Origin of the sequence: Ectopseudomonas guguanensis (assembly GCF_900104265.1) — a bacterium.
GTDB lineage: Bacteria > Pseudomonadota > Gammaproteobacteria > Pseudomonadales > Pseudomonadaceae > Aquipseudomonas > Aquipseudomonas guguanensis.
On the sequence record NZ_FNJJ01000007.1, the window covers coordinates 62,131 to 177,473 of the forward strand.

97 protein-coding genes and 2 pseudogenes (1 of these 99 running past the window's edge) are annotated in these 115,343 nt (G+C 64.2%); 55 read left to right on the forward strand and 44 right to left on the reverse strand.

Going from position 1 to position 115,343, the window contains the following annotated elements; all coding sequences use genetic code 11:
• Positions 1-441 precede the first annotated feature (441 nt).
• Entirely contained in the window at positions 442-1,185 is a 744-nt protein-coding gene (locus tag BLS61_RS11735; protein WP_090431017.1) for a class I SAM-dependent DNA methyltransferase, read from the forward strand.
• 124 nt (positions 1,186-1,309) lie between these two features.
• Entirely contained in the window at positions 1,310-2,323 is a 1,014-nt protein-coding gene (locus BLS61_RS11740; protein ID WP_167358719.1) for a sterol desaturase family protein, read from the forward strand.
• Positions 2,324-2,365: 42 nt separating this feature from the next.
• On the opposite strand, the gene BLS61_RS11745 is transcribed toward BLS61_RS11740, so the two are convergent.
• Positions 2,366-3,067: an FMN-dependent NADH-azoreductase gene (locus BLS61_RS11745; protein ID WP_090431021.1), complete on the reverse strand. Its 702-nt coding sequence runs from the start codon at positions 3,065-3,067 to the stop codon at positions 2,366-2,368.
• 119 nt (positions 3,068-3,186) lie between these two features.
• Between BLS61_RS11745 and gcvA the strand changes: the two genes are divergently transcribed.
• From gcvA to BLS61_RS23660, 3 genes are all read left to right on the forward strand, one after another.
• Complete coding sequence (gene gcvA / locus BLS61_RS11750; RefSeq protein WP_090431023.1) at positions 3,187-4,086, forward strand: transcriptional regulator GcvA; 900 nt, start codon at positions 3,187-3,189, stop codon at positions 4,084-4,086.
• Between the two features lie 82 nt (positions 4,087-4,168).
• The gene (locus BLS61_RS11755) at positions 4,169-4,393 is read left to right on the forward strand and encodes an addiction module protein (protein ID WP_090431025.1); all 225 of its coding nucleotides are present in this window, start codon (positions 4,169-4,171) and stop codon (positions 4,391-4,393) included.
• Positions 4,390-4,545, forward strand: coding sequence for a hypothetical protein (locus BLS61_RS23660; protein ID WP_167358720.1), 156 nt, complete (start codon positions 4,390-4,392; stop codon positions 4,543-4,545). The genes BLS61_RS11755 and BLS61_RS23660 overlap by 4 nt, the downstream gene beginning before the upstream one ends.
• 292 nt (positions 4,546-4,837) lie before the next feature.
• Here BLS61_RS23660 and BLS61_RS11760 read toward each other — a convergent pair whose 3' ends face one another.
• On the reverse strand, positions 4,838-5,056 hold the full coding sequence (locus tag BLS61_RS11760; RefSeq protein WP_244157940.1) for a hypothetical protein: 219 nt from the start codon (positions 5,054-5,056) through the stop codon (positions 4,838-4,840).
• A gap of 220 nt (positions 5,057-5,276) precedes the next feature.
• Here BLS61_RS11760 and BLS61_RS11765 point away from each other — a divergent pair, with 220 nt between their 5' ends.
• The 3 genes from BLS61_RS11765 (at position 5,277) to BLS61_RS11775 (ending at position 6,561) form a co-directional block, all read left to right on the forward strand.
• A complete protein-coding gene (locus BLS61_RS11765) occupies positions 5,277-5,804 on the forward strand; it encodes a DUF421 domain-containing protein (RefSeq protein WP_090431027.1) in 528 nt (175 codons plus the stop codon).
• Between the two features lie 249 nt (positions 5,805-6,053).
• Positions 6,054-6,389 (forward strand): hypothetical protein, encoded by a 336-nt coding sequence (locus tag BLS61_RS11770; protein WP_090431029.1) that lies wholly within the window; start codon positions 6,054-6,056, stop codon positions 6,387-6,389.
• The gene (locus BLS61_RS11775; protein WP_090431030.1) at positions 6,373-6,561 is read left to right on the forward strand and encodes a DUF1289 domain-containing protein; all 189 of its coding nucleotides are present in this window, start codon (positions 6,373-6,375) and stop codon (positions 6,559-6,561) included. The genes BLS61_RS11770 and BLS61_RS11775 overlap by 17 nt, the downstream gene beginning before the upstream one ends.
• 39 nt (positions 6,562-6,600) lie before the next feature.
• Here the strand turns inward: BLS61_RS11775 and BLS61_RS11780 are convergent.
• A pseudogene (locus tag BLS61_RS11780) lies at positions 6,601-7,124 on the reverse strand (REP-associated tyrosine transposase).
• Positions 7,125-7,439: 315 nt separating this feature from the next.
• Between BLS61_RS11780 and BLS61_RS11785 the strand changes: the two are divergent.
• A complete protein-coding gene (locus tag BLS61_RS11785) occupies positions 7,440-7,952 on the forward strand; it encodes a hypothetical protein (protein WP_090431032.1) in 513 nt (170 codons plus the stop codon).
• 49 nt (positions 7,953-8,001) lie between these two features.
• Here BLS61_RS11785 and BLS61_RS11790 read toward each other — a convergent pair whose 3' ends face one another.
• The 6 genes from BLS61_RS11790 to BLS61_RS11810 all read right to left on the reverse strand — a co-directional run bounded on the left by BLS61_RS11790 (position 8,002) and on the right by BLS61_RS11810 (position 17,076).
• Positions 8,002-8,463, reverse strand: coding sequence for a BRO-N domain-containing protein (locus BLS61_RS11790; protein ID WP_090431034.1), 462 nt, complete (start codon positions 8,461-8,463; stop codon positions 8,002-8,004).
• A 548-nt stretch (positions 8,464-9,011) separates the two neighbouring features.
• Positions 9,012-9,749 carry a hypothetical protein gene (locus BLS61_RS23440; RefSeq protein ID WP_139205551.1) on the reverse strand — a complete coding sequence of 246 codons (738 nt, stop codon included), beginning with the start codon at positions 9,747-9,749 and terminating at the stop codon, positions 9,012-9,014.
• Positions 9,750-10,599: 850 nt separating this feature from the next.
• Positions 10,600-11,721, reverse strand: coding sequence for a sensor histidine kinase (locus BLS61_RS11800; protein WP_090431038.1), 1,122 nt, complete (start codon positions 11,719-11,721; stop codon positions 10,600-10,602).
• Positions 11,718-12,347, reverse strand: coding sequence for a DNA-binding transcriptional response regulator (locus BLS61_RS23445; RefSeq protein WP_139205552.1), 630 nt, complete (start codon positions 12,345-12,347; stop codon positions 11,718-11,720). The genes BLS61_RS11800 and BLS61_RS23445 overlap by 4 nt, the downstream gene beginning before the upstream one ends.
• A 110-nt stretch (positions 12,348-12,457) precedes the next feature.
• Positions 12,458-13,708, reverse strand: coding sequence for a ribonucleotide-diphosphate reductase subunit beta (locus BLS61_RS11805; protein WP_090431040.1), 1,251 nt, complete (start codon positions 13,706-13,708; stop codon positions 12,458-12,460).
• 458 nt (positions 13,709-14,166) lie between these two features.
• Positions 14,167-17,076, reverse strand: a complete 2,910-nt coding sequence (locus BLS61_RS11810) for a ribonucleoside-diphosphate reductase subunit alpha (RefSeq protein WP_090431042.1) — start codon at positions 17,074-17,076, stop codon at positions 14,167-14,169.
• Between the two features lie 749 nt (positions 17,077-17,825).
• Between BLS61_RS11810 and BLS61_RS11815 the strand changes: the two genes are divergently transcribed.
• Positions 17,826-18,581: a winged helix-turn-helix domain-containing protein gene (locus BLS61_RS11815; RefSeq protein ID WP_090431044.1), complete on the forward strand. Its 756-nt coding sequence runs from the start codon at positions 17,826-17,828 to the stop codon at positions 18,579-18,581.
• 10 nt (positions 18,582-18,591) lie between these two features.
• Positions 18,592-20,199: an ATP-binding protein gene (locus BLS61_RS11820; protein ID WP_090431046.1), complete on the forward strand. Its 1,608-nt coding sequence runs from the start codon at positions 18,592-18,594 to the stop codon at positions 20,197-20,199.
• Positions 20,200-20,437: 238 nt separating this feature from the next.
• On the opposite strand, the gene BLS61_RS23665 is transcribed toward BLS61_RS11820, so the two are convergent.
• A complete protein-coding gene (locus tag BLS61_RS23665; RefSeq protein WP_167358721.1) occupies positions 20,438-20,590 on the reverse strand; it encodes a hypothetical protein in 153 nt (50 codons plus the stop codon).
• Positions 20,591-20,648: 58 nt separating this feature from the next.
• Complete coding sequence (locus BLS61_RS11825) at positions 20,649-21,353, reverse strand: 4'-phosphopantetheinyl transferase family protein (RefSeq protein WP_090431048.1); 705 nt, start codon at positions 21,351-21,353, stop codon at positions 20,649-20,651.
• 521 nt (positions 21,354-21,874) lie between these two features.
• Between BLS61_RS11825 and BLS61_RS11830 the strand changes: the two genes are divergently transcribed.
• Positions 21,875-23,749 carry an MFS transporter gene (locus BLS61_RS11830; RefSeq protein WP_090431050.1) on the forward strand — a complete coding sequence of 625 codons (1,875 nt, stop codon included), beginning with the start codon at positions 21,875-21,877 and terminating at the stop codon, positions 23,747-23,749.
• 76 nt (positions 23,750-23,825) lie between these two features.
• Here BLS61_RS11830 and sugE read toward each other — a convergent pair whose 3' ends face one another.
• The 3 genes from sugE to BLS61_RS11845 all read right to left on the reverse strand — a co-directional run bounded on the left by sugE (position 23,826) and on the right by BLS61_RS11845 (position 26,206).
• A complete protein-coding gene (gene sugE / locus BLS61_RS11835) occupies positions 23,826-24,140 on the reverse strand; it encodes a quaternary ammonium compound efflux SMR transporter SugE (protein WP_021490124.1) in 315 nt (104 codons plus the stop codon).
• 143 nt (positions 24,141-24,283) lie between these two features.
• The gene (locus BLS61_RS11840) at positions 24,284-25,231 is read right to left on the reverse strand and encodes a bile acid:sodium symporter family protein (protein ID WP_090431052.1); all 948 of its coding nucleotides are present in this window, start codon (positions 25,229-25,231) and stop codon (positions 24,284-24,286) included.
• Between the two features lie 105 nt (positions 25,232-25,336).
• Positions 25,337-26,206, reverse strand: a complete 870-nt coding sequence (locus tag BLS61_RS11845) for a MurR/RpiR family transcriptional regulator (RefSeq protein ID WP_090431054.1) — start codon at positions 26,204-26,206, stop codon at positions 25,337-25,339.
• A 202-nt stretch (positions 26,207-26,408) separates the two neighbouring features.
• Between BLS61_RS11845 and zwf the strand changes: the two genes are divergently transcribed.
• The 5 genes from zwf to BLS61_RS11870 all read left to right on the forward strand — a co-directional run bounded on the left by zwf (position 26,409) and on the right by BLS61_RS11870 (position 32,325).
• On the forward strand, positions 26,409-27,875 hold the full coding sequence (zwf, locus tag BLS61_RS11850; protein ID WP_090431056.1) for a glucose-6-phosphate dehydrogenase: 1,467 nt from the start codon (positions 26,409-26,411) through the stop codon (positions 27,873-27,875).
• On the forward strand, positions 27,862-28,575 hold the full coding sequence (pgl, locus tag BLS61_RS11855; RefSeq protein WP_090431058.1) for a 6-phosphogluconolactonase: 714 nt from the start codon (positions 27,862-27,864) through the stop codon (positions 28,573-28,575). Before zwf ends, pgl begins: the two co-directional genes overlap by 14 nt.
• 1 nt (position 28,576) lies before the next feature.
• The gene (locus BLS61_RS11860; protein ID WP_090431060.1) at positions 28,577-29,248 is read left to right on the forward strand and encodes a bifunctional 4-hydroxy-2-oxoglutarate aldolase/2-dehydro-3-deoxy-phosphogluconate aldolase; all 672 of its coding nucleotides are present in this window, start codon (positions 28,577-28,579) and stop codon (positions 29,246-29,248) included.
• Positions 29,249-29,362: 114 nt separating this feature from the next.
• Positions 29,363-30,226 carry an aldo/keto reductase gene (locus BLS61_RS11865; protein WP_090431061.1) on the forward strand — a complete coding sequence of 288 codons (864 nt, stop codon included), beginning with the start codon at positions 29,363-29,365 and terminating at the stop codon, positions 30,224-30,226.
• Between the two features lie 176 nt (positions 30,227-30,402).
• A complete protein-coding gene (locus BLS61_RS11870) occupies positions 30,403-32,325 on the forward strand; it encodes a methyl-accepting chemotaxis protein (RefSeq protein ID WP_090431063.1) in 1,923 nt (640 codons plus the stop codon).
• A gap of 914 nt (positions 32,326-33,239) precedes the next feature.
• Here BLS61_RS11870 and BLS61_RS11875 read toward each other — a convergent pair.
• Positions 33,240-34,163 carry a MalM family protein gene (locus tag BLS61_RS11875; RefSeq protein ID WP_090431065.1) on the reverse strand — a complete coding sequence of 308 codons (924 nt, stop codon included), beginning with the start codon at positions 34,161-34,163 and terminating at the stop codon, positions 33,240-33,242.
• 125 nt (positions 34,164-34,288) lie between these two features.
• On the reverse strand, positions 34,289-35,563 hold the full coding sequence (locus BLS61_RS11880; protein ID WP_090431067.1) for a maltoporin: 1,275 nt from the start codon (positions 35,561-35,563) through the stop codon (positions 34,289-34,291).
• Between the two features lie 369 nt (positions 35,564-35,932).
• Between BLS61_RS11880 and BLS61_RS11885 the strand changes: the two genes are divergently transcribed.
• Entirely contained in the window at positions 35,933-37,600 is a 1,668-nt protein-coding gene (locus BLS61_RS11885) for a glucan 1,4-alpha-maltotetraohydrolase domain-containing protein (RefSeq protein WP_244157942.1), read from the forward strand.
• 175 nt (positions 37,601-37,775) lie between these two features.
• Positions 37,776-38,306 (forward strand): REP-associated tyrosine transposase, encoded by a 531-nt coding sequence (locus BLS61_RS11890; protein ID WP_090431069.1) that lies wholly within the window; start codon positions 37,776-37,778, stop codon positions 38,304-38,306.
• Positions 38,307-39,015: 709 nt separating this feature from the next.
• Here the strand turns inward: BLS61_RS11890 and BLS61_RS11895 are convergent.
• Positions 39,016-40,095 carry a protein kinase family protein gene (locus tag BLS61_RS11895; RefSeq protein WP_090431070.1) on the reverse strand — a complete coding sequence of 360 codons (1,080 nt, stop codon included), beginning with the start codon at positions 40,093-40,095 and terminating at the stop codon, positions 39,016-39,018.
• Between the two features lie 325 nt (positions 40,096-40,420).
• Between BLS61_RS11895 and malE the strand changes: the two genes are divergently transcribed.
• From malE to BLS61_RS11945, 10 genes are all read left to right on the forward strand, one after another.
• Positions 40,421-41,608 carry a maltose/maltodextrin ABC transporter substrate-binding protein MalE gene (gene malE / locus BLS61_RS11900; protein ID WP_090431071.1) on the forward strand — a complete coding sequence of 396 codons (1,188 nt, stop codon included), beginning with the start codon at positions 40,421-40,423 and terminating at the stop codon, positions 41,606-41,608.
• Positions 41,609-41,711: 103 nt separating this feature from the next.
• On the forward strand, positions 41,712-43,232 hold the full coding sequence (gene malF / locus BLS61_RS11905; protein WP_394328142.1) for a maltose ABC transporter permease MalF: 1,521 nt from the start codon (positions 41,712-41,714) through the stop codon (positions 43,230-43,232).
• A gap of 10 nt (positions 43,233-43,242) precedes the next feature.
• Positions 43,243-44,133, forward strand: a complete 891-nt coding sequence (gene malG, locus BLS61_RS11910; RefSeq protein WP_090431075.1) for a maltose ABC transporter permease MalG — start codon at positions 43,243-43,245, stop codon at positions 44,131-44,133.
• A gap of 227 nt (positions 44,134-44,360) precedes the next feature.
• Complete coding sequence (gene malT, locus BLS61_RS11915; RefSeq protein WP_090431077.1) at positions 44,361-47,105, forward strand: HTH-type transcriptional regulator MalT; 2,745 nt, start codon at positions 44,361-44,363, stop codon at positions 47,103-47,105.
• Between the two features lie 261 nt (positions 47,106-47,366).
• A complete protein-coding gene (locus tag BLS61_RS11920) occupies positions 47,367-48,995 on the forward strand; it encodes an alpha-glucosidase (RefSeq protein ID WP_090431081.1) in 1,629 nt (542 codons plus the stop codon).
• 358 nt (positions 48,996-49,353) lie between these two features.
• Complete coding sequence (gene malK, locus BLS61_RS11925) at positions 49,354-50,469, forward strand: maltose/maltodextrin ABC transporter ATP-binding protein MalK (RefSeq protein ID WP_090431083.1); 1,116 nt, start codon at positions 49,354-49,356, stop codon at positions 50,467-50,469.
• Between the two features lie 128 nt (positions 50,470-50,597).
• Complete coding sequence (locus BLS61_RS11930) at positions 50,598-51,509, forward strand: alpha/beta fold hydrolase (protein WP_090431085.1); 912 nt, start codon at positions 50,598-50,600, stop codon at positions 51,507-51,509.
• Positions 51,506-52,909, forward strand: coding sequence for a hypothetical protein (locus tag BLS61_RS11935; RefSeq protein WP_090431087.1), 1,404 nt, complete (start codon positions 51,506-51,508; stop codon positions 52,907-52,909). Before BLS61_RS11930 ends, BLS61_RS11935 begins: the two co-directional genes overlap by 4 nt.
• Before the next feature lie 166 nt (positions 52,910-53,075).
• The gene (locus tag BLS61_RS11940) at positions 53,076-53,501 is read left to right on the forward strand and encodes a YciI family protein (RefSeq protein WP_090431089.1); all 426 of its coding nucleotides are present in this window, start codon (positions 53,076-53,078) and stop codon (positions 53,499-53,501) included.
• 13 nt (positions 53,502-53,514) lie between these two features.
• Complete coding sequence (locus BLS61_RS11945) at positions 53,515-53,940, forward strand: VOC family protein (protein WP_090431091.1); 426 nt, start codon at positions 53,515-53,517, stop codon at positions 53,938-53,940.
• 137 nt (positions 53,941-54,077) lie between these two features.
• Here BLS61_RS11945 and ggpS read toward each other — a convergent pair whose 3' ends face one another.
• From ggpS to phhA, 5 genes are all read right to left on the reverse strand, one after another.
• Positions 54,078-56,333, reverse strand: coding sequence for a glucosylglycerol-phosphate synthase (ggpS, locus tag BLS61_RS11950; RefSeq protein WP_090431093.1), 2,256 nt, complete (start codon positions 56,331-56,333; stop codon positions 54,078-54,080).
• A gap of 90 nt (positions 56,334-56,423) precedes the next feature.
• Positions 56,424-57,686 carry an MFS transporter gene (locus BLS61_RS11955; protein ID WP_090431095.1) on the reverse strand — a complete coding sequence of 421 codons (1,263 nt, stop codon included), beginning with the start codon at positions 57,684-57,686 and terminating at the stop codon, positions 56,424-56,426.
• Between the two features lie 378 nt (positions 57,687-58,064).
• Positions 58,065-59,261, reverse strand: a complete 1,197-nt coding sequence (locus BLS61_RS11960; protein ID WP_090431097.1) for an amino acid aminotransferase — start codon at positions 59,259-59,261, stop codon at positions 58,065-58,067.
• Entirely contained in the window at positions 59,258-59,611 is a 354-nt protein-coding gene (locus tag BLS61_RS11965) for a 4a-hydroxytetrahydrobiopterin dehydratase (RefSeq protein ID WP_003241907.1), read from the reverse strand. The genes BLS61_RS11960 and BLS61_RS11965 overlap by 4 nt, the downstream gene beginning before the upstream one ends.
• A 214-nt stretch (positions 59,612-59,825) precedes the next feature.
• The gene (gene phhA / locus BLS61_RS11970) at positions 59,826-60,611 is read right to left on the reverse strand and encodes a phenylalanine 4-monooxygenase (RefSeq protein ID WP_090431099.1); all 786 of its coding nucleotides are present in this window, start codon (positions 60,609-60,611) and stop codon (positions 59,826-59,828) included.
• Positions 60,612-60,864: 253 nt separating this feature from the next.
• Here phhA and BLS61_RS11975 point away from each other — a divergent pair, with 253 nt between their 5' ends.
• Positions 60,865-62,418: a sigma-54-dependent transcriptional regulator gene (locus BLS61_RS11975; RefSeq protein WP_090431101.1), complete on the forward strand. Its 1,554-nt coding sequence runs from the start codon at positions 60,865-60,867 to the stop codon at positions 62,416-62,418.
• A 267-nt stretch (positions 62,419-62,685) separates the two neighbouring features.
• Here BLS61_RS11975 and BLS61_RS11980 read toward each other — a convergent pair whose 3' ends face one another.
• From BLS61_RS11980 to BLS61_RS11990, 3 genes are all read right to left on the reverse strand, one after another.
• Positions 62,686-63,246 (reverse strand): nucleoside deaminase, encoded by a 561-nt coding sequence (locus BLS61_RS11980; RefSeq protein ID WP_090431103.1) that lies wholly within the window; start codon positions 63,244-63,246, stop codon positions 62,686-62,688.
• A gap of 291 nt (positions 63,247-63,537) precedes the next feature.
• Positions 63,538-64,473, reverse strand: coding sequence for a hydroxymethylglutaryl-CoA lyase (locus BLS61_RS11985; RefSeq protein WP_090431105.1), 936 nt, complete (start codon positions 64,471-64,473; stop codon positions 63,538-63,540).
• Between the two features lie 202 nt (positions 64,474-64,675).
• A complete protein-coding gene (locus tag BLS61_RS11990; protein WP_090431107.1) occupies positions 64,676-65,878 on the reverse strand; it encodes a CaiB/BaiF CoA transferase family protein in 1,203 nt (400 codons plus the stop codon).
• Between the two features lie 167 nt (positions 65,879-66,045).
• On the opposite strand from BLS61_RS11990, the gene BLS61_RS11995 reads away from it, so the two are divergent.
• From BLS61_RS11995 to BLS61_RS12015, 5 genes are all read left to right on the forward strand, one after another.
• Positions 66,046-66,966: a LysR family transcriptional regulator gene (locus BLS61_RS11995; protein WP_090431108.1), complete on the forward strand. Its 921-nt coding sequence runs from the start codon at positions 66,046-66,048 to the stop codon at positions 66,964-66,966.
• A gap of 118 nt (positions 66,967-67,084) precedes the next feature.
• Positions 67,085-68,104: a TRAP transporter substrate-binding protein gene (locus BLS61_RS12000; RefSeq protein WP_090431110.1), complete on the forward strand. Its 1,020-nt coding sequence runs from the start codon at positions 67,085-67,087 to the stop codon at positions 68,102-68,104.
• Between the two features lie 537 nt (positions 68,105-68,641).
• The gene (gene acs / locus BLS61_RS12005) at positions 68,642-70,603 is read left to right on the forward strand and encodes an acetate--CoA ligase (RefSeq protein ID WP_090431112.1); all 1,962 of its coding nucleotides are present in this window, start codon (positions 68,642-68,644) and stop codon (positions 70,601-70,603) included.
• Between the two features lie 196 nt (positions 70,604-70,799).
• Positions 70,800-72,431, forward strand: a complete 1,632-nt coding sequence (locus BLS61_RS12010; RefSeq protein WP_090431114.1) for a methyl-accepting chemotaxis protein — start codon at positions 70,800-70,802, stop codon at positions 72,429-72,431.
• A 50-nt stretch (positions 72,432-72,481) separates the two neighbouring features.
• Positions 72,482-73,255: an EAL domain-containing protein gene (locus tag BLS61_RS12015; protein ID WP_090431116.1), complete on the forward strand. Its 774-nt coding sequence runs from the start codon at positions 72,482-72,484 to the stop codon at positions 73,253-73,255.
• A gap of 41 nt (positions 73,256-73,296) precedes the next feature.
• Here BLS61_RS12015 and BLS61_RS12020 read toward each other — a convergent pair whose 3' ends face one another.
• On the reverse strand, positions 73,297-73,974 hold the full coding sequence (locus BLS61_RS12020) for a DUF4197 domain-containing protein (RefSeq protein WP_090431118.1): 678 nt from the start codon (positions 73,972-73,974) through the stop codon (positions 73,297-73,299).
• A 116-nt stretch (positions 73,975-74,090) separates the two neighbouring features.
• Between BLS61_RS12020 and BLS61_RS12025 the strand changes: the two genes are divergently transcribed.
• Complete coding sequence (locus BLS61_RS12025) at positions 74,091-74,492, forward strand: hypothetical protein (protein WP_090431371.1); 402 nt, start codon at positions 74,091-74,093, stop codon at positions 74,490-74,492.
• 7 nt (positions 74,493-74,499) lie between these two features.
• On the opposite strand, the gene BLS61_RS12030 is transcribed toward BLS61_RS12025, so the two are convergent.
• The 5 genes from BLS61_RS12030 to BLS61_RS12050 all read right to left on the reverse strand — a co-directional run bounded on the left by BLS61_RS12030 (position 74,500) and on the right by BLS61_RS12050 (position 79,341).
• On the reverse strand, positions 74,500-75,210 hold the full coding sequence (locus BLS61_RS12030; RefSeq protein ID WP_090431120.1) for an SDR family NAD(P)-dependent oxidoreductase: 711 nt from the start codon (positions 75,208-75,210) through the stop codon (positions 74,500-74,502).
• A complete protein-coding gene (locus tag BLS61_RS12035) occupies positions 75,207-75,740 on the reverse strand; it encodes a DUF3833 domain-containing protein (protein ID WP_090431122.1) in 534 nt (177 codons plus the stop codon). The genes BLS61_RS12030 and BLS61_RS12035 overlap by 4 nt, the downstream gene beginning before the upstream one ends.
• Before the next feature lie 8 nt (positions 75,741-75,748).
• On the reverse strand, positions 75,749-76,294 hold the full coding sequence (locus tag BLS61_RS12040) for a chalcone isomerase family protein (protein ID WP_090431124.1): 546 nt from the start codon (positions 76,292-76,294) through the stop codon (positions 75,749-75,751).
• A gap of 129 nt (positions 76,295-76,423) precedes the next feature.
• Positions 76,424-78,202, reverse strand: coding sequence for an acyl-CoA dehydrogenase C-terminal domain-containing protein (locus BLS61_RS12045; RefSeq protein ID WP_090431126.1), 1,779 nt, complete (start codon positions 78,200-78,202; stop codon positions 76,424-76,426).
• Between the two features lie 275 nt (positions 78,203-78,477).
• Positions 78,478-79,341 carry an MBL fold metallo-hydrolase gene (locus BLS61_RS12050; RefSeq protein ID WP_090431128.1) on the reverse strand — a complete coding sequence of 288 codons (864 nt, stop codon included), beginning with the start codon at positions 79,339-79,341 and terminating at the stop codon, positions 78,478-78,480.
• Between the two features lie 99 nt (positions 79,342-79,440).
• On the opposite strand from BLS61_RS12050, the gene BLS61_RS12055 reads away from it, so the two are divergent.
• The 3 genes from BLS61_RS12055 (at position 79,441) to BLS61_RS12065 (ending at position 82,711) form a co-directional block, all read left to right on the forward strand.
• On the forward strand, positions 79,441-80,340 hold the full coding sequence (locus BLS61_RS12055) for a LysR family transcriptional regulator (protein WP_090431130.1): 900 nt from the start codon (positions 79,441-79,443) through the stop codon (positions 80,338-80,340).
• A 122-nt stretch (positions 80,341-80,462) separates the two neighbouring features.
• Positions 80,463-81,824 (forward strand): putative bifunctional diguanylate cyclase/phosphodiesterase, encoded by a 1,362-nt coding sequence (locus BLS61_RS12060; RefSeq protein ID WP_090431132.1) that lies wholly within the window; start codon positions 80,463-80,465, stop codon positions 81,822-81,824.
• 230 nt (positions 81,825-82,054) lie between these two features.
• A complete protein-coding gene (locus BLS61_RS12065) occupies positions 82,055-82,711 on the forward strand; it encodes a TIGR04211 family SH3 domain-containing protein (RefSeq protein ID WP_090431134.1) in 657 nt (218 codons plus the stop codon).
• A gap of 4 nt (positions 82,712-82,715) precedes the next feature.
• On the opposite strand, the gene ubiM is transcribed toward BLS61_RS12065, so the two are convergent.
• Positions 82,716-83,888 (reverse strand): 5-demethoxyubiquinol-8 5-hydroxylase UbiM, encoded by a 1,173-nt coding sequence (ubiM, locus tag BLS61_RS12070; RefSeq protein WP_090431136.1) that lies wholly within the window; start codon positions 83,886-83,888, stop codon positions 82,716-82,718.
• Between the two features lie 338 nt (positions 83,889-84,226).
• Between ubiM and BLS61_RS12075 the strand changes: the two genes are divergently transcribed.
• The 8 genes from BLS61_RS12075 (at position 84,227) to BLS61_RS12110 (ending at position 93,459) form a co-directional block, all read left to right on the forward strand.
• A complete protein-coding gene (locus BLS61_RS12075) occupies positions 84,227-85,189 on the forward strand; it encodes a glucokinase (protein WP_090431138.1) in 963 nt (320 codons plus the stop codon).
• Positions 85,190-85,245: 56 nt separating this feature from the next.
• Entirely contained in the window at positions 85,246-85,980 is a 735-nt protein-coding gene (locus tag BLS61_RS12080) for a response regulator (protein WP_090431140.1), read from the forward strand.
• Entirely contained in the window at positions 85,970-87,418 is a 1,449-nt protein-coding gene (locus BLS61_RS12085; protein WP_090431142.1) for an ATP-binding protein, read from the forward strand. The genes BLS61_RS12080 and BLS61_RS12085 overlap by 11 nt, the downstream gene beginning before the upstream one ends.
• A gap of 201 nt (positions 87,419-87,619) precedes the next feature.
• The gene (locus tag BLS61_RS12090) at positions 87,620-88,873 is read left to right on the forward strand and encodes an ABC transporter substrate-binding protein (RefSeq protein WP_090431144.1); all 1,254 of its coding nucleotides are present in this window, start codon (positions 87,620-87,622) and stop codon (positions 88,871-88,873) included.
• Between the two features lie 205 nt (positions 88,874-89,078).
• Complete coding sequence (locus tag BLS61_RS12095) at positions 89,079-89,987, forward strand: carbohydrate ABC transporter permease (protein ID WP_090431147.1); 909 nt, start codon at positions 89,079-89,081, stop codon at positions 89,985-89,987.
• Between the two features lie 70 nt (positions 89,988-90,057).
• Positions 90,058-90,885 carry a carbohydrate ABC transporter permease gene (locus BLS61_RS12100; RefSeq protein ID WP_090431149.1) on the forward strand — a complete coding sequence of 276 codons (828 nt, stop codon included), beginning with the start codon at positions 90,058-90,060 and terminating at the stop codon, positions 90,883-90,885.
• Positions 90,886-90,909: 24 nt separating this feature from the next.
• Positions 90,910-92,055 carry an ABC transporter ATP-binding protein gene (locus BLS61_RS12105; protein ID WP_090431152.1) on the forward strand — a complete coding sequence of 382 codons (1,146 nt, stop codon included), beginning with the start codon at positions 90,910-90,912 and terminating at the stop codon, positions 92,053-92,055.
• A gap of 156 nt (positions 92,056-92,211) precedes the next feature.
• On the forward strand, positions 92,212-93,459 hold the full coding sequence (locus tag BLS61_RS12110) for a maltoporin (protein ID WP_090431154.1): 1,248 nt from the start codon (positions 92,212-92,214) through the stop codon (positions 93,457-93,459).
• 342 nt (positions 93,460-93,801) lie between these two features.
• On the opposite strand, the gene mapR is transcribed toward BLS61_RS12110, so the two are convergent.
• On the reverse strand, positions 93,802-95,214 hold the full coding sequence (gene mapR, locus BLS61_RS12115; RefSeq protein ID WP_090431156.1) for a GntR family transcriptional regulator MpaR: 1,413 nt from the start codon (positions 95,212-95,214) through the stop codon (positions 93,802-93,804).
• 425 nt (positions 95,215-95,639) lie between these two features.
• Positions 95,640-97,043: a cytochrome c oxidase accessory protein CcoG gene (gene ccoG, locus BLS61_RS12120; RefSeq protein ID WP_090431160.1), complete on the reverse strand. Its 1,404-nt coding sequence runs from the start codon at positions 97,041-97,043 to the stop codon at positions 95,640-95,642.
• Here ccoG and BLS61_RS23670 point away from each other — a divergent pair.
• The 4 genes from BLS61_RS23670 (at position 97,042) to BLS61_RS12135 (ending at position 100,411) form a co-directional block, all read left to right on the forward strand.
• Positions 97,042-97,200 carry a hypothetical protein gene (locus tag BLS61_RS23670; protein ID WP_167358722.1) on the forward strand — a complete coding sequence of 53 codons (159 nt, stop codon included), beginning with the start codon at positions 97,042-97,044 and terminating at the stop codon, positions 97,198-97,200. The two genes, ccoG and BLS61_RS23670, sit on opposite strands and share 2 nt — an antisense overlap.
• A 272-nt stretch (positions 97,201-97,472) precedes the next feature.
• Entirely contained in the window at positions 97,473-97,826 is a 354-nt protein-coding gene (locus BLS61_RS12125) for a CidA/LrgA family protein (protein WP_090431162.1), read from the forward strand.
• Positions 97,823-98,506, forward strand: a complete 684-nt coding sequence (locus BLS61_RS12130; RefSeq protein ID WP_090431164.1) for an LrgB family protein — start codon at positions 97,823-97,825, stop codon at positions 98,504-98,506. The genes BLS61_RS12125 and BLS61_RS12130 overlap by 4 nt, the downstream gene beginning before the upstream one ends.
• Before the next feature lie 297 nt (positions 98,507-98,803).
• The gene (locus BLS61_RS12135) at positions 98,804-100,411 is read left to right on the forward strand and encodes a malate:quinone oxidoreductase (RefSeq protein WP_090431166.1); all 1,608 of its coding nucleotides are present in this window, start codon (positions 98,804-98,806) and stop codon (positions 100,409-100,411) included.
• 372 nt (positions 100,412-100,783) lie between these two features.
• On the opposite strand, the gene BLS61_RS12140 is transcribed toward BLS61_RS12135, so the two are convergent.
• From BLS61_RS12140 to BLS61_RS12180, 10 genes and pseudogenes are all read right to left on the reverse strand, one after another.
• Positions 100,784-101,497, reverse strand: coding sequence for a trypsin-like peptidase domain-containing protein (locus tag BLS61_RS12140; RefSeq protein ID WP_090431168.1), 714 nt, complete (start codon positions 101,495-101,497; stop codon positions 100,784-100,786).
• A gap of 208 nt (positions 101,498-101,705) precedes the next feature.
• On the reverse strand, positions 101,706-104,189 hold the full coding sequence (plsB, locus tag BLS61_RS12145) for a glycerol-3-phosphate 1-O-acyltransferase PlsB (RefSeq protein WP_090431170.1): 2,484 nt from the start codon (positions 104,187-104,189) through the stop codon (positions 101,706-101,708).
• Between the two features lie 720 nt (positions 104,190-104,909).
• Positions 104,910-105,752 (reverse strand): EamA family transporter, encoded by an 843-nt coding sequence (locus BLS61_RS12150; RefSeq protein WP_090431172.1) that lies wholly within the window; start codon positions 105,750-105,752, stop codon positions 104,910-104,912.
• A 141-nt stretch (positions 105,753-105,893) separates the two neighbouring features.
• Positions 105,894-106,286 carry a hypothetical protein gene (locus tag BLS61_RS12155; RefSeq protein WP_090431174.1) on the reverse strand — a complete coding sequence of 131 codons (393 nt, stop codon included), beginning with the start codon at positions 106,284-106,286 and terminating at the stop codon, positions 105,894-105,896.
• Positions 106,287-106,456: 170 nt separating this feature from the next.
• Complete coding sequence (locus BLS61_RS12160; RefSeq protein ID WP_244157943.1) at positions 106,457-107,137, reverse strand: DUF7822 domain-containing protein; 681 nt, start codon at positions 107,135-107,137, stop codon at positions 106,457-106,459.
• A 31-nt stretch (positions 107,138-107,168) separates the two neighbouring features.
• Complete coding sequence (locus BLS61_RS24010) at positions 107,169-107,291, reverse strand: hypothetical protein (protein WP_279615167.1); 123 nt, start codon at positions 107,289-107,291, stop codon at positions 107,169-107,171.
• Between the two features lie 124 nt (positions 107,292-107,415).
• Positions 107,416-107,625: pseudogene (locus BLS61_RS24015) on the reverse strand (hypothetical protein); the annotation flags it as partial.
• Between the two features lie 55 nt (positions 107,626-107,680).
• A complete protein-coding gene (locus BLS61_RS12170) occupies positions 107,681-108,229 on the reverse strand; it encodes a tetratricopeptide repeat protein (protein WP_090431176.1) in 549 nt (182 codons plus the stop codon).
• Positions 108,230-109,010: 781 nt separating this feature from the next.
• Positions 109,011-109,616 carry a hypothetical protein gene (locus BLS61_RS23450; protein WP_167358723.1) on the reverse strand — a complete coding sequence of 202 codons (606 nt, stop codon included), beginning with the start codon at positions 109,614-109,616 and terminating at the stop codon, positions 109,011-109,013.
• Positions 109,617-109,768: 152 nt separating this feature from the next.
• Complete coding sequence (locus tag BLS61_RS12180) at positions 109,769-110,509, reverse strand: type II toxin-antitoxin system death-on-curing family toxin (protein ID WP_090431179.1); 741 nt, start codon at positions 110,507-110,509, stop codon at positions 109,769-109,771.
• Between the two features lie 500 nt (positions 110,510-111,009).
• Between BLS61_RS12180 and BLS61_RS12185 the strand changes: the two genes are divergently transcribed.
• The 4 genes from BLS61_RS12185 to BLS61_RS12200 all read left to right on the forward strand — a co-directional run.
• Positions 111,010-111,933, forward strand: a complete 924-nt coding sequence (locus BLS61_RS12185) for an ABC transporter ATP-binding protein (protein ID WP_090431180.1) — start codon at positions 111,010-111,012, stop codon at positions 111,931-111,933.
• A complete protein-coding gene (locus BLS61_RS12190) occupies positions 111,930-112,661 on the forward strand; it encodes an ABC transporter permease subunit (RefSeq protein ID WP_003244158.1) in 732 nt (243 codons plus the stop codon). The genes BLS61_RS12185 and BLS61_RS12190 overlap by 4 nt, the downstream gene beginning before the upstream one ends.
• A 12-nt stretch (positions 112,662-112,673) precedes the next feature.
• Positions 112,674-114,506 (forward strand): GldG family protein, encoded by a 1,833-nt coding sequence (locus BLS61_RS12195; protein ID WP_090431182.1) that lies wholly within the window; start codon positions 112,674-112,676, stop codon positions 114,504-114,506.
• A 164-nt stretch (positions 114,507-114,670) separates the two neighbouring features.
• Positions 114,671-115,343 carry the 5' portion of a DUF4340 domain-containing protein gene (locus BLS61_RS12200; protein ID WP_090431184.1) on the forward strand. It continues 320 nt past the right edge of the window, so the window shows 673 of its 993 coding nt (coding positions 1-673); it begins with the start codon at positions 114,671-114,673; its stop codon lies beyond the right edge, outside the window.

Consider the following 115,343-nt stretch of genomic DNA (forward strand, 5'->3'; position numbering starts at 1 on the left):
TTCTCGATCAGACGATCGGAGCCACCTTCGGCGACGCGGTTTTCGATCAGACGGTCGGAGCCACCTTCGGCGACTACAGGTTGGGCGGAGGAAGCGGCGAATACGTTGGCTGCCAGTACGGAGAAAGCGAAGCTGAGGATGAGTTGGCGTTTCATGATTTTGGTGCTCCAGGGGGGGGTGGTTGGGTCTGGAGCAGATGTTACGCACTGGATTTTCTGGGAGAACTTCATTGGCTTGATGGTGAAAATCGATGCGCCTGATAGCTGGCGAAAGCCCCACGGTAGAGGGCTTCCCGCTGTTTGAAGAGGCGCACCGTCAACGTTGCACAGGCTGCGCCGGACGTGATCGGACCACCGGCACATCGACGGCAGCGATAGTGATTCTGCCCCCGCGCGGCCTGAGCTATGATGCGCGCCCCTCGACTCCCCTTGGCGGGTCATCATGTCCGGCAACGCCCTCTATACCGATCTTTCAGGCTATTACGACCTGATGTGTGCGGACATCGACTACGCCGCGCAGAGCCACTGCGTGCACCGCCTGCAGCAACTGTTCGGCAACGGCGGCAAGCGCCATCTCGACCTAGCCTGCGGCACCGGTCCGCACGTGCGCCATTTTCTCGATGCCGGCTACGCCAGCAGCGGCCTGGACATCAACCAGCCCATGCTCGACCGCGCCGCCCAGCGCTGCCCCGAGGCACGCTTCGCCCGGCAGGACATGTGCGGTTTTCAGGTCGACGAGCCGCTGGATCTGATCACCTGTTTTCTCTACTCCATCCACTACAGCGCCAGCATCGAGCGGCTCAAGGCCTGTATCGCCAGCGTGCATCGTGCCCTGGTGCCGGGCGGGGTGTTCTGCTTCAACGCCGTGGACAAGCAGCGCATCGACAACGCTTCGTTCGTATCCCACAGCGCGCAGCATGGCGAAGGGCACTTCCGCTTCAGCTCCGGCTGGTACTACCGCGGTGACGGCGAACAGCAGGCGCTGCGCCTGCGCATCGAACGCACCCTGGGCGAGCAGAGCGAGATCTGGCACGACGAGCATCCGATGGTGGCGGTGAGCTTCGCCGAGTTGCAGACCCTGCTGGCGCCGTACTTCGAAGTGCAGGTGCTGGAGCACGACTATCAGCGCTTGGCGCAGTGGGATGCCAGCTCCGGCAACGCGCTGTTCGCCTGCAGCAAACGCTGAGCCGGATGCGGCTGTGCTGGCTAACGCTGTGCTGGCAAAAGGTGCGTTTAAGTAACTATTCTCATTTGCCAAAGCATCATTCTTGCTTATCATTCCGCCACTTTTGCCGGGGGAGGCTGGAGTGATGCAAGAGCTGTCGCTGGCAGCTAATCCATTGACCGAGCTGCTGGCCGTCGTGATCAGGCAGTTTCAGGGGCTTTTCGACCTCAACGGGCGTATCGGCCTGGTCTTCATCCTGCTTTCCTACAGCGTGGCCTATCTGCTTTATCGCCGGCGTCGCGTGAGCAGCGGTATTGCATCGTTCTGGCAGTTCATCGGTGGGCGCCAGGTGCTGCTGCATCCCTCGGCGCTGCTCGACTACCGCTACTACTTCGTCCGTGCACTGCTGCGCGTGCTGCTGATCGTGCCGGTTATCGGCCTGGTCGACCCCTACTTGCTGCATTCGGCCGACTACATGGCTTTCTTCACCAACCTCTGGGGCGCCCGGCCGCAACTGGGTGAGAACCTTGGCCTGAGCCTGCTCTACGGCCTGGGCGTGTTCCTGATCAACGACTTCGCCAGCTACTGGACGCACCGCGCCTTCCACTCGCGCTGGCTGTGGGAGTTCCACAAGGTTCACCACGTCGCACCCGTACTGGTGCCGCTTACCGCCAGTCGTGTGCATGTCGTGGAAAAACTCGCCGACAGCCTGCTGACGCTGGTACTGCTGGGCGCCTACTCCGGGACGTTCTGGTACCTGTGCGGCGGCGAGATCAGCCGCTACACGCTGTTCGGCGTGACCTACCTGGTGTTCATCTTCAACTGCCTGGCGGCCAACCTGCGCCACACGCACATCTGGCTCTCCTTCGGGCCCAGGCTGGAACACCTGCTCAACAGTCCGGCGCAGCATCAGATCCACCACAGTGATGCCCCGCACCACTTCCACAAGAACTTCGGCACCAACCTGTCGATCTGGGACTGGATGTTCGGCACCCTCTACACCACCACGCACACCCCGGAGCCGCTCAGCTTCGGCACCGCCGAACGCGATGCGCATCGCTACCAGAGCCTGTACAGCCTGATCGTGCTGCCTTTCATCGACACTGCGCGCAAGGCGCTACAGAGCATCGAAGGGCGAAGCCTGCGCCGCAGGGCGTAACGCGGGTGGCGCCGCGGCCATCCACGCGAAGCCCTCGCATCGTCACGCCGGCTGTGCGACGCGTTCGGCCTGCACGGAGCGTTGCAGTTCTGCCACCAGCGCATCGACCTTGCTCAGCCCCTGCCTGACCGACTCGGCAAGCAGTTCGCCGCCGACTTCCTGACCTTCGATGGCGATCTGGTGCACGCGGGTGAGCCCGATGAAACCGAGCGCGGTGATCAGATTCGGCTCCAGATGGTTCATGTGCGCCATCTCGCCACCGGCATCGAAGCCGACACCGCCGCGCGCCGTGAGGATCACCACATGGCGTGGCCGGTCGGCCAGCTTGGGCACATAGGGATCGAGCGGGTTGCTGTCGTCCATCTCCACGGTGCGGCCGGGGCGCACCACCTGATCGATCCACGCCTTGAGCGCGGCGGGCATGCCGAAGTTGTACAGCGGCGTGCCGATCACCAGCACGTCGGCGGCGATCAGTTCGTCCACCAGGCGATCACTCTCGGCCAGGGTGTCGCGCATCCAGGCCTCACGCTGCGGCTCGGGGGTAAAGGACGAGGCGATCCAGTCATGGCTGATGATCGATGGCGGGTTCTGGCCGATGTCGCGATAGGTGACGACGTCCTGCGGACGGCGTGCCTGCCACTGGCTGACGAAGCGATGGCTGAGGTTGCGGCTGTGCGAGCCGTGTTCATCCTTGCCGGCAAGGCCGGGGCGGGCGCTGGCATCGAGATGCAGAATATGGGTCATGGCGAGTCTCCTGCTTGAATTTCTATTCATCTGTGAAAAGCTGCAGGGACAGGCTAAGTTCGCCCATATGTGACGACAAACGATCAATATTTTCTTAAACAGATGAGGAAAATTCAGCTATGAGCCGGCGCAGACTACCCCCGCTATCTGCCTTGCGCGCCTTTGAGGCGGCGGCTCGTCATGAGAGCGCCAAGCAGGCCGCGGAGGAACTCTCCGTCACCGCCACGGCGATCAGCCACCAGATCCGTGCGCTGGAAGAATCCCTCGGCGTCGCACTGTTTCTACGCAAACCCCGCAAGCTGGAACTGACCCTGGCCGGGCGCGAACTGCAGCAGGTGCTGGAAAGCGCCTTCGACAGCATCGGCGCTGCGGTCGATCGGCTCAGCGCCGCACCGCGCCGGCATGCGGTCACCCTCAGCACCACGCCCGCAGTGGCAGTGCGCTGGCTGCTGTCCTGGGTCTGCCTGCTGCGCGATTCCCACCCGGATATCGACCTGCGCATTCATGCCTCGCACGAGCCGGTGGCGCTCGACGGCGTCACCGCCGATATCGCCATTCGCTACGGCGATGGCCGTTGGCCCGGGCTGGTGGCGGAAAAACTCTTCGACAACACCTTCATTCCGGCCTGCAGCCCGCTGCTGGGGCTGCACGATGCCGCCGACTTGCCCCGGCACACGCTGATTCACTTTCGCAACCAGGCAGTGATTTCCTCACCCCTCGATTGGGCCGTCTGGCAGAAGCAGGCCCAGGTGCCGGGGCTGGATGTCGCTGCCGGGTTGGTCTTCTCTGACGAGACCCACGCCGTCTCGGCCGCCGTCGGCGCTCAGGGCGTGGCGCTGATGAGCCGGCAACTGATCGAGGACGAGCTGACGGCGGGGCGTTTGGTTCAGCCTTTCGGGCCTGAGCTGGAGGGCAAACCGTTCTTTCTGGTGTACCCGGAAAGCCGGCGCAATGACCCGAGCATTCAGGCCGTGCGCGAGTGGATTCTGACGGTGCCGGGTGGGATGTGTTCGGTGTGACGACTGTTCAAGGGGCCATAGCCATGGCACCTGCTAAGCATCCGTGCCAAGATTTGCCGGTAAACAAGCGAGAGGTGAGGCCATGGATCTGCAGAAGATCGAGGATGAAGCCCTGCATCTTTCAAAAAAGGAGCGGGCACAGCCGATCCAGCGTCTGGTCTTGAGTCTGGATGCCCCTTCGGAAGACGAACTGCGCTCAGACTGGTTGCTTGAAGCACAGCGGCGTGCACAAGAACTTGATAGTGGCTCGATTCAGGCGGTGTCGGGCGACGAGGTCATGAAGAAGGCCAGAGCCCTGATTCGATGAAGTATTTTTTCCACCCGGCAGCGGAAGCCGAGTTTCTGGAGTCAGTCGGTTATTACGAATCGAAGGTTCCAGGATTAGGTGGGGCATTAATCAATGAGTTTCAGGCCTTGGCTACATTGATTGATAAATCACCCCAGCGCCTGGCAGGTTGAACTTGAGCCAGATATTCGCAGCGTCTCCCTTCAACGTTTTCCGCTATCGATCATCTACCGGCCAAAGCCTGACGGCTTCCAGGTGTTGGCCGTTGCCCATCACCGTCGGCGCCCGCAGTACTGGCTTGGCAGACTTTGATGCGTCCTTTGGCTGACCGATGCGGCCCATCGCATCGGTTTCGTTGATGCGCGCGTGGGTTTTGGCTGTCACAGAGCCACGGCGAGTGCTTCTGACGATGCGTGAGGGGCGGCAGCCAGGATGGATTGTCTCGTTCAGCATTTGGCGCAGCGGTTATTCGCTATGGAGCTGGCCTGCACGATAGTAGGCATCCCACAGCTTGTTGCGGAATTTGTTGCTTGGGTCGACGCGCCTTTTCAGCGCGAAGAACGCTTCGGCGCGCGGATAGGCTGCGAGGAACTGCTCACGGCTGGCGTGGATTTGATACGGCAGGTAGTAGCTGCCCTGGTGGGCGATGGCGAGGTCGATAAGCTGCCTTGTCCAGTTGGCCACGGCGGCGCGCTCGCCGGGCGAGACGCCCTGGCGGTAGGTGAGAGAGGGGGAACATTCGGGGAAAGCTCCGCGGGGCTGGGTGTGGAGCAGAATTGTAACCTGCGGCCGTGTTCACCCGCCTGCATGCGTGTCAGCGCGACACCGCCTGCATTGATCAGGAAGAAATCACAGCACCGTTGTCGTAGTTCGTATGCAGCCAACTTGAAAAAGGACAACAGTGATGGATGGGATGTTTTTCGATAACGGGCAGGTACTCATCAGAACAGTGACGGTGGGGCTGCTGGCCTATATCTGCCTGGTTGCCTTCCTGCGCCTTTCGGGCAGGCGCACTCTCTCCAAGATGAATGCCTTCGATCTGGTCGTGACCGTCGCCCTCGGCTCGACCTTCGCCACTATCTTGCTCAACAAGGATGTTTCCCTGGCTCAGGGCGCGCTGGCTATGGCTTTGCTGATCGGCCTGCAGTTTATCGTCACCTGGACCAGTGTTCGGGTCGGCTGGGTTCGCCGCCTGGTCACCGGGGAGCCGGCGCTGTTGTTTCACCATGGTCAGTTCCTGCGTAGCGCCATGCGGGCTGCCCGCGTTACCGAGGACGAGGTGCGGTCGGCTATTCGCGCTGCGGGAATCGAAACGGTCGCCAATGTGGCCGCGGTCGTCCTGGAGACCGATGGCTCGTTCAGTGTGGTGAGGGAAGAGCGCAGCGAAGGCGAGTCGAGCCTGGCGCGTGTTGGCAGGCCGGATGCGCCCTAGACGGGAAACACCCTACCGAGAGCCAGGCCTGGCTCAGGTAGGCTCTGAGCCTGTAGGCATGCGGCGGATCGGCGGCCGAGTCGTCGTGAGTAAAGTTAACCGGGTTTTGCACGTTGCCATGCTCCGCTAGAGACCGCAGCCGCTGACACTCTGCGCCACGAGCGCCAGCGCCGCTCCATCAACCTGGCCTCGGCCTGTAGTGCCTCGGGTAACATGGCGTCGCAGCGCATACCGAGCCAGAGGAGCCTTATGTCATCGCCGAAACGAAAACACGCAGGCATCGAGCGCGAGCTGATCCGCACCCTGACCTTTGCCTGCGAAACGGCGAAAAGCGAAATCGTCGGCTTCCAGTGGCTGACCCATGAGGTGGACTACGAGCGTTTTCCACAGAGCCTGCTCGTGACCTGGATGTTCGACAGCGAGGCGAGCAGGGCGCGCTCACTCGCCAGTTCGGACAAGGCGAGAATGCTGGAACTGACGCTGGCCGCTTTCGATGAAGTGGGCATCAGCGTTTCCAGCATCGCTGAACACGTGGCGTTCTCGGTCGAGCGACCGGCAAGGGGCAAGCGTGGCCAAGGACATTGAGAGCCCCTGCGTGTCGCTGTGTCAGCTCAACGGCGAGTTGTGCGTCAGCTGTGGACGCACGCGCGAGGAAATCCGCAAATGGCGGGGCATGAAACGGCCCGAGAAGATGGCCACCGTGCAGAAGGCCGCGGCGCGGATGAAGGCGATTGCCAGGAAGAAAGGTAAAGGTTAGTAGGGTGGATGGCGCTTCTTTCATCCACCATCGGGTCGCTCACTCACCATAACCACCCTCGACCTGCTCCGGCACCCCACACCAATCTGCTGGGTAAATGCCTTGCGCCACTGCCCGATGGAATAGGGCCAATCCGCCAGCCGTGCCACATGGCCGTGTTTGAGCGGGTTGTAGTGGATGTAATCGAAGTGGCGCTGGTAATCGCGTTCGTCACGGATCAGATGTTCCCAGTAGCGCCTTTGCCAAATACCACGCTCACGCCTGTTCTGTTGGTTGGCGCTTAGCATTTCGGTGGCGGGTAGGCGTTTGCTGAAAGCGAACTTGATGACCTTCCAGCGCAGGGCGAAGTCGGCGTCGCCAGACGGAAGTGTCCACAGGCAATGCATGTGCTCGGGCAGCACCACCCAGGCATCGATATGGAAGGGGTGACGGGTTTTGGTGGCGCGCACCGTCTCGCGCAGCAAGTCGATTTCGCGGATCAGCAGATCGCTGGTGCGATCGCGCAGGTTGACGGCGAAGAAGTAGGTGGCGCCAGCCACGCGGGCGCGTCGGTAATTGGGCATTGCGGCTCGTCCTTGAGCGATGGTTGTATCTGAACCATGGTGGACAAGCTTCGCGTTGTCCACCCTACACCCGGTATATCGGCGATCCGTAGGGTGGATGACGCTCTTTTCATCCACCGTCAGCGGTCGTCCGGGCTACTCGCTCCGTGGCTGAATTCGGGGAACGTTGGTCTGTCGGTAGTGGGCCAGACGTCAACCATGTCATGGATATCAACCACTACAACGCGCGGGATATGTTTTGTAACCCCATGGCGGAAGGACTATCTGCTGAGGATTACATCTTCGAATCCGTTGTGAGCTACATGAGGCGGTAGGATGTTCAGGTTCTTTCTGATTGGTCTGGTACTTCTGGGTAGCGGTTGTGCCAAGGGGCATGGCAAGCCGATTGCTGCTTTGCATTACGATTCGATTAGCGCTCAAGCAGACGCTCGCTTCTATGATTTGCGGTTCCGCTCGGATGTCGATCTGCTCAATTTGTTTGGCCCTGGAGAGGGCTTCGTAGGCGGAATGATGTACTGCGCCCTGGACGATGATGTGGATTTCTCGGTCGGGCACTTCATGAAGACGTTGGCCTCTGGTTTCGTCGAGCGCGATACCCGGCATGAAGGCGGGGATGGCTTTGCATTTGTGGCTGCCTTGTCTTTCAACGAGACCCTCGATGAAGGCACAACTACGCGAGCATTGGGTGACGAAGCGATTCGTTCGCTGATCGCTAACAAGGGCTCCATTCCCTGCCAGTACGTGGCGACCGTCTATGGCGCCAAACCCTATCACTCTGGAGCCTTTCAGGTACCCAGCGCCGATATCCGGCGCGAGCTGGACAAGTAGCACGTAAGGTGGATGACCTTCTGACCATCCACCCTCTGAGTGGCGCTGGTTACGCAGGCCGGTAAGGTATCCAGGTATCGCCTTGCCAATGCAGAAGCGACAGCCCCTGACGGTTCTCGCGCCTCGGGCGTCGCTCGGTAGCCTGTTCGGCTTCGCGCAGCATCGGCACCACGTCGGCGGTGATCCAGCGGCGGATGCAGCGGTTTTCCGGGTGGTAGTAGTGGATCAGCGCGGCATAGACGCCGGATTCGCTGATCAGCCTTGTCGTCTCCGGTTGGCCGTGGGTGTTTAGCACCACGGCATCGAGTAGTTGGTCAGCGTCGAGTGTGCGCGTGGCGCGTTCGTCCAGATGCGGTTGGCCGATCAGCCGACCAAGATCCGTTGCGCAGAACCAGCATTGCTGTTCGAGCAGCAGGGCGCGTAGTTGCCTGCGGTGGCGGGTGAAGGTTTGCGGGATCAGGATTTCGCCCGCAAGGGCGGGTATAGCGGGGGATGCGGATTGGGTAGGCATATCCATTACCTCAATGGAATACACCGCTGCTTTCGGGAGCAGTTTTGCCGCTGCGTGAAGCGTTTCTTAGGCGCTGTGGCTCAGGGTAGAGGTGTGATTGTGGGTGGTCAATGGCGTACGGGGCGTAGGGTGGATGGCGCTTTTCATCCACCATCAGCGGTTGTACGGGTTACTTGCTGCTAGTTGCTAACGACAACATGCCCTATCCACATACGTTTTATTGCCGTTCCGATTGATGTAATAGCAGCCTCCCTTAGGGCCTTGCTGCAGTGAGGCTCCCGCCGGGCCGCAGCCTTTCGCGTACGATTGTTGAGGCAGTGACAACATCGCCACACCTAAAAGTAAAGCCATGACTAGTGGTAGTGTAGATGCGGGAGCCAGTAATCTTGCGAACTGACCTAGCGAAATCTTCATTCTTTTCCAATCCTTTGTTGTCTCAGCTGACGGCTAGTTGCAGCCGAGTTTGTATCGGCTGCATTGCTTTGATCATGAGTCAAGTGGTCTGTAGCGCATAGCGTTACGCAGGTATTCCTGCGAGCATTGATCAATCAATCTTGGGCGTCCGTATTGGTTGCGGAGGGGAGCAATGTCTCTATCCGATAATCCTTGAGAGGATATACCGATGCTTTTTCGCCAAGGTAGAGTGCGATGCGTTCGCTTGAAGAGTCGATCAGAAAGCCTCGGGCGATTTCGCTTTCTCCATCCATAAGGCGGACGCAATATTCGCTACGTTTTTTTACGTGCTCGCATCCAGTCCTGAACTTCAAGACGCTTCTCTCGATTGATATCTGAGCTGCTTTATATCCGGTGTAGGCGGGTGCAATCAAAAAGATGTTAGCTGCTAGAGGTATGGCTAGGATTATTGTTGTTATGCCGGCTGAAATTGCAGGGATAGATATGGCGAGCGCCAGTGACTTGTTCTTGGGTTTGGTGGTGTTGGACTTGTTGGGACGCGAAAGCCAGGATAGGATGAAGATATAAGCTACAAGCAGGGTTGTTGTAATTAGAAGGAATGAAACTATTTTTAAGTCAGTTATGATGTTCACCCAGTTGCTGCATATTTGCAAGAGTGCTATGTAGGCATAGGTAAAGTAATCTGCTGTTGATTTTTCAAATAGCCCTGAGCCAATGTTGAAATGTCCTGCCCATGTTTGATGGTACGTTACACCTATCAAGTAAGTTGTAGAGTAAATAAGTGCGCCAAGGGTTGGCGTCAAGAATATCCAGAAAGCTTTCGTGAAAACTGACTCAGAATTGGTCGGGGAATCTATATTGGTTTTATCCATTAATCACTGCTCCTTTTTTCCATCGTTCGATATGGCGGTCTCTGATAATGCGTGAATCCTCCACTAATGTGGTGATTTTCACACCGGTTCCGCTCTTACAGCGGCTCACTTTTGGCAAAAGCCCCAAAAGTAAGCAAAAGGTCTTTGCCCCTACCATCCGGCCCGACTTCGTCGGGTTCCCTCGCTCCATCGTTGCTCCAGGGGCACGCCGCGAAGGGCCATCCCTGGCCCATCGCGGCTCTCGCGGCATCCATGCCGCTCAACCCCTTGACTCGCTTCGCTCGCCCTCCGGGCCAGCCTGCGGCTGTTACTTCGCTGCGCTTCGTTTCACAACGATTCCACTCGGCCTCCTGACGGGGCGTTTGGCGTCGCCTATGCGATTGGTGTTCCCAAAACATTAAAGAGCCAGAGCATCGCGGCAACGCCGCGATGCTCTGGCTCTTTAAGCTCTGCTCTTGTTTGTTGCTTTGCCTTTCACAAAACGCTCATGCACCGCGATCCCGAATCCCGTCAGGAGGCCGAGTGGAGGTGCTGTGGAGAGGGGCGTTTGGCATGGATGCCAAACGAGGAGTGATGGGCCAGGGATGGCCCTTCGCGACGACCCTCGGAACAGCGCCGGAGCGAGGGGAGTTTCGCGCAGCGAAACCCGGATGTCGGGCGCGCTTTCTCTTTGGTTACTTTCTGCGCGAGCAAAGAGAAACGGAGCGCAGCGGAGTAACAGCCGAAGGCTGGCCCGAAGGGCGAGCGAAGTGAGTCAAGTGACTCGCCGTAAGGGCGAAAAGGGTCATGGACGGCGCCGGTTAATCGTGGTCTGTCCTCGATTATCCGTATCCCGATTATCCGATAATTCTTACTTCCACGAGTTGGTAGGTATTCTTATTGTGAAAGTTGTCCAATGGCCTTGTCTTTCTTTTAGATGCGCGTCTTGTTCGACTTCAATAATTGTTCCAATACGCTTTGCTATTAGCTGTGAAATATAAAGGCCGTAGCCAGCACCTTCTTCTTGTGTTTTGATTGCATCTTTAGCACGTTTGAAAGGTTGGAATATTAGCTCTCTCTCGTTATCTAGTATTCTTGGGCCGTATGATCCTACCGAAAAAAGAATATGGTCTAGCTCGTCGGAAATGTATATTTCTACTTTACCTGATTTCTTTGAGTATTTTTGAGCGTTATCGAGAAAAGTTTGAATTATTACTGATATGGCCTCAGGGTTAGCTAGTATATTTTTATGACTGGTTCCGCTAACTGTAGGTAATATGCCTTTTTTTCTAAAGGTGTCGTTATAAAGTTTTATGTACTTTAAGGCGAGTCCGTGGAATCTGAATAAGCTTGTCTCACTTTCTCTTGTTATCCAGTCTGGATTAAGGAGATATTTGGCAACATTGAGCTTTTCTTGTAAGAATTTGCTTGCCCAGTAAATTGCTTGTTCTTGTTGTGTTGCGTGTTGTATTTTTTGCTCTAGGTCTTGTCCGGGGTATCGTGTCTCTATTATTACGTTTATATTTTGAGATATTGTGGCATTTATTTGTTTGTAATCATGGACGAAGGAAAGTCCTTTTAAGATATCTTGTTTGATTTCGTTGATGAATTCGTCTTTAAAGGATTCATTGTTTAGGAATTCGTCTCGTGCTGAGTTTTTTTGTTCTTGTTGGGTTACTGAGAGCTTCGTGGATTTATATCTTAATGTGGCTGCCTGGCTAGTGACTAGATGAAGACTAATTGTTTGGTTTTTTTCATTTCTTAGATTTTTTGACTTTGCTTTGGATGAGGATGAATGGTCTGTGCAAATAAAGCCTGCCAATGTGATGTCGTTTACAGTTAAAAAATTGTACCCATAAGAACAAAGCATGATGGCACTATTCTTTTCCTGGCACTCATTTGTTTTGCAGTCTTTGCACTTTTGCGGCCATCTTATAAGCTGGCCGTCATGCTTGACTTTATGGATTATGTGAGGCAGTGCTAGTTCTGTCATAGTGAGGCTATTGCTACTGCGGTTTGTATGATGGCTAGTATGAATTGACCATCTTCTTTGGATAGGCCTTTCAATGCGTTATTAGAAAGCTCAATCTTGCCGCTGATTATAGAGCTTCTGGCTGCTTGAATTATTTTTTGTTTTTCTGTGGGGTTCAATCCCTTGATTCTTTCAATTTTTTCAATATAAAAATTTGGATTAAATCTCTGGATTAGTAGGTTGTCTACAATACGTTTAAATTCTACGTAGTCTTGGCTTTTTGCTAGCTTGCTATCTGCTAAGTCAAAGAATCCTTGGTATTTTAACGACCAGTCAGCGTTCGAAAATGCAATAACAATTTGAGCGGGTGATTTTTCTCTGATGTGCTTTAGTATTCCAAAACCCTCTTCCTCCGACTCATTTTGTCCTACGCCTTGAATGTCAAGAAGTATTAAATCGAAGTAATTATTTTCGAGTTGTTCTAGATTTTCTACATCATCCCACTTCTCAATTGTGTATCCATCCCTTTTGAAAAGAGGGGCATAAGCAAATTCGCTGTCGTCTATTACTAAGATCTTAGCCCGCTTTTTTATTTCCTCTAGGGAAGGTTGGGTATAGGTCTTTTGTTTTTTAAAAGGCCAGAACATGAAAACTCCAAAAATAAGAAGCCCCGCACTAGGCGGGGCTTTTTATTTAAGCTTCAAGCCCAACATCCATGGCAGGTGTAGGGTCAATCTACTCTGATGTCAGCGAGCCATCAATCCCAGCTCAACGCCCCACCAGTCTGATACTCGATCACGCGGGTTTCGAAGAAGTTCTTCTCCTTCTTCAGGTCCATGATCTCGCTCATCCACGGGAAGGGGTTGGTGGTGCCCGGGTACTCTTCCTTCAGGCCGATCTGGGTCAGGCGGCGGTTGGCGATGAACTTGAGGTAGTCCTCCATCATCGCTGCGTTCATGCCCAGTACGCCGCGCGGCATGGTGTCACGCGCGTATTCGATCTCCAGCTGGGTGCCCTGCAGGATCATCTGGGTCGCTTCGTCCTTCATCTGGGCGTCCCACAGGTGCGGGTTCTCGATCTTGATCTGGTTGATCACGTCGATGCCGAAGTTCAGGTGCATGGACTCGTCACGCAGGATGTACTGGAACTGCTCGGCGGTGCCGGTCATCTTGTTGCGGCGGCCCATGGAGAGGATCTGGGTGAAGCCGCAGTAGAAGAAGATGCCTTCCAGTACGCAGTAGTAGGCGATCAGGTTCTTGAGGAACTGACGGTCGGTTTCCGGGGTGCCGGTGTTGAAGTTCGGGTCGGAGATCGAGCGGGTGTACTTCAGGCCCCAGGAGGCCTTCTTCGCGACGCTCGGGATCTCGTGGTACATGTTGAAGATCTCGCCTTCATCCATGCCGAGGGACTCGATGCAGTACTGGTAGGCGTGGGTGTGGATCGCTTCCTCGAAGGCCTGGCGCAGGATGTACTGGCGGCACTCGGGGTTGGTGATCAGGCGGTACACGGCCAGTACCAGGTTGTTGGCCACCAGGCTGTCGGCGGTGGAGAAGAAGCCGAGGTTGCGCATGACGATGCGGCGCTCGTCTTCGGAGAGACCGTCGGTGCTCTTCCACAGCGCGATGTCGGCGTTCATGTTCACTTCCTGCGGCATCCAGTGGTTGGCGCAACCATCCAGATACTTCTGCCAGGCCCAGTCGTACTTGAAGGGTACGAGCTGGTTGAGGTCGGCGCGGGCGTTGATCATCTGCTTGTCGCCGACCTGTACGCGCGCGGCGGCGCCTTCGAGGTCGTCCAGGCCTTCCTGGATGTCGAGGTCGTTCAGGGCTTTCTTGGCGCGGGCGACGGCGTCGGAGTCGCTGGCGTCGACGGCGCGGGCCTGCTCGACCGAGCCGGCAGCTTCGCTGTCGAGCTTGTCGAAGTTGGTGCCGGCGCTCTGTGCGTTGGCTTTGCTTGCGGCGACTGCTTCTGCGCCGTCTTCCTTGTCGAATTCATCCCAGCTCAGCATGGCTTGGCTCCTGCGTGAGGGCCGGTTAACGAACCGGCCTGTATGGATATACAGATAATTTGAATTATGTTCCGTTGCGTGATGCGCGCAAGGGTAAACGGGTACCACTGGTCAGCAGGCGGTGGATTGCTGGCTGACCTTTGCCACTCGACCCGGAGGAGGAGGGGCGGGAATTGGTGAGAGGGGTAGGGCTCGGGTAGGAGCGGATTTATCCGCGAGCTTCGCGGTTGAAGCCGCTCCTACAAAAGCCTTGCCCTCTCCCTAGCCCTCTCCCGCAAGCGGGAGAGGGGACTGATCAGTGTGTTGCTCTAGCTTTCTATCCAACCCTTCGAGCGTGTAGCTGAGCGAGTAGTCGCAAGGCACCTGCTGGAGTGGAGCCCCTGAGCGTACGCATGTACGTGATGGGGGCCGCTCTAGCAGGTAACGCCGCGAATGCCGCTCAGATCCACGCGAAAGCCTTACTGACAAGCCTCGCAGTCGGGCTCATCGATGGCGCAGGCTTTCGGTACGGGCGCCGGGGCCGAAGCAGCCTGCTGGGCAGGGGCCTGGGCCTTGGCCGAGAAGCCTTCGTCGCCACCGGCGGAAACCGCGTTGAGCTTGCCGGTGTTGATGGTGGACTTCTCGGTGCTGGTGGCAGCCAGGGCACGGAGGTAGTAGGTGGTTTTCAGGCCACGGTACCAGGCCATGCGGTAGGTCACGTCCAGCTTCTTGCCCGAGGCGCCGGCGATGTACAGGTTCAGCGACTGAGCCTGGTCGATCCACTTCTGGCGACGGCTGGCAGCGTCGACGATCCACTTGGTTTCCACTTCGAAGGCGGTGGCGTACAGGTCTTTCAGGTCCTGCGGGATGCGCTCGATCTGCTGCACGGAGCCGTCGTAGTACTTCAGGTCGTTGACCATGACCGGGTCCCACAGGCCGCGGTTCTTCAGGTCGCGAACCAGGTAGGGGTTGATCACGGTGAATTCGCCGGAGAGGTTCGATTTCACGTACAGGTTCTGGTAGGTCGGCTCGATGGACTGCGACACGCCAATGATGTTGGAGATGGTCGCGGTCGGCGCGATGGCCATGATGTTCGAGTTACGAATACCTTTCTTCACGCGCTCGCGGATCGGCGCCCAGTCCAGCGACTCGGACAGGTCGACGTCGATGTACTTCTGGCCACGGGCTTCGATCAGGATCTGCTGCGAGTCCAGCGGCAGGATGCCCTTGCTCCACAGCGAACCTTCGAAGGTTGAGTAGCTGCCACGCTCTTCGGCCAGGTCGCAGGAAGCCTGGATGGCGTAGTAGCTGATGGCTTCCATCGACTTGTCGGCGAACTCGACGGCGGCGTCGGAGCCATAGGGGATGTGCTGCAGGTACAGGGCGTCCTGGAAGCCCATCAGGCCGAGGCCGACCGGACGGTGCTTGAAGTTGGAGTTACGCGCCTGGTCGACGCTGTAGTAGTTGATGTCGATGACGTTATCGAGCATGCGCACGGCGGTCTTCACGGTGCGGCCGAGTTTCTCGATGTCCAGCTTGCCATCGACGATGTGGTTGACCAGGTTGACAGAACCCAGGTTGCAGACGGCGATCTCGTCCTTGTTGGTGTTCAGGGTGATCTCGGTGCACAGGTTGGAGCTGTGTACCACGCCCACGTGCTGCTGCGGGCTGCGCAGGTTGCACGGATCCTTGAAGGTCAGCCAGGGGTGGCCGGTCTCGAACAGCATCGAGAGCATCTTGCGCCACAGGTCCTTGGCCTGGATGGTCTTGTACAGCTTGATCTTGCCGTACTCGATCAGGGCTTCGTAGTACTCGTAGCGTTCTTCGAAGGCCTTGCCGGTCAGGTCGTGCAGGTCCGGCACTTCGGACGGGCTGAACAGGGTCCACTTGCCGTCTTCGAAGACGCGCTTCATGAACAGGTCCGGAATCCAGTTGGCGGTGTTCATGTCGTGGGTACGGCGACGGTCGTCACCGGTGTTCTTGCGCAGCTCGAGGAATTCCTCGATGTCCATGTGCCAGGTTTCCAGGTAGGCGCAGACCGCGCCCTTGCGCTTGCCGCCCTGGTTGACCGCCACGGCGGTGTCGTTAACCACTTTGAGGAAGGGCACGACGCCCTGGGATTTGCCGTTGGTGCCCTTGATGTAGGAGCCCAGCGCGCGCACCGGAGTCCAGTCGTTGCCCAGGCCGCCGGCAAACTTGGACAGCATGGCGTTGTCGTGGATGGCGTTGTAGATGCCCGACAGGTCGTCCGGTACGGTGGTCAGGTAGCAGGAGGACAGCTGCGGACGCAGGGTGCCGGCGTTGAACAGGGTCGGGGTCGACGCCATGTAGTCGAACGAGGACAGCAGGTTGTAGAACTCGATGGCGCGGTCTTCGCGGTTCTTCGGCTCTTCGATGGCCAGGCCCATGGCCACGCGCATGAAGAATACCTGCGGCAGTTCGAAGCGGATGCCGTCCTTGTGGATGAAGTAGCGGTCGTACAGGGTCTGCAGGCCCAGGTAGGTGAACTGCTGGTCGCGCTCGTGATCGATGGCGCGGCCCAGTTTCTCCAGGTCGAAGGTCTTCAGCTTGGCGTCCAGCAGCTCGAACTCCACGCCTTTTTCGACGTAGGCGGGCAGGGCCTTGGCGTACAGCTCGGCCATCTCGTGGTGAGTGGCGCTGCCAGCGATGTTGAGGAAGGTCAGGGCCTCGGCGCGGATGTTGTCCATCAGCAGGCGGGCGGTGACGTAGCTGTAGTTCGGCTCACGCTCGACCAGGGTACGGGCGGTCATCACCAGGGCGGTGTTGACGTCCTTCTCGGCCACGCCGTCGTAAAGGTTCTTCAGGGTTTCGCGCTCGATTAGCGAACCATCGACCTCGGCCAGGCCTTCGCAGGCTTCCTTGATGATGGTTTGCAGGCGGCCCATGTCCAGCGGCTGCAGCTCGCCGGCGGCGGTGGTGATGCGGATGCTCGGGTGCGGCTGGGCGATTTCACTGCCGGCACCGGCGCTCTTGCGCTTGGCGGCCTGGGCTTCTCGGTAGATCACGTAGTCGCGGGCGACTTTCTGCTCGCCGGCGCGCATCAGGGCCAGTTCGACCTGGTCCTGAATCTCTTCGATGTGGATGGTGCCGCCGGAGGGCATACGGCGCTTGAAGGTGGCGGTGACCTGCTCGGTCAGGCGCGCGACGGTGTCGTGGATACGCGACGAGGCGGCAGCGGTACCGCCTTCTACTGCGAGGAAGGCCTTGGTGATGGCGACGGTGATCTTGTCATCGGTGTAGGGGACGACAGTGCCGTTGCGCTTGATCACACGCAGCTGGCCGGGTGCGGTGGCAGCCAGATCCTGGGAGGATTCGGCGGCCTGCGGCGCGGCGGCCTGCGGGTTCTCGCGAGTAGTGTCGGTATGCATGGAGATCTCCGTGTTCTGTAATTTTTGGTTGGACGTCACGATTGGAAATCGTGCCCTGTCCGCCGTTCATTCCATTAACAACTCAAGCCGCACGCGGCAGCGGGGCCGGGCACGGGGTGTCGCAAGAGCGGGCAGGTGGGCACGACTTCAAGTGCCGTCCTGGCGCATAAGTCACAGCGGGGTATTACCACACCCCGCCTACTACATATAGTGGTCGACAGGCGGACAAGACCGCTGTCTGACCGGCTCACGCGCAGCGCCTGGCGTTGCGACGTGGCTGTAACCCAGGCCAGGCCTGGGTTAGGGTGAAACGGTTGCTCGGAACATCTGGAAAACCCTGTGAAAAGGGCTTGCGCGATTCATTCTTTTTGTGTCCGGTTTTTTGTGGCAACCCAATATCTGGTAGGTGCCGCGCGATGGGGATACAAGATAGTGCGCTGTTGGAGGCATTGCAAGGCGCTAGAAAAATAACAACCTGTGGATAAGGTGTGGGTGCCTTGTGGGTCTGAACAGCCTAGCCCGCGTGTTTTCTGGCTCTGGCTGAAGATGACCGTTCGTCGCCCCTGAAGGAAGCTTTTCCGCCTGTTGGCGAAGCCGTTCGGCGGCGCACAGACTACCACTATATATAGTGCTTTTGGCATGTGCTGTGCTTGACTTGGCGCGCCGGTTTGCCGCTCGCGCCCGGAGGCGCAGAGCCCCTAGAATGGCTGCCGTATTTGCGGCTTGCCGGTATGCAAAGGGGAGAGGGTGTGGAACAAGAAGCGTGGCAGATTCTGATCGTCGAGGATGACCAGCGCCTGGCGCAGTTGACCCGCGAGTATCTGGAGGGCAACGGCCTGCGCGTGGCCATCGAGGCCGATGGTGCCCGCGCCGCAGCGCGGATTCTCACCGAGCAGCCGGACCTGGTGATGCTCGACCTGATGCTGCCGGGCGAGGACGGCCTGAGCATCTGTCGCAAGGTGCGTGGCGGCTACAAGGGGCCGATCCTGATGCTCACTGCGCGTACCGACGACATGGATCAGGTGCTGGGCCTGGAGATGGGGGCCGATGATTACGTGTGCAAGCCGGTGCGCCCACGCGTGCTGCTGGCGCGCATCCGCGCGCTGCTGCGCCGCCGCGAGGGTGGCGAGAGCGAGCGTGACGAGGGCCAGCCGCGGCGCCTGCAGTTCGGTGCGCTGGCTATCGACAGTGCCATGCGCGAGGCCTGGCTGGGCGAGCAGGGCATCGAGCTGACCAGCGCCGAGTTCGACCTGCTGTGGCTGCTGGCGGTCAACGCCGGGCGCATCCTGTCGCGAGAGGAAATCTTCAATTCCCTGCGCGGCATCGAGTACGACGGTCAGGACCGCTCCATCGACGTGCGCATCTCGCGTATCCGACCGAAGATCGGTGATGACCCGATGCATCCGCGGATGATCAAGACGGTGCGCAGCAAGGGCTACCTGTTCGTCGCCGAGGCCGCCGAGGCGCTGCCGTTCGCTGATGCGCCGCCGCTGTTGCGCGATTGATCGGGCGGCCATGAACTCGATCTTCCTGCGCATCTATGGCGGCATGCTCGCCGCGCTGGTACTAGTGGCGCTGCTGGGCGTCGGCACGCTGCACCTGGTCAACGAGGTGCGCGGCGACCAGTACCGCGAAGGCCTGGCGCGCGGCACCTTCCGTCTGATGGCGGACAACCTGCTGCCGATGAACGAGGTGGAGCGCAAGCGCGCCCTGGTGGTGTGGTCGCGCCTGCTCGGCATCCCGCTGGAGCTGCAGGCCCTGAGCGACGTGGCGCTGGACAGCAGCGAGCGCAATCGCCTGCAGCGCGGCCACGTGCTGGTGCGCCAGACCGGCCCGCATTCGGCCAAGGTCTATGGCCTGCTCGACGGCAAGCAGCCGCTGCTGCTGACGGGCGAGATCCAGCAGATCAGCGAGCAACTGGCGCGGGCCACCAACTACCTGCTGATCGACGAGCTGATCCGCTACCCGGTGAGCGAGCAGCCACGGCGTCTGGACGAACTGAAGGCGGCCAAGCAGTTCGGTTTCGACCTGCGGCTGGTGCGGCTCGCGGATGCCACCCTCGACCTCGACCAGCGCCGGCGTATCGACGAGGGCGATACGGTGATGGCGCTGGGCAAGGGCGGCGACTCCATCTACGTGTTCTCCGGCATCGTCGATACGCCCTGGGTGCTGGAGATCGGCCCGCTGTACCAGATGAACCCCTATCCGCCGCAGCTGCTGGTGCTGATCGGTGCGCTGGGCCTGAGCCTGATCGGGCTGATCGTCTATCTGCTGGTGCGCTCGCTGGAGCAGCGCCTGCGTGCCCTGGAAAGTGCCGCCACGCATATCGCCAGTGGCCGCCTGGATGCCCGCGTGCCGACGCGCGGTGCCGACTCGGTGGGGCGCCTGGCCAGCAGCTTCAACGCCATGGCCGAACACCTGCAGACCTCCCTGAACACGCAGCGCGAGCTGGTACGGGCCGTGTCCCACGAGCTGCGCACGCCTGTGGCGCGCCTGCGCTTCGGCCTGGAAATGATCGCCGATGCACCGAACGACAGTGCTCGACGCAAATACATGGAAGGCATGGACAGCGATATCCAGGACCTCGACAAGCTGGTCGACGAGATGCTGACCTATGCGCGCCTGGAGCAGGGCTCGCCGGCGCTGAACTTCCAGCAGGTGGAGCTCAAGGGGCTGATCGATCAGGTGATCGACGAGCTGGCGCCGCTGAGCAACAAGGTGCGCGTGGAGTGTGGCGCGGTGCTCAGCGTGCAGGCCGACGGCGCCTGCTGGGTCGAAGCCGAGCCGCGCTATCTGCACCGGGCGCTGCAGAATCTGGTGAACAACGCCATGCGCTACGCCGAAGGGCGGGTGCTGATCAGCTGTCAGGTCGGTTACAAGCGCTGCCGTATCGATGTCGAGGACGACGGGCCGGGCGTGCCTGAAGAGGCCTGGGAGCGGTTGTTCAGCCCCTTCCTGCGCCTTGACGACAGCCGCACGCGGGCATCCGGCGGGCACGGGCTGGGCCTGTCGATCGTGCGCAGGATCATCTACTGGCACGGCGGTCGCGCGCAGATCGGCCGCAGCGAAAGCCTCGGCGGCGCGCGTTTCAGCCTGGTATGGCCGCGGCGGCAGGGCGATTAGGCTCGATGCGCATGGTGCACCCCGCCCCGTAGGGTGCGCCGCGCGCACCGGATTATCCGCGTATGGCGGGGTGTAGGATCACGCCGCCACCGCCACCAGGCTGAGTCTGGGGCGCCTGACTGCAATCCGGGGCTGGCCGGCTACCTGTTCCCGGATTTCCGGGCTACGCCGCGACCGCCGCCTGCATCGTAGGGTGCGCCGCGCGCACCGGATTATCCACGCATGCCGGGATGTAGGGTTACGCCGCCACCGCTACCAGGCTGAGCACCTTGCCGTCGAACAGCCCGAACTGACCGTCCAGTTCTTGCCAGTGCTGTGGCCCGACTGCAATCCAGGGCTGGCCGGCCACCTGTTCCCGGATTTCATCCGGGCTACGCCGCGACCGCCGCATGCATCGTAGGGTGCGCCGCGCGCACCGGGTTATCCGCGTATGGCGGGGTGTTGCATGATCACGCCGCCACGGCCACCAGGCTCAGCACCTTGCCCTCGAACAGCACGAACTGACCGTCCAGCTCGGCGCCTGAGCGCCAGTGCGTGTTGAGGTCGATCAGCAGGCGCAGGCGCGCGCTGTCCTGATCGAACTCCAGTAGCTCGGCGTCGTGGAAATAGAAGCGCGTCAGGGTCAGCGGATAGAGCGCCTTGAACAGGCTTTCCTTGAGCGAGAAGGTCAGGCTGATACGCGCTGCGCGGGCTTCGTCATCCAGCGCCTGCAGCCGTTGCACTTCGGCGGGGGTGAGGATCTCGTCCTGCAGACGCAGGGCGCGGGCGGCGGGCAGCAGGCGTTCGACGTCCATGCCCAGAGCGCGCCATCGAGTGTCAGGCGCGACCAGCGCTGCGGCCCAGTTGTCGCCATGGGTGATGGAGCCGACCACGCCAGACGGCCACTGCGGCGCGCGGTCCGCGCCGACTGCCGGCACGCCGGGCTGGCCGGTCACGCGGCGCAGCGCTTCGCGCGCACACAGGCGCCCGGCCAGGTATTCGGCCTGACGCTTGGCCACGCCACGCACCGGAGCGATGGCGCAGCGAGCGAAGTCATCCTCCATGAGCAGCGCCGGATCGAAGCGCGTGCTGATCAGCTGCGCGCCGGCCAGGGGGCGCGGTAGCGGGTCGTGATCGTCGAGGGGGCTGCAGCAGGCGGGGTGGTAGGCGTTCATGGGCGTGATTGTGCCGCGGCCGGGACCGCCTGGTCACCCGGCGTTTACATTTCTTTGCAGGCAGTTAACAAAGCTAAACGGACGCTGCCCCTGGCTTTTGTCAGACTGCTAGGGCATTCCCTAGGGAATGCAGGTGAGGTTGTAGCCGGTGCGAGGCACTGGCGTTTTCTCCGAGTTCGAGAACGGTAGCCCGATTGGGCTGCCGTTTTTTTTGCGCTGCGGAATGTGTGGGGGCGTGCCGGGAGCGTGGATTTTCCAGCATGACCAGGCTGCGTAGGGTGCGCCGTGCGCACCAGGGATTCGGCGGGGGCTTGGTGCGCGCGGCGCACCCTACGGGGTCGAGGTCGTCGGACGTGGGAGACGCTTCAGCGGCGAGCTTTTTGCGGTTGCTGTCGCGGCTGAAGCTCCTCCCACGAAGGGGGGAACCGCCAAGACGTTCGCATTTGCCCTGTGGCTTTCGGCGGGGCAATTGCAGTCAAATGCCTGTGCGGGCAAACCCGACCCCGCGAGGACCATGGACGATGACCCAACAATCGCAATTCGCCCTGCTCGGCAAGAAGCGCTTTCTGCCGTTTTTCGTGACGCAATTGCTTGGCGCCTTCAATGACAACATCTTCAAGCAGTCGCTGATTCTCGCCATCCTGTTCAAGCTCAACACCGGCGTCGACCGCGATCTGCTGGTCAATCTCTGCGCGCTGCTGTTCATCCTGCCGTTCTTTCTGTTCTCTGCTCTCGGTGGGCAGTTCGGCGAGAAATTCGCCAAGGACGCGCTGATCCGCAAGATCAAGCTGGCCGAGGTGTTCATCATGCTCGCCGGCGCCGCCGGGGTGTTGCTCGACAGCCTGCCGCTGATGCTCGCCGTGCTGTTCGCCATGGGCACGCAGTCGGCGCTGTTCGGCCCAGTGAAGTACTCGATCCTGCCGCAGCATCTGAAGGACGAGGAACTGGTCGGCGGCAACGCCCTGGTGGAGATGGGCACCTTCCTGGCGATTCTGGCCGGCACCATCGGCGCCGGGATCATGATGGCCAGCAGCAGTTACGCGCCCATCGTTGCCGGCTCGGTGGTCGGTGTGGCGCTGCTCGGCTACCTGGCCAGCCATGGCATTCCGCGCGCGGCGGCGGCGATGCCGACGCTGCCGCTGGACTGGAACATCTTCCGTCAGTCCTGGGTGATCATGAAGCTTGGCCTGGGCCAGCGTCCGGCGGTGTCGCGCTCGCTGGTGGGCAACTCCTGGTTCTGGTTCCTTGGCGCGATCTACCTGACGCAGATTCCGGCCTATGCCAAGGAATGGCTGCATGGCGACGAGAGCGTGGTGACGCTGATCCTCACCGTGTTCTCGCTCGGCATCGGCCTTGGGTCGATGCTCTGCGAGCGCATGAGCGGGCACAAGGTGGAGATCGGCCTGGTGCCGTTCGGCTCCATCGGCCTGACCCTGTTCGGCATGCTGCTTTGGTGGTTCTCCGGCGGCTTCCCGCAGGGCGCCACGCCGCATGACTGGCTGGCGCTGCTGGGCCATGGCCAGGCCTGGTGGATTCTCGGCTGCATTCTCGGCATCGGTCTGTTCGGCGGCTTCTACATCGTGCCGCTGTATGCGCTGATCCAGTCGCGCACCGCCGAGCACGAGCGGGCGCGGGTGATCGCCGCCAACAACATCCTCAACGCGCTGTTCATGGTCGCCTCGGCCATCGTCGCGATCCTCTTTCTCAGCGTCGCCGGGCTGTCGATTCCGCAGCTGTTTTTGGCCATCTCGCTGATGAACGTGGCGGTCAACAGCTACATCTTCAAGATCGTCCCCGAATTCAGCATGCGCTTTCTCATCTGGCTGCTGGGGCATTCGATGTACCGGGTGGAGCACAAGGGGCTCGATGCCATTCCCGACGAGGGTGCGGCGGTGCTGGTGTGCAATCACGTGTCCTTCGTCGATGCGCTGCTGATCGGCGGGGCGATACGGCGGCCGGTGCGCTTCGTCATGTATTACAAGATCTACGATCTGCCGGTGCTCAATTTCGTCTTCCGCACTGCCGGTACGGTGCCGATCGCCGGGCGCAGCGAGGACCTGCTGATCTACGACGCGGCGTTCAAGAAGATCGCCGAGTACCTGCGCAACGGCGAGCTGGTGTGCATCTTCCCTGAGGGCAAGCTGACCGGCGATGGCGAGATCGACGAGTTCAAGGCTGGTGTCGAGCGCATCCTCGAGGAGAACCCGGTGCCGGTGATCCCCATGGCGCTGCAGGGCCTGTGGGGCAGCTTCTTCAGCCGCGATCCGCACAAGGGTCTGTTCAAGCGCTTCTGGTCGCGGGTGTGCCTGGTAGCCGGAACGCCGGTAGCGCCGGAGCAGGCCAAGCGCGAGGCGTTGCAGGCGCAGGTGGCGGAGTTGCGCGGCGACTGGCGATAGCGAACGGTCGTGTGGGAGGGGCTTCAGCCGCGATTCGCCGCTGAAGCGCCTCCCACCAAGCTGGTTTCCGTCTTTCTTAGTGGCTCAACTTGAGCCCAATCAGCCCGCAGACGATCAGCGCCACGCTGGCCAGGCGCAGCAGCGCCATGGATTCACCGAACAGGATGATGCCAGCGATCACCGTGCCCACCGCGCCTACGCCGGTCCAGATGGCGTAGGCGGTGCCCAGCGGCAGTTCCTTCATGGCCAGGCCGAGCAGGGCCAGGCTGACCAGCATGGCGCAGACGGTGAGCAGGGTGGGCAGCGGGCGGGTAAAGCCTTCGGTGTATTTCAGGCCGATGGCCCAGCCGACCTCGAACAGGCCGGCGAGCAGCAGAATGATCCAGGACATGATGACCTCCAGTGCTGACTGAAGGGGCCGTCCCCGGATGCTTCATCGCCGTTGCGGCGATGCGGAGGTCGTCCTCGCGTGGCGCCTATTCTGCACATGAATGGGGCCGCGGCAAGTTGCCCGGATAGGCGGAAGCTGTTGATTCAGCTAGAGCTTTTCGAAATATCCTGACCAAGCCGACGATACAGCGTGGCCAGCAGCGGGCCGGACAGGTTGTGCCAGACGCTGAACAGCGCGCTGGGCACCGCCGCCAGCGGGCTGAAGTGGGCGCTGGCCAGGGCGGCGCCGAGGCCGGAGTTCTGCATGCCGACTTCGATGGACAGCGTCTTGCGCTGCGCCAGCGACATGCCGAACAGGCGCCCGGCCAGATAGCCCAGACCCAGGCCGATGCCGTTGTGCAGGATCACCACCGCCATGATCAGCAGGCCGGACTCGGCGATCCTGCCCTGGCTGGCGGCCACCACGGCGGCGACGATGGCAACGATGCTCAGCACCGAGATCAGCGGCAGCACCTCGACGGCGGTCTTCACCCGCGCGCCGAGCAGGCGCTGGGCGATCAGGCCGAGGACGATCGGCAGCAGCACCATCTTGAGGATGGACATGAACATGGCGCTGAACGACACCGGCAGCCATTCCGAGGCCAGCAGCCAGATCAGCGCCGGGGTGACCAGTGGGGCGAGCAGGGTGGTGACGGCGGTGATCGATACCGACAGCGCCAGGTCGCCACGGGCGAACCAGGTGATCACGTTGGAGGCGGTGCCGCCCGGGCAGCAGCCGACCAGAATCACGCCGACGGCGATTTCCGCGGGCAGGGCGAACACCTGGCACAGGCCCCAGGCCAGCAGCGGCATGATGCTGAACTGCGCCAGCACGCCGAGCAGCACCGCCAGCGGGCGACGGGCGACTTCCTGGAAGTCCGTGGCCTTGAGGGTCAGGCCCATGCCGAACATGATCAGCCCGAGCAGCGGGACGATCCAGGCGCTCAGCGGCAGGAACCAGTCGGGCTGGAAGAAGGCCAGTACGGCGAACAGCAACACCCAGACGGCGAAGGTGTTGCCAATGAAACGGCTGAGGGCGATCAGTGCGTGCATGGAAGGGCCTGGGCTTTGTGGAAAGCCGCGAAGCCTATCAGAAGCGACTTGATTTGCGCCGGACCTCAGGAGCGCAACCTATGCCGGGATGCCTTGTCCGATTTTCTAGAGCGACTCTTCATCCGCCGGATAGCGGCTGGCAGTCAGGCTTTCCTTGATCTTGCGCAGATGCGGCTGGAAGTCCACGCCGCGGCGCAGGGTGACGCCGGTGGCGAGTACGTCGAGCACGGTGAGCTGGATGATGCGCGAGGTCATCGGCATGTAGATGTCGGTGTCCTCCGGCAGCGGAATGTCCAGGCTCAGGGTGCTGGCCCTGGCCAGCGGCGAGCCGGCGGCGGTGAGGCCGAGTACCGAGGCGCCGTTTTCCCGCGCCAGGCGCGCCACCTCCACCAGTTCGCGGGTGCGCCCGGTGTAGGAAATGATCACGAACAGATCGCCGGTGTGCGCCACCGAGGCGATCATGCGCTGCATCAGCACGTCGGAATGGGCCGACACGGCGAGGTTGAAGCGGAAGAACTTGTGCTGCGCGTCCAGTGCCACCGAAGCCGAGGCGCCGAGGCCGAAGAAGTGAATCTGCCGCGCCTGGATCAGCAGGTCGACGGCGCGGCTGACGTGCTGCGGGTCGAGGCTCTGGCAGGCGCTGTCCAGCGAGGCGATGGTGCTGCCGAAGATCTTGCGCGTGTAGGTCTCGGGGCCGTCGTCGGCCGACACCGCGCGGCTGACGTATGCGGCGCCGCTGGCCAGGCTCTGCGCCAGCTGCATCTTCAGTTCGGGGTAGCCGTTGGCACCGAACGAGCGGCAGAAGCGGTTGACCGTCGGCTCGCTGACCGCTGCGGCCTGGGCCAGCGCGGCGATGCTGAAGCGGGTGGCCTGCTGCGGGTCGTGCAGGATCACCTCGGCCACCTTGCGCTCGGCCTTGTTCAGGTCGTCCAGGCGGCTCTGGATCTGTTCCAGCAGATTGCGCACGCGGTCCATAAGGGCTCCTAACAGACAGATGATCAGGCTTGGCGCCGTCGGCGGGCAGTGGCGACAGCCGGCCTATCCTACTGATGACGCCCGACGGCCACCACTGGTTATCAGGGAAATGAAGAAATGTTGTTTTTATTACAATATTTTCACTTGATTAGCCGCCTGCTACAGGGTATTTCTAGTGTATCTTGATAAAAGAACAAACATCATGGCCGCGATAAAGCTCGAATCCTGTACCTTTGCCCTGTTCGGCGCCCTCGGCGATCTGGCTCTGCGCAAGCTTTTCCCTGCGCTTTACCAGCTCGATCGCGCCGGTTTGCTGCACGACGACACCCGCATCCTCGCCCTGGCCCGCGAAGCCGGCGAACCTCAGCGCTATCTCGGCAGCATCGAGCAGGCCCTGCGCCTGCACGTGCCGGCCAAGGAACTGGAGGAGGCTGCCCTGGCGCGTTTCCAGGCGCGCCTGCATTACCTGACCATGGATTTCCTGCAGGCTGACGACTACCAGGCGCTGGCCGAAGTGGCCGGCCATGACCAGCTGATCGCCTATTTCGCCACGCCTGCCTCGGTGTACGGCGGTATCTGCACCAACCTGGCGGCAGTGGGCCTGGCCGAGCGTTGCCGGGTGGTGCTGGAGAAGCCCATCGGTCACGACCTGGCTTCTTCGCGAGCGGTGAACGACGCGGTGGCGCAGGTGTTCGCGGAGAACCGCGTCTATCGCATCGACCATTACCTGGGCAAGGAGACGGTGCAGAACCTGATCGCCCTGCGCTTCGCCAACAGCCTGTTCGAAACCCAGTGGAACCAGAACTACATCTCCCACGTGGAAATCACCGTGGCCGAGAAGGTCGGCATCGAGGGGCGCTGGGGCTACTTCGACCAGGCCGGCCAGCTGCGCGACATGATCCAGAACCACCTGCTGCAGCTGCTCTGCCTGATCGCCATGGACCCGCCCAGTGATCTGTCCGCCGACAGCATCCGCGACGAGAAGGTCAAGGTGCTCAAGGCGCTGGAGCCGATCAGCGCCGAGCAGCTCGGCCAGCGCGTGGTGCGCGGCCAGTACGTGGCCGGCAGCAGCGATGGGCGCACGGTGCCCGGTTATCTGGAAGAAGAGAATTCCAACACCCAGAGCGACACCGAAACCTTCGTTGCCCTGCGTGCCGACATCCGCAACTGGCGCTGGGCCGGCGTGCCCTTCTACCTGCGCACCGGCAAGCGCATGCCGCAGAAGCTGTCGCAGATCGTCATCCACTTCAAGGCGCCGCCGCACTACATCTTCGCCCCGGAGCAGCGCCAGCTGATCGGCAACAAGCTGATCATCCGCCTGCAGCCGGACGAGGGCATCGCCCTGCAGGTGCTGACCAAGGACCAGGGCCTGGACAAGGGCATGCAGCTGCGCAGTGGTCCGCTGCAGCTGAGCTTCTCCGATACCTACCGCAGCGCGCGCATCCCCGATGCCTACGAACGTCTGCTGCTGGAAGTGATGCGTGGCAACCAGAACCTGTTCGTGCGCAAGGACGAAATCGAATACGCCTGGCAGTGGTGCGACCAGCTGATCGCCGGCTGGAAGCAGCTCGGCGAGGCGCCGAAACCCTATACCGCCGGTAGCTGGGGCCCGATGGCCTCGGTGGCGCTGATCACTCGTGACGGGAGGAGCTGGTATGGCGATCTCTGACCTTGAACTGCCCACGGGCGTCGTTGCCCGTAGCGATGCCAGCGCAGAGGCGCATGCCGATGCCCTGGCCCTGCGCGTGGCCGACGCCCTGCGCCAGGCCATCGACAACCGCGGCAGCGCTACCCTGGTGGTGTCCGGCGGACGCAGCCCGGTGGCCTTCTTCGACGCCCTGGCGCAGCAGCCGCTGGACTGGCGCCAGGTGCTGGTGAGCCTGGCCGACGAGCGCTGGGTGCCGGTTAATCACGCCAGCAGCAACGAGGCGCTGGTGCGCCGTCACCTGCTGCGCGGCGCCGCCTCCGAGGCGAAGTTCCTCGGCCTGTACCGGGTCGCCGGCAGCCTGGAGCAGGCGGCCGAGCTGGCCGATGCGGCCTTTGCCGAGTTGCCGCCGATCGACGTGCTGGTGCTTGGCATGGGCGACGACGGCCACACCGCCTCGCTGTTCCCGGACAGCCCCAATCTCGACCAGGCGCTGCGCGCCGACTGCCCGCGCCGGGTGCTGCCGATGCAGGCGCCGAGCCAGCCGACCCAGCGCCTGACCCTGACCCTGCCGCTGCTGGCCGGCGCGCGCCTGCCGCTGCTGGCGATCCAGGGCCAGGCCAAGCTGGCCACCCTGGCCGAGGCGCTGGCGCCCGGCGAGATGGCGAGCATGCCGATCCGCGCCTTCCTGCATTCCCCTCTCGAAATCTATTGGTGCCCCTGACATGACCAGCCCCAACGAAAGCCAGCGCGCGCGCATGGCCGAACACATCGCCGAGATCGACCGCATCTGCGCCCAGGCGCGGATCATGCCGGTGATCACCATCGCCCGCGAGGCGGACATCCTGCCGCTGGCCGACGCCCTGGCCAACGGTGGCCTGCGCGTGCTGGAGGTGACTCTGCGTTCCGAGCACGGCCTGGAGGCGATCCGTCGCCTGCGCGCCGAGCGTCCCGAACTGTGCGTCGGCGCCGGCACCGTGCTCGACGAGCAGATGCTGGCCGCCGCCATCGAAGCCGGCGCCCAGTTCATCGTCACCCCGGGCAGCACCCGCGAGCTGCTGCTGGCCGCTCTGGACAGCCCGGTGCCGCTGCTGCCGGGCGTGAGCAGCGCCTCCGAGCTGATGATTGGCTACGCCCTCGGCTATCGCCGCTTCAAGCTGTTCCCGGCCGAGGTCTGCGGCGGCATCGCTGCGCTCAAGGCGCTGGCCGGGCCGTTCGGTGGCGTGCGTTTCTGTCCCACCGGCGGCATCACGCCGGACAACCTGCAGCGCTACATGGCCCAGCCCAACGTCATGTGCGTTGGCGGCACCTGGATGTTCCAGCGCGAGTGGGTCGAGCAGGGCGACTGGGCGCGCATCCAGCAGTGCAGCACCGAGGCCTTGCAGCTGTTGGGCTGAAATCTTTGATCGGCCTGGTGGTGCGCACAGCGCACCCTACGATTCGTCACCATCCCGTAGGGTGTCGCGGGGCCGCCCAGGTCGTGCGCATCACCCGTTATCTGGAATCCTCTTATGACCGCATTTCCGATCCGGCAGCCCCTGCTGCTGGGCATGATGCGCCTGCTCGAATGCGCCGAGCTGGCCACACCGCAGGCGCTGCTCGGCTTTATCGAGCGCAGCGTCGAGCGTGGCCTCAATGGTTTCGACCACGCCGACATCTACGGCCTTGGCGAATGCGAAGCGCGTTTCGGTGCGGCGCTGCGTCTGCGCCCGCAACTGCGAGCGCAACTGCAACTGATCAGCAAGGCCGATATCGTACCGGCGGCGCAGGACGTTTCGCGCTGGCGGGTCAAGCACTACGACACAACGGCGAGCTACCTGAGCCGCGCAGTGGACGCCTCGCTGCAGCGCCTGGGCGTCGAGCGGCTGGACGGCTTTCTGCTGCATCGTCCCGACCCGCTGCTGCAGGTCGAGGAAGTGACCCGCGCCCTGCAGGCGCTGGTGGCGGCGGGCAAGGTCGGTTGGCTCGGCCTGTCCAACGCCGAGCCGCTGCACTGGCAGGTGCTCGGCCGCGAGCTGGAGCTGCGCTGCAACCAGATCGAGCTGTCGCTCGGCGCCCAGCAGGCGGCCTGGGATGGCCGTCTGCAGGCATTGCAGGCCGATGGCATGCAGGTGCTGGCCTGGTCGCCGCTGGCCGGCGGGCGTTTCGCCCCGGCGCTGCAGCAGGCGCTGGAGGAGGTGGCCGCGGCGCTGCAGGCAACGCCGCTGCAGGTTGCCCTGGCCTGGCTGCGCCGTCTGCCGGGACGCCCGGTGCCGATTCTCGGCAGCCTGCGCGAGGCCCGTATCGAGGAGGCCCTGGCTGGCGCCGAGCTGCAGCTGGACGCGCCGACCTGGTTCTACCTCAGCGAGGCCGCGCGCGGCGAACGCGCGCCCTGAGTAGCCGGCCCCTCGGCGAACGGGCCGCCGTTTGTGAATCGATGCCGCAAAATTTTCCCTACCTATGTGCCTGGAGCGGCGCGCGGAGCGTCAGCACAGGCCTTGTGCTGGCTCTACAAAAACAATTCTCCAGCTAAACCCGAACTGCCTGTCATCCGAACAGTTGGAGAATTGTCATGAACACCTGGTTTGCCAACCTCAGTGTCACCCGCAAGCTTGCGCTCGGCTTCGGCCTGGTGCTGGCTCTCACCCTGGCCCTGGCCTGGACCGCCTGGAGCGGCCTGGGCAGCGTCATCCAGCGCAGTGCCTGGATGAGCGAGATCTCCCACCTCAACACCACCCTGACCAACCTGCGCATCGCCCGCCTGCAGTTCATGCTGGCCAGGGGCGACGTGCCCAGCAGCGAGCGCCTGCTGACCAACCTCGACCTCTATCTGCAGCAGCAGAAGAAGCTGCTCGGCACCTTCACCAACCCGGTTAACGTCAAGCTGCTGCAGGAGCAGGACCGCTACAACCAGGACTACCAGCGTTCGCTGGCCGGCATGCGTGCCGCCTATGCGGCGGCCGACGAGGCGCGGCGCAAGGTGCTGGCCGAAGATCAGCAGCTCGGTGACCTGCTCGCCGCCATGCTGCGCAGCGTGCAGCTGCTGCCAGAGTACGATGGTGGTCGTTTCCCCCAACTGCAGGCACTGACCGATACCCGTGCCGAGCTGCTGCGTCTGCGCTACCTGCTCGAGCGTTACGACAGCACGCCCGACGCCCAGACCGAGCAGGCCCTGGCCGAGCGTATCGCCTCCGCCAGCGCCAGCCTCGACGCGCTGCAGCAGGCCTTCGGGAGTGCCCAGCGCGACGCGGTGCAGCGCATTGCCGCGGCGTTGGGCCAGTTCGAGCAAGCCGTGCAGGCATTCAAGAGCGCTACTGCCGACATCACCCGTACCCGTCAGGAAATGACCGACCAGCAGGGCGAGATCGTCCGAATCAGCGAGGCGCTGTACAAGTTCCAGATGGAGCGCATGGCCATCGAGAGCGCCAAGGCGCGCAGCCTGCAGATCGGTGCCACGCTGCTGGCCATGCTCTTCGGCGTACTGGCCGCGTGGATCATCACCCGCCAGATCACCCGTCCGCTGCAGGACACCCTGGGTGCGGTGCAGCGCATCGCCGACGGTGACCTGACCGCCAGCGTGCGGGTCGACCGTCGTGACGAGATGGGCCAGCTGCAGCAGGGCATCCAGCACATGGCCACGACCCTGCGCGAGCTGATCGGCGGCATCCGCGACAGCGTCACCCAGATCGCCAGTGCCGCCGAGGAGCTGTCGGCCGTCACCGAGCAGACCAGCGCCGGCGCCAACAGCCAGAAGAGCGAAACCGACCAGGTGGCCACCGCCATGCACGAGATGTCAGCCACTGTGCAGGAAGTGGCACGCAACGCCGAGCAGGCCTCGCAGGCGGCCAACGACGCCGACGGCCAGGCACGCCTGGGCGATCAGGTGGTGGCCGAGGTGATCGTGCAGATCGAACGCCTGGCCGCCGAGGTCAGCCGCTCCAGCGAGGCGATGCACGGCCTGCAGCAGGAGAGCGACAAGATCGGCAGCGTGATGGACGTGATCAAGTCGGTGGCCGAGCAGACCAACCTGCTGGCGCTCAACGCGGCCATCGAGGCGGCGCGTGCCGGCGAGGCGGGACGCGGTTTCGCCGTGGTCGCCGACGAGGTGCGCGGCCTGGCGCAGCGCACGCAGAAATCCACCGAGGAGATCGAGGCGCTGATCGCCGGGCTGCAGAGCGGTACCCAGCAGGTGGCGGCGGTGATGCGCAACAGCCGCAACCTCACCGACAGCAGCGTCGAGCTGACACGCAAGGCCGGCGACTCGCTGGGCAGCATCACCCAGGCGGTGTCCAACATCCAGTCGATGAACCAGCAGATCGCCGCCGCCGCCGAGGAGCAGAGCGCGGTGGCCGAGGAGATCAGCCGCAGCATCCTCAGCGTGCGCGACGTCTCCGAACAGACCGCCACCGCCAGCGACGAGACGGCCAAGTCTTCGGCCGAGCTGGCGCGTCTGGGCGGGCAGCTGCAGGCGCTGGTCAGCCGCTTCCGCGTGTAGAGCAGGAATCTTGCGCATGGCGTAGGGTGCGCCGTGCGCACCGGGAACGTAGTGGGCTCCGGCGCGAAGCGGGGAGCTAACCACAGCAACAGTCAACGCGCCATAGCCCATCCAGGTGGTCTATCGACACACCGCCATGGCGGGTTACGTGGCGTTTGAGTCGCGTGGAGATGCCCATAGCCTGACCCTGCGCTGCCCACCCTGCCCAAGCTGGACCATCGCCAAGAAAGAGGTTCTTCGCGTTCTCGCGGGGAAGATGCGCTTGACACCGGACTGGCAATTACGTGTTAGCTGTCGATGACTTGGCACTATCCGTTAGCGTGTCGCCTGATCTGACGGGTTTCGCCCCTTACGGGCGACTCACTTTCTTTGCTTGTGCAAAGAAAGTAAGCAAAGAAACACACCCCTGCATACGGCCCCGGCTACGCCGGGGTTCCCTCGCTCCATCACCACTCCAGGGGCACGCCACGAAGGGCCATCCCTGGCCCATCGTGGCTCTCGCGACATCCATGTCGCTCAACCCCTTCCGCGGCGATTCCACTCGGCCTCCTGAAGGGGGACTTGGGCGTCGTCTGTACCATCGCAGTTGAAGAGCAAAGGCAAAAGCCAGACGCCGCCAATTTCAACTTCGCAAAGATCATGCAAGCTCGCGACCCGGCTCCCGGAGCAGCGCCGGAGCGAGGAAACGCAGCGAAGAGGAGTAACAGCCGCAGGCTGGCCCGAACGCTCGGCGCACTCGGCAATGGATAGTGCTAAGTCAGCAAGCGATACGCACACAACCTTGCCAGTCCGGTGCCAACCCGCACTTTCCCCCAAAATATGCGAAGAACCAAAAAAGAAGGCGGCCGAGGCCGCCCGAATTTCCCTGGAGGGGACTGGAGAGTGGGGCCGCTCAGCGCGGCCCCGCCGTGACCTCAGCGGATCTGGATGCGTTCGAGCAGATAGGCCTTGGCACTGGCGTCGCCGACCCGCGCGGCTTCGTCGGCCAGGCGCAGGGCGCGTTCGAGGTCCCTGTTCGCCAGCGCGGCATCGATGCCCTGGCGGTAGTAGGCCTGGGTTTCCGGCAGTACCGCCGGGGCCGGCACGCTGGGCAGCTGGTTGCCCATCTCGCGACCGATGCTGAACGGCGGCACATAGGTGTTGGCCTGCTGGCCGGCCACCTTGTCCTCGATCAGCACCATCTTGATCACCCCTACCGGCGCGTGCCTGGCCACCGGGTCGGGGATGTTCGGCGCCTCGTTGCCGAGGGCGCGGGCGAAGGCCTTGGCCGGGTGTTCGATGACGGTCTGGCCGCGCATCTGCGCCTCGCTGGTGTAGAGCACCAGGTAGTGTTCGTTGCCCGGGTTGTCCGGATACAGGCGGTCGACGCGCAGGCGTGCGTCCAGGCTGTCGCCCTTGAAGCCGGAGGCGGGGGCGTAGACGAAGTCCTCGGCGCCGAGCAGGCGGGTGACGCGGAACTGGCTGTCGAGCAGCATGGCGTTGGGGGCCAGCACCGTGTCGCCGGCCTGGCTGTACAGGCGAATCTCGAACGACTTGCTGGCGGCCGGCAGCTGGAAGGCACGGAAAAAACTCTTGCCGCTGTCGAAGGCGAACGCCGGGGCGCTGGCGTCGATGCGCACCTCGCCGCTGAAGTTCACCGGGACCGGCTGGTAGGGCAGCTCGCGCAGCGAGGCGCAGCAGGAGGGCGCGGTGGCCAGGGCCTGTTCGGCGCTGTCGGCGGAGGTCTGCAGGGGCGCCGGGCTGGCGCTCAGGGCATCGATGCGGCGTAGCGGTTCGCTGGCGCAGCCGGTTAACAGAACGGTGAGCAGCGCGAGGCTGGCGATCTTGAACGGTGGCATGGGTTATTCCTCTTTTTATGTCACGCCTGGTAAAAGGCCCCGGCCTATTGCAGAACCGGGGCAAGGACCACAGGAGCAGCGTTACGGTATTGCCGGGCAGCCGGATGCAACGGATGCCCGACCGCTTACCACCAGGCTTCGGCCTGGACGCCAAAGGTGAGGCCGTTGTCGTCGCCGGCATCGATGGATTCGCTGGCGGCGTTGTACTTGCCGCCGTCCCACATGGCGTAGGTGGCGAACACACGGATCTGCGGACGTGCCCAGAAGCTGCGGCCGGCCGACCACTGCTGGGCCAGGGTGACCTTCTTCAGGTCGCGGGACTTCTCGCCCTTGGCCTGCGGGTCGATATGGTCGTAGCCGAACTCCAGCGCGGTGCTCATGGTGTTGGTCCACTTGTACACCGGGCGCACGCCGAACGAGGTCCAGGTCTGCCCCGAGTCGTTGTCGAAGTCCTTATCCTCGTAGATCTGCACGTACATCATCTCGATGTCGTCGGAGAGGCCGACAACGCCCTGGTTGACCAGGCGCAGCATCTTGCCGTCGCTGTTGCCGGTGCTGTTGCGCCCGGTGCTGCCGATGATGCCGTCGGTGCCGTACTGCAGGGCGAGCTTGTTGAAGCCGCCGAACCAGTTGCCCTGGATGTGCTGTACGGTGACCAGATGACCCTTCTGGTTGGTGTAGCCGGGGTCCTTCTCCTGGAGGTCGCTCAGGTTGGCCTTGCCATAGTCGTAGCCGAGCTCCAGCTTGGCGTCGGTGTTGAAGTCGATGTCGGTCAGGCGCAGGTCGAGGGTGTCGTTGGCCACGTTGGTACCGGTGCCGGTGCCTTCGTAGACGTAGTCGCCATCGTTGTTGCGCATCCAGGCCACGTGCGCCTTGGCGAAGCCCAGGTCGATGTCCTCGATACCGGCGCCGGGGCCGGAGACGTCCCAGTAGTAGTAATCGTTGATGTGCACGTCGTTGCGCTTGTAGTAGCGCTTGCCGGCCCACAGGGTGGCGCCGGGCAGGGCCGGCAGGAAGTTCTTGGCCTGCACGTTGAACTGGCGGATCGAGCTGGTGCCGTTGTTGAAGGCACTGCCGCCGTCGCTGTCGGTGGCTTCCCAGTCGTTAGCCTGGTCCGACTTGTAGGCAATCATGCTGTCGAGATAGAAGCTCTGCTCGCCTTCCTTCCATACCTCATGGCCGAGACCGATCTCGGCATAGGTCTCGCATTCGTTGCCGAGGCGGTACTTGGCCGGTGCGCCGGCCGCCTGGAAGCAGGCCTGGTCGCCGCCGCCGGCGGTGGCACCGATGCCGGAACGCATGTAGCCATGGAAATCCAGTGCCAGGGCCGGGGTGGCCAGCAGCATGGCGGCGAACAGGGCGCCGGGACGCAGCAGCAGGGCGGGGTGCATGGTGTTCATCGTGGGGTCCTTTTTTCTTGTTGGATTCGCAGTCGGACTTGCTTGGCGGCGCGACCGGGCCGGGCAGTGGGTCCCGGTGGCGACTGCGGGCAAGAGTCGGGTAGCCCTGGCGCCGCCACATCCTCCCTTGCCGGATTTTTTCGAGGCGGAGCGGCGAGGCGTAGCGAAGCGGCAGGGGGGATGGCGTGCGGGGCGCATTTCTACGCCTGCGTCCTACGCCGGGAAAAACCTTGCCGGGGAGGTTTGGCCGCGCCTGCCCGGGCGGCAGGCTGGCGTCATCGGTGCGCCCGCGCGGGCGGCCGATCAGTCCATCCGGGGGCAGCCCCCGTAGTCGGATGCTCACGACAATGACAAGAACGGAGCTTTAAGATGAACCGATACCTGCGACTGGCCGCGCTGACCCTGGCCCTGGCGCCGCTGGCCTACCCCTGGGGCAACCTGGTGCGCGCCGCCGACGCGCCGGGCAAGACCGTCAGCGGCGTGCGCTATCACGGCGGCGATGAAATCATCCTCCAGGGCTTTCACTGGAACACCGTGCGGACCTCGAGCAACTGGTACGCGACCCTGGCCAGCATGGCGCCGACCCTGGCCGCCGATGGCTTCAGTGCGATCTGGATGCCGGTGCCCTGGCGCGACTTCTCCAGCTGGAGCGACCCCGGCAACGGCACCTCGGGCGGTGGCGAAGGCTACTTCTGGCACGACTTCAACAAGAACGGCCGCTATGGCAGCGACAGCCTGCTCAGACAGGCCGCCGGCGCGCTCAATGCGGCCGGGGTCAAACCCATCTACGACGTGGTGCCCAACCACATGAACCGCGGCTACCCGGACAAGGAAATCAACCTGCCGGCCGGCCAGGGGCTGTGGCGCCACGACTGCACTGACCCGGGCAATTACGCCAACGACTGCGACGACGGCGACCGTTTCATGGGCGGCGACGCCGACCTCAATACCGGCCACCCGCAGAACTACGCGATGTTCCGCGACGAGTTCGCCAGGCTGCGCAGCCAGTATGGCGCCGGGGGCTTTCGCTTCGACTTCGTCCGCGGCTACGCCGGCGAGCGGGTCGCCAGCTGGATGAGCGATGCCCACGACAACGGCTTCTGCCTCGGCGAGCTGTGGAAGGCGCCGGGCGAGTACCCGAGCTGGGACTGGCGCAACGGCGCCAGCTGGCAGCAGATCCTCAAGGACTGGTCCGATCGCGCCAAGTGCACGGTGTTCGACTTCGCCCTCAAGGAGCGCATGCAGAACGGTGGCATCGCCGACTGGCGCCACGGCCTCAACGGCAACCCCGATGCGCGCTGGCGCGAGGTGGCGGTGACCTTCGTCGACAACCACGACACCGGCTACTCGCCCGGCCCGCACGGCGGCCAGCACCACTGGCCGCTGCCGGACGCGCGGCTGAAGCAGGCCTACGCCTACATCCTCAGCAGCCCGGGTACGCCGGTGGTGTACTGGCCGCACATGTACGACTGGGGCCATGGCGACTTCATCCGCCAGTTGATCCAGATCCGCCGTGCGGCGGGGGTCAAGGCGGCCTCGGCTATCCAGTTCCACTCGGGGTTCTCCGGCCTGGTGGCGACCATCAGCGGCAGCCAGCAGCAACTGCTGATCGCCCTGGACTCCAACCTGTCCTCGCCCGGCCAGGTGGCCAGCGGCGACTTCACCCAGGCGCTCAGCACTGACAACGGCGCGATCCGTATTTGGCGCAGCGGTCAGAGTGACGATGAGGAGCAGGGCGATCTGGTCAGCGTCAACTTCCGCTGTGACAACGGCGTGACCCAGTGGGGCGACAGCGTCTACGCGGTGGGCAACGTCGCCCAGCTGGGCAACTGGAGCCCGGCCGGCGCCGTGCGCCTGACCGACACCAGCGCCTATCCAACCTGGAAGGGCAGCATTGCCCTGCCGGCCGGTCAGCAGGTGCAGTGGAAGTGCATCGTGCGCAGCGAAAGCAACCCGACCCAGGTCAAGACCTGGCAGCCGGGCGGCAACAACAGCGTGACGGTGGCGGCAGGAGCCAGTACCGCGGGGAGTTTCTAGTTCGCGCGTTGGTGCGCACGGTACACCCTACGACGACGCCGAACCGTAGGGTGCGCCGTGCGCACCGATCTCCTTTTGAACAGGGTGTGCCCCGTGCGCACCAATCCATCGAACCCGCCGCAACACCGCCATCACCGGCTATTCTGAACAGGCGAAAGCGTTCAGGAGACAGGGAATGTCCGACTACCGCCGCGCCCGGGAGCAGGGCGCCTGCTATTTCTTCACCCTGGTCAGCCACCAGCGCCGGCCGCTGCTCACCGAAGCGCCGGTGCGCGCCGCATTGCGCGGCGCCATCGAGCAGGTGCGCCAGAGCTATCCATTCATCATCAAGGGCTGGGTGCTGCTGCCCGATCACCTGCACTGCCTGTGGCAACTGCCACCGGGTGATGCCGAGTTCGGCCTGCGCTGGTCGATGATCAAGCGCCTGACCAGCCAGGCCCTGCCGCAGCCCGAGGGCGTCAGCCTGAGCCGGCGCCTGCGCCGTGAAGCGGGCTTGTGGCAAAGGCGCTTCTGGGAACACCGCATCCGCGACCAACAGGACCTGCACCGGCACCTGGATTACCTGCATTGGAATCCGGTGCGCCATGGCCTGGTGCGGCAGGTGGCGGACTGGCCCTGGTCGAGCTTCCATCGCCTGGTGCGCGAGGGCGTGTACCCGGCGGATTGGGGCGGGGTAGCGGAGGATGAGGGGGCGTTTGGCGAGTGAACGCGCGAATTCGGCGGTAGCCGCGGTGCGCACGGCGCACCCTACGGTTGGGCGTCCCAGGCTCGTAGGGTGCGCCGCGCGCACCGGGGATGAACGCTGATCTGCCAGGTCGGCGCCTGTTCCCACACCCCGTCGAGCTGCAGCCGCAGGGCGGTGTACAGGCGGAGAACCGCGGTAGCCGCGGTGCGCATGGCGCACCCTACGGTTGGGCGTTGCAGGCTCGTAGGGTGCGCCGCGCGCACCGGGGATGAACGCCGATCTGCCGGATTGGCGCCTGTTCTCACACCCGTCGAGCTGTCGTCGCGGGGCTGGGTATAGGCGGAGAACCGCGGTAGCCGCGGTGCGCATGGCGCACCCTACGGTTGGGCGTCTCAGGCTCGTAGGGTGCGCCGCGCGCACCGGGGATGAATGCCGATCTGTCGGATCGGCGCCTGTTCCCACACCCATCGAGCTGCCGCCGCAGGGCGGGGTATAGGCGGAGAACGGCGGTAGCCGCGGTGCGCATGGCGCACCCTACGGTTGGGCGTCCCAGGCTCGTAGGGTGCGCCGCGCGCACCGGGGATGAACGCCGATCTGCCAGGTCGGCGCATTCCCACAACCCGTCGAGTTGCCGCCGCGGGGCGGGGTATTGGGGAGAGCCGCGGTAGCCGCGGTGCGCACGGCGCACCCTACGGAGGCGCCGTGCGCACCAGGCCGCCAATCTCGCCGCCTAACCACCTACCTGCCACTGATGCGCTTTCACCAGCGCCTGCTCGAGTTCGGCGCGCCAGGCGTCCGGGGTGCGTCCTGCGAGCAGTTCCAGGCGCTGCAGCTGGGCGCCGCATTCCTGCAGGCACTGTTGCAGCCAGCCGATGCGCTGCAGGGTCAGCGGTGTGCAGGTCTGGCCGCCGAGATCGTCCTCCAGGTCGCTCAGGTGCGAGCGCCAGGCCTCGCGCAGGTACAGGCCGTCCAGCCCGCCGCGCAGCGCCGTGTGCCACTGGCCGATGATGTTGCCCAGCCAGCCCAGCACCGAGGCGCTGGCGCCGCGCTTGATCAGCCGGCTGCGCAGGCGCTGGTAGCACTCCAGGGCGATGCGCTTTTCCAGCTCCAGCGCGGCCAGGGCGGCGCCCTGCCCGCGCTCTTGCTCCAGGCGCAGCAGGTAGGCGTAGTAGCAGCGCGTTTCGAAACGCTCGGCGCCGTGGTGCTGCGGGGTCAGCAACCCGTTGCTGTTGCAGTCGCGCAGCGGGTCGAAGCGGTACATGTAGCCGAAGTCGAACAGGCGGATGCGGCCGTCGTCGAGCAGGTTGCCCGGGCACAGGTCCCACTCGAAGAAGCCCAGTTGCAGCAGCGCCAGCAGGGTGTCGAACAGCTGCAGCAGGCGTCGTTCGTCCCATTCGGCGATCGCTTCGCCGGCGATCCAGGGCGACAGCAGCAGGCCTTGGCGGTAGCTGGCGTAGCGGGTGTCGACGATGCCGGCCAGGGCCTCGTGCCAGTCCGCCTGGCGCTTGAGTGCCTGCAGTTCGCCGCGGCGCTGCACTTCGTTGAGAAAGGAGGTCTGGCCGTCGGGGTTCTGCACCTTGCACGGGTGGCGGGCGCGCTTGAGCGTCCACAGGCGGCCGCTGGCCTCCAGCTGGTAGACGTCGGCGGTCAGCCCGCCGGCGAAGTGGCGGCGTACCCAGGGACTGCCGGGGCGGGTGGCCAGCAGCTGTTCGAGGGGCAGCGGGCAACCTGCGAGCGAGCCCACTTCCAGTTCGGCGCGGCTGGCGGCGAAGGCCAGCTGGCTTTGGCGGCGTTGTTGTTCCGGTGTCATGTCGATTCCTGTCGGTGTGCGCGGCGCAGATGGCCGCGCGTTACCCTGCGCTGCGGCGTTGCATGGATGTGGCGCACCCGGCGCCACGGCGGTTGGCGCAGTACACCCGCAGCGCGCCGCCTGCAACAGGCGCAGAAGGGGCAGGGGCGCATGCTTTTTCCCCGGAATCGCTGGCAGACTACGCCCCCGCCTCTACGCCCTCGCCAGCGTAGTCGGGGAGGATGTGGCGCTTGCGCTTTCGGCCGAGGATGACCGAGCTGGCAGAGCGCTCACCGGCTCGCCGCAGATGTGGATCAAAAACAAGAAGCCACGAGGACAACTAGACATGAACAAGACGCTGCTCAGCGCAGTCGCCATCGGCCTTGCCGCCACCCTGAGCCATTCCCTGCCGGCGCAGGCCGCCATCGAGGAAGGCAAGCTGGTCATCTGGATCAACGGCGACAAGGGCTACAAGGGCCTGGCCAAGGTCGGCGAGCGCTTCACCGCCGACACCGGTATCGCCGTGGAGGTGGCCCACCCGGACAGCGCCACCGACAAGTTCCAGCAGGCCGCCGCCACCGGCAACGGCCCGGACATCTTCATCTGGGCCCACGACCGCCTCGGCGAATGGGCGCAGAGTGGGCTGATCTCACCGATCACCCCCAGTGCCAAGACCCAGGGCGAGATCGAGGATTTCGCCTGGGACGCGGTGACCTACGGCGGCAAGCTGTGGGGCTACCCGATGGCGGTCGAGTCCATCGGCCTGCTCTACAACAAGGCGCTGGTACCGACGCCGCCGACCACATTCGACGAGGTGCTGAAACTCAACGCCGAGCTGGCCAAGTCCGGCAAGCGCGCCATCCTCTGGGATTACAACAACACCTACTTCACCTGGCCGCTGCTGGCTGCCAACGGTGGCTACGTGTTCGCCGACACCGACGGCGGCTATGACACCAGCCGCACCGGGGTCAACAGCGACGGCGCCAAGCTGGGCGCGCAGACCCTCAAGGCGCTGATCGACGCCGGGGTGATGCCCAAGGGCGCCGACTACAGCGTCGCCGAGGCGGCCTTCAACAGGGCCGAGTCGGCCATGTTCATCAGTGGCCCCTGGGCCTGGGCCAACGCCAGGAAGAGCGGCATCGACTTCGGCGTGGCGCCCATTCCCGCCGTGGGCGATGCCCCCAGCCGACCCTTCAGCGGGGTGATGGCTGCCGCGCTGAACGCCGCCAGCCCCAACCAGGCGCTGGCCGTGGAGTTCCTCGAGAACTACCTGCTGCAGGTCGAAGGCCTCAAGACCGTGAGCGCCGACGTGCCGCTCGGCGCGGTGCCGAACAAGGCGTACATGGCCGAACTGGCCAGCGACCCGCTGATCAAGGCCACCTTCGACAACGCCCAGCTCGGCCGGCCGATGCCCAACGTGCCGGAAATGGGCGCCTTCTGGTCGGCCATGGGGCCGGCGCTGACCAACATCACCTCCGGTCGCCAGACCGTGGACGCCGCGCTGGACGACGCTGCCAAGCGCATCGCCAAGTGAAATCCGGCCGCTGACCGGCGCCTGGCGTCGGCAGCGGCCTCGCTCCGAGGCTATAACCCTGATGTCCGTCGTGAATCTTCCCGCCGCCGTGGCCAGTACGCCCATGAAACTGTTTTCCCTGCCGTCGCTACGTGCCGGCCTGCGCTGGAGCCTGTGGGGCCTGTTCAATGCTCTGGCGCTGTACCTGGTGCTGGCGCTCTATGCCCAGCAGCAACTGGCCTTCGCCCTGCTCGGCCTGGTGGTCACCGGCATCGCCAGCTACGTGTTCATCAGCCGCCGCGCCTACGCCCATCGCTACATCTACCCGGCGTTGGCGGGCATGCTGGTGTTCGTCATCTTTCCGCTGCTGTACACCGTGGGCATCGGCTTCACCAACTACAGCGGCAGCAACCTGCTGAGCTTCGAACAGGTGCAGCGCTACCACCTGCGCCAGACCTACCTGGCCGGCGAGCGCTACGGCTTCAGCCTGCATCGCGGCGAGGATGAAGAGCTGCGCCTGCGCGTCGACAAGGGCGAGCGCGGCGTGTTCGTCTCGCCGCCGCTGACTGGCGATGCGGGCGGCGAGCCGCTGGCGCTGAGGGCCGAACGCGAACCCGGCGAGCTGGGCGAGGCACTGGCGCTGCGCGAGGTGATCCAGCGCCGCACCGAGCTGGAGCAGTGGGTGCTGCGCAGCACCGACGGCGAGCTGCTGCGTCTCTACGGTCTGCGCGAGGTGGCGGCGGTCAAGCCGTTGTACCGTCTGCTGGAGGGGGGCGATCTGCTCAACACCCGCAGCAACGAGCGCCTGGTAGCCGACCATGGCATCGGCTTCTACGTCGACAGCCACGGCAACAAGGTGGCGCCGGGCTTCACCGTGTTCGCCGGCACCAGCAACTTCACCCGGGTACTGACCGACCCGAGCATTCGTGGCCCGTTCCTGGAGATCTTCGTCTGGACCGTGGCCTTCGCCGGCCTCACCGTACTCTTCACCCTGGCCGTGGGCCTGGTGCTGGCCAGCCTGCTGCAGTGGGATCTGGTACGCGGCAAGGCGTTCTACCGGCTGATGCTGATCCTGCCTTACGCGGTGCCGGCGTTCATTTCCATCCTGGTGTTCCGCGGCCTGTTCAACCAGAACTTCGGTGAGATCAACCTGTTGCTCAACGGCCTGTTCGGCATCCGCCCGGACTGGTTCAGCGACCCGACCCTGGCCCGCTCGATGATCCTCATCGTCAACACCTGGCTGGGTTACCCCTACATGCTGCTGCTGTGCATGGGTCTGCTGCAGGCCATTCCGCGCGACCTCTACGAGGCCTCGGCGATGGATGGCGCCACGCCCCTGGACAACCTGCTGAAGATCACCCTGCCGCTTCTGATCAAGCCGCTGGCGCCGCTTTTGATCGCCAGCTTCGCCTTCAACTTCAACAACTTCGTGCTGATCACCCTGCTGACCCGCGGCGGCCCGGACATCATCGGCGCCACTACCCCGGCCGGCACCACCGATCTCTTGGTGAGCTACACCTACCGCATCGCCTTCCAGGACTCCGGGCAGAACTTCGCCCTGGCGGCGGCCATCGCCACGCTGATTTTCCTGGTGGTGGGCGCACTGGCCTGGCTCAACCTGAAACTGTCGAAAGTCAAAGTCTAAGGAACCCGCCATGGCGATGGTGCAACCGAAATCCGTGAAATACCGCCTGTGGCTGACCCATGCCGGTCTGCTCGGCTTCATCGCGCTGATCGTCTTCCCGCTGCTGATGGTGGTGTCGATCAGCTTCCGCGAAGGCAACTTCGCCACCGGCAGCCTGCTGCCGGACAACCCGACCCTGGAGCACTGGTCGCTGGCCCTCGGCATTCCCTACCAGCATGCCGACGGCTCGATGACCCAGCCGCCGTTCCCGGTGCTGACCTGGCTGTGGAACTCGGTGAAGATCGCCTTCATCAGCTCGGCGCTGATCCTGCTGCTGTCGACTACCAGCGCCTATGCCTTCGCCCGTATGCGCTTCGCCGGCAAGGGGCCGATCCTCAAGGGCATGCTGATCTTCCAGATGTTCCCGCCGGTGCTGTCGCTGGTGGCCATCTACGCCCTGTTCGACCAGCTCGGCAAGCACGCCGGCTGGCTCGGGGTGAACAGCCACGGGGCGGTGATCGTCGCCTCGCTCGGCGGCATGGCCCTGCATATCTGGACCATCAAGGGCTACTTCGAGAGCATCGACGCCTCGCTGGAGGAGGCCGCCATCGTCGACGGCGCCACCACCTGGCAGGCTTTCGTGCACATCCTGCTGCCGATGAGCGTGCCGATCCTTGCCGTGGTGTTCATCCTCGCCTTTATCACCAGCATCACCGAATACCCCATCGCCTCGGTGCTGCTGCTGGACGTGGACAAGCTGACCCTGTCGGTCGGCGCCCAGCAGTACCTGTACGAGCAGAACTACCTGTGGGGCGACTTCGCCGCCGCCGCCGTGCTCTCCGGCCTGCCGATCACCCTGGTATTCCTCTATTGCCAGAAGTGGATAGTCGGTGGGCTGACCGCGGGCGGGGTGAAGGGGTAGCCGCGTTTTGGTGCGCACGGCCTAGGCGGCCGACACCCTACGGACGGGGTAGGGCGGGTGAAACCCGCCGCTGCCGATCTGGCGGGTTGCACCCGCCCTACGTTCGTGCGCATCGATCTACCTTCGTTGGTGCACATGGCATACCGAGGTGGGCGGTGAAACCCGCCACCCGATACCGATGTAAGATTCGCCAAAACCCGGACAACGATAAAAAACGGGAGAGGATCATGACCACAGCGGCCCGCCCGCCACTGCCCCTGATACCGGCCAAGCTGGCCGCGCCGTCCATTCATCCCGGCCTGCTGCCACGGCCGCGCTTCGACGAGTGGCTGCAGCGTCTGCCCCAGGTGCGCCTGGCCGTGCTGCAGGCGCCCAGCGGCTTCGGCAAGACCGTGCTGGCCAGCCAGTGGGCCGCGGCCTTCGCCGGCGCCGTGGCCTGGCTCAATCTCGATGGCAACGACAACAGCCCGCGGCAGTTCGGCCGCTACCTGCTCAATGCCCTGCATCGCCAGCTCGAGGGCGGTTGTCCGCAGTGCGTCAATCGCGCCGAGCAGGGCGACGACGGCCTCGACGGTCTGCTCACCCGCCTGCTCGCCGAACTGCCGGCCGAGCACCCGCCGCTGTTGCTGGTGCTCGACGAGTTCGAGGCGCTGCGCAACCGCGAGGTGATCGCCGCGCTGCGCTTCTTCCTGCGCAACACGCCGCCCTGGCTGACCCTGCTGGTGTGCAGCCGCGGCCTGCCGGACCTGGGCGTGGCCGAGCTGCGGGTCAAGCGTCAGCTGCTGGCGCTGGACGCCAGCCACCTGGCCTTCGAGCTGGACGAGGTGCAGGCGCTGCTCGAACTGGGCCTGCCGATCGCCATCAACCGCGAGCAGGTCGAGCGCCTCAACCGGCGCATCGGCGGCTGGCCCTGCGCGCTGCAGCTGACCCTGCAGGAGGTGCAGACCGGGCGCGGCATGGACCTGTTTCTCGAGGCGCTGCAACTCGGTCATCCCTACGTGCGCGACTATTTCCGCGAGCAGGTGCTCTACGGCCTGGACGGCGCTACCCAGGATTTTCTGCAGTCCACCTGTCTGCTCGAGCGCTTCAGCGCGCCGCTGGCCGACCGCCTCACCGATAGCTGCAACGGCCGCGAGATGCTGGAAAACCTCGAGCGCAGCGGCCTGTTCATCCAGGCGGTGGACCCGCTGCGTCAGTGGTTCGCCTACCACCCGCTGTTCGCCAGCTTCCTGCGCAACGAGCTGTCCACCCATCATCCGCAGCGCATGGGCGAACTGCACCTGCGCGCCGCCGAGGCGCTGCTCGAGGAGAAGATGGCCGAGGAGGCCGCCCGCCATGCGCTGCTGGCGCATGATCCGCAGCGAGTGGCGCAGATTCTCGAAACCCACGGCCGTCACTTCTATCGCCAGGGGCGTCTGGAGCTGCTGCAGCGCTGCCTGGCCGTGCTGCCGGAGAGCCGTGTGGCCGAGTCGCCGCTGTTCACCCTGCTGCAGGCCTGGGCCTCGCAGAACCAGTACCAGAGCGATCAGGTCGAGCGCTGGCTGCAGGCCGGCGAGGCGGTGCAGCGCGAGCAGTTCAGTGCCGAGCAGTGGCAGCGCATCGAGGCCGAATACCAGGCCGTGCGCGCCCAGGTGGCGATCAACCAGGGCGACCAGCAGCGTGCCATGGCCTTTGCCCGCCAGGCGCTGGCGCTCGAGCCGCTGACCATGCGCACCTCTCGGGTGGCGGCGCTGTCGGTGCTGGCCGAGTCGCACTTCGTCCAGGGCGAACTGGCCAAGGCTCAGCAGCAACACGAGGAAAACGTGCGCCGCGCGCAGCAGATCAACGCCTCGCACCCGGTGCTGTGGAGCCTCGGCCAGCTGTCGGAGATCGCCGTCGCCCAGGGCCACCTGCAGAAGGCCTACAACCTGCAGGAGCGGGCACTGCAGTACATCGAGCAGGAGAAGTTGCCGGTCACCCCGATCATGGAATTCATCCACCGCGTGCGCGGCCAGGTGCTGCTCGAATGGCACCACCTCGATGCGGCGGAGCAATGCGCCCTGCAGGGGCTGGAGATACTCGATACGGTGGGCGACCACTGGTTCCTGCAGTGCTACGTGCTGCTCGCCCGCGTCGCCCATGCGCGCGGCCAGCAGAGCCAGTGCGCCGACTACATCGGCCGGCTCAAGACGCTGCTGGCCGGCGACGACTACCACATCGACTGGCAGGCCAACGCCCACGCGGTGATGCTCACCTACTGGGACTCGACCCAGGACAAGGACAGCATCCGCCAGTGGCTTGCCACCGCGCCGCCGCTCAAGCCGGGGGCCAACCACTTCGCCCAGGGCAACGCGCGCAACCATGTGCGCGCCTACCTGGCGCTGAACCAGGGCGACCGCGCGCTGCCGATCCTGCGTCAGCTGCAGCTCGATGCCGAGCGCCACCAGCTGGTGATGGACCAGAATCGCAACCATATCCTCCAGGCGCTGGCCTACTGGCAGCGCGAGGAACGCCAGAGCAGCCTCGACCATCTGCACCAGGCGCTGACCCTGGCCAGCGGTACCGGCGCCATCGGCAGCTTCCTGCGCCTGGGCAAGCCGCTGATCGCCATGCTCAAGGCGCTGCAGCACGAGCGTCGCCTCGACGAGCTGGAGCACCAGCGCGCCGAGCGCCTGATCCAGCTGGCCCAGCAGCAGCGCGACTTCAGCCGGGCGATCCGCATCACCCTGGACGAGGCGGTGATTCAGGACATCATCAACCGTCCCGACGTACCCGAACTGATCCGCCATTCGCCGCTGACCCGGCGCGAATGGCAGGTGCTCAGCCTGATTCACGCCGGGCTGTCCAACGAGCAGATCTCCGAACACCTCAACGTCGCCCCGACCACCATCAAGACGCACATCCGCAGCCTCTACCAGAAGCTCGCCATCACCCAGCGCAGCGAAGCGGTGCAGCTGGCGCGCAGCCTGTTGAGCAAGATCCAGGGCGAGTAGGGGGATACCCAACCGTAGGGGGCGCCGTGCGCACCGCTGCGGGGTCGGGTGTCTGACGAATATGTTGATGCCTCGATAGGTGCGGGTTGGTGCGCACAGCGCACCCTACGGCCCGGCTTCGCGCGCACGATCTCCACCCCCAAAACTCCTCCCCATACCCGCCACCAGCTACGCCGTCGAAAACCCCGCCGGGGAGGATGTGACGCCTTGCCCCCTTGCCTAGAGTGGAGCTGTCATCACGAACAACAAAAGGCTTGCTGTATGGCTGTTATTCGCAAGGACTGGTGGCGCGGCGGCGTCATCTACCAGGTCTACCCACGCAGTTTTCTCGACAGCAACGACGACGGCATCGGAGATCTGCCCGGCGTAATCGCCAAGCTCGACTACATCGCCAGCCTCAACGTCGACGCCATCTGGCTGTCGCCGTTCTTCACCTCGCCGATGAAGGATTTCGGCTACGACGTTTCCGACTACCGCGGCGTCGACCCGATCTTCGGCACCCTCGACGATTTCCGCACGCTGGTCGCGGCCGCCCACGAGCGCGGCCTGCGCATCATCATCGACCAGGTGCTCAACCACTGCTCCGACCAGCATCCCTGGTTCGCCGAGAGCCGTACCAGCCGCAGCAACGACAAGGCCGACTGGTTCGTCTGGGCCGACCCCAACCCGGACGGCACGCCGCCGAACAACTGGCTGTCGGTATTCGGCGGTTCGGCCTGGACCTGGGAGGGCCGGCGCAAGCAGTACTACCTGCACAACTTCCTGGCCAGCCAGCCGGACCTCAACTTCCACTGCGAGGCGGTGCAGCAGCAGTTGCTCGACGACATGGAGTTCTGGCTGCAGCTGGGCGTCGACGGCTTTCGCCTGGACGCTGCCAACTTCTACTTCCACGACCAGGCGCTGCGCAACAACCCGCCGAACCTGGACATCCGCGAGGGCGGCATCGGCGTGCGCGTCGACAACCCCTACGCCTACCAGCGCCACCTCTACGACAAGACCCAGCCGCAGAACCTCGACTTCCTGCGCCGCCTGCGTGCGCTGCTGGAGCGCTACCCCGGCACCGCCACGGTGGCGGAGATCGGCTGTGACGATTCGCTGCGCACCATGGCCGCCTACACCAGCGGCGGCGATACCCTGCACATGGCCTATTCCTTCGACCTGCTCACCGCGCAGTGCAGCCCGGCCTACATCCGCAGCACCATCGAAGCCATCGAGGGCGAGCTCGGCGACGGCTGGCCCTGCTGGTCGGTAGGCAACCACGACGTGGTGCGGGTGATGAGCCGCTGGGCCCACGAGGGCGACGCCACCCCGGAGCGCGGCCGTCTGCTGATGTCGCTGCTGCTGTCGCTGCGCGGCAGCGTCTGCCTGTACCAAGGCGAGGAGCTCGGCCTGCCCGAGGCGGAACTGGCCTTCGAGGATCTGGTCGACCCCTACGGCATCACCTTCTGGCCCGAGTTCAAGGGGCGCGACGGCTGCCGCACGCCGATGCCCTGGGTACGCGACGGCGTTCATGCCGGTTTCTCCAGCCAGCAACCCTGGCTGCCGCTGGACGAACGCCACCGCGCCCTGGCCGTGGACGTGCAGGAGGACGACAGCGCCTCGATGCTCAACAGCTATCGGCGCTTTCTCGCCTGGCGCCGGGAGCAGCCGCTGCTGATCGACGGCGATATCCAGGTGCGCTACCACGACGACGACCTGCTGGTGTTCGAACGGCGTCTGGGCGAGCAGGCCTGGCTGTGCCTGTTCAACCTGGGCGACCGCGAGCGCCGCTACGACCTGCCGCTGATGGTCGAGCCGCTGGAGGGCGTGCCGTCCAGCACGGCCGAGTTCCTCGGCAGTTGGGTACACTTGCCGGCCCATGGGTTCGGCTTCGCCCGGCTGCTGGGCTAGTGCCGCGACATGCATGAAGTGTTGGTTGATCGCGGTCTTACCCAGCTACTGCGATCCCCCGTAGGGTGGGTTAGCCGCATACCGCCATTAACCGGCATCAGCGCATGAGTGACGCGGCGTAACCCGCCATCGGCGCAACGCGGTCAATCGCTTGGTGGGTTACGCGGCGCGCCACCCTGGGAGTGTCCGAGCGTTCGGCGGTTGGCGCCGCTAACCCACCCTACAGCGATCGACATCTCATGGTTGTCGCGACACTAGGCCCCTTGCGTTTGCAGGAGCCTGTCCGGCTCCTGCAGGTTCTTAAGCTTTCCGGCCGGGCCGAATCCATCGGTTCCCGGCCCCGTTCGAGAGGCATCCCATGGCCAGCGTTACCCTGCGCAACATCTGCAAGCACTACGACGGCACCGCCATCACCCGCAACATCGACCTGGACATCGAGGACGGCGAATTCGTGGTCTTCGTCGGCCCGTCCGGCTGCGGCAAGTCCACCCTGCTGCGGCTGATCGCCGGGCTGGAGGACATCAGCTCCGGCGAGCTGCTGATCGACGGTCAGCGGGTCAACGACCTGCCGCCCAAGGATCGCTCGGTGGGCATGGTGTTCCAGTCCTACGCCCTCTACCCGCACATGACGGTGGCGGAGAACATGGCCTTCGGCCTCAAGCTGGCGAAGATCGGCAAGGCGCAGGTCCGCAGCAAGGTGGAGGAGGTCTCGCGCATCCTGCAGCTCGATGCGCTGCTCGAACGCAAGCCCAAGGACCTTTCCGGCGGCCAGCGTCAGCGTGTGGCCATCGGCCGTACCCTGGTGCGTGAGCCCAAGGTATTCCTGTTCGACGAGCCGCTGTCGAACCTCGATGCCTTCCTGCGCGTGCAGATGCGCATCGAGATCTCGCGCCTGCACCAGCGCCTGAAGTCCACCATGATCTACGTCACCCACGACCAGGTCGAAGCCATGACCATGGCCGACAAGATCGTCGTGCTCGAGGCCGGGCGCATCGCCCAGGTCGGCGCGCCGCTGGAGCTCTACCACTACCCGCGCAACCGCTTCGTCGCCGGCTTCCTCGGCTCGCCGCAGATGAACTTCCTCCAGGTACGCGCGCTCAGCGCCAGCAGCGAGGCGGTGGAGATCGAGATGCCCGGCGGCTACCGCATGCGAGTGCTGGTCGACGGCACCGGCGTCGAGCCCGGCGAGGAGTTGACCCTGGGCGTGCGCCCGGAGCACTTCGTCGCCGCCGAGCAGGCCGACTTCGCCTTCTACGGGCAGATCAGCGTGGCCGAGCGCCTGGGCGACCACAACCTGATCTACCTGAGCCTGGAAGGGGTGGAGCACATCATCACCCTGCGCAGCGATGGTGACCGCCGCGTGGCAGTGGGCGAAACCTTCGCCGCGGGCCTGATGGCCAACAAGTGCCACCTGTTCCGCGCCGATGGCCAGGCCTGCCCGCGGCATTACCGCGAGCCGGCGATCTACGGCTGATCACGGCGCCGTGTGGCTGCCCGAGGCATCGTTGGCGGCTGCCTCTACGCTGGCCTGCCAAAATAGGTGGCACTTCGACGATACGCCGGACCTCGAAAGAGACAGGTTCATGTCTCATCGGAGTCCTTATGCCTCATCTGCCATCACGCACCTGGATCCGCGCCCTGGTCGGTATCGCCGTCGCGCTCGGCACCTTCGAAGCCACGCGTCGCTATCGGCAACTGGCGAGCGCGCCGGCGCTGAGCGACACCAGTCGCGCCCTGGGCATCGACGGTCATCATGTTCAGGCCGGCCCCTGGCGGCTATTCACCCGCAGTGTCGGCGCTGCCGATGCACCGGTGGTGGTGCTGGTGCACGGGCTGGTCATTTCCAGTCGCTACATGGAGCCGCTGGCCAGGGCGCTGGCCGATAACGGCTACCGCGTGCTGGCGCCGGACCTGCCGGGCTACGGCGAGAGCGCGACGGGCACGCCACGGCGCGTGCTGAGCGTCGAGCAACTGGCCGATGTGCTCGACCTCTGGCTCAGCGCCTGCGCCATCGACAAGGCCACCTTCATCGGCAATTCCTACGGCTGCCAGATCCTCACGGCGCTGGCGGTGCGCCACCCCCAGCGGGTGGAGCGTCTGGTGCTGCAGGGACCGACCGTCGACCCGGCGGCGCGCAGCCTGTTGCCCCAGCTCTGGCGTGCCGTGCGCAATGGCCGTCGCGAACGCCAGCGCTCCAGTGCCGCCATCGGCCGCATCGATTACGCCAAGGCCGGCGTCTGGCGGGTGCTGGGCAGCATCAGGCATCTGCTGCACTACCGCATCGAGGATCATCTCGCCGCCATCGAGGCTCCATGCCTGGTCGTGCAGGGCAGCCGCGACCCGGTGGCGCCGCCGCACTGGGGCGAGGCAGTAGCCGCGCGCCTGCCCAAGGGGCGCCTGCGCCTCGTCGAGGGCGCGACCCACACCATGAACTACGTGCATCCGCACAGCTTCGCGCAGCTCATCGACGATTTTCTGCGCGAGGGTCGCGACGCCTCGGAGGTGGTCCGATGAGCCAGCCACCGCAGGGCATCGCCCGTTTCGATTCGGCAGCCGGCATGGTCCAGGCCCTTGCGCTGGCGCTACGCGGGCGCCCGTACACCAGCCCGAGCGAGTCGCCGTTGCTCGACAGCCTGATGCCGGCCATCAACCGCCTGCCGTGCAAGCTGCGCGAGCAGGTCTATGCCTTTGGCGGTATGACCGAAGGCATCGGCCCGTCACAGGTCGCGCGGGTGGACGTCGAGGCGATCGCCGAGTGGATGGCCGGCCTGTATCCGCAGCGGCGCTATCCGGCGGCCTTCATCGGGTCGTCCAACGGCGCGCTGATGCACCTGGCGGCGGCCATGGGCGTGCCCTGGCTGCCGCAGACCTTTCTCTGCCCGGTGCGCGCGCTGGGCAACGACCCGGACGATGCCCGCCGCGCGCTGGAGCAGGGCCTGCCGATCGTCCACGCCTTGCTCGGCGCGGATGCGCGCATCGCCGTGCACCATATGCACGATCCCAATCAGGATCGGCTGATGCTGCAGCACATGGCCTACTACCGCCTCAAGTATCGGCGCCTGCCACTGGCCTACCGCGAGTTTCTCCTGCGCAGCCTGGCGCCGGGGGCGACGCTCTACGTCAGCGCCTGCAATCGCCAGTGGCCGGTCACACGCACCTCCTCGCGCTCGGTGTTCCAGTTCGGCGCCACTGGTGGGGCGAGTGAGAGCGAATACTTCGAAGGCTCGCCGCGGGTGCGCCAGTACCTGTCACGCTACGGTATCGCCCGGCCGCGCTGGGATCCGCCACCTGCCGACGACATGGCACCCGAGGCCGAGTGGGGCTTCGACCCGGCGCTGCTGGACGACCTGCAGGAGCTGGCAGAGGCGCGGCAATGGCGGCTGATCCGCATCGACCATGCCGAGCCCGAATCGCTCAGCGCGCTGACGGCCGACACCTACGCCGACTGGTACGCCGAGCAGGGCGAACCCTCGCGTCGCCTGCTGGTGGACAGCTTTCTGCTCAGCGATCCGCTGACTACCCTGCGCCTGCGGGCGATCCCTTACTGGTCGCTGTTCGGCGTCGAGCCTTCGGCACGCCTGCTGGAGCAGTATCTGCAGCGGCATCCGGGTTTCGAGGAGATCGACATGCTGCTGTTCTCCCACGGTACCGAAGGCGTCGGTCTGGCCCCCATCGAGCGTTGGCAGCAGTTGCTCGGCTGGGCGCGGGTAGAGGGGCGGCTGGTCGGTGTGGACCCTTCGCGCTATCCCCGCGATTTCGCCACCTTTACCCGGTTCGCCGAGGACCTTGCGCGCCTGGGACCGAGGTGGGACCTGCCTGAGCCGATGTCGATCGCCTTCTTCGAGGAAGCACTGCAACGCCACGGCGCGAACGCCGATGTCGCGCTCAGTCGTCTGCAGGATGGTCTTGGTTGAAGCGCTTTGCGTCTGGCAATGGCTAGCGCTTTTCTCGAAAAAAGTTTCCCCGCGCTGTCGATTCGTCCATCGCCCGTTCGACTAGTCTTCAGAACCCCTGCCATGGGTTCAGTGTCAGCCGTAGGGAGACCCCTGCGCTATTTCGACTCGAACAAGGAGAAAGGCGATGCGTTTCATGGTGATGGTCAAGGCGACTGCAGATTCCGAAGCCGGTGTGATGCCCAGCGAGGAGCTGCTGGCGGCCATGGGCCGCTACAACGAGGAACTGGTGGAGGCCGGGGTGATGCTCGCCGGCGAGGGCCTGCAGCCCAGCAGCAAGGGTGCACGGGTACGGTTCTCCGGCAGCCAGCGCACGGTGATCGACGGCCCGTTCATGGAAACCAAGGAGCTGGTCGCCGGTTTCTGGATCTTCCAGGTGGCCTCGCTCGAGGAATGCATCGAGTGGGTCAAGCGCTGTCCCAACCCCATGCCCGGCGACTCCGATATCGAAATTCGCCAGATCTTCGAAGCCGAGGATTTCGGCGCCGAGTTCACCCCCGAGTTGCGCGAGCAGGAAGAACGCATTCGCGCGCGCATCAGCAGTGAAAACTAAGGAGAGTGTTGCGATGAAGATTCATGCCTATCTGATGTTCGATGGCCAGTGCGAGGAAGCCTTCAACCGCTATGCGGAAATTTTTGGCGGGCAGCTGGAGCTGATGCGCTACGCCGATAGCCCGGAGGAGGTGCCGATTGCGGACGAGTACAAGCAGCGCGTCATGCATGTGTGCCTGACGGTCGGCGACCAGCTGCTGATGGCGTCCGACAGCGCTCCCGAATGCGGGCCGCCCCATGAGGGCATCAAGGGTTGCTCGATCTCCCTGCAGGTGGACAACGTACCGGAGGCTGAGCGTCTGTACGAGGCGCTGTCGGAAGGCGGGTCGGTGCAGATGGAGCTGCAGGCCACCTTCTGGGCGACCCGCTTCGCCATGCTCACCGACCGCTTCGGCGTGCCGTGGATGATCAACTGCACGGTGGACAGCCAGATGGGCTGAGCCGCGTAGTGCCAGGGCGCATGCCTGCCTGGGTGCGCACGGCGCACCCTACCGCTTGGAGTACGCGGTGCGTACCGCGTAGCCCGGATGCAATCCGGGGGCTTTGCCTGGTTACGAAAGCAATTCTGGCGGCGAATCTAGCCCGCCAGCTCCAGCACCTCATCGTCCTGTGCCGGCTCGACGCCGGCCAGGAAGTCCTCGCCCCAGCGGCGAATATCGTTGAAGCAGACGATATCGAACAGCTCGCGCAGACGCGCCTTGGCCTCGCTCGCCGGCATGTTCAGCGCCAGGTAGCAGGTCTGCGCCAGGTCGGCGGGGTCGTGCGGGTTGGTCAGCAACGCACCCTTGAGTTCGGCAGCGGTGCCGGCGAATTCCGATAGCACCAGCACACCGCGTCCGCCGAGCAGACCTTGCGCGGCGACGAACTCCTTGGCCACCAGGTTGAGGCCGTCGCGCAGCGGGGTGATCCACATCACGTCGGCCATGGCATACCAGGCGCTGACTTCCTCGAACGGCAGGCTGCGGAAGAAGAACTGCAGTGGCGTCCAGCCAATACGGGCGAAACGGCCGTTGATGCGGCCCACGGCCTGCTCGATCTGCGTCTGCAGCTCGTCGTAGATGGTCATCTCGCGGGCCGCGGGCACGCACACGCTGACCAGGGTGACCTTGCCGATCAGCTCGGGGTTGTCGTCGAGCAGGCGCTCGTAAGCGTTTAGCTTTTCCAGAATGCCTTTGGTGTAGTCGAGGCGTTCCACCGAGAGAATCAGCTTCACGCCCTGCATCTCCTCGCGCAGCTGTGCCATCAATTCCTTGATCTTCGGCGCCTCCAGGGCGCTGCGTACGCGGTCGATATCCAGCCCGACCGGGTGCGCGCCGAGCCTGACCCGGCGGCTGCCGGTATCCAGCTCGGTGGTCATGCGCTCCAGGCCTACGGCGCAGCCGTAGGTGATGAAGCGCGGCGCGCAGCTCTGTCTTTCCAGCGCCTTGAGCGGGAATACACCACGGGCGACGTCGACGAAGTTCTCCACCTGGCGCGGGATGTGGAAGCCGATGTAGTCGCATTGCAGCAGGCTGCCGACGATCTGCCGGCGCCAGGGCAGCACGTTGAACAGGTCGGCCGAGGGGAAGTAGGTGTGGTGGAAGAAGGCGATGCGCAGGTCCGGGCGCAGCTCGCGCAGGTAGGCCGGCACCATCCACAGGTTGTAGTCGTGCAGCCAGACGATGGCGCCCTCGGCGGCCTCCAGCGCGGTGCGCTCGGCGAAGGCGCGGTTGACCTTGAGGTACACCTGCCAGTCGTCCTCGTTGAAGGTGGCGCGCTCCCAGAAGGTGTGCAGGGTCGGCCAGAAGGCCTCCTTGGAGAAGCGCTTGTAGAAGATGTCCACTTCGTCCTTGCTCAGCTTGACCCGCGCGGCGGTGAGCTTGGGGTAGCGCTCGGCGTCCACCGTGGTGTGGCTGTCGAACGGCTCGTCACCCTCGTGCACCGCCCAGGCTACCCAGGAGCCCTTGCGCCCGTCTCCAAAGAAGCTCAGCAGGGTGGGGATGATGCCGTTGGGCGAGGTGGGTCGGCGGCGCTGCAGCTTGCCGGCGGCGTTGCGGTATTCCTCATAGGGCAGACGGTGGTAGACCATCACCAGTTCGGCCTTGCCCGGCTGCGCGGCCTGGCGGCGTTCGGCAGCGATGCCATGCTCGCCGAGAAAACCGAAATGAGCGAAGGCTTCGAGAATCCCGCCACAGCCTGGGCGGCTGGCGTGCAGGGTACGCGAGTGGTTGGCGGTGGCCTCCAGCAGCGCGCTTTCCGACTGGCCGACGCAGACGCCGTGGAAGCTGGCACTGAGCATGGACAGGTCATTGAGCGTATCGCCGGCCGCCAGCACCTGGGCGTGGTCGAGCTCCAGCCAGTCGGCCAGGGCCTGCAGGCTGCTGCCCTTGTTCACGCCTTTGGGCAAAAAATCCAGGTACAGCTCGGCCGAGTAGAGCAGGTCGCAGCCCAGCTCATCGGCGACCTTGCGCAGCTGTGGGTTGGCCGCTTGTTCGGGCGTGCAGAAGTAGGAGCAGCGCCGCGCCTGCGGCACGTCCTGGCGCTCCAGGCCAAACGGCTCGATGGCGCTGGCCACCTGGGTTTCCCCGGGCCAGCGGGCATCGACCACGCTTTGCAGCGGCTGGATCGGCTGCAGGCTGTCGCCATGCACCAGGGTCGCGCCGACGTCGGCGATGATGAAATCCGGCTGCGGCAGCGTCGGGTCGGCCAGCAGCGGCAGCACCGCCTCCAGGCTACGCCCGGTAACGTAGGCGAGCTTGATCTCGGGGTGGGCGGCGATGGTCTGATAGAGGCTCAGGCGGTCTTCGGGATCGCCGGCGAGAAAGGTTCCATCCAGGTCGGTGGCAAGTAGCATCGTTGTTTCTCCAGAAGTGGCGCCGGGCGCCGGTGTTCTGGCTGCTTGGGATAGGCTCGGGGCCTTGCCGAAGCAGCCGGCGGTGCATCCTCAGGATGCGTGAGTCGGGCTTTCCTCCGTGTCGCAAGGTTCGGGGGGCGGGGCGTCGGGCATCAGCTCCAGCACGGTGGGGCTGGTGCGCAGCATGGGCACGAAGTGTGCGGCGTCGCCACTGACCAGGTCGCTGACGTGGCGCAGGCGGTAGAAGGTGTAGGCCGCCAGCAAACCAAGGGTGCAGGCGAAGTACAGCGGCAGCGCGCTGGCGCCCAGATGTTCCATCAGCATGCCGGCCAGTAGCGGCCCGCACACCGAGCCGATACCGTTGACCATCAGCAGGCTGGCGGAGCCGGAAAGGATCTCGTCGGCGTGCAGCTGGTCGATCAGTTGCGCCACGGCGATGGGGTAGATGGCGAAGGCCAGGCCGCCCCAGATGAAGATGGCGCCGAGCAGCAGCGGGCCGGCGGGCAGCAGGCTCATGATCAGCGCCAGGGCGACCGCCAGTATCACCACCCAGAGCAGTACCTGGCGCCGGTCGTGACGATCCGAATAGATACCGATGGGCCATTGCAGCAGGGCGCCGCCGAGAATGGTGGCGGTCATCAGCAGGCCGACGCCAGGCGTATCGAAGCCGGCCAGGCTGGCATAGACCGGCGCCATGCCCCAGAAACCGCCCATCGCCAGGCCGGACAGGCCCGCGGCGATGATCGCCAGTGGTGCGATCCGCCAAAGCTGGCGCAGGTTGGTCGGCGGCGTTTCCGGCAGGCTTGGTTGTGCCTGGCGGGTGAGGGTGATGGGCATCAGCGCCGCGCTGATGAGGATGGCGGCGATGGCGAACAGGGTGAACTGTACCGGGTCGGCCAGGTGCAGCAGTTGCTGGGCCAGCGCCAGGGCGCCGAGGTTGACGGCCATGTACACGGCGAATACCTGGCCGCGTTTCTCGTTGGGCGCCTGGGCGTTGAGCCAGCTCTCGATGACCATGTACAGCGTCACCAGTCCCAGGCCGTAGAGCACGCGCAGGCACAGCCAGACCCAGGGATCGATCAGCAGCAGATGGAGCAGGGCGGCGATGGCGGCGAGCGCGGCACAGCAGGCGAACGCGCGAATGTGCCCGATGCGTCTGACCAGCGGTGTCGCCAGCCAGGTACCGAGGAGGAACCCGACGAAGTACCCGGACATGATCAGGCCGAGCATCGTGGTGGAGTAGCCTTCGGCGACGCCACGCAGGGTCAGGAGGGTATTGAGCAGCCCATTGCCGAGCAGGAGAAGTGCCACTCCGCTCAGCAGCGAGCTGATGGGGGCAATCAGGGACCACATGGCGATCTACCCTAGGCCAGTACGCCCATGGGTGCAAGCAGGGAACGGGCCAGGTGGTCTTTGGCTGGTTTGTAACTGTTTGAAATTTAAGCAGAAATAAAAAATGCGAAAAAATATGCAGCGCATCTCGCCGCTTGTTGCACCGCCACGGGGCAACGCCAGCCGTCCGTTGGATCAGGTAGGGTGCACCGCGCGCACCGAAAATGTCGATCAGCAGCCGGTGCCAGGGCAGCACTGGTGCGCATGGCGCACCGACAATGGTAGGCGGCAGCCGGTACCAAGGCAGCATTGGTGCGCATGGCGCACCCTACGCCGTCAGGACCTATCCGCGCGTGGGGCGATACGACGTAGGGTGCGCCGCGCGCACCGAAAATCGAGCTAGCCGCAAACTCGCGCGATGGCGGCAGCCAGCTGCTCCAGGCGGGTGGCGTCCAACCCGGCGACGTTGGCGCGGCCACTGCCGACCATGTACACGCTGAATTCCTCACGCAGGCGCTGCACCTGCACGGGCGTCAGGCCGGTGTAGGAGAACATGCCGCGCTGCTCGGCGATATGCGCGAAACGCTCACTCAAACCGTGCGGTGCCAGCGCCTCGACCAGGCCGCGACGCAGGCTGGCGACGCGCAGGCGCATGCTCTCCAGTTCGTCCTGCCACAGCTTCCTGAGCTCGGCGTCGCCGAGAATCTCGGCCACCACTGCGGCGCCGTGGGCCGGCGGCGTCGACCACTGGTTGCGGGCGAGGTAGGCCAGTTGGCTGCGGATGTCGACGAGCTTGTCGGCATCGCCGGCGCAGACGATCAGCGCGCCGGTGCGCTCGCGATACAGGCCGAAGTTCTTCGAGCAGGAGCTGGTGATCAGCAGCTCCGGCAGTTCGGCGGCGAACAGGCGCACCGCCCAGGCGTCCTGCTCCAGGCCGTCGCCGAAGCCCTGGTAGGCGAAGTCGATCAGCGGCAGCAGCTCGCGCGCTTTGACCACCTCGAGCACACGCTTGAAGTCGCGCGGGCTGAGGTCGAAGCCGGTGGGGTTGTGGCAGCAGGCGTGCAGCAGCACCACATCGCCCTTGGGCAGGTGGGCCAGCGCCGCGATCATCGCCTCTACGTCGAGGCGGTTGTCAGCGCCGACGTAGGGGTAGTGGCCGACCTTGAGGCCGGCCTCGGCGAAAAGCGTCTCGTGGATCGGCCAGGTCGGGGCGCTGAGCCAGATGCCGCGTCCTGGCAGACAGTGGCGGATGAAATCGCCCGCCAGACGCAATGCACCGGTACCACCCGGTGTTTGCGTTGCGCCGGCGCGCTGCTCGGTCAGCAGCGGCGAGTTGGCCCCCAGCACCAACTGGCTCAGGCGCTCGCCGAACGCCGCATCGCCATGGCCGCCGACGTAGGTCTTGGTCAGTTCGCTGTCGAGCAGGCGCTGCTCGGCCAGCTTCACTGCGTGAGGAATTGGCGTCAGGCCCTGGGCGTCCTTGTACACGCCGACGCCCAGGTCCAGCTTGGCCGCGTTGCGGTCCTGGCGATAGGCTTCCATCAGGCTCAGGATCGGGTCGCCCGGCACCCGGACGAGGCTGGCGAAATGGCTCACTTGCGACCCTCGGCGGCGGCGGCGAGCACATCGGTGCGCGCGGCCATGATGAAGTCGTTGCGGTGCAGGCCGCGCATCTCGTGGCTCCACCAGGTGACGGTGACCTTGCCCCATTCGGTGAGCAGGGCCGGGTGATGGCCGACTTCCTCGGCGATGGCGCCAACGGCGTTGGTGAAGGCCAGGGCGTGGCGGAAGTTCTTGAACAGGTAAACGCGCTCCAGCTCCATATGGTCGCCGCGCACCTCGATGTTCCAGTCCGGAATCTCGCGGATCAGTTCGGCCAGTTCTTCATCGGACACCTTCGGCGCGTCGGCGCGGCAGGCTTCGCATTGGGCTTGGGCAAGGCTCATGAGGATTCTCCTGATTGTTCGTAGCCCGGATGAAATCCGGGACCGAGTCTACGGGCGATCCCGGATTTCATCCGGGCTACTCGCTGAATAGATTTTCGTAGGGTGGAAAACCGCGAAGCGTTTTCCACCGCAATGGTCAAAGGGAAGATAGCGTGAACCACCTGCCCTCTCGCCCGACCCCTCTCCCATAAATGGGCGAGAGGGACTTGTAGGGCTACGCGGCTTTCGGCGGAAATTTCGGTGCGTGCAGGCCCATCTGCATGGCCTGGTGCACCAGCGCCATGATGTCTTCGTGGGCCAGCTCGAACAGGCGCTTGAGTTCGGGCAGAACGAAATACACCGGCTGCAGGATGTCGATGCGGTACGGCGTGCGCATCGCCTCCAGCGGGTCGAAGGCCTGGTGCTCGGGCACGTCGGACAGAGCGTAGAGGGTCTCCTTCGGCGAGGAGAGGATGCCGCCGCCGTAGATGCGCCTGCCGGCCGGGGTGTCGAGCAGGCCGAATTCGATGGTCAGCCAGTACAGCCGCGCCAGGTAGACGCGCTCTTCCTTGCTCGCCTTGAGGCCGAGCTTGCCGTAGGTGTGGGTGAATTCGGCGAACCAGGGGTTGGTCAGCAGCGGGCAGTGGCCAAAGATCTCGTGGAAGATGTCCGGTTCCTGCAGGTAGTCCAGTTCTTCCGGGGTGCGGATGAAGGTGGCCACGGGGAATTGCTTGCTGGCCAGCAGCTCGAAGAAGGTCTGGAACGGGATCAGCGCCGGCACCCGCGCCACGCGCCAGCCGGTGCTGGCCTCGAGCACGCGGTTGATCTCGCCGAGCTGGGGAATGCGCTCGTGCGGCAGGCCGAGCTGTTCGATACCGTCCAGGTATTCCTGGCAGGCGCGATTCTCGATCACCTTCAGCTGTCGGGTGATCAGGGTGTTCCACACCTGATGCTCGGCTTCGGGGTAGTGGATAAAGCCGCTGTCGTCCGGTTCCCGGGCCAGGTACTGCGTAGTCTTCATCGATGCCTCCTTGAGGGGGCTGTTGTTCTTGTCTTGGACACAGGTTTAACCCGCCTGCGCGGGCGACGGCAGGCTGGGCGGCGAGGGCTTTGGGGTGTGAAAAGGGCAAAACTGTAAAGTTTGGGTTACGCGTTTGCCTGAATCGCCAGATATCGGCTTGCTGCTCGGTCATGCTGTCACATATTCTTGACGGAAATTACGCCGCTCAGTCGATTTTCCGAGGCGGCCCATAACAAGACCAAGAGCCTGAGCCATGCGTATCAAGGTCCATTGCCAGAACCGTGTCGGCATTCTGCGTGACATCCTCAACCTGCTGGTCGACTACGGCATCAACGTCGCCCGGGGCGAAGTCGGGGGCGAGCAGGGCAACGCCATCTACCTGCATTGCCCGAATCTGATCAATCTGCAATTCCAGTCGCTGCGGCCGAAGTTCGAGGCCATTGCCGGTGTGTTCGGCGTCAAGCGTGTCGGTCTGATGCCCAGCGAGCGGCGTCACCTGGAACTCAATGCGTTGCTCGGCGCGCTGGACTTTCCGGTGCTGTCCATCGACATGGCCGGCAGTATCGTCGCGGCCAACCGCAGCGCCGCGCAGTTGCTCGGCGTGCGCGTGGACGAGGTGCCGGGCATGGCCCTGTCGCGTTATGCCGAAGATTTCGATCTGCCCGAACTGGTGCGCGCCAACAAGACGCGGATCAACGGCCTGCGGGTGAAGATCAAGGGCGACGTGTTCCTCGCCGACATTGCCCCGCTGCAGAACGAGCACGACGACAGCGAGGCACTGGCCGGCGCCGTGCTGACCCTGCACCGCGCCGATCGGGTGGGTGAGCGCATCTACCACGTGCGCAAGCAGGAACTGCGCGGCTTCGACTCGATCTTCCAGAGCTCCAAGGTCATGGCGGCGGTGGTCAGGGAGGCGCGGCGCATGGCGCCGCTGGATGCGCCGCTGCTGATCGAGGGCGAGACCGGCACCGGCAAGGAATTGCTGGCGCGCGCCTGCCACCTGGCCAGCCCGCGCGGGCAGTCGCCGTTCATGGCGCTCAATTGCGCGGGGTTGCCCGAGTCCATGGCCGAGACCGAGCTGTTCGGTTACGGCCCCGGCGCCTTCGAGGGCGCGCGTCCGGAAGGCAAGCTCGGTCTGCTGGAGCTGACTGCAGGCGGCACGCTGTTTCTCGATGGCGTCGGCGAGATGAGCCCGCGTCTGCAGGCCAAGCTGCTGCGCTTTCTGCAGGACGGCTGCTTCCGCCGCGTCGGCAGCGACGAGGAGGTGTACCTGGACGTGCGGGTGATCTGCGCCACTCAGGTCGATCTGTCCGAGCTGTGCGCCCGAGGCGAGTTTCGTCAGGATCTCTATCACCGCCTCAACGTGCTCAGCTTGCATATTCCGCCACTGCGCGAGTGCCTCGACGGGCTGGAGCCGCTGGTCGAGCACTTTCTCGACTCGGCCAGTCGGCAGATCGGTTGTGCGCTGCCGAAGCTGGCGCCGCAGGCCTTCGAGCGCATGGCCCATTACCATTGGCCGGGCAACGTGCGGCAGCTGGAGAACGTGCTGTTTCAGGCGGTTTCGCTATGCGACGGCGGCACGGTGAAGGCCGAGCACATCCGCCTGCCGGACTACGGCGCGCCGCAGCCGCTCGGCGAGTTCTCGGTGGAAGGCAGCCTTGACGACATCCTCGGCCGCTTCGAAAAGGCGGTGCTGGAGCGGCTGTACCACGACCACCCCAGCAGCCGCCAGTTGGGCAAGCGCCTCGGCGTGTCGCACACCACCATCGCCAACAAGCTGCGCCAGCATGGCCTGGGCAAGGAGTAGGGTGCGCCATGCGCACCAAGGCTTTTCTGGTGCCGGTGATGCCCGTAATTTTCGGTGCGCGCGGCGCACCCTACCTTATCGGCTCGCTGCGCAGGTGGGGGCTGCGGCGTAGGGTGCGCCATGCGCACCAAAGCTTCGCTGGTGCCGGTGATGCCCGCCATTCTCGGTGCGCACGGCGCACCCTACGGGATCGTGGCAGTATCCCAATGGTCCGGCTGAGCCCACGGCTTTGGTGCGCACGGCGCACCCTACGGATCGCGATACCTGTCAATCCGCCTTGCCGCCGCGCCAGGCGGCGATCACGCGCTCGCGCATCGCCTGCCTGTCCTGCAGGCGGTCGATCATCCGCTCGGCCAGGTCGATCCAGTAGGGATCGGCCTTGGCCTGAGCCACCGACAGTTGCGATGCGAGATTGGCCCAGGCCCGCGGCAGGCGCGGCGGCCGAGCGGCGAAGCCGCCATCTCTGTCGCGCGCCAGATAGCGCACGCGACGGATGCCAGCCAGCAGGATACGGCCGTAGCACATCAGGCAGGGCTCCAGGCTGACATAGAGCGCCAGGCCGCTGCGGTCGAGTTGCGGATACTCGGCTTCCAGCTGATCGAGCACCTGCATCTCGGCATGCGCGGCGCTGGCATAGGGCCCGGCGAACACCTGATTGCGGCTGCTGCACAGCAGTTCACCGGCCTCGTCGACCAGTACGGCGCCGACCGCGTAACAGCCTTCCTCGATTGCGAGCAGGGCCTGTTCACAACACAACCTGGCCCAGGTGTCATCGACCTGGGTGCTGGCCGGTGCCTGCTGCAGCAGGCTGAGGTGCTCGGGCTTCATACGGGCTCCTGCACGGGCTGGAAGGACATTATGGTCGCCCCTGTGGCCGCTGCTGCCGTACGACCTTGGTGCAATAGGCGCGGACACCGCACTGCGGCGACACTTCTCTCACCCGATCATCCTGCGTGATAAGGGTGCAAGCGTTTCCGCATTTCTTCCGAGGAATGCCTTGAATGGGCGGGCGACCAATTGGTCGCCCTTTTTTTCATTTTGGCGCGCTGCAGCCTGTGAGACGTGCGCACCGGTGTGGCCATATGCAGCCGCCGCTTGTGGCGGGTGCGTTCAGCGGCTTCAGAGGCCGGCGTCCTGCATCCACTTCGGCTTGGGATAGCGGCGATCCGCTTTGCCGGCCTTGAGGATGGCGCCTGGCACGTCGTGGCCGATCAGCTCGGGCAGGGTGGCAGCGGCGTCGAGCAGGGCGTCGAGGTTCACGCCGGTGTCCAGGCCCATGCGCTGGAACATGTGCACCAGGTCCTCGGTGCAGATATTGCCGCTGGCACCCGGCGCGTAGGGGCAACCGCCAAGGCCGCCGAGCGAGGCGTCGAAGCGGTCGATGCCGGCATTCAGCGCCGCCAGGGCGTTGGCCAGGCCCATGCCGCGGGTGTTGTGAAAATGCGCGGTGAACACCGCCTCGGGCCAGCGTTGCAGCGACTCGCGGCAGATGCGCTCGACCTGCGCCGGGTCGGCCATGCCGGTGGTGTCGCACAGGGTCACGCCCTGTACGCCGATCTCCAGCAATCGCTCGGTCAGCTCATGCACGCGGGCCTCGGGCACCTCGCCCTCGAAAGGGCAGCCGAAGGTGGTCGACAGCGAGGCGTTGATAAATACGCCGCTGCCGCGCGTCACCTCGATGATCTCGGCGAACTGCGCCAGGGACTGCTCCGGCGTCATGCGCAGGTTGGCCAGGCCATGGGTGTCGCTGGCTGACATCACCAGGTTGATCTCATCCACCTCGCATGACAGCGCGCGCTCGCAGCCCCTCACGTTGGGCACCAGCACGGTGTACTCCACGCCTGCCACGCGCTGGATGCTGCGCATCACTTCTTCAGCATCACGCAGATTGGGAATGGCCTTGGGCGAGGTGAAGGAGGTGACCTCGATCTTGGCCAGGCCGGTGTGGGACAGGCGATCGATCAGGGCGACCTTGTCTTCGGTGGGCACGAAGGTGGCTTCGATCTGGAAGCCGTCGCGGGTGGCGACGTCCTGGATGTAGAGGCGTTTGCTCATGGTAAATCCTCAGGATGAGCGGCAAGCGACGTAGGGTGCGCTGTGCGCACCGGCTTGTATGGGGTGGTGGACAAGCTTCGCGTTGCCCACCCTACTCGGCAGCCCTTGTAGCCCGAATGCAATCCGGGGAAATACGTCGGCTATCCCCGAATTTCATCCGGGCTACGGACTGGTGCGCACGGCGCACCCTACGCGGTAGCTGTTAGATGACGCCGCGCTCGCGCAGGCCGGCGACCTGTTCGTCGCTCAGGCCAAGCCCGGCGAGGATGTCGTCGTTGTGCTCGCCCAGTTGCGGGCCGCCGCTGCCGATGCGGCCCGGCGTGCGGCTGAGCTTGGGCAGCACGCCCGGCACCTTCAGCGGGCCGACGCTGGTCTGCACCTGCTCGATCATCTGCCGCGCCAGGTAGTGCGGGTCCTGCACGATATCGGCGGCGGTGTAGGGGTAGCCGGCCGGCACGCGTGCGCCCTTGAGCGCTTCGATCACCTCGTCGCGGCCGCGCTGGGCGGTCCACTCGGCGATGGCGCCGTCGATCAGCTCGGCATGCTGGCTGCGCCCGTCGTTCTGCGCCAGGCGCGGGTCGTTGCCCAGGTCGTCGCGGCCGATCAGGCTCATCAGGCGCTTGTAAATGCTGTCGCCATTGCCGGCGATCAGCACGTAGCTGCCGTCGTTGCAGGGGTAGGAGTTGGACGGCGTGATGCCGGGCAGGGCGCTGCCGGCCGGCTCGCGGACGTAGCCGAAGGCATCGTATTCGGGGATCAGGCTTTCCATCATGGCGAATACCGACTCGTACAGCGCCACGTCGATTTCCTGGCCTTCGCCGCTGCGCGCCCGCTCCTGAAGGGCCAGCAGCACGCCGATCACGCCGTACAGCGACGACAGCGAATCACCGATGCTGATGCCCACGCGCACCGGCGCCTGGCCGGGGTAGCCGGAAAGGTGGCGCAGGCCGCCCATGGCTTCGCCGATCACGCCGAAGCCGGGCAGGTCGCGGTAGGGGCCGGTCTGCCCGTAGCCGGAGATGCGCAGCATGATCAGGCGCGGGTTGATCGCCTTCAGCGCGTCATAACCCAGGCCCCAGCCTTCCAGCGTGCCGGGGCGGAAGTTCTCCACCAGCACGTCGGCCTCGCTCACCAGCTTGCGCACGATGTCCTGGGCTTCGGCCTGTTTCAGGTCGAGGGTCAGCGAGCGCTTGTTGCGCGACTGCACGTGCCACCAGAGCGAGGTGCCGTCCTTGATCTTGCGCCACTTGCGCAGCGGGTCGCCGACGCCCGGCGGCTCGATCTTGATCACGTCGGCGCCGAATTCGCCGAGCAGCTTGCTGGCGAAGGGACCGGCGATGAGCTGGCCCATCTCGATCACCTTGAGCCCCTGCAGGGCCATGTTGCTGGTGTTGTTTTGAGTCATGGCTGCACCCGATTTGCCTGTGCGTTTCTCGTGGTGCGCAGGATGGCGCAGCGGCGCGGTGCCGACAATTGCTCAATGGCCAAGCTAGGCTTCGCGTATCGCGAAGTGGCATGCTGTAAATCAGCCTTCTGGCAGCTTCGCTTCGCCAGGCACGAAATGGAGACTCCATGCGCCGCATCGATTTCGTCACCCTCAAGTTGTTCGTGGCCATTGCCGACGAGCGCAGCCTGACCCGCGCCGCCGAGCGCGAGCACCTGGCCCTGGCGGCAGTGAGCAAGCGCGTCAGCGACCTAGAGAACCAGCTCGGCATTGCGCTGCTCTATCGCCAGCCCAAGGGCGTCGAGCTGACCCCGGCCGGCCACGCGCTGCTGCACCATGCGCGCAACATGATGGACAACCTCGAACAGCTCAACGCCGACCTCAGCGAGTTCAGCGAAGGGGTCAAGGGCCATGTGCGCATCCACGCCAACACCTCGGCGGTGATCGAGTTTCTGCCCGAGGATCTGGCCAGCTTCAGTCGCCTGCACCCGCAGGTGAAGATCGACCTGGAAGAGCGGGTCAGCAGCGAGACTATCCGTGCGGTGCGCGAGGGGCTGACCGATATCGGCATCTTCGCCGGGCATGTGCCGGCCGAGGACCTGCAGGTGTTCACTTACCGTCACGATCAGTTGGTGCTGGTCACCCCGCGCGAGCATCCCCTGGCCGAACGCGACGGCTTATTTCTGCGCGAGGCGGTGGGCTTCGATTTCATCGGCCTGCAGCAGGACGCCTCCCTGCACAGCCTGCTGCAGCATTCGGCGCACAGCCAGGGCGTGGCCTTGCGCCTGCGCATCCAGGTGCGCAGCTTCGAGGCCATCTGCCGGATGATCCACACCGGCATGGGCGTCGGCGTGCTGCCGGATCTGGCGGTACGCACCTATCTGCCGGCGCTGGATGTGCGGGTGATCCCGCTGCATGACCCCTGGGCCAGGCGCGAACTCAAGGTGGCGGTGCGTAACCAGGACAACCTTTCGCTGACCGCGAAGCAGATGCTCGATCACCTGCGTAACAGCTCATCGGCAGAGGAGCTTTCAACGCAGCCTTCGTGAATGCCGAAGGCTCGGTTGTCCAAATGTGAATTTCAGCTTGTGCAGGGGCGCAGTAGAGTCCGGGCCAATCGAAGGGGTTTCTCCCTCGACGCTCAGACAAAAACAACAGGAGCTCTCCATGAAGTTCTCATTCATCCGCCATGGCCTGGCCGGCGTGCTCGCCGGTTGCGCACTGCTTGGCGCGCTGTCGGCACACGCAGCCGAGTCGCAGCCGACCGCCCCGATCCTGATCAAGTTCTCCCATATCACCGCCGACAGCACGCCCAAGGGCCAGGGCGCGCTGCTGTTCAAGAAGCTGGTTGAGGAGCGCCTGGCTGGTAAGGTCAAGGTCGATGTCTACGCCAACTCCTCGCTGTATGGCGATGGCAAGGAAATGGAGGCGCTGTTGCTGAACGAAGTGCAGATGCTCGCGCCGGCACCTTCCAAGCTGGAGCAGTACACCAAGCAGTTGCAGTTGTTCGACATGATGTTCCTGTTCGACGACGTGGCCGCCGCGCAGCGCTTCCAGTCCTCGGAAAAAGGCAGGGCGCTGCTCAAGTCGATGGAGAGCAAGGGCATCACCGGCCTGGCCTACTGGCTCAACGGCATGCGTCAGCTCACCGCCAACAAGCCGCTGGTCGAGCCAAGCGACGCCCGTGGGCAGAAATTCCGCGTACAGCCATCCGATCTACAGGCCGCGCAGTACAGCGCCCTGCGCGCTGTGCCGCGCAAGATGAGTTTCGCCGAGATTTATCAGGGCCTGCAGACCGGCGTGGTCAACGCCCAGGACAACCCCTGGTCGAACATCTACTCGCAGAAGTACTTCGAGGTGCAGAAGTACATGACCGAGTCCAACCATGCCATCGGCAACTACCTGCTGATCACCAACACCCGGTTCTGGAACGGCCTGCCGGCGGACATCCGCAGCGCGCTGGAGCAGATCGTCGACGAGGTGACCGTCGAGGTGAACAAGCAGGCCGAGGCGCTGAACGCCGAAGCGCGCCAGGCCATCCTCGACACCGGCAAGAGCGAGATCATCACTCTGACCCCCGAGCAGCGTGCCGCCTGGCGTGACGCCGTGCGCCCGGCCTGGCAGAAGTTCGAAGCGGAGATCGGTCCTGATGTGATCGAGGCCGCGCAGGCCGCCAACCAGCCCTGAGCACCACGACCGTCCCGGGCCCACGTACCCGGGGCGGTCTTTTACCCGCCGTCGGCCCTCGTGGTAACGCCTCCCGGGACGGTCTGCGTCCGCTAGGCAGTGACGCTCACCCTATCTGCCGTCGACTCTGCGTCTACCTCTGTGCCCGGCCTTAGTGCCGTAATGCTGTTCACTTAAGGTGGTAAACGCTTCGTTCCCCTCTCCCATTTATGGGAGAGGGGTTAGGGGAGAGGGCTGAAAACACCGCGGAACTGCCATTTCCCCTCCCCGAACGCGGCCCGCCCTAACCCTCTCCCCGGAGGGGCGAGGGGACTGATCGCGGTCCACTGTTTCTTATGTGAACAGCATTACGGCCTAGTGCCGGGTTTTTGCGTCCTGTCGACATATCCCTGGCGCTGCCGAATTGGCTCGGCATGCGCCGGAAACTGTTGCAAGACCATGGTCTTAGAGTGGTAAGACCATGGTCGAATGGCCTCACGAAGGGTCGGGGGATACAAAAGGCACCATACAAAAACAACTACCCGCCGAGGTGATTCCATGAGTGCTGCGTCTCTTTACCCTGTGCGTCCCGAGGTGGCCGCACGGACCCTCACTGACGAGGCCACCTACAAGGCCATGTACCAACAGTCGGTAGTCAACCCCGAGGGTTTCTGGCGCGAGCAGGGCAAGCGCATCGACTGGATCAAGCCCTACACCAAGGTCAAGCAGACCTCCTTCGACGATCACCACGTCGATATCAAGTGGTACGCCGACGGCACCCTGAACGTCTCCTACAACTGCCTCGACCGTCATCTGGAAGAGCGCGGCGATCAGATCGCCATCATCTGGGAAGGCGACGACCCGTCCGAGCACAGGGAAATCACCTACCGTGAGCTGCACGAGCAGGTGTGCAAGTTCGCCAACGCCCTGCGTGGTCAGGACATCCACCGCGGCGACGTGGTGACCATCTACATGCCGATGATTCCCGAAGCGGCAGTGGCCATGCTGGCCTGCGCCCGTATCGGCGCTATCCACTCGGTAGTATTCGGCGGCTTCTCCCCGGAAGCCCTGGCCGGCCGCATCATCGACTGCCAGTCCAAGGTGGTGATCACCGCCGACGAGGGCGTGCGCGGCGGCAAGAAGGTGGCGCTGAAGGCCAACGTCGACGACGCGCTGACCAACCCGGAAACCCACAGCGTGCAGAAGGTCATCGTGGTCCAGCGCACCGGGTCCGAGATCAAGTGGAACCAGCATCGCGACATCTGGTACGAAGACCTGATGAAGGTCGCCGGCAGCGCCTGCGCGCCGAAGGAAATGGGCGCCGAGGAAGCCCTGTTCATCCTCTACACCTCCGGTTCCACCGGCAAGCCGAAGGGCGTGCTGCACACCACCGGCGGCTACCTGGTGTACGCCTCGCTGACCCATGAGCGCGTGTTCGACTACCGGCCGGGCGAGGTCTTCTGGTGCACCGCCGACATCGGCTGGGTCACCGGCCACACCTACCTGATCTACGGACCGCTGGCCAACGGCGCCACCACCGTGATGTTCGAAGGCGTACCGAACTACCCGGACGTCACCCGCGTGGCCAAGATCATCGACAAGCACAAGGTCAACATCCTCTATACCGCCCCGACCGCCATCCGCGCCATGATGGCCGAAGGCAAGGCTGCCGTGGCCGGCGCCGACGGCTCCAGCCTGCGCCTGCTGGGTTCGGTCGGCGAGCCGATCAACCCGGAAGCCTGGCAGTGGTATTACGAGAACGTCGGTCAGAGCCGTTGCCCGATCGTCGATACCTGGTGGCAGACCGAAACCGGTGCCTGCCTGATGACCCCGCTGCCGGGTGCCCACCCGATGAAGCCGGGCTCCGCCGCGCGTCCTTTCTTTGGCGTACAGCCGGCGCTGGTGGACAACCTGGGCAACATCATCGAGGGGCCGGCCGAAGGCAACCTGGTGATCATCGATTCCTGGCCGGGTCAGGCGCGTACCCTGTACGGCGACCACGACCGCTTCGTCGATACCTACTTCAAGACCTTCAAGGGCATGTACTTCACCGGTGACGGCGCGCGCCGCGACGAAGACGGCTACTGGTGGATCACCGGTCGCGTCGACGACGTGCTCAACGTTTCCGGCCACCGCATGGGCACTGCCGAGATCGAGAGCGCCATGGTCGCCCACCCGAAAGTGGCCGAGGCCGCAGTGGTCGGCGTACCGCACGACATCAAGGGGCAGGGCATCTATGTCTACGTCACCCTGAACGCCGGCGAGGAGTCCTCCGAGCAGCTGCGCCAGGAACTGCGCAACTGGGTGCGCAAGGAGATCGGTCCGATCGCCACGCCGGACGTGATCCAGTGGGCCCCGGGCCTGCCGAAGACCCGCTCGGGCAAGATCATGCGCCGTATCCTGCGCAAGATCGCCACCGCCGAATACGACGCACTCGGCGACATCTCCACGCTGGCCGATCCCGGCGTGGTGCAGCACCTCATCGATACGCATCGCCAGATGCAAGCCGCCTGCGCCTGATCGGCAACGGCACCGCGAAAGCCCCGCCCGGCCAAAAGCCCGGCGGGGTTTTCGTTTAGGGCGCCTGGATGTGAAAAGTTGTACATGAAAATTTATTTGTACAACTGTTGTATTGATATGCATAATGGCTTGGTGCCAGATGTGCGGTCGAATGACGCACCCCTATCCGCTCCTTGCCGAGTCAGAGGTTTCCCTCATGTTTGCCAATCTCAACATCTCCCAGAAGCTGTACTCGGGTTTCGGTGTCGTGCTGCTGATCATCCTGGTGCTGGTACTGTCGACCTGGCGTGGTTTCGGTCAGGTCGAGCGGTCGGTACGGCTGAATATCCACACCTATGACGTGATCATCGAATCGACCGATCTGCTGGCCAGCCTGATCAATATCGAAACCGGCGCGCGCGGTTTCGCGATCACCGGGCGGGACCAGTTCCTCGAGCCCCTGCGAGCTGGGCAGAAGGACTTCGAAGTACACCTGGCCGACCTGCGCCAGCTCACCCGCGACAACCCCGCTCAACAGCGCCGCTTCGCCGAACTGCAGAGCGTGTACGAGCAATGGCTGCGCGAAGACATCAACAGCCTCCTCGAGCTGCGTCGCCAGGTGGCCGCCGGCGCGCAGAGCTTCGATGCGCTGATCGAGCAGGTGGCGGCGGGTAATGCCAAGGTCAAGATGGACGCCATGCGCCGCCTGCTGGGCGAGGTGCAGGCCGAAGAACGTGGACTGCTGGAGCAGCGCACCACCTCGATGAACGACGCCAAGTCGCTGTCGCTGGTGATTCTGCTGGTAGGTGGCCTGCTCGCCACGGTACTGGCCATCAGCGTTGCCTTCCTGCTCTCGCGCAGCATCGCCGGGCGTCTGCAGCAGGTCGTCGAAGTGGCGCGCAGCGTCGCCCAAGGGCGTCTCGACTCGAATATCGAGCGGGCCGGGCGTGACGAGATCGGTGTGCTACTCGATGCCTTCGCCACCATGCAGCAACGCCTGCGCGAAATGATCGGGCAGATTCGTGCCGGTGCCGGGCAACTGGTCGAGGCGGCGCAGAACATTTCCAGCGCCTCCACCCAGCTGTCGGTGTCCACCCAGGAGCAGTCGCAGGCGGCCTCGAGCATGGCGGCGACGGTGGAGGAACTGACCGTGAGCATCAACCATGTCGCCGACAACGCCAACGAGGCGCACGGCCTGTCCAGCGACTCGGGCCGGCAGTCGGCCGAGGGCGGCGCGGTGATCCAGGAAACCCTCGGCAGCATGCAGCGCATCGCCGATACCGTGCAGGGCGCGGCGGCGCAGATCGCCGAGCTCGGTCAGCACTCGGACCAGATCTCCTCGATCGTCAACGTGATCAAGGAAATCGCCGACCAGACCAACCTGCTGGCGCTCAACGCGGCCATCGAGGCGGCGCGGGCCGGCGAGCAGGGGCGGGGGTTTGCCGTGGTGGCCGATGAAGTGCGCCTGCTGGCGCAGCGCACCGCCAACTCGACCCAGGAGATCACCGAGATGATCAAGAAGATTCAGCTGGGAACGCGCAATGCGGTAAGCAACATGGAAATCGGCGTGCAGCAGGTCAACGGTGGCGTGGAGCAGGCCAGCCAGGCTGGCGATGCCATCGTCGCCATTCGTCAGGCCTCCGGGCGCGTGGTCGACGTGGTCGATCAGATTTCCCTGGCCCTGCGCGAGCAGACCGTGGCCAGCCAGGACGTGGCGCGCAACGTCGAGCGCATCGCGCAGATGTCGATGCAGAACAGCGAGGCGGTGGCCGACACCTCGCGCACGGCGCAGGGGCTGCAGCAGCTGGCCGTGTCCCTGGAAAAACAGGTCGCCTCGTTCCGATTTTGACTAGGCTGACAGCAGGGAGGCTCCCGAGCCTTGTTCTTAAGGAAGCGCCGATGAATAGCTCAAGCATCTTTCCCCAGCCTTTCCGGGCCGTGGGCTGTGCCGAATGCCGCAATGTCGAGGCCCTGGGGTTCGATTTCACCATGGCCTTTCAGTTGATCGTCGACATCGAGGAGCGCCGGCCTTTCGCGTATGAGGCCCTGGTTCGGGGCCGCAACGGCGAGTCCGCCGCCGAAGTGCTGGGCCGGGTCAACGATGGCAACCGCTATCGTTTCGACCAGGCCTGCCGGGTCAAGGCCATCGAACAGGCGACGCAGCTCGGTCTGCTCGACCTGTCCGACTGCCTGCTCAGCATCAATTTCCTGCCCAACGCCGTCTATCGCGCCGAGACCTGCATCCGCGCCACGCTGGAGGCGGCGCAGCGCTTCGAGTTTCCGCGCGAGAGGCTGATGTTCGAGGTGACCGAGGGCGAGCAGATCCACGACGCCGAGCACCTCAAGCGGATCTTCGCCGAGTACGGCAAGCAGGGTTTCACCACCGCCATCGACGATTTCGGTGCCGGCTATTCCGGGCTCAACCTGCTGGCCGAATTCCAGCCGCACGTGCTCAAGCTGGACATGGCGCTTACCCGTGGCATCGATCAGGACCCGGTGCGCCAGGCGATCGTGGCCGGCATCGTGCTGGTGGCCAGGCGGCTGAACATCTGCATCATCGCCGAGGGCATCGAGACGGCGGGGGAGCGCGACGCCCTGCGGGAGCTGGGCATTCGCTACATGCAGGGTTTCCTGTTCGCCCGCCCGGCGCAGGACCGACTCTGCCTGCCCTGAGCCAAGAAAACGCCGCGCCGCCAGCCAGCGCGGCAGTCGTGTCACAGCGCGCCGAACACCTTCTTCGCCAGGCTGGTGGCGGCACCGGCCGGGTTCTGGCGAATGCTCGCTTCCTGTCTGGCGATCATCTCGAACAGGCCGTCGAGGGCCTGCTCGGTCACGTAGCTTTCCACCGTGCTGCTCTTGGCGTCGACCACGCCGAAGCTGGCGGCCTGGCCGGCGAAGGCGTTGTACTGCTGGGCCAGGCCGACCTGGTCGGTGGCCTGCTTGACGATGGGCAGGAACTTGGCGCGAATCTGCTCGCGGCTGCTCTTGTTCAGATACTGCGTGGCCGAGTCCTGCGGGCCGCCGAGAATCGCCTTGGCGTCGGCCACGGTCATCTTCTTCACCGCGTCGACCAGCAGCGCCTGGGCCTGCGGTACGGCCGCCTCGGCCGCCTTGTTCATGCTCGCTTCGAGCTGATCGACCTGAGCGCCCATGCCCATCATCTTCATGGTCTTGGCGGCTTTGCCGAGTTTGCCCGGCAGCTCGATGCGCACGTCCGGGTTGTTGCTGAAGCCGCCGGGCGTGCCCAGTTGCTTGACGGCCACCTGGGCGCCCTGGATCAGCGCATCCTTGAGGCCGCCGCTGGCGTCCTTCTGGCTCAGGTCGGCGAGGGACAGGGCGAAAACGTTGGCCGAGAGCAGCAGGCCAGCGGCGAACGTGGTGAGGCGCAGCATGGTGTTCATCCTTGCATCGGGGGAAAATGAGGTGAGCTTAACGGAGTCTGCCGGCCAGGCAAGCCAAGCGATGGGATGGATGGGCAGCGCACGCGGCTATGGCTATGATCAGGGCCATGAATTCACCGCTTCCCCTACGCAATCCCTGCCCGCCGGGCGCCTGCGACTGCCAGCGTGACGAGCTGCTGGAGCGGCCGGGTGCCGACACGCGTGTGCTGTTGCTGACCCGCAACGAGGAGCAGCGCCTGCTCGAACGCCTGGAGAACCTGCAGAGCCTGGAAGACCTCGAGCGCATGCAGCAACGCATGTTCGAGCAACTGGGTATTCGCCTGCAGATCGAGCCGAGCCATGGCGAGGTACGCAGCATGCGCGGCATTCATATGCACTTCGATACCCACCCGGGGCTGTGCCGCAAGACCCGGCAGAGCATTCCGGCGGCGATTCGCCGGGCCATGGAGAAGAAGCCGGAAATCGCCTGGCGCCTGCTCGATTCCTTCGATCTGTTCGGTGGGCTGTGATCAGCCCCTACCAGGGCAACTGCTGCCCATCGTAGGCATGGAAGCTGCCGCTGTGCTCGGGGCCGAGGCTGTCGATCACCCGCAGCATTTCGGCCGCCGCCTGCTCTGCCGGGCGTGCGGCCGCGGCGCCGCGAAATGGCTGCGACAGGGGTGAGATCACCGTGCCCGGATGCAGGGCGAGCAGGCGCGCCTTGGGCTTGCTGCGCGCCAGTTCGATGGCGGCGGTCCTGATCAGCATGTTCAGCGCCGCCTTGGAGGCGCGGTAGGCGTACCAGCCACCGAGGCGGTTGTCGCCGATGCTGCCGACCTTGGCCGAGAGCATGGCCATGGCGCCCTGTCTGTCGAGCAGGGGCAGGAAGTGGCGCAGCACCAGCGCCGGGCCCAGCGCGTTGACCTGAAATACCGCCTGCAGGGCATCGGCCTCGATGGCAGCCAGGCTCTTTTCCGGCGCGATGCCGGGGCGATGCAGCAGCCCGGCGGCATGCAGGATGAGTTGGTACGGGCCGTGCTCGGCCAGCGCGGTGGCGGCCGCGGCGATGCTGGTGGGGTCTTCCAGGTCCAGCGCCGGTGAGCTGGCGCGGCTCAGTTCGCGCACGCTGGAACAGCCCGCATCGGCGCGCAGCAGCTGGCAGAAGGCCTGGCCGATGGCTCCGCTGGCGCCGATCACCAGTGCCTTGTAGCCGCTGCCGAAGCTGGTCAGCGTCAGCGCTTCGCTCATGGCTGCGCCGCGCCGCGGCGGAAGAACAGGGTGACCTGGCCGAGCTCGATGCCGAACTTGCTCATGACCGAGCGGTTGATCATCGTGTCGTCGTCCATCAGGTACATCCAGTCGTCGAAGTAGACCACGTAGGTGTTGTCGTCCACCGGCAGGTTGAGGTGATAGCGCCAGCGCAAGGCATTGCCGGCCACTTCACCGACGGCCTGGCCGACCACGTCGTCGGCGGTGCCGAGCCAGCGGCCGGGGCCATCCGGGGTGAGTGTCCAGACCCGGCGCTGGCGGGTGCCGTCGCTGTACAGGAAACGCTCGTCGAGGATCAGCTTGTCGCCCTCGCGGCGGCTCTGGATATCGACATGGAAGCGTTTGATCACCTCGCCCGAGCGATCCTGGAACATGCCCCAGGCCTGCACCGGACCGGAGAAGTAGGTGGGCAGGTCCAGTACGGGTTTCTCGTTGGCGTAGCGTTCCACCGGGACCTGGCCGCAGCTGACCAGCATCAGGCTGGTCAGCAGGATCAGCAGGGCTTTCATGGCATACCTCATTGGTTAAGGCCGAGCAGCGCCGCGCGCAGTTTCGGGCTGCGGGTTTGCGGGTCGAGCCAGATGGAGAAGAAGGCGCGGGCGAACTCGGGGTCGTCGATGACGTGCTGCAGCTTGCCGTCGACGTAGAAGCGGCAACCTTCCTCGGGCAGGAACACGCCGGTGATGCGGGTGCCGTCCTTGACGTCGACGAAGGCCTGGCGCATCTGCTGCGCCCAGGTTTCCTGCTGCTCGCGGTCCAGTGGCTGGCCGTTGATTCGGCGAATCTCGTCGAGGCTGGTGTCGACCAGCGTGTCCCGGCTGATGTTGCGGCGGTAGGTCAGTTCCAGGGCGAAGGGCTGCGAGAAGTCCACCTGCTGCGCCGGGCTCCACAGCCTGGCGTTGTAGACCGAGAAGCCGAACCAGCTGAAGTCGCCGCTGCCGATCAGGCTGGCCTGTGGCAGGCGTTCCCGCCAGCCGGCCTGGCTATCGGCCTGTGCCTGGGCGCAGGCCAGCAGCAGCGCCAGCAGGAGGGTCGAACAGAGACGCGATGTCAGCGCGGCCATTGGGCATTCTCCACCGTTTGCAAAGACCGCGGCCGGTATCTGGCCGCGGGTAGCGAATAAAAAGATCCGACAACCAAAAAGGGGAGAAGGGAGTTGTCGGATTGCGCAGCTTGTCAGCGCCGCCTGCCCTCAGGCGGCGAATTCCTCGTCAGTGAAGGCCATCAGCGTCGCCTTGCCCGCCTTGATCTCGCCGAGCAGGGCGTCGGTTTCCGGCAGGATGCGAGCCATGAAGAAGTCCGCGGACTTGAGCTTGGCGCTATAGAACTGCGTTTCCGCGCTGCCGGCATCCAGCTGGCGCTGCGCCAGCTGGGCCTGTTGCGACCACAGCCAGGCCAGGCTGGTCAGCCCGAACAAGCGCAGGTAGGGCGTTGCCGCCGCGGCGGCCTGCTCCGGGTCCTTGCTGCCTTCGCTGGCCAGCCACAGGGTGGCCTGTTGCAGTTGTCTCAGCGCCTGGGTGACGGCCGCGGCGTGCGGAGCCTCGGCGTTGCTCTTGAGCCAGCCGTCGACCAGGGCGAAGAACGCACGTACCGCGCGGCCGCCGCCCAGCGACAGCTTGCGGCCCACCAGATCCAGCGCCTGGATGCCGTTGGTGCCTTCGTAGATGCGGGTGATGCGGCTGTCGCGCACCAGCTGCTCGATGCCCCAGTCTTCGGTAAAGCCCGAGCCGCCGAGCACCTGCAGGCCTTCGTTGGCGCAGGTGAAGCCTTCATCGGTGAGGAAGGCCTTGACCACTGGAGTGAGCAGCTGCACCAGGTCGTCGGCACGGGTGCGGGTTTCGGCATCCTCGGCGCCGTGGGCGATGTCCTGCTGCAGGCCGGCGAAGTAGGCGAGGGCGCGGCAGCCTTCGATCATCACCTTCTGGCGTAGCAGCATGCGGCGCACGTCCGGGTGCACGAGGATCGGGTCGGCCGGCTTGTCGGCCGCCTTGGGGCCGGAAATCGAGCGGCTCTGCAGGCGTTCGCGGGCGAAGCCCAGGGCGATCTGGTAGGCGCTTTCGGCGACGCCCAGGCCCTGCATGCCAACCATCAGGCGCGCCGAGTTCATCATGGTGAACATGCAGCTCAGGCCCTTGTTCGGTTCGCCGATCAGCCAGCCCCTGGCCCCTTCGAAGTTCATCACGCAGGTGGCCGACCCCTTGATGCCCATCTTGTGTTCCAGGCCGCCACAGAACACCGGGTTGCGGCTGCCGTCTTCCAGCACCTTGGGCACCAGGAACAGGGAGATGCCCTTCACGCTGTCCGGTGCATCCGGCAGCTTGGCCAGCACCAGGTGAACGATGTTGTCCACCAGGTCGTGCTCGCCGCCTGTGATCCAGATCTTGGTGCCGGTGATCGCGTAGCTGCCATCGGCCTGCGGCACGGCGCGGGTGCGGATCAGCCCGAGGTCGGTGCCGCACTGCGGCTCGGTCAGGCACATGGTGCCGGTCCACTCGCCGCTGATCAGGCGCGGCAGGTACTTCTCCTGCTGCTCGGGCGTGCCATGGCTGGTCAGGGCGTTGATCGCGCCATGGGTCAGGCCGGGGTACATGCCCAGCGACAGGTTGGCCGAGCAGGTCATTTCCTCCACCAGCATGTTGAGGACATGCGGCAGGCCCTGCCCGCCGAATTGCGGCGTGCAGGCCAGGGCCGTCCAGCCCCCCTCGGCGAATTGCCGGTAGGCGGCCTTGAAGCCGTCCGGGGTGCGCACCGCATGGGTGCTCGGGTCATATTGGCAGCCTTGCTTGTCGCCGGGGCCGTTGAGCGGAGCGAGGACGTTTTCGGCGAGCTTGGCTGCCTCTTCGAGGATCGCACCGCCCAGATCGGCGGTGAACTCGCGTTGGTCGGGCAGCGTCTGCAGCACGCTGTAGGCATCGAGCAGTTCTTCGAACACGAAGCGCATGTCACGCAGCGGAGCACGGTAGGACGGCATGGCGATTTACCCTAAAACTGTACAAGCGTTAATTGATGTACAGTTTTTGTATAGCTGATTGAGTCGCTTTGCAAGCCCTTTCACGTACGTTCGTGCAATGACTGCTGCGTCATGCTCCTGCTTGTGCAGCCTGTACAGGTTTTTTCGTGGCGCGAATGAAAACGCCCGGCAGAAGAATCCTGCCGGGCGTCCGAGGACGAATCTGGGTCAGCAGAGCAGAAGCTGGCCCTGCGCCTCGGCAAGCGTGCCGGCACCATCAACCCCGCCCCGGCGGCTTACGGCCATTGCATTTCCCCCTTGAGCACCTTGGCGCTGAGCTCCAGGCTGCTGTCGTCGAGCAGCTGCGGATAGCGCGCCTTCATCGCCGCGATCAGCGCCTGGGCGTCCCTGGCTTTGGCCAGCTCCACTTCCAGGGCCTGCAGGTAATCGCGGGTAAAGCGCAGGTCGCTCAGGTCCATCGCCGGCTCGCCGAGGTAGTGGCCCGGCACCAGGGTGTCCGGTTGCAGGGCTTCGAGTTCGTCCAGGGATTTGAGCCAGCTCTGCCGGGCTTCGACACTTTGTGCGTCGGCGACCCACAGGTGGATGTTGGCGCTGGTCAGCACGCCGCCGACCACGGCCCGGATGGCGGGAATCCACAGGCTGGTGTGCTGCGGGTCATGGCCGACCACTTCGATGCGCTGGCCTTCCAGCTCCAGCAGATTGCCCGCCAGCGCTTCGGGAACCAGGGTGCGCGCCGGCGCGCTGTCTTTCAGGATCGGCCCCCAGTAGGCCAGCTTGGGCGCGCGGCTCTTCTCGATGTAGGCGACAGTGGCCGGGGTGGCCAATACCTTGGCCTCGGGAAAGGCGCGGGTGAGCACGTCGAGGCCGAAATGGAAGTCCGGGTCGCCATGGCTGATGAAGATGGTGGTCAGGCGTTTGCCGCTGGCGCGGATGCGCTCGACCAGCGCCTGCGCCTCGTGGTTGGAGAACTGCGCATCCACCAGGATCGCGTCCTTCTCGCCGCTGATCAGGGTCGAGCTGACCGGGAACACCGCGGCTTCGCGCGGGTTGTAGGTGTCCAGGGTCAAGTGTTGGGCGAGGACGCTGCCGGCGGCAGCAAGCAGGCCGAGGCCGGCGATGAAACGGGTGGCGAAGGACATGGCGATCTCCAGACTGGTAGGGAGCGCGCATCTTATGCACTACCAGTCGAGCGAAAAGCCGCTTAACCTGGCCAGGTTAATTGCGTGAATCGAGCGAATATGGATCGACTGACAGCAGCACAGGTCTTCGTCGAGGTGCTGGAGCGCGGCAGCCAGACCGCAGCGGCCGAGGCCCTGGACATGTCGCGGGCGATGGTTTCGCGTTACCTCGCCGAGCTGGAAGGCTGGGCCGGCGTGCGCCTGCTGCACCGCAGCACGCGGCGCCTGAGCCTGACCGCGGCCGGTGAGCAGATGCTGCCGCAGTGCCGCGAGATGCTGGCGCTGGCCGAGCGCATGCAGGCCCTCGGCCAGGGCCTGGACGACACGCCGCGTGGCACCCTGCGTATCACCTGCAGCCAGTCCTTCGCCCAGGCCTGGCTGGTGCATGCGCTGCACGACTTCACCCGGCGCTACCCGCAGGTCAGCGTCGACCTGCTGGTGGGCAGCGAGGCCGTCAACCTGGTGGAGGCGCGCATCGACCTGGCGCTGCGCATCACCAATCAGCTCGACCCCAATCTGATCGCCCGGCGCCTGGCTGCCTGCCGCTCGGTGGTCTGCGCCAGCCCGGACTACCTGGCCCGGCACGGTACGCCACAGCGCCCGCAGGATCTGGCGCGGCACAACTGCCTGGCCTACGCCTATTTCGGTCGCAGCCTCTGGGAGTTCGAACACCAGGGCGAGCTCAGCGCGGTGTCGGTGTCCGGCAGCCTCAGCGCCAATGAGTCGATGGTGCTGCTGGAGGCCACCCTGGCGGGCGCCGGCATCAGCCTGCAGCCGCTGTATTCGGTGGACGGCCTGTTGCGCGAAGGGCGCCTGGTGCCTCTGCTGACGGACTATCGGCCGCCGCAACTGGGCATTCACGCCCTGTACGGTACGCGCAGGCAGATGCTGCCGGCCATGCGCCTGCTGCTGGACTTCATCGCCGAGCGCCTGGCCAGCGACGCCCACTGGCCGCATTGATCACCAACCGGTGAACCGCTGTTCGGCGCGCCGGGCTGGCAACGGCCCGGCAAAAGCTGCGCGGCAAACTTGCATTCGGCCAGGCAGCTTCAAGAATGAAGTGATCGAATCAGGATTTCACCATGCCATCACTCTCGACCTTCAGCAGGCGCGTTCGCCAACTCTGGCATGGTGCTGACCTTGCGCTGGTCGGCCAGCGTCGCGAGCGCCGCATGCGCATGCTGGCGAGCCTGGTCATGGTGGCGATGGGGCTGTTTTGGGGGCTGTTCTTTTCCTCGCGAGGCTACTGGGCCATCGTGGTGATGGACGTGACCATCATCTGCAGCGGTCTTGCCGTGTTCGGGCTGACCCTGCGCAACCGGGCGCGTGCCGCCAATCTGATCCTGTTCGGTGCGCTGATCCTGATTGTCGTCGCCTCGACGCTGCTGCTCGACCCGTCGACGCCTGCCGCGCCGCGGGCGACGCACCTGTACCTGCTGCCGGTGGCCGTGGGCGCGCTGATGGCCTTTCGTGACGAGCACCTGTGGCTGCGCTATGGCATGTCCCTGTTCTGCCTGCTGCTGTTCGTCGCCCTGGCTGCGTCGAACTGGCGACCAACCGATCTCTACGCGCTGCCCGATGAGGTGCGCATCACCGGCTCCTGGTTGCAGGGGCTGGTCGCCATGGCGCTGTTCTTCGTGCTCCTGCACATCCTGCAAAGCGACACCGCCGAGCGTTCGGAACTGGACCGCGACCTGCGCGCAGCGGTGCGCGAGGGGCAGTTCGTGCTGTACTACCAGCCACAGCTCGATGACAGCGGCCGGGTGACCGGTGCCGAGTTGCTGATTCGCTGGCAGCACCCGCAGCGCGGGCTGCTGTCGCCCGGCGAGTTCATCGATCACGCCGAGAACACCGGGTTGATCATCCCCATCGGCCAGTGGGTGCTGGAGCAGACGGCCGCGCGGTTGCGGCAGTGGCGCGATGACCCGCTCTATCGCGATCTGGTCCTGGCGGTGAACATCAGCCAGAAGCAGTTCGGCCAGGCCAGTTTCGTCGCCGAGATCCTCGGCCTGATCGAACGCCACGGCATCGATGCCCAGCGCCTGGAGCTGGAACTGACCGAAACCCTGATCGTCCACGATCTCGAGGACCTGACGCGCAAGATGACGGCGCTGGTCGAGCAGGGCGTGCGTTTCTCCCTGGATGATTTCGGCACCGGCTTTTCCTCCCTCAGCCACCTCAAGCGTCTGCCGCTGAGCAAGCTGAAGATCGACCGCTCGTTCATCTGCGACGTGCTCACCGATGCCAACAGCGAAACCATCGTGCGCACCGTGATCGCCCTCGGCCAGAGCATGGGCATGACGGTGATCGCCGAAGGGGTGGAAACCGAGGCGCAGCGGCGCTTTCTGGTGGACAACGGCTGCAGCCGGTTCCAGGGCTATCTGCTGGGGCGGCCGATGCCGCTGGCGGATTTCTGCACCTTCGTCGCGCGCCACAACGCCTGACTCGGCGCTCCGTCCATCAGCCTCGCCTGCTCCGAGTGAACTCGGGGCAATCGGGCAATGTCTGTCTGCTGTCGGCCCGTTCCGGCAGAAATTGATGGCTATTGGCCGTTAGTGTGGCGTCTTCGTCGCGGATTCTGCCTGGATCATGCTCGGGCACTTTCCCCGGCATCTGGCCGGCAACGTTCATCCCGTTTTGCGGGTTCGTCTGATTGCCACGTGAAGATCGCCCCATGTTTCTATTTCGTCATGCTCCCCTTCAACCCCGCATCCTCGGTGCCTGCCTGCTGCTCGGCGGCCTGCTCGGCGGCGCACAACCGGCGCTGGCCGAAGAGGCGCCGAACAACCAGCGCTGGGTCAGCGACAGCCTCAACACCTACGTGCGCAGTGGCCCTACCGACGGCTACCGCATCGTCGGCACCCTGACCTCGGGGGAGAAAGTCGAGCTGTTGCGCACCCAGGGCGACTACAGCCAGGTGCGCAGCGACAACGGCAACACGGTATGGATTCCCAGCCGCGACCTGCAATCGGTGCCCGGCCAGGCCGAGCGTCTGCCGCAACTGGAGCAGAAGGTCGCCGACCTCAGCGCCGAGCTCAAGGGCATCGACGACGCCTGGAAGGTGCGCGTGCAGGGCATGCAGGAAACCCTGGACTCGCGCAAGACACTGATCGACGAATTGCAGGCCGCCCGCGCTGCGCTGGATGCCGAGCTGACCAGTACCCGCTCGCAGCTGCGCGACGCCCAGGCGCAACTGGGAGAGGAGCAGCAACAGGTGCTGATGCGCTACATGGCCTATGGCGGCAGCATCGCCGGCGCCGGGCTGCTGCTCGGTCTGATCCTGCCGACCCTGCTGCGGGTCAAGCGCAAGCGCAACGACCAGTGGGTATGAGAGCTCAGCCTCGTGCCGTCAGATGCCGGGCGATGCCCTTTCTCAGCGGCAGCAGGCCCTGTGCCACGCGCAGCCCGGCGCCGCGCAGCAGGCGGGCGGGCAGGTGATCGCTGGTGTACAGCTCCACCAGCAGGTTGGTGGCCTGATACAGCGGCCAGGTGGCCAGTCGCAACTGGCGCTCGTAGTGCGCCAGCGGCGCGCCTGCGCCGATGTCCTGGCGCTTGCCCTGCGCGACGAGCAGCGTGTCGCTGAGCAACTGCACGCCGGTCAGGCCGAAGTTGAAGCCATGCGCGGTGACCGGATGCATGCCGACCGCGGCATCGCCGAGCAGGGCGCAGCGGTTGCCGACCATGCGCCGCGCGTAGGCACCTACCAGCGGATAGGCGTGGTGGCTGCTGACCAGCTGCATGGCGCCCAGGCGGCGCTCGAAGCGCCGTTCCATCTCGCGGGCGAAGATCGCTGCGTCCAGTTGCTGCAGGCGTTCGATCTCGCGCGGCGGCAGGGTCAGCACCACCGAGGATTGCCGGCCATTGAGCGGCAGCAGGGCCAGGGTCTGGCCGTAGCCGAACCATTCCCAGGCCACCTGCTGGTGGTCGTGCTCGTGCTGCATGCGGCACACCAGCATGGTCTTGCCGAAGTCCTTGAGCTGCGCGCCGATGCCGAGCTGGCGGCGGGTTTCGGAGAAGCGGCTGTCGGCGGCCACCAGCAGGCGCGGTTGCAGCACCTGGCCATCCTGAAGCACCAGCTTCATCTCGCCCTGGTTTTGCTCGATGGCGCGCACGCCGGTTTCACACAGCAACTGCACGTCGGCGCATTCGCTTGCGGCCTGGTAGGCGGCGCGGCGAATGGCCTGGTTGGCCACCAGATGGCCGAGGCGCTCGGCGCCGGCCTGCTCGGCACGGATCTTCAGGGCGAACAGCGAGGGGCCGTTGAACACCTGAGCGTCGCGCAGCACGGCGACATCCTCGGTGGGCAGGCGCTGCCACAGGCCGAGGCGTTCGAGCAGGGCCTGCGAGCCATGGGTGAGGGCGATCTCGCGGCCGTCGAACGCCGGTTCGGCCAGGGCCTGCTCGGCCTGACGCTCCAGCACGACGATGGACAGACCGTGCCCGGACAGGGCGCGGGCCAGGCACAGGCCGGCCGGCCCTGCGCCGACGATGACGATATCGGGTGACATGCTGCAGCTCTCCGTGCGGATGACCAATGGGGCAGGTGAAATTCGCCAGGTGCCCATGCAAAGTGCGAGTCTAGGTCGCAGCCGGGCTGCAGATATTGTCCGGGGTCATGGCGAAGGCTGAACGGAGCGTCGCCGAGGTGGCGACTGCCTGTGCCATTGTGCGGTGAAATATTGTTGTTATTACTACTTTGCTCCGGTTGATGGGCGTAATTTTCGGGTTTATTGTGGTGCGCGTTGTCTTAACTACAAAAATAATTCGGGTTTGGAGTCGATAGCATGCCCCCTCTCTCTTCTGTGACAGCCGTTGCGCGATGCCCTCTCGCCATGGAGGCGTCGACGTGAAACTGGCTCTGGTCGGCGACATCGGTGGTACCAACGCACGCTTCGCCCTGTGGCGTGACGATCAGCTGGAGGCGGTGCAGGTCCTGGCGACCGCCGATTTCCCTGGGCCGGAGCAGGCCATCATCGCCTATCTGCAGGCCCAGGGCCTGCCGCTGGGGGCCATAGGCTCGGTATGCCTGGCCTGTGCCGGGCCGGTCAGCGGCGATCTGTTCCGCTTCACCAACAACCATTGGCGCATCGATCGGGCGGCCTTCTGCGCGGCGCTGCAGACCGACGAGCTGCTGATGATCAACGATTTCTCCGCCATGGCCCTGGGCATGACGCGCCTGGCCGAGCACGAGCGGATGCCGGTGTGTGCGGGGCAGGCGCAGGCAGAGCGGCCGGTGCTGGTGATCGGGGCCGGCACCGGTCTGGGCGTCGGCACGCTGCTGGAACGTCCGGATGGTCGCTGGCTGGTGCTGCCAGGCGAGGGCGGGCATGTCGACCTGCCCATCGGCAGCCCGCGCGAGGCAGAGCTGTGGCAGATCCTCTATCGACAACTGGGTCACGTGCGGGCCGAAGACGTGCTCAGCGGCAATGGCCTTCTGGTCCTGTACCGGGCCATGTGCGAGCTGGACGGCCAGCCGCTGCAGCACGCGACGCCGGCGGCGATCACCGCTGCCGGCCTGGCCGGCGATCCGGTCGCTGCCGAGGTGCTGGAGCAGTTCAGCGTGTGGCTCGGGCGCGTTGCCGGCAACAATGTGCTGACCCTCGGCGCGCGGGGCGGTGTGTACATCGTCGGCGGCGTGGTGCCGCGTTTTGCCGAGCGCTTTCTCGCCAGCGGTTTTGCCAAGAGCTTCAGCGACAAGGGCTGCATGAGCCATTACCTTGACGGCGTCCCGGTGTGGTTGGTGACGGCCGAGTATCCCGGTCTGACGGGTGCCGGCGTGGCCTTGCAACAGAGGGCCGAGGCCGGTTAGAACCTGCACCGATCCAGGCCCGCATTGCGGCATGAATACAACAAGGACGGCGGACCATGAGCCAGCCCGGCAAATCGATTCTGCTGGTCGATGACGACCAGGAAATACGTGAACTGCTCGAGACCTACCTGAGCCGCGTCGGCTTTCAGGTGCGTGCCGTGGCCGACGGCGCCGCCTTTCGCCAGAGCCTGTGTGCGGAGTCGGCCGACCTGGTGATCCTCGATGTCATGCTGCCCGACGAGGACGGCTTCAGCCTGTGCCGCTGGGTGCGCGAACACCAGCGTTTCGCCCAGGTGCCGGTGATCATGCTCACCGCCAGCTCCGACGAGGCCGACCGGGTGATTGGCCTGGAGCTGGGCGCCGATGACTACCTCGGCAAGCCGTTCAGCCCGCGCGAGCTGCTGGCGCGGATCAAGGCGCTGCTGCGCCGCGCGCAGTTCAGCCAGGAGCGCAGCGGCGAGGTGCTGGTATTCGATGACTGGCGCCTGGACATGATCAGCCACCGCCTGTTCCACCGCGACGGCGAGGAGGTGATCCTGTCCGGTGCCGACTTCGCCCTGCTCAAGCTGTTTCTCGATCATCCGCAGCAGATACTCGACCGCGACACCATCGGCAATGCCACCCGTGGCCGCGAGGTGATGCCGCTGGAGCGCATCGTCGACATGGCGGTAAGCCGCCTGCGCCAGCGCCTGCGCGATACCGACAAGCCGCCGCGGCTGATCCGCACCGTGCGTGGCAGCGGCTACCAGCTGGCGACAACCGTCAGCGTGCAGGCCGGCGATGGCCGCTGAACGGCGGCGCTGGTTGCCGCTGCCGCGCTCGCTGCTCGGGCGCATGCTGCTGCTCACCCTGCTGGCGATACTCGCGGCGCAGACGCTGTCCAGTGTGATCTGGCTGTCGCAGTTGCGCGCCACCCAGCTCGAAGGCCTGGTGACCACGGCGCGCAGCCTGGCCCATTCGATGTCCGCCAGCGTGCGCTACTTCCGCTCCCTGCCGGTGAACTACCGGCCGCTGGTGCTCGACCAGCTGCGCAGCATGGGCGGCACGCGCTTCGTGGTCAGCGTCAACGACCGCCCGCTGCAGATGAAGCTGCTGCCGCCCACGCCGCGCAAGCAGGCGGTGACCGAGACGGTCACCGAGGTGCTGCGGCAGGCCCTGGGCAGCGCCGCAGACATCTCGGTGACCTTCGTCAGGCCGGACGATCTGCTGATCTTCAACGGCGGCCTGAAGCTCGACGAGCTGCCGCGCTCCTGGGCGCACTACGCGCTGACCCTGGAGCCACTGAACCCGCCGGTGCTGGTGACGCAGATTCAGCTGGCGCCGGGTGAATGGCTGTACATCGCCTCGCTGCTGCCCGAGCCCTACACTGGCCTGGAGGAGCCCATCCTGCCCACCCAGCAGCTGTGGTTCATCCTCCTGACCAGTGCCTTTTTGCTGCTGTTCATCGGTCTGCTGGTGCACCTGCAGAGCCGTCCGCTCAAGCGCCTGGCGCGCACTGCGCGGCACCTGTCGCTGGGCGCGGAAGTGGAGCCGGTGGCCGAAGGCGGTGGCCGCGAGGTGGTGGAAGTGGCGCGTGCCTTCAACGCCATGCGCGAGCGCATCAGCCGCTACCTGACCGAGCGCAGCCAGTTGTTCAGCGCCATTTCCCACGACCTGCGCACGCCGATCACGCGCCTGCGCCTGCGCGTCGAGCTGCTCGACGACGAGAGCCTGCAGGCCAAGTTCGGCCGCGATCTGGACGATCTCGAGCTGCTGGTCAAGGGCGCGCTGCAGTGCGTGAAGGACACCGACATTCACGAGAACATCGAGCCGGTCGACCTCAATTACCTGCTGCACGGGCTGATCGAACCCTACCTCGGCTCGGGCCGCGTCACCCTCGATGGTGCCGCGCGTGATCTTTATCCCGGCAAGCCGCTGGCCTTGCGCCGTTGCATCGGCAATCTGCTGGACAACGCGCTGAAGTATGGCGAGCGCGCGCACCTGCACATCGAGGATGACGCCGAGGCATTCGTCCTGCATGTCGATGACGAGGGGCCGGGTGTGCCCGAGCAGAAGCTCGAGCAGGTGTTCGAGCCGCACTTTCGCCTGGCCAGCCAGCAGCAGGGCTACGGCATGGGCCTGGGCATCGCACGCAACCTGGCGCACAGCCACGGCGGCGAGCTGAGCCTGCGCAACCTGCGTGACGGCGGGCTGCGCGTCACCCTCTGGCTACCGCGCCAATCCCGTTGAATTTGCGCTCGTGAGCCCTCGCGTCGAACCGCAGAATGCGCGGCGTGCAGCCTCATGTAACGTGCCGGAGCCACTTTGTAACGGCCTGGTGACTTTCCAATACCCTTTGTTACCCCTGCCACATTGGGGGCTGGGTAGACTCGTTCGCAATGCAAGCACCACGACTTGCTCGCGAATAACAACAACAAGGTGTCTCATCCCATGAAAGCGATCTCTCGCCTGTCCTGTGCCATCTCCCTCGCAGTCCTGCTGCCCCTGTCCGCCACTGCCGGTGAAGTCGAAGTGCTGCACTGGTGGACCTCCGGTGGTGAAAAACGCGCTGCCGATACCCTGCAGAAACTGGTCGAAGCCCAGGGCCACAAATGGAAGGATTTCGCCGTTGCCGGCGGCGGTGGCGAAGCGGCCATGACCGTGTTGAAAACTCGCGCCGTGTCCGGCAACCCGCCTGCGGCCGCACAGATCAAGGGCCCGGATATCCAGGAATGGGGTGAGCTGGGCCTGCTCGCCGATCTCAACGATGTCGCCGCCGAGCAAAAGTGGGATGACCTGCTGCCGCCACAGGTGGTGGACGTGATGAAGTACCAGGGCGATTACGTGGCGGTGCCGGTCAACGTGCACCGGGTCAACTGGTTGTGGATCAACCCACAGGTATTCGAGAAGGCGGGCGCCACGCCGCCGACCACCCTCGACGAATTCTTCGCCGCCGCCGACAAGCTCAAGGCGGCCGGCTTCATCGCCATCGCCCACGGCGGCCAGCCCTGGCAGGACGGCACCGTGTTCGAAGACCTGGCCTTCAGCATTCTCGGCCCCGAGGGCTTTCGCAAGGCCTTCGTCGAGCAGGACCGCGCGACCCTGACCGGCGACAAGATGGTCGAGGTGTTCGCCGCCCTGCAGAAGCTGCGCGGCTACATCGACGCCGACGCCGCCGGGCGCGACTGGAACAGCGCCACCGGCATGGTGATCGACGGCAAGGCCGGCATGCAGATCATGGGCGACTGGGCCAAGAGCGAGTGGACCGCCGCCGGCAAGGTGGCTGGCAAGGACTACGAATGCCTGGCCTTCCCCGGCACCCAGGGCAGCTTCGCCTTCAACATCGACTCGCTGGCCATGTTCAAGCTGAGCAACGCCGACAACCGCAAGGCCCAGGAAGACCTGGCGCGCACGGTGATGGGCAACGAGTTCCAGGAGTTCTTCAACCAGAACAAGGGCTCGATCCCGGTGCGCATGGACCAGGACATGAGCAGCTTCGACGCCTGCGCGCAGAAGTCCATGGCCGACTTCAAGGACGCCGCCGCCGGTGGCGGTCTGCAGCCGAGCCTGGCCCACGGCATGGCCGCGTCCAGCTACGTGCAGGGCGCGGTGTTCGACGTGGTGACCAACTTCTTCAACGACCCCAAGGCCGACCCCAAGCGTGCCGCCCAGCAGTTGGCGGCGGCGATCCAGGCGGTGCAGTGAGGGGCTGGGCCGCCTAGCCGGCCCTTGCCGTAGGGCGGGTGCAACCCGCCGGTTTCTCTGACTGACCCAGGTGCGTGCCCCCGGTACGCGCCACGGGATCGGCCGCGCCGCGTTCCGCAGCGCTGTCTTTCGCACTGGCGGCGGATGGCGGGTTACACCCGCCCTACGGGCTGCGCAAGAAGTTCGCAATACGGAGTTCATCTACATGAGTTCAAACGCAGTCATCACCAAAGCCTCACCGCTGGATGCCCTGCAGCGCTGGCTGCCCAAGCTGGTGCTGGCGCCGAGCATGGTCATCGTGCTGGTGGGCTTCTACGGCTACATCGGCTGGACCTTCCTGCTGTCGTTCACCAATTCGCGCTTCATGCCCAGCTACAACTTCGTCGGGCTGCAGCAGTACGCGCGGCTGTGGGACAACGACCGCTGGTGGGTGGCGAGCCAGAATCTGCTGGTGTTCGGTGGGCTGTTCATCGCCATCAGCCTGGCCATCGGCGTGCTGCTGGCGGTGCTGCTGGACCAGCGCATCCGCCGCGAAGGCTTCATTCGCACCATCTTTCTCTACCCCATGGCGCTGTCGATGATCGTCACCGGCACCGCCTGGAAGTGGCTGCTCAACCCCGGCCTGGGCCTGGACAAGCTGCTGCGTGACTGGGGCTGGGAGGGCTTTCGCTTCGACTGGCTGGTGGACCCGGATCGCGTCGTCTACTGCCTGGTGATGGCCGCCGTGTGGCAGTCATCGGGCTTCGTCATGGCGCTGTTTCTCGCCGGCCTGCGCAGCGTCGATCAGTCGATCATCCGCGCCGCCCAGGTCGACGGCGCCAGCCTGCCGAGCATCTACCTGCGCATCGTGCTGCCGAGCCTGGGCCCGGTGTTCTTCAGCGCGCTGATGATCCTCGCGCATATCGCCATCAAGAGTTTCGACCTCGTCGCCTCGATGACCGCCGGCGGCCCCGGCTATGCCTCCGACCTGCCGGCGATGTTCATGTACGCCCACACCTTCACCCGCGGCCAGATGGGCCTCGGCGCCGCCAGCGCGATGCTGATGCTCGGCGCGGTGCTGGCGATCCTGGTGCCGTATCTGTATTCCGAACTGCGAGGTAAACGCCATGACTAATGCGAGCGTCGCGCAGCGACGATCTTCTGATGTCCTTCTCCCCCCGGGAGAAGGTGGCGCGAAGCGCCGGATGAGGGCAGTTAGCCTCAGCCGCCTGGCCATCCACGCCACCCTGATCCTGGCCTGCGCGGTGTACCTGGTACCGTTGCTGGTGATGCTGCTGACCAGCTTCAAGACCCCCGACGACATCCGCAGCGGCAACCTGCTGTCGATCCCGGACGTGTTCACCGTGATCGGCTGGGTCAAGGCCTGGGACGGCGTCGGCGGCTACTTCTGGAACTCGGTGAAGATCACCATCCCGGCGGTGCTGATCTCCACGCTGCTCGGCGCACTGAACGGCTACGTGCTGGCCATGTGGCGCTTTCGCGGCTCGCAGCTGTTCTTCGGCCTGCTGCTGTTCGGCTGCTTCCTGCCGTTCCAGGTGATCCTGCTGCCGGCGTCCTTCACCCTCGGCCAGCTCGGCCTGGCCAACACCACCGAAGGCCTGGTGCTGGTGCATGTGGTCTACGGCCTGGCCTTCACCACGCTGTTCTTCCGCAACTTCTACGTGAGCATTCCCGAGGCGCTGGTGCGCGCCGCGCGCCTCGACGGCGCCGGCTTCTTCACCATCTTCGGGCGCATCCTGCTGCCGATGTCGGTGCCGACCATCATGGTCTGCCTGATCTGGCAGTTCACCCAGATCTGGAACGACTTCCTGTTCGGCGTGGTGTTCGCCAGCGGCGACACCCAGCCGATCACCGTGGCGCTGAACAACCTGGTCAACACCAGCACCGGGGCCAAGGAATACAACGTCGACATGGCCGCGGCGATGATCGCCGGGCTGCCCACTCTGCTGGTCTACATCCTGGCCGGTAAATATTTCCTGCGCGGCCTAACCGCCGGCGCGGTGAAAGGCTGACGCCTTCAAGATTGGAGAAATGACATGGCTACCCTCGAACTGCGCAACGTCAACAAATCCTACGGCAGCGGCCTGGCGGACACCCTGAAGAACATTGAACTGGCCATCGACTCCGGCGAGTTCCTGATCCTGGTCGGCCCCTCCGGCTGCGGCAAATCCACCCTGATGAACTGCATCGCCGGCCTGGAGGACATCAGCGGCGGGGCGATTCTGGTCGACGGCGCCGACATCAGCGGCATGAGCCCCAAGGATCGCGACATCGCCATGGTGTTCCAGTCCTATGCGCTGTACCCGACCATGACGGTGAAGGACAACATCGCCTTCGGCCTGAAGATGCGCAAGCTGCCGCCAGCCGAGATCGAGGCCGAGGTAGCGCGCGTGGCCAAGCTGCTGCAGATCGAGCACCTGCTGTCACGCAAGCCTGGCCAGCTCTCCGGCGGCCAGCAGCAGCGCGTGGCCATGGGCCGGGCGCTGGCGCGGCGGCCGAAGATCTACCTGTTCGACGAACCTTTGTCGAACCTCGACGCCAAGCTGCGAGTCGAAATGCGCACCGAGATCAAGCTGATGCACCAGCGTCTGAAGACCACCACGGTGTACGTCACTCACGACCAGATCGAGGCCATGACCCTGGGCGACAAGGTGGCGGTAATGAAGGACGGCATCATCCAGCAGTTCGGTACCCCGCAGGAAATCTACAACGACCCGGCCAACCAGTTCGTCGCCAGCTTCATCGGTTCGCCGCCGATGAACTTCATCCCGCTGCGCACGCAGGTGCGCGATGGCCAGTGCCTTGGTCTGCTCGACTCCGGGCAGGCGCGCTGCGAGCTGTCACTGGGCGCGGCGGGGGAGCTGGAAGGGCGCGAGCTGATCCTCGGCGTGCGTCCCGAGCAGATCCAGCTGGCCGGTGCGGCTGCCACGCTGCCGAGCCTGCGCGCCGAGGTCGAGGTGGTCGAGCCGACCGGTCCGGACACCCTGGTGTTCGTCAGCCTCAACCAGACCAAGGTGTGCTGCCGCCTGGCGCCGGATGCCGCACCGCAGGCTGGCACCAGCCTGGACCTGCAGTTCGAGCCGGCGCGCGTGCTGCTGTTCGACGCGGCCAGCGGCGAGCGCCTGCGCCCGGGAAAGCGTCAAGCCACTGACAACAAGGTGGCGCAGTTGAAGAGAGGTTAGTGCGCGTCGTAACTGCGGTGCGCACGGCGCACCCTACGAGCCAGCGCGTATGGCGTATCACCTAGGGTGCGCCGTGCGCAGCAAGGAAACGAAAAAAAACCGGCGCTGCGGCGGCTATCCGCAGCATTCGCTCAATAAAAACAATCAGGAGCAACGATGAAGACCACACAGCAAACTGCCCCCAAACTCCTTGGTGCGCGCAGCGCACCCTACCTACTGGCCGTGGCTTTGGCCACACCGCAGGCACAGGCTGTCGAATTCAGCGGCTACCTGCGCAGCGGTGTCGGCGGCGCGGATACCGGCGGCACGCAGCAGTGCTTCCAGTTGCCGGGGGCGCAATCGAAGTACCGCCTGGGCAACGAGTGCGAGCAGTACATCGAACTGGACCTGCGCCAGGACCTGTTTCGCCTGGATGACGGCTCGGTGATCAGCGTCGAGGGCATGGCGCAGCTCTACAACCAGTACGGCCACACGCCGAAATTCACCGGCGACTACGGCTTCGCGCGGATGAACCAGATGTACGCCGAGTGGAGCAACATGCCGGCGCTGGGTGGCGGTTCGCTGTGGGCCGGGCGCCGCTTCTACAAGCGTAACGACATCCACATCACCGACTTCTACTACTGGAACCAGAGCGCCACCGGTTTCGGCATCGACGAGATGAAGATCGGCGACCTCAAGTACAGCTACGTGTTCTCGCGCAAGGACAGCTACTTCCAGGAACCCTACATCAACCGTCACGACTTCAACGTCGGCGGCTTCCAGGTCAACCCGGGCGGTGAACTGGAAGTGGGCGTCAGCTATATCGACAAGCCCGACAGCACCGATGCCAACAGCGGCTGGGCGGTCACCGCGCAGCACAAGCAGCAGGACTTCCTCGGTGGGGTCAATACCGTCGCCCTGCAATACGGCCGTGGCCCCGGCACCGGCCTGGGTTATACCGGTGACCCGACCCTCGACCGCAGCAACCGCAGCTGGCGCCTGGTGGAATTCTTCGACTTCCAGATGACCCCGCGTCTCGGTGGTCAGGTGCAGCTGGTCTACCAGAAGGACAAGCGCCCGGACGGCGTCGATCAGAACTGGCTGTCCGTCGGTGGCCGCACCAGCTACGCCTTCACCGAGCAGTTCAAGCTGGTCGGCGAGATCGGCCGCGATCAGGTCGAGGCGCCCGGCGGCACGCGCAAGCTGACCAAGTTCACCATCGCCCCGACCTGGTCGCCCGCTGGTCCGGGCTTCTGGGAACGTCCGGAAATCCGCCTGTACTACACCTATGCGAGCTGGAACCGCGCCGCGCAACAGGCCGCCAACCTGCTGGCCGATGGCTCGGCCTTGTCCGAAAACGGCGCCTTCGGCAGCGCGCGCAACGGCTCGAACTTCGGCGTGCAGGTCGAGTACTGGTGGAAATAGCCTGAAGGTAGGCTGCGCCGTGCGCACCAGGACCGTAGCCCGGATGCAATCCGGGGCGATCCTTGCTCCGGCTCCCGGATTTCATCCGGGCTACAACAACCTGTAGGGTGCGCCGTGCGCACGACAGCGTCATGCAACGGAGGGAGCGGGTGCTCATGAGGCGGTGCGCTCGGCGCACCCCAGGTGATCTGCGGGGGTATCCGTAGGGTGCGCCGTGCGCACCAGGACCGTAGGTTGCAATCCGGGGCGATTCCTGCTCCGGCTCCCGGATTTCATCCGGGCTACAACAACCTGTAGGGTGCGCCGTGCGCACCGGAGCGGACGCGCGGTGCACTCCAGGCGTCAGAGCAGTCCCGCCACCAGGCGCCCGAGCACTTCCATGGCCTGCTCGCTGCGCGGGCTCCACGGGTGGCCGTAGTTCAGCCGCGCGCAGTGGCGAAAGCCCTGGCTGGCGGAGAAGATCGGCCCCGGCGCCAGGCTGATGCCCTGGGCCAGCGCCAGGCGCAGCAGTTGCAGCGAATCCAGGTGTTCGGGAAATTCGAACCAGAGGAAGTAGCCGCCTGCCGGCCGCGTGACTCGCGTGCTGGCGGGAAAGTGCCGGGCGGCAGAGGCGAGCATGGCGCTCTGCTGCATCTCCAGGGCATGGCGCAGCTTGCGCAGGTGACGGTCGTAGCCGCCGTGCTGCAGGTAGTCGGCCAGCGCCGCCTGGGCCGGCACCGACGGCGAGAGGGTGGTCATCAGCTTGAGTCGGGTGATCTGCTCGGCATAACGTCCGCCGGCCACCCAGCCGATGCGATAGCCCGGCGCCAGGCTCTTGGAGAAGGAGCTGCAGTGCATCACCAGCCCCTCGCGGTCAAAGCTCTTCACCGGTTTGGGCGGGTGGCTGCCGAAGTACAGTTCGGCGTAAACATCGTCCTCGATCAACGGCACCTGATGCTCGACCAGCAACTCATACAACGCCTGTTTCTTCGCCTCGCTCATGCTCGCACCCAGCGGGTTCTGCAGGCTGCTCATGAACCAGCAGGCCTTGATCGGCAGTTGCCTGAGGCTGTCAGCCAGGGCGTCCAGGTCGATGCCCTCGCGCGGGTGCACGGGGATTTCCACAGCCCTGAGCTGCAGCCGCTCCAGCACCTGCAGGCAGGCGTAGAAGGTCGGCGATTCTATGGCCACCAGGTCGCCTGGCTGAGTCACGCACTGCAGGCACAGGTTGAGCGCCTCCATGGCACCGTTGCTGATCACCAGTTCTTCCATCGGCAGCATCACGCCACTGACCATGTAGCGCAGGGCGATCTGCCGACGCAGGTCGGCGTTGCCGGCGGTCATGTCGGCGATGATCTCGTGCGGCGATAGCCTGCGCAGCGCGTGCGCCATGCTCTTGGCCAGACGCGGCAGGGGGAACAGGTCGGGGCTGGGGAAGGCCGAGCCGAAGGGCACGGTGTGCGGGTCCTTGAGCGAGGCGAGCACGGAGAACACCAGCTCGCTGACGCCCACCTCGGTGGTCTGCGCGGCGTGGGCGGTCAGCTGCGGCTCGTGCAGCGGGCGTTTGGCGTGCTCGCGAACGAAGTAGCCCGAGCGTGCCCGCGCCTGGATCAGGCCGCGATCTTCCAGCAGGTAATAGGCCTGGAACACGGTGGAGGGGCTGACGCCATAGGTGCGGCTGGCATGGCGTACCGAGGGCACCTTCTCGCCGGGGCCGAGCACGCCGGTACGGATCAGCTCGGCGATCTCGTCGGCGAATTTTTCGTAGCGTTTCATCCTGTCCTGGTTCACCGCCGCAAAGGGTACGGGCGAACACTTTACGGGGTGAGCGGCGGACATGGCAGTGCCTCGTGAAGGGGAGGGCATACATCGGATGTAGGAGCGGATTTATCCGCGATCGATGCAGCTCGATGGTTCCGCGGCTGAAACGGAATGCCGCCCAGCCGCTCCTATAAGGCTCGTGGCGCAATCCGGGGACGTCTCGAACCGCCCCGGATTTCATCCGGGCTACGACGCTTGCTCCCCTCTCCCTAACCCTCTCCCCGGAGGGGAGAGGGGATTGATCGCATTCACCTTTCGTTAAGTAGCACGGTTAGCAACCGTAGCCCGGATGCAATCCGGGGCGGACTCTGGTTGCCCATTCGCCGCGGGGCGGGGCTCCTACACGGATATCTGTAGGAGCCCCGCCTCGGGGCGAAACGCTAGCGCAGCGGCGCGAGGAAGGTGCTCCGGGTGCTCACATGGCTCTGCGAATCGGCCTGGTCACGCACCTCGAAGCGGACGGTTTGCGGCCCGGCACCGTTGCTCGTGGCCGTCAGCGCGACGCTTACCGGCAGGTCGCGAATCTCGCCCGGCGCCAGGTTCAGCGTGCTAGGGCCGTGCAGCTCGAAGTCACCGGGCTCGACCAGCGCGATGGCGTAGCTGCGCGCTTGTTGGGTCTTGTTGATGATCTTCAGGCTGTAGATGTTCTCGATCTGGCCCAGCGAGTTCTCGCGGAACAGGCCGCGGTCGCGGGTCACGTCGAGGGAGATCAGCGGGCGCTCGGCCAGCGCCCAGGCGAAGGCGCCGATCATCACCGCCAGCATCGCCGCGTAGCCAACCAGGCGTGGGCGCAGCCAGTGGGTCTTGCCGCCGGCCAGCTCGTTCTCGGAGCTGTAGCGCACCAGGCCGCGGGCATAGCCAAGCTTGTCCATCACGCTGTCGCAGGCGTCGATGCAGGCGCCGCAGCCGATGCATTCCAGCTGCAGGCCGTCGCGGATATCGATGCCGGTGGGGCAGACCTGCACGCACATCGTGCAGTCGATGCAATCGCCCAGGCCTTCGGCCTTGTGGTCGGCACCCTTGCGGCGCGGGCCACGGGTTTCGCCGCGGGCGGCGTCGTAGGAGATGACCAGCGTATCGCTGTCGAACATCACGCTCTGAAAGCGCGAGTAGGGGCACATGTCGCGGCACACCTTCTCGCGCAGCCAGCCGGCGTTGACATAGGTGGCGGCGGTGAAGAACAGCACCCAGAACGCCGTGGTGGCGCCGACTTCGAAGGTCGCCAGGTCGAGCGTCAACTGGCGCACCGGGGTGAAATAGCCGACGAAGGCCAGGGCTGTGATCAGGCTAACCGCCAGCCACAGGCCGTGCTTGGCGCTGCGCCGGGCCAGTTTCTGCAGCGACCAGGGCGCGGCATCGAGCTTGATGCGCTGGCCGCGGTCGCCCTCGGTGAACTGCTCGACACGCATGAAGATCCAGGTCCACACGCTCTGCGGGCAGGCGTAGCCGCACCACACCCGGCCGGCCAGCACGGTGATGAAGAACAGGCCGAAGGCGGCGATGATCAGGATCGCCGAGAGCAGGATGAAATCCTGTGGCCAGAAGGTCGCGCCGAAGATATGGAACTGGCGGTTCTCCAGGTCCCAGAGCACGGCCTGACGGCCATTCCAGTCGATCCAGGCGGTGCCGAAGAACAGCAGGAACAGCAGGCCGGCACCGAGCAGGCGCAGGTTGCGAAAGCGCCCGGTGAAACTGCGCGTGTGGATCGGGCCGCCGGCCTGGGCCGGTGTCAGGCGGATGGGTTTGGCGGTATCGAGACTCCGCACGGGGATCAGATCGGTCATGTCGTTGCCCTCATCAGGCGTTTGTCAGGCTGGCGCCATGATCCGGGGGCAACTGTTTGCCAAACAGACTCAGGTTTTCCCTAAAAAAGCGGATCAGATGCTGCACCAGCCTACCGGCTGGAACCTTCGCCAGATCGCCGAGCCGCATGCTGCCTGAGGTCTGGAGCAGCCATGACCCACGCAGCGAATAACGCCCTGCGACATCGCGCCGCGCCCGTCATCACCTTGCGCCGAGCGCTGCCGTCTTCATCTGATCCGGTTTTTCGAGGCTTTTCTGCCGCTGTTTTCGCTACAGGTCGGGCAGGCATAGTCGATGCGCCTGGCGGCATGCGTGCAGGAGCGAAGGGCTCGGCGTGTCGCAGGGGCGTTCGGTTGTCGAGTGGCGACTGCGGTATCGTCGTCGACGCCATAACAAGAGGAGTCGAGATCATGATGGTGCGTGGCCTGTTCTGGCTGGTGGTGCTGCAGTTGTGCGGCGTGGCCCTCAACCGCTGGGCGTTGCCGATGCTGCCGGCCTCGATCATCGGCCTGTTGCTGCTTTCGGCCTGGCTGATGTGGCGCGGCGCTGTACCCGACCCGCTGCAGCAGGCTGCCGGTGGTTTGCTGCCATATCTGCCGTTGCTGCTGGCCGTACCGGCCTCGGGGATCATGACCAGCAGCGATTTGCTGCTTGGTGAACTGCCTGTGATCGCCACGGCGCTGGTGCTGTCGTTGCTGGTGACCGTACCGTTCTGCGGCTGGCTGCTGCAGACCTTGATTCGCCGTCAGGAGCGCAAGGGATGACGCCGCTGACTCATCATCCGTTGTTCTCCATCGCCCTGACCCTGGCCGCCTTCCTGATCGCCGCCTGGCTCTACAGGCGCAGCGGCTGGCTGCTGCTGCAGCCGGTGCTGGTATCGGTGACGCTGATCGTCGCCATCTTGCTGCTGTGCGGCGTGGACTACGCCACCTACCGCGCCGGTGCCGAGCCCGTCGCCTGGCTGCTGGGGCCGGCCACCGTGGCCCTGGCGGTGCCGCTGCAGCACAACATCAAGCGCATCCGCCAGTTGTTCTGGCCGGTGCTGATCACCCTCACGGCGGGCGGCGTGCTGTCGGTGGCACTGACCCTGGCCATCGGCTGGGCGTTGGGCGCCGACTGGAGCGTGGTGATGAGCCTGGCGCCGAAATTCGTGACCATGCCGATTGCCATGCCGGTGGCCGAGCAGATCGGCGGCGTCGCTTCGCTGGCGGCGGTGATGGTCATGCTCACCGGCGTGATCGGTACCGCGATGGGACCGCTGCTGCTGCGCTGGGCTGGCGTCGAGCACCCGGCGGCACGTGGCCTGAGCTACGGCATCAATGCCCATGCCATCGGCACTGCCCATGCCCTGCAGGAAGGCGAGGAGTGCGGCGCCTTCGCCGCTCTGGCGATGAGCCTGCTGGGCATCGGCACCGCCTTGCTGCTGCCATTGCTGCTGGCCTGAGGCGGGCGGGATTCCGCCACTTCCTCCGGCCCGTTCGCCGCCATCTGGCGAGTTCCCGCCAGGCTGGCGCCTGCCTGTGTGGCACAAAGCCGCAGTGGGGCTGCTGAATCCTTTCAGCGGCACGCATATTGCTCCTGCCCGCGGCGCGATCGGAATACGCCCGCCAAGAGGCCTGGAACACCCTTCCTCCCGCCGCGCCGCAGATCTGCGGCTATCGCCCATAGGCGGCCCAAACGGTCGCTACCCGAAACCTTGCCTGCGCGGCACTCGTTGTCGTGCGACGAACTGGACTGTCCCATGAAGAAAATCCTGCTGACGCTGCTTTGTCTCAGCGTGATCGGTTGCTCCAAACCCCGCGAGCCCGAGAAAACCGTCGATGTGCTGCTGATCGGCGCTGGCGTGATGAGCGCCACCCTCGGCACCTACCTCCACGAGCTGCAGCCGGACTGGAGCATCGAAATCTACGAGCGCCTCGACCAGGTAGCCGCCGAAAGCTCCAACGGCTGGAACAATGCCGGCACCGGCCACTCGGCCTTCTGCGAGCTGAACTACACCCCGGAAACCGCCGACGGTGGCATCGACATCAGCAAAGCCGTGGCGATCAACGAATCCTTCGAGATTTCCAAGCAGTTCTGGGCCACCCAGGTCGAGCGTGAAGTGCTGAGCGAGCCCAGGAGCTTCATCAACATCACGCCGCACATGAGCTTCGTCTGGGGCGACGACAACGTCGAGTACCTGCGCAAGCGCCACGCCGCGCTGCAGCACAGCAACCTGTTCCGCGGCATGGAGTTCACCGAGGATCACGCGCAGATCGCACAGTGGGTGCCGCTGATCATGCAGGGTCGCGATCCGCAGCAGAAGGTCGCCGCCACCCGCATGGCCATCGGCACCGACGTCAACTTCGGCGAAATCACCCGCCAGCTGATCGACTCGCTGATCGCCAAGGAGCAGGCCAGCCTGCACCTGCAGCATGAAGTGCGCGACCTCAAGCGCAACGAAGACGGTACCTGGCGCGTTACCGTGGCCGACCTGGCCAAGGGCGGCGAAGAGCAGAGCATCGATGCGCGCTTCGTCTTTATCGGCGCCGGTGGTGGCGCGCTCAAGCTGCTGCAGAAGTCCGGCATCGAAGAAGCCAAGGGCTACGCCGGCTTCCCGGTCGGTGGTCAGTTCCTGATGACGCGCAACCAGGACGTGGTCGCCCAGCACCTGGCCAAGGTCTATGGCAAGGCGTCGGTCGGCTCGCCGCCCATGTCCGTACCGCACCTGGACACCCGCGTGATCGATGGTGAAAACGTGCTGCTGTTCGGCCCGTTCGCCACCTTCTCCACCAAGTACCTGAAGAACGGCTCGCTGCTCGACATGTTCAGCAGCATGACCACCGACAACTTCATGCCGATGGTCAATGCCGGCATGGACAACTGGTCGCTGAGCACCTACCTGATGGGCCAGCTGATGCTCAGCCAGGACGAGCGCATGGCTTCGCTGCGTGAGTACTTCCCCGAGGCGCAGGACGCCGACTGGGAGCTGATCAATGCCGGCCAGCGCGTACAGATCATCAAGAAGGATGCCGAGAAGGGCGGCGTGCTGCAGTTCGGTACCGAAGTGGTGACCTCTGCCGATGGCAGCATCAGCGCACTGCTGGGCGCCTCGCCGGGTGCCTCTACTGCCGCACCGATCATGCTGCACCTGATTGAGAAGGCCTTCGCCGACAAGGTCGCCACCCCTGAGTGGCAAGAGCGCCTGAAGGGCATCATTCCGTCCTACGGGCAGAAGCTCAACGACGACCTGGAACTGACCAACCGCATTCGCCAGTGGAGCAGCGAGCGTCTCGAACTGCTGCACGTCGAAGTGGCGCCGGATGTAGAACTGGCCGCCGAGCCTGAGCCGGCAGCAGTGACCCTGTAAGGCGTAAACCGCTGTAAAAGAACCCGCCCTGCTTGATGCGCACGGCGGGTTTTTTCTTGGGCGGCCGCTCGTATTTCGTGGCGAGTAGCCCGGATGAAATCCGGGGACTGTTCGCATCGATGGCCAGACTGATCGCGGCTGAAGCCGCTCCTACAGGTATTCACCCGTACCGTAGGAGCGGCTTCAGCCGCGATGTTCTGGTCCGCCCCCGGCATCCATATTTCGTAGCCCGGATGCAATCCGGGGGCTGTTTGAACACCTGACAACGCTGTCGCGGCTAAAGCCTCTCCCACCAGCACGATGGGTTCTGTGGGAGGGGCTTTAGCCGCGACTGGACATGGCCTGGTACCCCGGATTGCATCCGGGCTACGGTCACTCCGTCAGCGTCATCAGAATATCGGCGTACCAGGTGCAGTTCAGGCCCAGGGCTTCGTCCTGATCCTCGTCGCGCTCGCCGAGCAGCCGGGTGGAGTGGATGCCCAGCAGGTGCCAGGGCAGCTCGCCGTCGACGCTGGCGCGCTTGACCACCGGCGCGCCGCTGATGCCGCGATGGGTGCGGCCATCGGTGAGGAAATAGCCCAGCCCCTGGAAACGCAGGCCGAAGGACGAGGCCAGCCCGGCATGGCGCGCCACCGGCATGCGGTGCAGGTTGTCCTGAAAGCCTAGGGGGAAGCCCACTACCAGAAGGGGCGAGCCGATTTCCACATGCTCGTCGGCCTGTAGCAGGTGTTGCTCGCTGAAGGCCTGATAAACGCAGCCGGGCGGTAGCGCAGCGCGATCCAGCTCGATCGCCGCCACGTCGATCTCGCCGGCACCATCGATACCCTGGCGCCACAGGCGCTCCTCGCCCTGGTAGAGGGCAAGGGTGAAATCCGCGGTGCTGGCCAGGTTCTCGGCGTCGGTGTGCAGCTCGATCTGCAGGCTATCGGGTCGATGGCCGCTGGGCGCGTCGAACACCACATGGCGACTGGTGACCAGGAACAGCCGATCGTCGCGCTGGAAGAAGAAACCGCTGGCGTTGGTCAGCACCTGCTCGGCCGCCAGGGTGGAAATGCGTGTCGCGCTCAGCATCAGGGAGTCGATCATGGCCGGGGCCTCCTGCCGGTGTGGTCTATCGACTGACTGCCAAACCCATGACAGGTTCGGCTGGTTGCGTCGAACCTGCGATCTGGTGGATGCAAAAAAGCGAAATCCACCCCAGGAGCTGACGTGACACGTAGGGTGCGCCGTGCGCACCGGTGCTACGGTGATTCGGAGGCGCACACGACCTGGCTGGCCGCGCGCGACCCTACGATTACGGCGCCGCCGGCCCGTCCTCGTTGCGATCCAGCGCCACCTGGCGGATCGACAGGCGAATCTCGGCTGGCAGCACGCGCTTGGCGGCGCCTTCGGCCAGCTCGCTGAGCAGCGGGTGATGGCTGAGCTTGCCGGCTTCGTCCTGGCGCAGCACGCCCTGGTCCAGCAGGCTCTGGATGAAGTGGCGGAATAGGCTCTTGTCGAAGAACTCCGGCGCGTTCAGGCCGTGCAGGATCGACAGGCGCTGGGCCATGACCGTGCACAGGTCTTCCAGCTCTTCGGCGCTGATCGCGTTCTGCCCGGCGTTGAGCAGCAGGGCGATGGCCATGTAGAAGCGCTGCAGGGTCTGCGCCACAGAACGCGACAGCAGCGTCAGCAGCACGAACTGGCGCGAGCTCGGCGCCGGGCGCACGTACACGTCGCCCTCGACCTTGAGCAGGCCCTGCTCGACGAAGGCCGCCAGCCACTGGTCGATCACGCCTTCCAGCTCGCTCTGTTCCCAGCGGATGAACAGCTCGGACTGCAGATAGGGATACAGCGCGCCGGCGTAGCGCAGGATCTGCTCGCGGCTGATCCGTGCGCTGCTCTGGAAGAAGCTCGCCAGCAGCGCCGGCAGGGCGAAGATGTGCAGCACGTTGTTGCGGTAGTAGGTCATCAGGACGGCGTTCTGCTCGTCCAGGTAGAGAATCTTGCCCAGCGCATCCTTCTGCTCGGCCAGCAAATCCATGCCCTTGACGTGCTCGATCAGCGCCGCGCCGTCACCGTCCGGCAAGGTGGTGTGCGGCGAGTAGGGCACCGCGCGCAGCAGCGCCAGATACAGGTCGAGCACGCGCGCCAGGGCGCGGTCGTCCAGGGCCAGCTTGCTGGTGGACAGCAGCGCCAGGGCCACCAGGTTGACCGGGTTGATCGAGGCCGCCTCGTTGAGGTGACGCGCCACGCGCTCGCCCAGGCGGTTGGTGGTTTCATTGAGCCAGGCCGGGCGGTACTGCGGGCCCAGCTCCTGCTGGCGCCAGCCGGGTTGCTGCTGATCGAGGAACTCGGCCAGCTTGATCGGCTCGCCGAAGTTCACCGAGACCTGGCCGAAGCGCTGTTTGAGCGCGCCGAGTACCTTGAACAGGTCGAAGATCGACTCCTTCTTCTTGCTCGCACCGCGCAGTTCGCCGAGGTAGGTGCGGCCCTCCAGCACGCGCTCGTAACCGATGTATACCGGCACGAAGACGATGGGCAGGCGATGCGAGCGCAGGAAGCTGCGCAGGGTGATGGCCAGCATGCCGGTCTTCGGCTGCAGCATGCGCCCGGTGCGCGAGCGCCCGCCCTCGACGAAGTACTCCACCGGGAAACCCTTGCTGAACAGGGTGTGCAGGTATTCGTTGAATACCGCGGTGTACAGCGGGTTGCCCTTGAAGGTGCGGCGCATGAAGAAGGCGCCGCCACGGCGCAGCAGGCCGCCGATCACCGGCATGTTGAGGTTGATGCCGGCAGCGATGTGCGGCGGCGTGAGGCCGTTGCGGAACAGCAGGTAGGACAGCAGCAGGTAGTCGATGTGGCTGCGGTGGCAGGGCACGTAGATCACCTCGTGACCCTGGGCTATGTCGCGCACGCCTTCGACGTTGTGCACCTTGATGCCGTCGTAGATCTTGTTCCAGAACCAGGAAAGCACCAGCTCGAGGAAGCGGATCACCGTGTAGGTGTAGTCCGAGGCGATCTCGTTGCCGTAGCGCAGCGCCTGGGCTTCGGCTTTCTCCAGGCTGATCTTCTCGCGCTCGGCTTCCTCGGCAATTGCCTGGCGCACCAGCGGGTCGTGCACCAGGCCCTTGACCAGGTTGCGCCGGTGCGACACGTCCGGGCCGATCACCGCCGCCTTCTGGTTGCGGAAGTGCACGCGCAGGATGCGATGCACCATGCGCAGGGTGCGCTCCTGGCCCTTGTCCTGCTCGACCAGCTCGCGCAGGTGAATTGGCGTGGAGAACTGCACGCGGGTCTTGCGCCCGAGAATCAGGATGCTCACCAGCCGGCGCAGGCGCCCGGTCACGGCCCAGCTGTCGGCGAACAGCAGCTTCCAGGCGCTGGTCTCGCGGTCCGGCGACTGCCCCCAGAACACGCTCACCGGCACGATCTGCGCGTCGTCCACGGCATGCTGGCCGAGGGCGGTGACCACCCGATCGAGGGTCGGCGAGATGCCGCGCTTGTCCTGACGGCCGAACCAGTCCGGCTCCGGCGTCAGGTAGAAGAAGGCGGCGGGCTCGATGTGTTCCCCGACCGCCACCGGCAACACCGGACGCGGCAGGCCGGCCTTGGTGCACTCGCGGTCGACCACCGCCAGGTCGCTCACCGAAGGCTGCTGCAACACGTAGAACACCGGCTTGCTGCGGTCGAGCTTGAGGGTGAAGGCGGACTGGTTGATGGTTTCCGAGCGTACCCAGAGGTACAGCAGGCGGCGCAGCGCGCTAAAGGCCATGCGGCGGAAAGGGGAGCGGGTCATACGGACTCTTGAGCAGTTAAACGAGCGGATGCTCGGGAAGGGCGCTAGTGTGCCGCAAGCCCGCCTGGCCGGCAAAAAACTCGTGTGTCCAGGCGGTCAGCCCGGCCAGCATGTATGCGGCGTATGACGAAAAAACGGTCAACGACTCAGCACCCGTTGACTAACAGAACTACAAGTCGGGTCCCGGGTTCCCGAATGGAATACCAAGTCAGACTGTTGTCATCGCGTGTTTCGCCTCATGACCTGCTGGTTACGTTGTTACCAGGTAGGAGCGAGCTCTGCTCGCGAAGTTTTTGCGCCTGAGGTTCGCGAGCAGAGCTCGCTCCTACAGGTGTCCTTGCAGCCTGGGCCGGGCAGCGATCCGCTTCAGCGTTGTAGGGTGTGCTTCAGGGCAGTAGGGTGGGCTTCAGCCCACCAAGTTGTAACGTCGCAATCCAGCTGCTTCAACACGCTGCCCTCACGCCAATTTCATCACCCCCCACTCCAGCCGCGATCACCGCGCACGCCAACAGACGAATCGGCCGCAATCTTTCCTTGAGCAGTCAGGTAGGGTGGGCTTCAGCCCACCACCTACACCAACACACTCCCCTCACGCCAACTTCATCACCACCAGACCAGCCGCGATCACCACGCAGGCCAACAGACGAATCGGCCGCAATCTTTCCTTGAGCAGTCAGGTAGGGTGGGCTTCAGCCCACCACCTACACCAACAGACTCCCCTCACGCCAATTTCATCATCACCACACCAGCCGCGATCACCACGCACGCCAACAGACGAATCGGCCGCAACCTTTCCTTGAGCAGCACCACTCCCAGCAGCACGGCGAACACCACGCTGGTCTCACGCAAGGCAGAGACCAGCGCCACCGGCGCCTGGGTCATGGCCCAGATCACGATGGTGTAGGCGGCCATGGACATCGCCCCTCCGGCCACTCCTCCACGCCAGTGCGGGCCCAGCTGCAGAAAGGCGCGTGGCCCACGGCTGATGGCCAATACAGCCGCCATCACCACCCCGTTGACGGTGAACAGCCACAGCGAATAGCTCAGTGCATCGCCATTGGCGCGGGCACCCATGGCGTCGCTCAGGGTATAGCCGGCGATAAACAGTGCCGTCATCAGCGCACAGGCCAGCATCGCCCCTTGCGGCGCCTGGTGATGCCCACCGCGTATCGCCATCAGCCAGATGCCCAGCACCAGTACCAGCAGCCCCAGCAGCTGCAGGGCACCGAGCCCGTCATGCAGGAACAGCAGAGAAAGCAGGGCCACCATCAGTGGCGAGCTGCCGCGAGCGATGGGATAGACCTGACCGAGGTCGCCGTACTGGTAAGCGCGGGCAAGAAAGAAGTTGTAGCCGATGTGCAGCAGCGCCGAGAGCGCGATCCATGGCCAGGCCGAAGCCTGCGGCAGGGCCACGAATGGCAAGGCACAAAGCGCCACCAGACCTGCGCCTATCTGGATCAGCGTGGCGGTGAGGAAACGGTCGAGACCGATCTTGAGCAGGGCGTTCCAGCCGGCATGCAGGGCGGCGGCGGCGATGACGGCGAGAAAGACCGTGGTTTCCAATAAGGGCCTCTGACTAGGCAATCAGGTGGTGCTGCTCGAAGCGCAGCAGCATCGCTGACGCCTGTGACAAAAAGAAGACTACCGGCTAGTCATGGGCAGCGTCGATACAAGCGAACGTACAGTGCCGCTAGCCAGCGCGTATCAGGCCATGGCCTGTCGTCGCGCACTCAGCAGATAGAGCAGGGTGAACACGATAACCAGCACGTCCAGAACCACCGCTGCAGCCGCCTTGGCCAGATACGCCTGGCCGTGAACGATCAGCAGTGACACGAAGACGGCCTTGCTCAGCGCTGCAATCACGGCGCAGAGCGTCCGGTGTCGTGCGTTCAACGCGCCATAGATCAGCAGTACGCCCATCAGCCCGACCAGTGCCGACCAGCTGCGAATGACCAGAGATTGCAACTGCCCGTCGAAGGACGCGCCGAACATCGACTGCAGCGCCTCCTGCGGCGCGAACAGACCGTAGAACATGGTGGCGGTAAGCGCGCCGGACACCAGCATCAACCATCTGAAATGACGTGCGATAAGAGCCATGGCGGTTCCTTCCTTTGCGGTGTTGGCGGCATGCAGCTTAGCCTTGAAGCGAGTGCATCACCTGAGATGAAGCAGCAGTCGGGTCATTGCGCTTCAGGCGCCTGCACGCAGCATCCCTATATCCTTGCAAGGCTCGTCAGCGCGCCGTGGCGGCATCCCGGCACAGGTGTTCATGCATCGCTGAAATCGAAGTACAGGATGTTCGACCAGTTTCCAAGCCCGAGGCCGTAGAGGCTGGGCATCACATCATGCGCAGGGGGCGCTGGCTCGGGCGTGCGGCCGAGCAGCCTGGACAGGAGGCCGGCGGGTTTGGGTGGCGCCATGGGAGGTGGCAGTAAGGATTGCAGCGCCCGGTTCATTTCAGGCGCCAGATCGTTCAACTCCTCCAGCAGCGCCAAATTCTGCTCAAGGAGGGGCGCATCACCCATGTCGAAAATTTCACCGCACTCCAGCACCAGGTACTGATTCTGGTTCTCTGGCTTATGCAGGAACTCGAGGGCTTCGGCAATCAGCGGCTGAGCTTCAGGCAGGTGTATTTGCGAGAGGAAGCCTTCAAGGTTCTTCACGCCACTGGCGTAATCACCTATCAGGGCGATTTCCTCTGAATTGTCCCAAATCGAGGAGGGGCAGGTTCTCGGGGCGCCAGAGAGAAGAATCTTGAAAACGATGGGTATGTCGTAGTTCCACTCGGCAATACCAATCAGCTTGCGGCCGCTGGTCTTGGCGCTCGGCCCGGGAATGACATTGGTGGAGTAGAGATAGCTGCGGTTGGCCACGATGATCGTTCCGATGCTTGTGAGGTGGAGGCAGGTCGCGCCAGCAAAGGTGGCGAGCCGGTTGCCCTTCGTCATGCAACCGGGTCCGGGGCGTGTGCGGGCAGGCTCAGTGCACGGTGCTCATGCTTTGGTGCAGCTTGGCCAGATCGCTCCAGTCGCGGTCTTCGTAGAAGTTGATCTCGATGGGGTAGACCGGATGATCGATCAGCGCCTCGTTGACGTTGGCCATGAACGCTTCGCGGTCCGCGATGTAATAGACGAACTCCTTCAGACCGTTGCCGGTTGCCGCCTATCGTCTCCAACCCGTCCTCGAGCCTGATCATTTCCTTGTTGATCTGCGCTGACGGCAAACCGTTGTTTTCCGATGCCTCGTACTTCCAGGAGATGACCGTCAGCCAGGGCATCTTTTGCTGGATGTTCAGGGGCGGAGCGTCGGCGATGAATTTATAGATGATCGGTTTGCCTTCGACCGTTGCTTTGGCGACTGACCAGATGCGTTCTGTGGATACCATGGAAGATGCTCCCGCTAAAAAGAAACACAACAGAAAGAGGGCGATTCTCATGATGTTCGGTCATGCCATTGAAGTGAAGCGGTGGACAACTTCCTGAACTCATTGGCTATGGATATTTGAGCGTGACATTCAACTTTCTGTGGCAATCCCGCGTCTGCGGATCCTGCTCACCCAGCTGTTTGGAGAAGATGTCACAGTCGATCTGCAGATGCTCATTGGCCTGCCGGTACTGTCTGGACCGGATCATCGCCCACCCCAGGTTGCCATTGGCGATGCCGATATTCAGATGTTCGGCCGGGTAGTGCCGCTCGTCTACTTGCAGCGCTTTTCGAAGTGATTCCAGACCTTTCTGAAATTGACCATCGAAGACGTAGGCCTGGCCGAGGTACGTCCAGCGGCCACCGAGGTAGGGATCATCGGGATCTAGGCTGCGATCGACATCTAACGCAGTCTGGAAGTAGGGGATCGACGCCTTGTAATCCTGGCGTTCCAGCAAGCGCATGCCGATCTCGTGGCTCAGAAAGGCGAGCGATTGCTTGTGCAGGTAATCGTCGGTTTTCTCCAGGTTGTAGCGCTCGATCATCCTGCTCAGCGCCTCATCGGCTAGAGCCCAATGGGGCAGCAGGCAGATCAGGAAAAATACCACTACGCGCATGCATCATCCTTTTGCATAGCCAAACGGTCAGCCCGCAACGGGCGGTGCGATTACCAAGCGCTGTGGGTAGGAAGCTATTCCATTTCCAGGGGCTGTGTCCACGCCGACTCGACGCCGCGTTTCAGACCCCGCTTGTCGCCCGAGCTTCCTGCGAAGTTAGATGCTCGGTACTCGAGTGTCTTGGAATCGTCGCAGTTCTCGGTTGTGGTGAATCGCGAAGCGCTCGGAACAGGCGAGTCCTGCAGCGGAACAAGGTCTTGATCGTCGTGATCGATTGAACGCTTGGCCTCCGCTGCGCGAACTACAGAATGGCCAAGACGGTAGCGCCCAGAACAGGCCGGATATACGAATGCAACCGCGCTGACGACAGGTGCAAAAGCAAAGCTTTACTCACTACTTGTGGGGAGAGTCCATATACCTATTTTTATGCGGTTGTTAAATACCGTTGGATAATGCCTGCTGGATTATTGGTGCTACTGATTCACTCGTAATTTGACGATCAATACAGTATTTTGAAAGAAGCCATTCGGATAGCTGTCTCTGCCCTTTGCTTGCATTGCATGAGTAGCAGCATAGAGCAATGTTTTCTCTGGTTATGATATTCGCGTCATTTATGATGTGTTCCCAGCTGGCGCAAGTTTTCTTCGAAGTCTTAGCGGTAGTAAAAGCAGTGCCGCAATAAACGCAACTCTTGTCCCGTGCGCGGACTTCTTTTTCAAGTCGGCTTGGAATGTTCCAACTATTTGCCATGCTGATTCTTTCCTTGTTTACGCATAACGCCTCAAGAACCGGCGCCGCTTTTGGCGTCCGGGTTGCTTGAATTGTTATGTTCTATTACTTGACCATTTGTGATAGCCTGAATCTCTCTCGCTATATCTTCGGCACTCGGTGAAGTGAGAGTAAAATAAAAGCTGATAGCTCCTACAACAAAGCTGATAATAGTTACGACGTAAGCTCTGTTTGTTTGCTTTTTTAGCTTTTCCTGTTCAGATTTTTGCTCCACATACTTGCTTAGTACGCCCAAAATAGGAGCGAGAAGATGTTTGTCGCTATCCTCATCAGAAGCCTCGGCAATTTTAGTAAGCCTTGCTAGAGAGGGTTTAACTTCATCAGGCATATCGTCGAAAGGTTCCTCTGATTCAATTTCCTGAACAAGCTTTTTAAGGCTCTCAAACGTTTCCTTGTTATCTGCTTCTCGAAAGATTTTATAAATCACTTTTCTAGACTGAAATGCGGTAAGGTCAAATGATTTCCCAATATTGACAACGTCTTTTGCTGAAAGCTGTATCCCAGAGGCCATCTTTGCATGAACATTCTTTTGCATGGCATCCGCATTTTTTCTTGTTTGGATGGTTAGCCAAGACATAAAGATCGTAAAAGCGATCATTATGAGAATATAGCTTCCAGTTACAACAATATTGAAAAAAACTAAAATCCATTAAAACTCCGATTTTTGCTCAAGAACATAACGTTTGGTTAAGGGGCGGGCTTTAGCCCGTCCCAGTGAGCGAAGCGAGCGATATGAAACACTTGTTGTACCTAAGTTTTCGCTAGGCGCTTCAGCGCTGTCATGTAGCGATAAATTTGCGATCTTTCGTCAGAATAACCATCTTGGAATTCATCCATTGAAACTCCTGAGGCTGACTCACTAAGCCCTAACCGACGCAAGTAAGTAAGAATGGCCATGCCGTCGAGTTGGCGAGTGCTTCGGCTTATACGAATGCTCTTTTGGCCTTTGTTTATGACGTAAGAGCCGCCCTTTGCATCTTTGATACTGGCGCCTGCTTGCTCACACCGCCTCAAGAAGTCTGATGTTTTCATTGAGCTAGGCCTAGGGTTGTTTGGTGTAGACCTTTCCTTAAACCATGCTGCTATTTCACTGACGATTGAGTCTGCGTTTAAGCCGTGTTCTGGCTCAGGGTATTCATCAGCTGTAACTGATACGACAAAGTCATATACGTTATCGTCTGTTACAGAGTTATCTAGCCTTCTATCATTGCGGTATAAGACTGTGAGGGCGGTGACAAGAGCTGTTCTTTTATTTCCGTTATGAAACGCATGATTTTTGGTAAGCGAATGGAAAAGTGCGGCGACTTTTTCCTCAAGGCTTTCGTACTTGTCTACACCTCCCATGCCTGTGTGTGGGCGTGAGCATGCAGATTCAAGGAGTTCGCTGGACTTTATGCCCGGTGGTGATATTGGGTCTTCTTCATGCTCAAAAATGGCAGTGAGTTGATTGTGAATGCCCGCTACATCTTCATGATCTGGCAACCAAGCCATGCGTTACTCCTTTAGGTACAACAGTGATTAGATGGAAGGCGGTACTAATCCGATAGTGGAGCCTTCCATCTAACTCCGCGCCATCGTCATAACCACCCTGGAAGACTATTTTTGAAATCATGGCATTACCAGCCAGCTCCTGATCCTTGGACGTATTCGCTTGACTTCCTCTTTTGTCTCATTCGTTACGTCTGCTCAAAAAACATCCAGAACACGCTTTATGATCCGCGCGCTAGGAGTATGAGCGCCCAAGCCATTAGCTGAGTTACCCATCGGTAATACGGCGCTTCGCATGGGGCGTTGAGCTTCGGTATGAAGCTGTCCGTTCGCTGAACGCTATATTCCTTTTACTGCTTGTTGCAACCTGCTGACTGAACTTTTCAGTTTTGCTACGGTCTTGCCCACGTCCGGGCCGGTGGTTTTTCGTGCCCGGCGTTCTTGCGGCCTGCGCTCTCGCGATGGTTTCGCTGAGCGCAGGCCATTCGCGACGGTGAGAGGCCATGATCGATATAAGAAACCTGACCAAGCGTTTTGCGCAGCACACGGCAGTCGATGACCTGTCGTTCCAGGTCCAGCCAGGGGAAGTGCTGGGCTTTCTCGGCCCCAACGGGGCCGGCAAATCCACCACCATGAAGATGCTCACCGGCTTTCTCGCGCCGACCTCAGGCACGGCGAGCATCCTCGGTTGCGATATCCAGACCCAGACCCTCGAAGCCCAGCGGCAGATCGGTTATCTGCCGGAAGGCGCGCCTTGCTATGGCGATATGACGGTGCGCGGTTTTCTCGACTTTATTGCCGAGGTGCGCGGTTTTCACGGTGCCGAGAAGAAGCTGCGCGTGCAGCGCGCGGTGGAGCAGGTGGAGCTGGAAAAGGTGCTGGAGCAGAGCATCGAGACGCTGTCCAAGGGCTTCAAGCGCCGCGTCGGCCTGGCCCAGGCGATCCTGCATGACCCGCGCGTGCTGATCCTCGACGAGCCCACCGATGGCCTCGACCCGAACCAGAAGCACCAGGTGCGCCAGCTCATTCAGGGCCTGGCGCGCGACAAGATCGTGATCATTTCCACCCACATCCTCGAAGAGGTCACGGCGCTGTGCACCCGCGCGGTGGTGATCGCCCAGGGCCGCTTGCTGGCCGATGGCACGCCGCTGGAGCTGGAAAGCCGCTCGCGCTATCACCAGGCGGTGACGCTGGTGGCCGATGAGGCACTGGATCAGGCAGCTCTTGCGGCGCTGCCGGGTGTCGCAGGTGTCGAGGAAAACGCCCGCGAACACAGCCTGAGCGTGCTGGCGCAGCCGGGCGAGGTGATCTTCCCGCAGGTCAATGCGCTGATTGCCGAACGCGGCTGGAAGGTCAAGGAACTCAACGTGGAACGCGGCCGGCTCGATGAAGTGTTCCGCACGCTGACCCGGGGAGAGCAGCCATGACCCAGTTGCCCGTGATCTTCAAGCGCGAACTGGCGAGCTACTTCGCCACGCCGCTGGCCTATGTGTTCATCGTCATCTTCCTGGTGCTGTCCGGGGTGTTCACCTTCTACCTGGGCGGCTTCTTCGAGGGCGGTCAGGCCAATCTGTCCGCCTTCTTCAACTTCCACCCCTGGCTCTATCTGTTCCTGGTTCCGGCGATTGCCATGCGCCTGTGGGCGGAGGAGCGCAAGTCCGGCTCCATCGAGCTCTTGATGACCCTGCCGATCACCCGCTTCGAGGCGGTCACCGGCAAGTTCCTCGCCGCCTGGGTGTTCGCCGGCATCGCGCTGCTGCTGACCTTTCCGATGATCATCACGGTCAACTACCTAGGTGAGCCGGACAACGGCGCCATCGTCACCGGCTATATCGGTAGCTGGCTGCTGGCCGGCGCGTATCTCGCCATCGGCTCGTGCATGTCGGCGCTGAGCAAGAACCAGGTGATTGCCTTCATCCTCGCGGTCAGCGCCTGCTTCCTGTTCATCGTCAGCGGCTTTCCCATGGTGCTCGACGCCTTCGCCTGGGCGCCGCAGTGGCTGGTGGACGCCATCGCCTCGCTGAGCTTCCTGGTGCGTTTCGACGCCATCAGCAAGGGCGTGATCGATCTGCGCGACCTGCTGTATTTCCTCTCGCTAATCGCCGCGTGGCTGACCGCCACCGCCGTGGTCATCGATCTGAAGAAAGCTGACTGAAGGAATGCGCCCATGAAAAAGCTGATCTATTCCGGCGCCGGGCTGCTGCTGATCGCGGTGGCCTTTCTCGCCTTCAACCTGCTGGCCGGCCTGGGCTTGGGCGGTGCCCGTCTGGACCTGACCGAGCAGAAGCTCTACACCATCTCAGGCGGCACCAAGCAGATCCTTGCCGAGCTGGACGAGCCGATCAACCTGTACTTCTTCTATTCGGACAAGGTGGCCAAGGACCTGCCGGCGCTGCGCACTTACGCGCAGCGTGTGGAGGAGATGCTCAAGGCCTACCAGCGTCAGGCCGGCGGCAAGATTCGCCTGCACGTGATCGACCCCGAGCCGTTCTCCGAGGACGAGGACAAGGCTGCCGAATTTGGCCTGCAGGGCATCCCGCTGCAGCAGGGCGGCGACTCGATCTACTTCGGCCTGGCCGGCACCAATGGCCTGGATGACACCCAGGTGATCCCGTTCTTCGCTCTGGATCAGGAGGAGCATCTGGAATACGAGCTGAGCCGCCTGGTGCAGACCCTGGCCAAGCCGGAACTGCCGGTGGTTGGCGTGCTCTCCGGGCTGCAGATGACCGGCGGCTTCGACATGATGGCGCGGCAGCCGACGCCGCCGTGGATGGTGCTGGAGCAGGTGCGCCAGTTGTTTCAGATCGAGCAGCTCAAGGCCGATGTCGATCAGATTCCCGAGAACGTCTCGGTGCTGTGGCTGGTGCATCCGAAGAACCTGCCCGAGCAGACCCTGTATGCCATCGACCAGTTCGTGCTGCGCGGGGGCAAGCTGATGGTGTTCGTTGACCCTTACGCCGAGGCCGATACCGGCGATATGCCAGGTGAGATGGCGGTGGACAAGTCGTCAAACATCGAGCCGCTGTTCAAGGCCTGGGGCCTGCGCCTGGTGCCGGACAAGGTGCTCGGCGATGGCTCCTACGCCATGTCGGTCAACCGTGGCCAGGGGCAGCGCCCGGTGCGCCACGCCGCCTGGCTGAGCTTGCCGCGCAAGGCGCTGGACCAGACCGATATCGCCACCGCCGGGCTGGAGAGCGTCACGGTCGCCACCGCCGGCATACTCGAGCCGGTGGAAGGGGCGAAGACGCGTTTCACCCCGCTGATGCAGAGCTCCGAATACGCCATGCCCTTCGACGCCCAGCGTTTCGCCATGCTCAGCAACCCGGAGGAGCTGATCCGTGAACTGGAGCCGACCGGCGAGCGCTACACCATCGCCGCGCGTATCGACGGTCCGGCGCAGAGCGCTTTCCCCGATGGCATCGAAGGGCGCAAGGATGGCCTCAAGCAGGCCGACAACATCAACGTCATCGCCGTGGCCGACACCGACATATTGAGCGACCGCATGTGGGTGCAGGTGCAGGACTTCTTCGGCCAGCGCATCCCGCAACCCTGGGCGGACAACGGCAGCTTCGCGATCAACGCGCTGGACAACCTGACCGGCTCCGAGGCGCTGATCAGCGTGCGTTCGCGTGGTCGCTTCAGCCGTCCGTTCGTGGTGGTCGAGGAGTTGCAGCGCGCTGCCGAACAGCGCTTCCGCGACAAGGAGCAGGCCCTGCAGGCGCGTCTGGCCGAGACCGAGCAGCAACTGGCGGCGCTGCAGCGCAATGATGATCCGAATCAGGCGCTGGAACTGACGCCGGAGCAGCAGGGCGCGCTGCAGCGGTTCATCCAGCAGAAGCTGGAGATTCGCAAGGAGCTGCGCGAGGTGCGCTACCAGCTCAACGCCGATATCGAGGCGCTGGGGCGCACGCTGAAGATCATCAACATCGCCCTGGTGCCGGCGCTGCTGACTCTCGGCGTGTTGGCGCTGTGGCTGTGGCGGCGGCGCCGTCACGCTTGATGTTCACCTGTGGGAGGGGCTGCAGCGGCGACAGTCGCGGCTAAAGCCCCCCTCCCACGAATCGCGCGTAGGGTGGATGTCGCTGTTTACATCCACCACAACGGTGGATCGGTGAAGCGTGATCCACCCTACGCCGCTTTCGAGTCATCAACAGTGAGATGGGTATGGGACGTAAAGGTCTGATCGCATTGATCGTCATCGTGCTGCTTTGTGTGCTGGGTTATCTGGCCGTGCAGCGTGGCCAGCAGCAGCGCACCGCGCAGATCGAGCAGGCGCCGTGGTTGGCGGCCGAGCAGGGCTACCTGAGCACGCTGCAGGCGCTGGAGATCGAGCAGCCGGGGCAGCCGGCGGTACGTATCGAACGCAAAGGCGAACAGTGGGTGGTGCCGGCCAAGGCCGACTATCCGGCAGCACCGCAAGCGCTGGCCGAGCTGCTGCGGGCCTTGCGTGAGGCCCGCACCGTGGAGGCCAAAACCGCCAACCCGCAGTGGCATGCGCGCCTGGGACTGGCCGAAAAGGGGGAGGGCGATGAACAGGCGCTGCGCATGAGGCTGCAGTTCGACGGTCATCCAGATCTGGGGCTGCGCCTGGGCAATCCCTCCCGGCAGGGCAGCGGGCAACTGGTGCGACGTGCCGGTGAGGACCAGGTGTGGCTGATCGATCAGCAGTTGCAGGTGCCGACCCGTGAGCTGGACTGGCTGGATCGACGCGTCACCCACATCCCCTTCACTCGCATCGCCAGTTTGGAGCTGCGCTACGCCGATGGCGAGAAACTCACGCTGAAGCGCGCCGATGCCGAGCAGTACAACTTCGCGGTCGAGGAGTTGCGCAAGGAAC

Coding starts and splice junctions, on each gene's coding strand:
- BLS61_RS11735 (WP_090431017.1), top strand. CDS start 442: ATGTCCGGCAACGCCCTCTATACCGATCTTTCAGGCTATTACGACCTG.
- BLS61_RS11740 (WP_167358719.1), top strand. CDS start 1,310: ATGCAAGAGCTGTCGCTGGCAGCTAATCCATTGACCGAGCTGCTGGCC.
- BLS61_RS11745 (WP_090431021.1), bottom strand. CDS start 3,067: ATGACCCATATTCTGCATCTCGATGCCAGCGCCCGCCCCGGCCTTGCC.
- gcvA (WP_090431023.1), top strand. CDS start 3,187: ATGAGCCGGCGCAGACTACCCCCGCTATCTGCCTTGCGCGCCTTTGAG.
- BLS61_RS11755 (WP_090431025.1), top strand. CDS start 4,169: ATGGATCTGCAGAAGATCGAGGATGAAGCCCTGCATCTTTCAAAAAAG.
- BLS61_RS23660 (WP_167358720.1), top strand. CDS start 4,390: ATGAAGTATTTTTTCCACCCGGCAGCGGAAGCCGAGTTTCTGGAGTCA.
- BLS61_RS11765 (WP_090431027.1), top strand. CDS start 5,277: ATGGATGGGATGTTTTTCGATAACGGGCAGGTACTCATCAGAACAGTG.
- BLS61_RS11770 (WP_090431029.1), top strand. CDS start 6,054: ATGTCATCGCCGAAACGAAAACACGCAGGCATCGAGCGCGAGCTGATC.
- BLS61_RS11785 (WP_090431032.1), top strand. CDS start 7,440: ATGTTCAGGTTCTTTCTGATTGGTCTGGTACTTCTGGGTAGCGGTTGT.
- BLS61_RS11790 (WP_090431034.1), bottom strand. CDS start 8,463: ATGCCTACCCAATCCGCATCCCCCGCTATACCCGCCCTTGCGGGCGAA.
- BLS61_RS23440 (WP_139205551.1), bottom strand. CDS start 9,749: ATGGATAAAACCAATATAGATTCCCCGACCAATTCTGAGTCAGTTTTC.
- BLS61_RS11800 (WP_090431038.1), bottom strand. CDS start 11,721: ATGACAGAACTAGCACTGCCTCACATAATCCATAAAGTCAAGCATGAC.
- BLS61_RS23445 (WP_139205552.1), bottom strand. CDS start 12,347: ATGTTCTGGCCTTTTAAAAAACAAAAGACCTATACCCAACCTTCCCTA.
- BLS61_RS11805 (WP_090431040.1), bottom strand. CDS start 13,708: ATGCTGAGCTGGGATGAATTCGACAAGGAAGACGGCGCAGAAGCAGTC.
- BLS61_RS11810 (WP_090431042.1), bottom strand. CDS start 17,076: ATGCATACCGACACTACTCGCGAGAACCCGCAGGCCGCCGCGCCGCAG.
- BLS61_RS11820 (WP_090431046.1), top strand. CDS start 18,592: ATGAACTCGATCTTCCTGCGCATCTATGGCGGCATGCTCGCCGCGCTG.
- BLS61_RS23665 (WP_167358721.1), bottom strand. CDS start 20,590: ATGCGGCGGTCGCGGCGTAGCCCGGATGAAATCCGGGAACAGGTGGCC.
- BLS61_RS11825 (WP_090431048.1), bottom strand. CDS start 21,353: ATGAACGCCTACCACCCCGCCTGCTGCAGCCCCCTCGACGATCACGAC.
- BLS61_RS11830 (WP_090431050.1), top strand. CDS start 21,875: ATGACCCAACAATCGCAATTCGCCCTGCTCGGCAAGAAGCGCTTTCTG.
- sugE (WP_021490124.1), bottom strand. CDS start 24,140: ATGTCCTGGATCATTCTGCTGCTCGCCGGCCTGTTCGAGGTCGGCTGG.
- BLS61_RS11840 (WP_090431052.1), bottom strand. CDS start 25,231: ATGCACGCACTGATCGCCCTCAGCCGTTTCATTGGCAACACCTTCGCC.
- BLS61_RS11845 (WP_090431054.1), bottom strand. CDS start 26,206: ATGGACCGCGTGCGCAATCTGCTGGAACAGATCCAGAGCCGCCTGGAC.
- zwf (WP_090431056.1), top strand. CDS start 26,409: ATGGCCGCGATAAAGCTCGAATCCTGTACCTTTGCCCTGTTCGGCGCC.
- pgl (WP_090431058.1), top strand. CDS start 27,862: ATGGCGATCTCTGACCTTGAACTGCCCACGGGCGTCGTTGCCCGTAGC.
- BLS61_RS11860 (WP_090431060.1), top strand. CDS start 28,577: ATGACCAGCCCCAACGAAAGCCAGCGCGCGCGCATGGCCGAACACATC.
- BLS61_RS11865 (WP_090431061.1), top strand. CDS start 29,363: ATGACCGCATTTCCGATCCGGCAGCCCCTGCTGCTGGGCATGATGCGC.
- BLS61_RS11870 (WP_090431063.1), top strand. CDS start 30,403: ATGAACACCTGGTTTGCCAACCTCAGTGTCACCCGCAAGCTTGCGCTC.
- BLS61_RS11875 (WP_090431065.1), bottom strand. CDS start 34,163: ATGCCACCGTTCAAGATCGCCAGCCTCGCGCTGCTCACCGTTCTGTTA.
- BLS61_RS11880 (WP_090431067.1), bottom strand. CDS start 35,563: ATGAACACCATGCACCCCGCCCTGCTGCTGCGTCCCGGCGCCCTGTTC.
- BLS61_RS11885 (WP_244157942.1), top strand. CDS start 35,933: ATGAACCGATACCTGCGACTGGCCGCGCTGACCCTGGCCCTGGCGCCG.
- BLS61_RS11890 (WP_090431069.1), top strand. CDS start 37,776: ATGTCCGACTACCGCCGCGCCCGGGAGCAGGGCGCCTGCTATTTCTTC.
- BLS61_RS11895 (WP_090431070.1), bottom strand. CDS start 40,095: ATGACACCGGAACAACAACGCCGCCAAAGCCAGCTGGCCTTCGCCGCC.
- malE (WP_090431071.1), top strand. CDS start 40,421: ATGAACAAGACGCTGCTCAGCGCAGTCGCCATCGGCCTTGCCGCCACC.
- malF (WP_394328142.1), top strand. CDS start 41,712: ATGAAACTGTTTTCCCTGCCGTCGCTACGTGCCGGCCTGCGCTGGAGC.
- malG (WP_090431075.1), top strand. CDS start 43,243: ATGGCGATGGTGCAACCGAAATCCGTGAAATACCGCCTGTGGCTGACC.
- malT (WP_090431077.1), top strand. CDS start 44,361: ATGACCACAGCGGCCCGCCCGCCACTGCCCCTGATACCGGCCAAGCTG.
- BLS61_RS11920 (WP_090431081.1), top strand. CDS start 47,367: ATGGCTGTTATTCGCAAGGACTGGTGGCGCGGCGGCGTCATCTACCAG.
- malK (WP_090431083.1), top strand. CDS start 49,354: ATGGCCAGCGTTACCCTGCGCAACATCTGCAAGCACTACGACGGCACC.
- BLS61_RS11930 (WP_090431085.1), top strand. CDS start 50,598: ATGCCTCATCTGCCATCACGCACCTGGATCCGCGCCCTGGTCGGTATC.
- BLS61_RS11935 (WP_090431087.1), top strand. CDS start 51,506: ATGAGCCAGCCACCGCAGGGCATCGCCCGTTTCGATTCGGCAGCCGGC.
- BLS61_RS11940 (WP_090431089.1), top strand. CDS start 53,076: ATGCGTTTCATGGTGATGGTCAAGGCGACTGCAGATTCCGAAGCCGGT.
- BLS61_RS11945 (WP_090431091.1), top strand. CDS start 53,515: ATGAAGATTCATGCCTATCTGATGTTCGATGGCCAGTGCGAGGAAGCC.
- ggpS (WP_090431093.1), bottom strand. CDS start 56,333: ATGCTACTTGCCACCGACCTGGATGGAACCTTTCTCGCCGGCGATCCC.
- BLS61_RS11955 (WP_090431095.1), bottom strand. CDS start 57,686: ATGTGGTCCCTGATTGCCCCCATCAGCTCGCTGCTGAGCGGAGTGGCA.
- BLS61_RS11965 (WP_003241907.1), bottom strand. CDS start 59,611: ATGAGCCTTGCCCAAGCCCAATGCGAAGCCTGCCGCGCCGACGCGCCG.
- phhA (WP_090431099.1), bottom strand. CDS start 60,611: ATGAAGACTACGCAGTACCTGGCCCGGGAACCGGACGACAGCGGCTTT.
- BLS61_RS11975 (WP_090431101.1), top strand. CDS start 60,865: ATGCGTATCAAGGTCCATTGCCAGAACCGTGTCGGCATTCTGCGTGAC.
- BLS61_RS11980 (WP_090431103.1), bottom strand. CDS start 63,246: ATGAAGCCCGAGCACCTCAGCCTGCTGCAGCAGGCACCGGCCAGCACC.
- BLS61_RS11985 (WP_090431105.1), bottom strand. CDS start 64,473: ATGAGCAAACGCCTCTACATCCAGGACGTCGCCACCCGCGACGGCTTC.
- BLS61_RS11990 (WP_090431107.1), bottom strand. CDS start 65,878: ATGACTCAAAACAACACCAGCAACATGGCCCTGCAGGGGCTCAAGGTG.
- BLS61_RS11995 (WP_090431108.1), top strand. CDS start 66,046: ATGCGCCGCATCGATTTCGTCACCCTCAAGTTGTTCGTGGCCATTGCC.
- BLS61_RS12000 (WP_090431110.1), top strand. CDS start 67,085: ATGAAGTTCTCATTCATCCGCCATGGCCTGGCCGGCGTGCTCGCCGGT.
- acs (WP_090431112.1), top strand. CDS start 68,642: ATGAGTGCTGCGTCTCTTTACCCTGTGCGTCCCGAGGTGGCCGCACGG.
- BLS61_RS12010 (WP_090431114.1), top strand. CDS start 70,800: ATGTTTGCCAATCTCAACATCTCCCAGAAGCTGTACTCGGGTTTCGGT.
- BLS61_RS12015 (WP_090431116.1), top strand. CDS start 72,482: ATGAATAGCTCAAGCATCTTTCCCCAGCCTTTCCGGGCCGTGGGCTGT.
- BLS61_RS12020 (WP_090431118.1), bottom strand. CDS start 73,974: ATGCTGCGCCTCACCACGTTCGCCGCTGGCCTGCTGCTCTCGGCCAAC.
- BLS61_RS12025 (WP_090431371.1), top strand. CDS start 74,091: ATGAATTCACCGCTTCCCCTACGCAATCCCTGCCCGCCGGGCGCCTGC.
- BLS61_RS12030 (WP_090431120.1), bottom strand. CDS start 75,210: ATGAGCGAAGCGCTGACGCTGACCAGCTTCGGCAGCGGCTACAAGGCA.
- BLS61_RS12035 (WP_090431122.1), bottom strand. CDS start 75,740: ATGAAAGCCCTGCTGATCCTGCTGACCAGCCTGATGCTGGTCAGCTGC.
- BLS61_RS12040 (WP_090431124.1), bottom strand. CDS start 76,294: ATGGCCGCGCTGACATCGCGTCTCTGTTCGACCCTCCTGCTGGCGCTG.
- BLS61_RS12045 (WP_090431126.1), bottom strand. CDS start 78,202: ATGCCGTCCTACCGTGCTCCGCTGCGTGACATGCGCTTCGTGTTCGAA.
- BLS61_RS12050 (WP_090431128.1), bottom strand. CDS start 79,341: ATGTCCTTCGCCACCCGTTTCATCGCCGGCCTCGGCCTGCTTGCTGCC.
- BLS61_RS12055 (WP_090431130.1), top strand. CDS start 79,441: ATGGATCGACTGACAGCAGCACAGGTCTTCGTCGAGGTGCTGGAGCGC.
- BLS61_RS12060 (WP_090431132.1), top strand. CDS start 80,463: ATGCCATCACTCTCGACCTTCAGCAGGCGCGTTCGCCAACTCTGGCAT.
- BLS61_RS12065 (WP_090431134.1), top strand. CDS start 82,055: ATGTTTCTATTTCGTCATGCTCCCCTTCAACCCCGCATCCTCGGTGCC.
- ubiM (WP_090431136.1), bottom strand. CDS start 83,888: ATGTCACCCGATATCGTCATCGTCGGCGCAGGGCCGGCCGGCCTGTGC.
- BLS61_RS12080 (WP_090431140.1), top strand. CDS start 85,246: ATGAGCCAGCCCGGCAAATCGATTCTGCTGGTCGATGACGACCAGGAA.
- BLS61_RS12085 (WP_090431142.1), top strand. CDS start 85,970: ATGGCCGCTGAACGGCGGCGCTGGTTGCCGCTGCCGCGCTCGCTGCTC.
- BLS61_RS12090 (WP_090431144.1), top strand. CDS start 87,620: ATGAAAGCGATCTCTCGCCTGTCCTGTGCCATCTCCCTCGCAGTCCTG.
- BLS61_RS12095 (WP_090431147.1), top strand. CDS start 89,079: ATGAGTTCAAACGCAGTCATCACCAAAGCCTCACCGCTGGATGCCCTG.
- BLS61_RS12100 (WP_090431149.1), top strand. CDS start 90,058: ATGAGGGCAGTTAGCCTCAGCCGCCTGGCCATCCACGCCACCCTGATC.
- BLS61_RS12105 (WP_090431152.1), top strand. CDS start 90,910: ATGGCTACCCTCGAACTGCGCAACGTCAACAAATCCTACGGCAGCGGC.
- BLS61_RS12110 (WP_090431154.1), top strand. CDS start 92,212: ATGAAGACCACACAGCAAACTGCCCCCAAACTCCTTGGTGCGCGCAGC.
- mapR (WP_090431156.1), bottom strand. CDS start 95,214: ATGAAACGCTACGAAAAATTCGCCGACGAGATCGCCGAGCTGATCCGT.
- BLS61_RS23670 (WP_167358722.1), top strand. CDS start 97,042: ATGTCGTTGCCCTCATCAGGCGTTTGTCAGGCTGGCGCCATGATCCGG.
- ccoG (WP_090431160.1), bottom strand. CDS start 97,043: ATGACCGATCTGATCCCCGTGCGGAGTCTCGATACCGCCAAACCCATC.
- BLS61_RS12125 (WP_090431162.1), top strand. CDS start 97,473: ATGATGGTGCGTGGCCTGTTCTGGCTGGTGGTGCTGCAGTTGTGCGGC.
- BLS61_RS12130 (WP_090431164.1), top strand. CDS start 97,823: ATGACGCCGCTGACTCATCATCCGTTGTTCTCCATCGCCCTGACCCTG.
- BLS61_RS12135 (WP_090431166.1), top strand. CDS start 98,804: ATGAAGAAAATCCTGCTGACGCTGCTTTGTCTCAGCGTGATCGGTTGC.
- BLS61_RS12140 (WP_090431168.1), bottom strand. CDS start 101,497: ATGATCGACTCCCTGATGCTGAGCGCGACACGCATTTCCACCCTGGCG.
- plsB (WP_090431170.1), bottom strand. CDS start 104,189: ATGACCCGCTCCCCTTTCCGCCGCATGGCCTTTAGCGCGCTGCGCCGC.
- BLS61_RS12155 (WP_090431174.1), bottom strand. CDS start 106,286: ATGGCTCTTATCGCACGTCATTTCAGATGGTTGATGCTGGTGTCCGGC.
- BLS61_RS12160 (WP_244157943.1), bottom strand. CDS start 107,137: ATGACGAAGGGCAACCGGCTCGCCACCTTTGCTGGCGCGACCTGCCTC.
- BLS61_RS24010 (WP_279615167.1), bottom strand. CDS start 107,291: ATGGCCAACGTCAACGAGGCGCTGATCGATCATCCGGTCTACCCCATC.
- BLS61_RS12170 (WP_090431176.1), bottom strand. CDS start 108,229: ATGCGCGTAGTGGTATTTTTCCTGATCTGCCTGCTGCCCCATTGGGCT.
- BLS61_RS23450 (WP_167358723.1), bottom strand. CDS start 109,616: ATGATCGCTTTTACGATCTTTATGTCTTGGCTAACCATCCAAACAAGA.
- BLS61_RS12180 (WP_090431179.1), bottom strand. CDS start 110,509: ATGGCTTGGTTGCCAGATCATGAAGATGTAGCGGGCATTCACAATCAA.
- BLS61_RS12185 (WP_090431180.1), top strand. CDS start 111,010: ATGATCGATATAAGAAACCTGACCAAGCGTTTTGCGCAGCACACGGCA.
- BLS61_RS12190 (WP_003244158.1), top strand. CDS start 111,930: ATGACCCAGTTGCCCGTGATCTTCAAGCGCGAACTGGCGAGCTACTTC.
- BLS61_RS12195 (WP_090431182.1), top strand. CDS start 112,674: ATGAAAAAGCTGATCTATTCCGGCGCCGGGCTGCTGCTGATCGCGGTG.